The sequence below is a fragment of the Agrobacterium bohemicum genome (assembly GCF_001562555.1).
In the GTDB taxonomy this organism is placed as follows: Bacteria; Pseudomonadota; Alphaproteobacteria; order Rhizobiales; family Rhizobiaceae; genus Agrobacterium; species Agrobacterium bohemicum.
This window is the reverse complement of record NZ_KQ961038.1, coordinates 1-91272: the sequence shown is the minus strand read 5'-3', so window position 1 is coordinate 91272 and position 91272 is coordinate 1. Positions and strand designations below refer to the sequence as shown.

Annotated in this window: 91 protein-coding genes and 1 tRNA gene; 61 read left to right on the top strand and 31 right to left on the bottom strand. The window is 58.0% G+C overall.

Annotated features, from left to right (window positions below; all coding sequences use genetic code 11):
* Positions 1-135: 135 nt before the first annotated feature.
* Together ATO67_RS21525 and ATO67_RS21520 are read right to left on the bottom strand one after the other, a co-directional pair.
* The gene (locus ATO67_RS21525) at positions 136-573 is read right to left on the bottom strand and encodes a hypothetical protein (protein ID WP_067653794.1); all 438 of its coding nucleotides are present in this window, start codon (positions 571-573) and stop codon (positions 136-138) included.
* A 250-nt stretch (positions 574-823) separates the two neighbouring features.
* A complete protein-coding gene (locus ATO67_RS21520; RefSeq protein WP_067653792.1) occupies positions 824-1264 on the bottom strand; it encodes a hypothetical protein in 441 nt (146 codons plus the stop codon).
* A 164-nt stretch (positions 1265-1428) separates the two neighbouring features.
* On the opposite strand from ATO67_RS21520, the gene ATO67_RS21515 reads away from it, so the two are divergent.
* Positions 1429-2889 (top strand): protein adenylyltransferase SelO, encoded by a 1461-nt coding sequence (locus ATO67_RS21515; protein ID WP_067653823.1) that lies wholly within the window; start codon positions 1429-1431, stop codon positions 2887-2889.
* Between the two features lie 219 nt (positions 2890-3108).
* On the opposite strand, the gene ATO67_RS21510 is transcribed toward ATO67_RS21515, so the two are convergent.
* Positions 3109-4209 carry a saccharopine dehydrogenase family protein gene (locus ATO67_RS21510; RefSeq protein ID WP_067653790.1) on the bottom strand — a complete coding sequence of 367 codons (1101 nt, stop codon included), beginning with the start codon at positions 4207-4209 and terminating at the stop codon, positions 3109-3111.
* Positions 4210-4331: 122 nt separating this feature from the next.
* On the opposite strand from ATO67_RS21510, the gene ATO67_RS21505 reads away from it, so the two are divergent.
* On the top strand, positions 4332-4763 hold the full coding sequence (locus tag ATO67_RS21505) for an Lrp/AsnC family transcriptional regulator (protein WP_067653788.1): 432 nt from the start codon (positions 4332-4334) through the stop codon (positions 4761-4763).
* 73 nt (positions 4764-4836) lie between these two features.
* Here the strand turns inward: ATO67_RS21505 and ATO67_RS21500 are convergent, their stop codons facing one another.
* A complete protein-coding gene (locus tag ATO67_RS21500; RefSeq protein WP_067653787.1) occupies positions 4837-6474 on the bottom strand; it encodes an alpha/beta hydrolase in 1638 nt (545 codons plus the stop codon).
* Positions 6475-6918: 444 nt separating this feature from the next.
* Here ATO67_RS21500 and ATO67_RS21495 point away from each other — a divergent pair, with 444 nt between their 5' ends.
* The 34 genes from ATO67_RS21495 to ATO67_RS21335 all read left to right on the top strand — a co-directional run bounded on the left by ATO67_RS21495 (position 6919) and on the right by ATO67_RS21335 (position 40134).
* Positions 6919-7449: a hypothetical protein gene (locus ATO67_RS21495; protein ID WP_067653785.1), complete on the top strand. Its 531-nt coding sequence runs from the start codon at positions 6919-6921 to the stop codon at positions 7447-7449.
* Between the two features lie 73 nt (positions 7450-7522).
* Positions 7523-8782: a DNA-packaging protein gene (locus tag ATO67_RS21490; RefSeq protein WP_067653821.1), complete on the top strand. Its 1260-nt coding sequence runs from the start codon at positions 7523-7525 to the stop codon at positions 8780-8782.
* A gap of 459 nt (positions 8783-9241) precedes the next feature.
* Positions 9242-9820 carry a hypothetical protein gene (locus ATO67_RS21485; RefSeq protein WP_342585733.1) on the top strand — a complete coding sequence of 193 codons (579 nt, stop codon included), beginning with the start codon at positions 9242-9244 and terminating at the stop codon, positions 9818-9820.
* 42 nt (positions 9821-9862) lie between these two features.
* Positions 9863-10171 carry a Dabb family protein gene (locus tag ATO67_RS21480; protein WP_067653819.1) on the top strand — a complete coding sequence of 103 codons (309 nt, stop codon included), beginning with the start codon at positions 9863-9865 and terminating at the stop codon, positions 10169-10171.
* Between the two features lie 71 nt (positions 10172-10242).
* On the top strand, positions 10243-11406 hold the full coding sequence (locus ATO67_RS21475) for a phage portal protein (protein ID WP_067653781.1): 1164 nt from the start codon (positions 10243-10245) through the stop codon (positions 11404-11406).
* A 397-nt stretch (positions 11407-11803) separates the two neighbouring features.
* Complete coding sequence (locus ATO67_RS21470; protein WP_067653779.1) at positions 11804-12124, top strand: DUF6107 family protein; 321 nt, start codon at positions 11804-11806, stop codon at positions 12122-12124.
* 45 nt (positions 12125-12169) lie between these two features.
* The gene (locus ATO67_RS21465) at positions 12170-12742 is read left to right on the top strand and encodes an HK97 family phage prohead protease (protein ID WP_067653778.1); all 573 of its coding nucleotides are present in this window, start codon (positions 12170-12172) and stop codon (positions 12740-12742) included.
* Positions 12743-12927: 185 nt separating this feature from the next.
* Positions 12928-14187, top strand: a complete 1260-nt coding sequence (locus ATO67_RS21460) for a phage major capsid protein (protein ID WP_067653776.1) — start codon at positions 12928-12930, stop codon at positions 14185-14187.
* A gap of 295 nt (positions 14188-14482) precedes the next feature.
* Entirely contained in the window at positions 14483-15052 is a 570-nt protein-coding gene (locus tag ATO67_RS21455) for a head-tail connector protein (RefSeq protein WP_067653774.1), read from the top strand.
* A gap of 3 nt (positions 15053-15055) precedes the next feature.
* Positions 15056-15391, top strand: a complete 336-nt coding sequence (locus tag ATO67_RS21450; protein WP_067653772.1) for a phage head closure protein — start codon at positions 15056-15058, stop codon at positions 15389-15391.
* On the top strand, positions 15388-15789 hold the full coding sequence (locus ATO67_RS21445; protein WP_067653770.1) for a DUF3168 domain-containing protein: 402 nt from the start codon (positions 15388-15390) through the stop codon (positions 15787-15789). The genes ATO67_RS21450 and ATO67_RS21445 overlap by 4 nt, the downstream gene beginning before the upstream one ends.
* Positions 15790-15817: 28 nt before the next feature.
* Complete coding sequence (locus ATO67_RS21440; protein ID WP_067653768.1) at positions 15818-16225, top strand: phage major tail protein, TP901-1 family; 408 nt, start codon at positions 15818-15820, stop codon at positions 16223-16225.
* On the top strand, positions 16225-16587 hold the full coding sequence (locus ATO67_RS21435) for a gene transfer agent family protein (RefSeq protein WP_067653766.1): 363 nt from the start codon (positions 16225-16227) through the stop codon (positions 16585-16587). Before ATO67_RS21440 ends, ATO67_RS21435 begins: the two co-directional genes overlap by 1 nt.
* Positions 16584-16805, top strand: coding sequence for a rcc01693 family protein (locus ATO67_RS22665; protein WP_082760380.1), 222 nt, complete (start codon positions 16584-16586; stop codon positions 16803-16805). The genes ATO67_RS21435 and ATO67_RS22665 overlap by 4 nt, the downstream gene beginning before the upstream one ends.
* A gap of 96 nt (positions 16806-16901) precedes the next feature.
* Complete coding sequence (locus tag ATO67_RS21430) at positions 16902-17480, top strand: phage tail tape measure protein (RefSeq protein ID WP_067653764.1); 579 nt, start codon at positions 16902-16904, stop codon at positions 17478-17480.
* A gap of 268 nt (positions 17481-17748) precedes the next feature.
* The gene (locus tag ATO67_RS21425) at positions 17749-18381 is read left to right on the top strand and encodes a TIGR02217 family protein (RefSeq protein WP_067653762.1); all 633 of its coding nucleotides are present in this window, start codon (positions 17749-17751) and stop codon (positions 18379-18381) included.
* Positions 18378-19262: a DUF2163 domain-containing protein gene (locus ATO67_RS21420; protein ID WP_067653759.1), complete on the top strand. Its 885-nt coding sequence runs from the start codon at positions 18378-18380 to the stop codon at positions 19260-19262. Before ATO67_RS21425 ends, ATO67_RS21420 begins: the two co-directional genes overlap by 4 nt.
* A complete protein-coding gene (locus ATO67_RS21415; protein WP_067653758.1) occupies positions 19259-19687 on the top strand; it encodes an NlpC/P60 family protein in 429 nt (142 codons plus the stop codon). Before ATO67_RS21420 ends, ATO67_RS21415 begins: the two co-directional genes overlap by 4 nt.
* Positions 19688-19696: 9 nt before the next feature.
* Entirely contained in the window at positions 19697-23494 is a 3798-nt protein-coding gene (locus tag ATO67_RS21410) for a baseplate multidomain protein megatron (protein WP_067653756.1), read from the top strand.
* A 35-nt stretch (positions 23495-23529) separates the two neighbouring features.
* Entirely contained in the window at positions 23530-23736 is a 207-nt protein-coding gene (locus ATO67_RS21405; RefSeq protein WP_067653754.1) for a hypothetical protein, read from the top strand.
* A 330-nt stretch (positions 23737-24066) separates the two neighbouring features.
* Positions 24067-24336 (top strand): hypothetical protein, encoded by a 270-nt coding sequence (locus ATO67_RS21400; protein WP_067653752.1) that lies wholly within the window; start codon positions 24067-24069, stop codon positions 24334-24336.
* A 189-nt stretch (positions 24337-24525) separates the two neighbouring features.
* Complete coding sequence (locus ATO67_RS21395; protein WP_067653750.1) at positions 24526-25197, top strand: response regulator transcription factor; 672 nt, start codon at positions 24526-24528, stop codon at positions 25195-25197.
* On the top strand, positions 25187-26587 hold the full coding sequence (locus ATO67_RS21390) for an ATP-binding protein (RefSeq protein ID WP_067653748.1): 1401 nt from the start codon (positions 25187-25189) through the stop codon (positions 26585-26587). Before ATO67_RS21395 ends, ATO67_RS21390 begins: the two co-directional genes overlap by 11 nt.
* An 84-nt stretch (positions 26588-26671) precedes the next feature.
* Positions 26672-27124, top strand: a complete 453-nt coding sequence (locus tag ATO67_RS21385) for a hypothetical protein (protein ID WP_170063797.1) — start codon at positions 26672-26674, stop codon at positions 27122-27124.
* Between the two features lie 175 nt (positions 27125-27299).
* Positions 27300-28442 carry a c-type cytochrome biogenesis protein CcmI gene (ccmI, locus tag ATO67_RS21380; protein ID WP_067653746.1) on the top strand — a complete coding sequence of 381 codons (1143 nt, stop codon included), beginning with the start codon at positions 27300-27302 and terminating at the stop codon, positions 28440-28442.
* On the top strand, positions 28439-28909 hold the full coding sequence (gene ccmE / locus ATO67_RS21375) for a cytochrome c maturation protein CcmE (RefSeq protein ID WP_067653744.1): 471 nt from the start codon (positions 28439-28441) through the stop codon (positions 28907-28909). Before ccmI ends, ccmE begins: the two co-directional genes overlap by 4 nt.
* The gene (locus ATO67_RS21370) at positions 28906-30897 is read left to right on the top strand and encodes a heme lyase CcmF/NrfE family subunit (protein WP_067653742.1); all 1992 of its coding nucleotides are present in this window, start codon (positions 28906-28908) and stop codon (positions 30895-30897) included. The genes ccmE and ATO67_RS21370 overlap by 4 nt, the downstream gene beginning before the upstream one ends.
* Entirely contained in the window at positions 30894-31373 is a 480-nt protein-coding gene (locus tag ATO67_RS21365; RefSeq protein ID WP_245304061.1) for a cytochrome c-type biogenesis protein, read from the top strand. Before ATO67_RS21370 ends, ATO67_RS21365 begins: the two co-directional genes overlap by 4 nt.
* Before the next feature lie 224 nt (positions 31374-31597).
* Positions 31598-33163: a Do family serine endopeptidase gene (locus tag ATO67_RS21360; RefSeq protein WP_067653740.1), complete on the top strand. Its 1566-nt coding sequence runs from the start codon at positions 31598-31600 to the stop codon at positions 33161-33163.
* 84 nt (positions 33164-33247) lie between these two features.
* Positions 33248-34006 (top strand): response regulator transcription factor, encoded by a 759-nt coding sequence (locus ATO67_RS21355; protein ID WP_106405003.1) that lies wholly within the window; start codon positions 33248-33250, stop codon positions 34004-34006.
* Between the two features lie 9 nt (positions 34007-34015).
* Positions 34016-35425, top strand: a complete 1410-nt coding sequence (locus tag ATO67_RS21350) for a sensor histidine kinase (RefSeq protein ID WP_067653738.1) — start codon at positions 34016-34018, stop codon at positions 35423-35425.
* A gap of 67 nt (positions 35426-35492) precedes the next feature.
* A complete protein-coding gene (locus tag ATO67_RS21345) occupies positions 35493-38462 on the top strand; it encodes a bifunctional [glutamine synthetase] adenylyltransferase/[glutamine synthetase]-adenylyl-L-tyrosine phosphorylase (protein ID WP_067653736.1) in 2970 nt (989 codons plus the stop codon).
* Between the two features lie 39 nt (positions 38463-38501).
* Positions 38502-38900: a VOC family protein gene (locus tag ATO67_RS21340; protein WP_067653734.1), complete on the top strand. Its 399-nt coding sequence runs from the start codon at positions 38502-38504 to the stop codon at positions 38898-38900.
* Positions 38901-39015: 115 nt separating this feature from the next.
* The gene (locus ATO67_RS21335; RefSeq protein ID WP_067653732.1) at positions 39016-40134 is read left to right on the top strand and encodes a metallophosphoesterase; all 1119 of its coding nucleotides are present in this window, start codon (positions 39016-39018) and stop codon (positions 40132-40134) included.
* A 55-nt stretch (positions 40135-40189) separates the two neighbouring features.
* On the opposite strand, the gene ATO67_RS21330 is transcribed toward ATO67_RS21335, so the two are convergent.
* From ATO67_RS21330 to ATO67_RS21320, 3 genes are all read right to left on the bottom strand, one after another.
* A complete protein-coding gene (locus tag ATO67_RS21330; protein ID WP_067653730.1) occupies positions 40190-42529 on the bottom strand; it encodes a PAS domain-containing sensor histidine kinase in 2340 nt (779 codons plus the stop codon).
* 183 nt (positions 42530-42712) lie between these two features.
* Positions 42713-45361 carry an aminopeptidase N gene (gene pepN, locus ATO67_RS21325; protein WP_067653728.1) on the bottom strand — a complete coding sequence of 883 codons (2649 nt, stop codon included), beginning with the start codon at positions 45359-45361 and terminating at the stop codon, positions 42713-42715.
* A gap of 285 nt (positions 45362-45646) precedes the next feature.
* The gene (locus tag ATO67_RS21320; protein ID WP_067653726.1) at positions 45647-46759 is read right to left on the bottom strand and encodes a methyl-accepting chemotaxis protein; all 1113 of its coding nucleotides are present in this window, start codon (positions 46757-46759) and stop codon (positions 45647-45649) included.
* Positions 46760-47158: 399 nt separating this feature from the next.
* Between ATO67_RS21320 and ATO67_RS21315 the strand changes: the two genes are divergently transcribed.
* Together ATO67_RS21315 and ATO67_RS21310 are read left to right on the top strand one after the other, a co-directional pair.
* Positions 47159-48097, top strand: a complete 939-nt coding sequence (locus tag ATO67_RS21315) for a DMT family transporter (RefSeq protein WP_067653811.1) — start codon at positions 47159-47161, stop codon at positions 48095-48097.
* A gap of 273 nt (positions 48098-48370) precedes the next feature.
* Positions 48371-49213: a hypothetical protein gene (locus ATO67_RS21310; protein WP_067653809.1), complete on the top strand. Its 843-nt coding sequence runs from the start codon at positions 48371-48373 to the stop codon at positions 49211-49213.
* Positions 49214-49225: 12 nt separating this feature from the next.
* On the opposite strand, the gene ATO67_RS21305 is transcribed toward ATO67_RS21310, so the two are convergent.
* The 5 genes from ATO67_RS21305 to ATO67_RS21285 form a co-directional block, all read right to left on the bottom strand.
* Positions 49226-50131, bottom strand: a complete 906-nt coding sequence (locus ATO67_RS21305) for a hypothetical protein (protein ID WP_158667389.1) — start codon at positions 50129-50131, stop codon at positions 49226-49228.
* A 214-nt stretch (positions 50132-50345) separates the two neighbouring features.
* Complete coding sequence (locus tag ATO67_RS21300) at positions 50346-50534, bottom strand: hypothetical protein (RefSeq protein ID WP_067653722.1); 189 nt, start codon at positions 50532-50534, stop codon at positions 50346-50348.
* 150 nt (positions 50535-50684) lie between these two features.
* A complete protein-coding gene (locus ATO67_RS21295; protein ID WP_067653720.1) occupies positions 50685-51557 on the bottom strand; it encodes a uracil-DNA glycosylase in 873 nt (290 codons plus the stop codon).
* A 45-nt stretch (positions 51558-51602) separates the two neighbouring features.
* Complete coding sequence (locus ATO67_RS21290) at positions 51603-52895, bottom strand: Hsp70 family protein (RefSeq protein ID WP_067653718.1); 1293 nt, start codon at positions 52893-52895, stop codon at positions 51603-51605.
* A 156-nt stretch (positions 52896-53051) separates the two neighbouring features.
* Positions 53052-53933 (bottom strand): LysR family transcriptional regulator, encoded by an 882-nt coding sequence (locus ATO67_RS21285; RefSeq protein WP_067653716.1) that lies wholly within the window; start codon positions 53931-53933, stop codon positions 53052-53054.
* Between the two features lie 104 nt (positions 53934-54037).
* Here ATO67_RS21285 and blaOXA point away from each other — a divergent pair, with 104 nt between their 5' ends.
* Complete coding sequence (gene blaOXA / locus ATO67_RS21280; RefSeq protein ID WP_067653714.1) at positions 54038-54853, top strand: class D beta-lactamase; 816 nt, start codon at positions 54038-54040, stop codon at positions 54851-54853.
* 2 nt (positions 54854-54855) lie between these two features.
* On the opposite strand, the gene ATO67_RS21275 is transcribed toward blaOXA, so the two are convergent.
* The 3 genes from ATO67_RS21275 to ATO67_RS21265 form a co-directional block, all read right to left on the bottom strand.
* Positions 54856-55059, bottom strand: coding sequence for a hypothetical protein (locus ATO67_RS21275; RefSeq protein WP_067653712.1), 204 nt, complete (start codon positions 55057-55059; stop codon positions 54856-54858).
* A 104-nt stretch (positions 55060-55163) separates the two neighbouring features.
* The gene (locus tag ATO67_RS21270) at positions 55164-56117 is read right to left on the bottom strand and encodes a hypothetical protein (protein ID WP_067653710.1); all 954 of its coding nucleotides are present in this window, start codon (positions 56115-56117) and stop codon (positions 55164-55166) included.
* A gap of 180 nt (positions 56118-56297) precedes the next feature.
* Entirely contained in the window at positions 56298-57086 is a 789-nt protein-coding gene (locus ATO67_RS21265; RefSeq protein ID WP_067653708.1) for an SDR family oxidoreductase, read from the bottom strand.
* Positions 57087-57508: 422 nt separating this feature from the next.
* Here ATO67_RS21265 and ATO67_RS21260 point away from each other — a divergent pair, with 422 nt between their 5' ends.
* The 4 genes from ATO67_RS21260 (at position 57509) to ATO67_RS21245 (ending at position 61183) form a co-directional block, all read left to right on the top strand.
* Positions 57509-59173: an electron transfer flavoprotein-ubiquinone oxidoreductase gene (locus tag ATO67_RS21260; protein WP_067653706.1), complete on the top strand. Its 1665-nt coding sequence runs from the start codon at positions 57509-57511 to the stop codon at positions 59171-59173.
* Between the two features lie 24 nt (positions 59174-59197).
* Entirely contained in the window at positions 59198-59743 is a 546-nt protein-coding gene (locus ATO67_RS21255; RefSeq protein ID WP_067653704.1) for a GNAT family N-acetyltransferase, read from the top strand.
* Between the two features lie 21 nt (positions 59744-59764).
* On the top strand, positions 59765-60280 hold the full coding sequence (locus tag ATO67_RS21250) for a GNAT family N-acetyltransferase (RefSeq protein ID WP_067653702.1): 516 nt from the start codon (positions 59765-59767) through the stop codon (positions 60278-60280).
* 156 nt (positions 60281-60436) lie between these two features.
* Complete coding sequence (locus ATO67_RS21245; protein ID WP_245304060.1) at positions 60437-61183, top strand: pentapeptide repeat-containing protein; 747 nt, start codon at positions 60437-60439, stop codon at positions 61181-61183.
* Positions 61184-61383: 200 nt separating this feature from the next.
* Here ATO67_RS21245 and ATO67_RS21240 read toward each other — a convergent pair whose 3' ends face one another.
* Positions 61384-62400, bottom strand: a complete 1017-nt coding sequence (locus ATO67_RS21240; protein WP_067653700.1) for a zinc-binding alcohol dehydrogenase family protein — start codon at positions 62398-62400, stop codon at positions 61384-61386.
* Positions 62401-62503: 103 nt separating this feature from the next.
* Between ATO67_RS21240 and ATO67_RS21235 the strand changes: the two genes are divergently transcribed.
* The 7 genes from ATO67_RS21235 (at position 62504) to ATO67_RS21205 (ending at position 68012) form a co-directional block, all read left to right on the top strand.
* Positions 62504-62905 (top strand): winged helix-turn-helix transcriptional regulator, encoded by a 402-nt coding sequence (locus ATO67_RS21235; RefSeq protein ID WP_067653805.1) that lies wholly within the window; start codon positions 62504-62506, stop codon positions 62903-62905.
* Between the two features lie 145 nt (positions 62906-63050).
* Entirely contained in the window at positions 63051-63890 is an 840-nt protein-coding gene (locus ATO67_RS21230; RefSeq protein ID WP_067653699.1) for an undecaprenyl-diphosphate phosphatase, read from the top strand.
* 173 nt (positions 63891-64063) lie between these two features.
* Positions 64064-64843, top strand: a complete 780-nt coding sequence (locus ATO67_RS21225; RefSeq protein ID WP_067653697.1) for an ABC transporter ATP-binding protein — start codon at positions 64064-64066, stop codon at positions 64841-64843.
* Between the two features lie 29 nt (positions 64844-64872).
* On the top strand, positions 64873-65646 hold the full coding sequence (locus ATO67_RS21220) for a transporter substrate-binding domain-containing protein (protein ID WP_067653695.1): 774 nt from the start codon (positions 64873-64875) through the stop codon (positions 65644-65646).
* Positions 65647-65664: 18 nt separating this feature from the next.
* A complete protein-coding gene (locus ATO67_RS21215) occupies positions 65665-66387 on the top strand; it encodes an ABC transporter permease (protein ID WP_067653693.1) in 723 nt (240 codons plus the stop codon).
* Between the two features lie 8 nt (positions 66388-66395).
* Positions 66396-67085 (top strand): ABC transporter permease, encoded by a 690-nt coding sequence (locus ATO67_RS21210; RefSeq protein WP_067653691.1) that lies wholly within the window; start codon positions 66396-66398, stop codon positions 67083-67085.
* Positions 67086-67103: 18 nt separating this feature from the next.
* Complete coding sequence (locus ATO67_RS21205) at positions 67104-68012, top strand: homocysteine S-methyltransferase family protein (protein WP_067653689.1); 909 nt, start codon at positions 67104-67106, stop codon at positions 68010-68012.
* Between the two features lie 48 nt (positions 68013-68060).
* On the opposite strand, the gene ATO67_RS21200 is transcribed toward ATO67_RS21205, so the two are convergent.
* From ATO67_RS21200 to ATO67_RS21190, 3 genes are all read right to left on the bottom strand, one after another.
* Positions 68061-68471: a GNAT family N-acetyltransferase gene (locus ATO67_RS21200; RefSeq protein WP_245304059.1), complete on the bottom strand. Its 411-nt coding sequence runs from the start codon at positions 68469-68471 to the stop codon at positions 68061-68063.
* A 165-nt stretch (positions 68472-68636) separates the two neighbouring features.
* Positions 68637-70010 carry a magnesium transporter gene (gene mgtE, locus ATO67_RS21195; RefSeq protein WP_067653687.1) on the bottom strand — a complete coding sequence of 458 codons (1374 nt, stop codon included), beginning with the start codon at positions 70008-70010 and terminating at the stop codon, positions 68637-68639.
* A gap of 289 nt (positions 70011-70299) precedes the next feature.
* Positions 70300-71550 carry an MFS transporter gene (locus tag ATO67_RS21190; RefSeq protein WP_067653801.1) on the bottom strand — a complete coding sequence of 417 codons (1251 nt, stop codon included), beginning with the start codon at positions 71548-71550 and terminating at the stop codon, positions 70300-70302.
* A gap of 234 nt (positions 71551-71784) precedes the next feature.
* Between ATO67_RS21190 and ATO67_RS21185 the strand changes: the two genes are divergently transcribed.
* From ATO67_RS21185 to ATO67_RS21175, 3 genes are all read left to right on the top strand, one after another.
* Entirely contained in the window at positions 71785-72696 is a 912-nt protein-coding gene (locus ATO67_RS21185) for a diacylglycerol/lipid kinase family protein (protein WP_067653685.1), read from the top strand.
* 117 nt (positions 72697-72813) lie between these two features.
* A complete protein-coding gene (locus ATO67_RS21180) occupies positions 72814-74184 on the top strand; it encodes an aspartate aminotransferase family protein (RefSeq protein WP_067653799.1) in 1371 nt (456 codons plus the stop codon).
* Between the two features lie 5 nt (positions 74185-74189).
* On the top strand, positions 74190-74660 hold the full coding sequence (locus tag ATO67_RS21175) for an OsmC family protein (RefSeq protein ID WP_067653797.1): 471 nt from the start codon (positions 74190-74192) through the stop codon (positions 74658-74660).
* 4 nt (positions 74661-74664) lie between these two features.
* Here the strand turns inward: ATO67_RS21175 and ATO67_RS21170 are convergent, their stop codons facing one another.
* Positions 74665-75672: a glycosyltransferase family 2 protein gene (locus ATO67_RS21170; RefSeq protein WP_067653796.1), complete on the bottom strand. Its 1008-nt coding sequence runs from the start codon at positions 75670-75672 to the stop codon at positions 74665-74667.
* Between the two features lie 207 nt (positions 75673-75879).
* Here ATO67_RS21170 and ATO67_RS21165 point away from each other — a divergent pair, with 207 nt between their 5' ends.
* Positions 75880-76782, top strand: coding sequence for a lysylphosphatidylglycerol synthase transmembrane domain-containing protein (locus tag ATO67_RS21165; protein ID WP_067653683.1), 903 nt, complete (start codon positions 75880-75882; stop codon positions 76780-76782).
* Positions 76783-76797: 15 nt separating this feature from the next.
* Here the strand turns inward: ATO67_RS21165 and amn are convergent, their stop codons facing one another.
* From amn to ATO67_RS21155, 3 genes are all read right to left on the bottom strand, one after another.
* Entirely contained in the window at positions 76798-78303 is a 1506-nt protein-coding gene (amn, locus tag ATO67_RS21160) for an AMP nucleosidase (protein ID WP_067653681.1), read from the bottom strand.
* Positions 78304-78395: 92 nt separating this feature from the next.
* Positions 78396-78566: a hypothetical protein gene (locus tag ATO67_RS23335; RefSeq protein WP_170063793.1), complete on the bottom strand. Its 171-nt coding sequence runs from the start codon at positions 78564-78566 to the stop codon at positions 78396-78398.
* A gap of 138 nt (positions 78567-78704) precedes the next feature.
* The gene (locus ATO67_RS21155; RefSeq protein WP_067653679.1) at positions 78705-79226 is read right to left on the bottom strand and encodes a P-loop nucleotide/nucleoside kinase family protein; all 522 of its coding nucleotides are present in this window, start codon (positions 79224-79226) and stop codon (positions 78705-78707) included.
* A gap of 132 nt (positions 79227-79358) precedes the next feature.
* Between ATO67_RS21155 and ATO67_RS21150 the strand changes: the two genes are divergently transcribed.
* Positions 79359-79778 (top strand): GNAT family N-acetyltransferase, encoded by a 420-nt coding sequence (locus tag ATO67_RS21150; protein ID WP_067653678.1) that lies wholly within the window; start codon positions 79359-79361, stop codon positions 79776-79778.
* Between the two features lie 509 nt (positions 79779-80287).
* Here the strand turns inward: ATO67_RS21150 and ATO67_RS21140 are convergent.
* Positions 80288-81403, bottom strand: a complete 1116-nt coding sequence (locus tag ATO67_RS21140) for an esterase (RefSeq protein ID WP_245304058.1) — start codon at positions 81401-81403, stop codon at positions 80288-80290.
* A 293-nt stretch (positions 81404-81696) separates the two neighbouring features.
* Between ATO67_RS21140 and ATO67_RS21135 the strand changes: the two genes are divergently transcribed.
* Entirely contained in the window at positions 81697-81909 is a 213-nt protein-coding gene (locus tag ATO67_RS21135) for a hypothetical protein (RefSeq protein WP_067653672.1), read from the top strand.
* Between the two features lie 66 nt (positions 81910-81975).
* Here the strand turns inward: ATO67_RS21135 and ATO67_RS21130 are convergent, their stop codons facing one another.
* Positions 81976-83886 carry a PhoX family protein gene (locus ATO67_RS21130; protein WP_067653670.1) on the bottom strand — a complete coding sequence of 637 codons (1911 nt, stop codon included), beginning with the start codon at positions 83884-83886 and terminating at the stop codon, positions 81976-81978.
* Positions 83887-84077: 191 nt separating this feature from the next.
* Here ATO67_RS21130 and ATO67_RS21125 point away from each other — a divergent pair, with 191 nt between their 5' ends.
* On the top strand, positions 84078-84473 hold the full coding sequence (locus ATO67_RS21125) for an ACT domain-containing protein (RefSeq protein ID WP_067653668.1): 396 nt from the start codon (positions 84078-84080) through the stop codon (positions 84471-84473).
* Between the two features lie 87 nt (positions 84474-84560).
* Here ATO67_RS21125 and ATO67_RS21120 read toward each other — a convergent pair whose 3' ends face one another.
* The gene (locus ATO67_RS21120) at positions 84561-84899 is read right to left on the bottom strand and encodes a DUF2147 domain-containing protein (RefSeq protein WP_067653666.1); all 339 of its coding nucleotides are present in this window, start codon (positions 84897-84899) and stop codon (positions 84561-84563) included.
* Between the two features lie 505 nt (positions 84900-85404).
* Here ATO67_RS21120 and ATO67_RS21115 point away from each other — a divergent pair.
* Positions 85405-85671, top strand: coding sequence for an SEL1-like repeat protein (locus ATO67_RS21115; RefSeq protein ID WP_067653665.1), 267 nt, complete (start codon positions 85405-85407; stop codon positions 85669-85671).
* A gap of 207 nt (positions 85672-85878) precedes the next feature.
* Here ATO67_RS21115 and ATO67_RS21110 read toward each other — a convergent pair whose 3' ends face one another.
* Positions 85879-86991 (bottom strand): pyridoxal phosphate-dependent aminotransferase, encoded by a 1113-nt coding sequence (locus ATO67_RS21110; RefSeq protein WP_067653663.1) that lies wholly within the window; start codon positions 86989-86991, stop codon positions 85879-85881.
* Between the two features lie 135 nt (positions 86992-87126).
* Complete coding sequence (locus ATO67_RS21105; protein WP_067653661.1) at positions 87127-87480, bottom strand: hypothetical protein; 354 nt, start codon at positions 87478-87480, stop codon at positions 87127-87129.
* Between the two features lie 247 nt (positions 87481-87727).
* Between ATO67_RS21105 and ATO67_RS21100 the strand changes: the two genes are divergently transcribed.
* Together ATO67_RS21100 and ATO67_RS21095 are read left to right on the top strand one after the other, a co-directional pair.
* Complete coding sequence (locus ATO67_RS21100; RefSeq protein WP_067653659.1) at positions 87728-88945, top strand: NAD(P)/FAD-dependent oxidoreductase; 1218 nt, start codon at positions 87728-87730, stop codon at positions 88943-88945.
* 10 nt (positions 88946-88955) lie between these two features.
* Positions 88956-89750 (top strand): aldolase/citrate lyase family protein, encoded by a 795-nt coding sequence (locus ATO67_RS21095; RefSeq protein ID WP_067653657.1) that lies wholly within the window; start codon positions 88956-88958, stop codon positions 89748-89750.
* Positions 89751-89756: 6 nt separating this feature from the next.
* Here ATO67_RS21095 and ATO67_RS23330 read toward each other — a convergent pair whose 3' ends face one another.
* The 3 genes from ATO67_RS23330 to ATO67_RS21085 all read right to left on the bottom strand — a co-directional run bounded on the left by ATO67_RS23330 (position 89757) and on the right by ATO67_RS21085 (position 90553).
* Positions 89757-89933, bottom strand: a complete 177-nt coding sequence (locus ATO67_RS23330; RefSeq protein ID WP_170063795.1) for a hypothetical protein — start codon at positions 89931-89933, stop codon at positions 89757-89759.
* Positions 89934-90007: 74 nt separating this feature from the next.
* Positions 90008-90358, bottom strand: coding sequence for a hypothetical protein (locus tag ATO67_RS21090; RefSeq protein WP_067653655.1), 351 nt, complete (start codon positions 90356-90358; stop codon positions 90008-90010).
* Between the two features lie 104 nt (positions 90359-90462).
* Positions 90463-90553, bottom strand: a tRNA-Ser gene (locus ATO67_RS21085).
* Between the two features lie 540 nt (positions 90554-91093).
* Between ATO67_RS21085 and ATO67_RS23635 the strand changes: the two genes are divergently transcribed.
* On the top strand, positions 91094-91272 hold a 179-nt coding region (locus ATO67_RS23635; RefSeq protein WP_245304063.1), incomplete at its 3' end, for a porin.

Below are 91272 nucleotides of genomic sequence, written 5' to 3'. Positions count from 1 at the left end.
AGATGGCTTCCCCTCGGCAGTTCATCAGAGCTAAATCAACCTAGCCGACCTGTCCGGTGAAATGGGGTGCACTCCACAGAGCGCCTTGAGATGCCCCGGGTTGCGAAGAGGCTAAGTGCCGCGCGTCGGAACTTTCTAAAAGGCGCTTTTATCCACGGAAGCAAACTGCGTTTTGACGTCTACCAGAAGACCTTGGAAATTCAGCGACTTCGGCCCTGAGTCAGTAAGATATTTGGTGCCGGAAACCGCACGCTCCGGTATTTGACACGTGAAGCAGGTGAGCCCCGCCATATGCTGTTGAGCGGCATCCGTGACCGGAAAACCCACGGCCAAATCCTGCGACAAACCCTCCATAGGCCGGTAGCCATAACGCGCAAGTCCAACAGGCTGAAAACGTCTGGCCTCCTGTTGCTTCAGAGCCTGCAACCGAGCGAGTGCAATGATGCGCGAGCCCTCGGTCGAGGTGTAATGAAGCGTGCGTGTTTCAGTATCTTCCGTCGCGAACGTTGCCGTTTGCAACAGTGACAAAACCGCAAAGGCCGCAATCGCTCTCTTAAAGACGGACATCATCATCGAAAGTCCCCAAGCCGAATCACCCGCCCGCCGTATTCGGCAGGTTTTATGAGGGTGCTACGATTGGCTGATGATTTCAATTATAAATAATTTAGTAGAATATTTCGCACGCCATGAGTTATTAAGTTTTACCTAAAATTTGTTATATTGCAGAAGCATATGATGTCGTGACCGAGTTTGGCAGGTGGTTGTGTCTGAAAATAAAACTATGAAAAATTGAACAAATCCATGTGCTGCCCAATAATCGACGCTAAAGACGAGATTTTCTGATTTTTGCGGTTTGCCAAATGCTGAGGCCAATCCATGTCGCCAGCCACGAGGTGGGATTGGTCAGTTGCTGGACTGCCAGCCAACTGTCGATTTCCAGAGCATAGGCTGCTGCAGAGCTGATCGAAATAAGAACAATGCATAGTGCAGATAAAACAAGATAGGTTTCCCTCCATTGTTTTGCGTCGAGCGGCGAACGGTTCTGCAAAAGTCCATTGCCCAAAGTCCTATTTTTCCAAGCAAAGCCCGCGAATATGATGGCTGCCGGTAAAAAGGCGAGTGAACGCCGCAGTTTGATCAGTTCCGTGGTGTTGTCGCTGAGTTGATGACTGGCCATGCCGATGGCGTAAGAGATGCCAGCGTTAACGATCAATACCAAAACGGCGCGCCAGAAGATCGACCAAAGAACACGGAAAAATAGCATTACGATTACCGCACAAAAGTTTTACGTGCTCACAAGGAATAGAGCGATCTCAGGACGAAGCAATACCCAAATCCTCGTGGAGGAAGTTGGTAGCCTTGACAGAGGATGGCTGGAATATCGCGGCAAACCCGCCCATATAAGGGGAAACAGGGAGAGTACCCGTGATACATTTTGACAATTCCTATGCGCGCCTGCCGGAGCATTTTACGGCTGCGGCGTTGCCGACGCCCGTTGCCGCGCCGCAGTTCATTGCCTTCAACAGACCGCTGGCTGACGAGCTTGGGCTTGATCTTGATGGCGTGGATGATGTGCGCCTGGCCGCTATCTTTTCCGGCAATATCGTGCCGCCTGGGGCGGAGCCTTTGGCGATGGCCTATGCGGGGCATCAGTTCGGCAACTTTGTGCCGAAGCTGGGTGACGGGCGGGCGATTTTGCTGGGTGAAGTCATTGATATCACGGGGAAACGACGGGATATTCAGCTGAAGGGCGCAGGCCCCACGCGCTTTTCGCGCCGGGGTGACGGGCGGGCAGCGCTTGGTCCGGTGCTGCGGGAATATATCGTTTCGGAGGCCATGCATGCGCTCGGAATTCCCGCCACGCGTGCGCTTGCCGCGGTGGCAACGGGCGATCGCGTGCAACGGGAGACCGGTCTGCCCGGAGGCGTGGTGACACGTGTTGCCGCTAGCCATATTCGCGTCGGCACATTTCAGTTTTTTGCGGCCCGTGAGGACAATGAAGCGATCAAGGTGCTGGCTGATTATGTCATCGACCGGCATTATCCCGAAGCCAAGCAGGCCGAGAAACCCTATCTGGCAATGCTACAGGCCATTGCTGCCCGCCAGCGCGATCTCGTTTGCCGCTGGATGATGGTGGGCTTCATCCATGGCGTGATGAACACGGATAATGTGGCTATCTCCGGTGAGACGATCGATTTTGGACCCTGCGCCTTCATGGATGAATATAATCCTAACAAGGTGTTTTCCTCCATCGATGCACAGGGGCGCTACGCCTATAACAGCCAGCCGGGCATTGCTCAGTGGAACATCGCGCGGCTTGCGGAATGCCTGCTGCCGTTGCTGGACGAGGATGCCGAGAAGGCGGTGGAGCTGGCCAATGGCGTGCTGGCGGAGTTTGCCAGCGAGTTTCCGAAGCGCTGGCTCTCGGGCATGCGCGAGAAGCTTGGGTTAAGCACGCAGGACGATGCGGATGAGCAGTTGGTGCAGGATCTGTTGGCGCTGATGCAGCGAAACGACGTGGATTTCACACTGACATTCCGCAGGCTTTGCGATGCGGCGGACGGCAGTACCGAGGCATTTCGCTGCATGTTCACCGATCTCGCGGGGGCCGACGAATGGCTGGCCCACTGGCGCCAGCGGACATGGCGCGAGAGTGCCACCGAGAGTGACCGGGCGTCCGCGATGCGGGCGGTGAACCCGGCAATTATTCCACGCAACCACCGTGTTGAGGAAGTGATTGCGGCGGCGGTGGAGGATGGTGATTTCGAGCCGTTTCATGCGATGGTTCGGGCAACGGCCCGGCCGTTTGATGAGGTGCCGGAGTTCGGCGTCTATATGCAGGCGCCAATGGGGCATGAGCGGGTTTTTCGGACGTTTTGCGGGACGTGAGGGGGGCGAGGGCGGTGGGTGTGGCTCACCCCCCTCTGTCCTGCCGGACATCTCCCCCTCAGGTGGGGAGATCGACTCGCGGCTTGCTCTCGATCTTCTCTTACGTTGAGAATTGAGCAGCGTAAGAGCCTCTAGCCGATCTCCCCCCTTGAGGGGGAGATGCCTGGCAAGGCAGAGGGGGGTAGACCGCGCACGCCGTGGCTAACGTGCGGAGGTAGACTACCCCACTTTCGCCAATCCCTCACGCGGCGCATAATATTGCCCGAAGCGATTGGCCAGGAAATCCGCCAGCGCGATATCTTCCTGTTTCACAAAGCCTTTTTGCGGCAATTTGTCCTGGCTCAACAGGTCAAGAACCGTTGTGATGCCGGCCGCGGTGGTGATCTGGATGGCGCTCATCATGCGGCCGGAAACGGGGCCGGCGTAGACTTTGTGGGCATAGGTTTCCTGCATGAAACGACCGTTTTTGGTGCCGCAGACGGTGACGAAGACAATGACGACATCCTGCATGGTGGCGGGAAGGGCGTTTTCGAACAGGTCTTTCAGCACATCGCGGCGGTTGCGCAGGTTGAGGTCGTTGAGCAGCGCCTTCATGATGGCGACGTGGCCGGGGTAGCGAATAGTGCGGTAGTTCATGGTGCGCACCTTGCCTTCCAGCGTGGAGGCCAGCGTGCCAAGACCACCTGATGTGTTGAAGGCCTCGTAGGTCATGCCGTCGAGTGAAAACTCCTCGCGTTCTTCCAAAGCTGGAACGGCGGTGAGGCGTCCCTCGACAATGGCTTCGCAGGGCTCGATATACTCGTTGATGAGGCCGTCCGTGCTCCATGTAAGGTTATAATTCAAGGCGTTGGAAGGATATTGCGGCAGTGCGCCGACGCGCATGCGCACGCTGTCCAGCTTGTCGAAACGCGAAGCGAGATCGGCGGCGACGATGGAGATGAAGCCGGGAGCAAGGCCGCATTGCGGGATGAGTGCGCTTTCTGACGTTTCGGCCAGCTTCTTGACCTTGCGGGTGGATTCCACGTCTTCGGTGAGATCGAGATAATGGGTGCCGACGGCCACGGCAGCTTCGGCAATGCCAGCGGTGAGGTGGAAGGGCGCGGCAGACAGGACGGCGAACTTGTCCTTCAACAGCGCCTGCAAGCCGAGCCGATCGGTGATGTCGACAATCTCGGTATCGACGCGTTCATGGCAGGGAACGTTGGCGAGTTGGTCTGCGGAACGGTCTGCAACGGTGACGCGGTAATCGCCGGTGACGGCAAGCATCCATGCGATGGCCGAGCCGATATTGCCTGCGCCGATGATGACGATGTGTTTCATTCTGTCCCCCTTGAGAAATGCCATTGAGGTAACAGAATGCCGCATTCGATAGTCGATTCGTAGCTTCACATTACGCGAAAGTGAGTTTAAAACTATGCATATCGGCAACAGGATTACGCATAATGCCCATCAGCGAAAAAGACCTTGCGCTGCTCTCTCTGCTGGCAGACAATGCCCGGATGCCGGTGGCTGAGCTGGCGCGCAAACTCGGCCTTTCCCGCACCACGGTGCAGGCGCGCATCGAGCGGCTGGAAGCGGACGGGGTGATCTCGGGTTACGGTATCAAGCTTTCCGACGCCTATCTATCCGGGCTGGTGCGAGCACATGTGCTGATTACCATCGCGCCGAAAGCACTGGCGGGCGTAACCGCAGCCCTTGCCGCCATCAAGGAAGTGACCACGCTGCATTCGGTCAGTGGTACCTTCGACTTGATCGCCATTCTGACGGCACCGTCTATCGCCGATCTCGACCGGTTGATCGACGGTATCGGGGCGCTTGATGGGGTGGAGCGGACGTTGTCTTCGGTGATTCTATCCACGCGGATTTCGCGGTAATTTCAACGCTTCTCCCTCATGTCCGTCCTTTTGGCTGGACCCCGACTCAGGGCCGGGCGACGGAAGCTAGGGCTTACACCGGGTCCGTACTGCCGCGTCTCGCCTTGAAGAAACTCTTCAGCCGCTGAATGTCTGGCACGCTCCAGCCCTGCGGTTGGGTGACTTCCAACCATGCATCGATGTAGTGTTCCGGAGCATAGACGTGGCCATAGCCCATGGGGGCGGTTGTGGCGGCGGCGACGTCGAGGAGCAATTGCAGTTCGGTGACGACGGGGAACCAGCGGAAGGATGTGGATACGTCGCGGCCGCGCGGTTGCTTCATCCATTCCGGCCGACGGTAAAGGGCAGCGGTTTCGAAGAAGGTGACGGGGTCGCTGGCATATTGCAGATAGACGATGCGCATTGGCCCCCACGGCTTATCCGGCATGTGGGCGTTGGTGTACTGGTCCGCAAAGCGGATCACCGAGGAATCGCGGAATTCGGGTAGCCAATAGGGTGAGCCAGGCGCGCGACCTGATGTGGCCATGCGCCATGTGGGGCTGGAGAAGGGTGGTCCGCTCCACAAAGCACCCTGAAAGGGATCTGCCAGCACGTCGTAAAGATCCGACGATTTCTGGCTGTTGAGCGCGCCGAGGCTGAGGCCGTGCAGATAGAGCTTGGGGCGGGTTTCCTTGGGCAGCGTCGTCCAGTAGCCATAGATGGCTTCGAACAGGGCGCGGGCTGTTTCCACGCCGTAATCAGGCTCCGTCAGAAGGGCGATCCAGCTGGAGAGATAGGAATATTGCACGGCAACGGTGGCAACATCGCCATTGTGCAAATATTCAAGCGTATCAATGGCTTCCGGATCAATCCAGCCCGTGCCGGTGGGAACGACGACGAGGAGCGTTTCGCGCTCGAAGCCGCCGGTCCGCTTGAGTTCTTCCAGCGCCAGCTTGGCACGCTCGGTCGGTGTCGCCCCGGCATTCAGACCGGCGTAAACGCGGATAGGCTCCATGGCAGGGCGGGAGGTGAAGGCGGAAATGTCTGCGCTGTGCGGACCGGTGGCAACGAATTCGCGCCCCCGGCGACCGAGCGATTCCCACGACATGAGCGAGGCTTCGCTGCCGGTTTTCATCGGGTCGGACGGGCGCGGCACATCGGGTTCGATGAGGCTGTCCACCTGTTTCAGCGAACTGTCCATGAAACGCAAGCCGACATCCACCACCAGCCCGTTGAGAAGCAGAACGGCGATGATGGCGGCAGCGGCAATACCGACGACGTTGGCCAGCGGGCGCGGCAAAAATCGCCGACTGCGCAGGGCAAACAGCCGTCGTATGATCTGGAACAGGCGTCCGAAACCGATCAAGAGCGCGGATACGCCGATGGCGATGGCACCGGTCTTGAGGCGGTGGGCGCTATCCAGCGGCTCCAGTTCCATCAGTGCACGAATGGAATTCTGCCATGTTGCGGCCTGCCAGAGAAACCCGACGGCGGCGACGATGGCGGCGAGCGAGATGACGAACAGAATGCCGCGCTTGTCATGCCGGGAGGGCTGCGGCAGGCCGAGATAGATGGCGATGTCCTTCAGAAAGACACCGATGAGATAACCGATGGCAAAGGAAAAACCGCACAAAACACCCTGCATGACATAGGTGCGGGGAAGCAGCGATGGCGTAAGCGAGACGCACAGCAACACCGTGCCGACGACGATGCCCGTGCTCGAAAGCGGCATGACCAAACGCCTGATCCATCTCAAGTTTTTGCTTCCTTCGCAGTTGTTTCTGGAGGCACTGTAGTATGGTCGGGAGACGTGTGGAAGAAAGATTGCGGAATAAATTTCGATGAAATAGGAAAATAATCCTTGACGGCGTTACGGTCGTTTGGTAGTGTTTAGGTACAGTCGGAGAAATGGGCGAAGCGATGGTGACGAAGGGGCGGGTGCGTTCTCTTTTACATCATCAGCGTTGTGGGTGGGGCTTACCCCCCTCTGTCCTGCCGGACATCTCCCCCTCAGGTGGGGAGATCGAATCGCGGTGATCTCTCGGCCATCTTGAACGTTGCTTGTGAAGCGGTGAGTGCGCCTCTCGCTGATCTCCCCCCTTGAGGGGGAGATGCCTGGCAAGGCAGAGGGGGGTCTCTTGCGCCAACATTTGACCTTCTCACCAACAGGCAAACCATGACATCGACAATCAATAACGACCTCTCGTTTTACCGCGAGTGGCCGCAAACGCATGTTTATGCCGATAATCCTGCAGTGCTGGAGTTGAAATCCGCACTGCCAGACAAGGCGAGCAACCAGCCTTCCGGTTCCATTGAAGGGCCGGATGGGCTGTGGCGGTTGATGAATGAGATGACCGTGGAAATGCGGGAGCAGTTTCGGTTCTTTCGCGAGTTGCGCGAAGGAGCGGGGGCGGCGCTGGATGGGGCTGATGAAGCGGCAGGCAAGGGGGCGCGGGCCGATGTGAAGGCCGCCACCGATGCCATGTCGCTGATCGTGCGGACTTTGGAAAAGATCGACACGCTGCAACGGCAACTGGCGCGTGACCACGAGGTTGTTGCCGAAAGCGAAGCCGATAATCAGGACTATGAAGAGGCGGTTGCCTTCTTCCAGAGGCGGATGAATGAGCTCGTCGAGCAAAAACTGCGGGCAAGGCTTGTCGCTGCCGGTCTTTCGCCGGAAGGGCAACCGGCTGACGGGGGAGAATGATGAGGGGCGGGCTTTGCTGCCGCGCATCGGTTCCCAGATACCGGACGTTCGCAGACAAGAGATTGCCAAAGGCATGACAGAACCGCTTGCCGAACGTCATCAAAACCAGTTCGTCACTCGCTTCAATCGAGATTGGCGTTTTGTGGGAAGTTGCCCGCAACAGCCGCCGGAAGGCGACTGGCGCAACTGGCTGCTGATCGGCGGTCGCGGTTCGGGCAAGACCCGGGCCGGGGCCGAATGGGTGCATCTCATGGCGTCCACCGGCGACCATTCCGATCTGCGCATTGCGCTGGTGGCGGAAACGCTGGGGGATGCGCGTGAGGTGATGATCGACGGTATCTCCGGCATATGCCGGATCGCCAGACGAAAGAGGCCGGATTTCGAGGCGTCTCGCCGCAGGCTGGTATGGCCGAACGGGGCGATGGCGCAGATTTTTTCGTCCGAAGACCCGGAAAGCCTGCGTGGGCCGCAGTTTCATTTTGCCTGGTCCGATGAGCTGGCGAAATGGCGTTACGCGCAGGAAACCTGGGACATGCTGCAATTCGGCCTTCGCCTTGGCGAAAGGCCGCAACAGCTGATTACCACGACGCCAAGGCCGATACCGTTGCTGAAAACGTTGATGGCCGACCCGAGCAGTCGTGTGGTGCGTATGCGCACCCATGACAATGCGGCAAACCTGTCTCCGGGTTTCATCGATGCCATGATGAAACGGTATGGCGGCACGCGCCTTGGGCGGCAGGAACTGGACGGCGAATTGATTGCGCAGCGTGATGATGCGCTGTGGAAACTGGCGGATATCGATGCCATCTTCGATGATCGGCCGGATGCTCTGGCTCGCATTGTGGTGGCGGTGGACCCGCCAGCGGGAAGCGGCGAGGGCTCTTGCTGCGGCATCGTGGTGGCGGGCATCGGCATCGACGGGCGGTTCTGGGTTCTGGCGGATTGTTCCGCTGAAGGTGCGACACCGGCGGGCTGGGCGCGGGCGGTTGTTGCCGCGCATCACCGCTTCGAGGCCGACCGGGTTGTGGCGGAAGTCAACCAGGGTGGCGAGATGGTGAGCGCGATGCTGAAAAGCATAGACGCCAACCTGCCCGTTACCATGGTGCGGGCAAGCCGGGGCAAGTTCACGCGCGCCGAACCGGTTGCAGCGCTTTACGAGCAGGGCAGGGTGCGCCATGCGGGCCGGTTTGCCAAGCTCGAGGAGCAGATGACCGATTTTGGACCCGATGGGCTGTCTTCCAAGCGCTCACCCGACCGGCTGGACGCGCTGGTATGGGCGCTGACGGCACTGGCGATGGACACGATGACGGAGCCGAGGGTACGGGGAATGTAAAGGTTTCACCACAAAGCGAAACGCCCGCGTGGGCCGTTGATGGCGCAGCGCGGGCGGTTTCAGAAACCATGCCGGTAGGGGCAATTGACGCCCCACCAAATTACTTCTTTTGGGTCTGCGAAGGTTTCGTCTGCGCGCTGACTTCGCGCATCTGACGCCATTCGTTTTCGAGACGGTCGTAGGTGGTCTGAGGGATCGTCGCGGTCATGGCATTCCTCCTTCGGTTGGCGCAGTGCATTGCTCGGTGTGAAACAGAGTAGGGGGCCAGAGGTTCCGCAATTCAAGGTAATTTTTACCCTTAAAACGGTTCGCATGAAATAAAATCGATTAGGATTTTTCTAAATCGATTTAGGTGCAGAAAGTCGCATATTAAAATCTGGGGTTTATACAGCGGGGATAACGATGTTCGACAGGCAACGTTTTTTCACAACGATTCGGATGGCACCCTTTCCGGGCCGAATGAGTGCACAGCAGGTGCAAGGCACCGAACTGGTGCTTGATGAATTCGAAGAAAGAGCGCCGGGTGGCGACGTCAGGCATCTGGCCTATATGCTGGCAACCGCGTTTCACGAAACGGCGGCAACCATGCAGCCGGTGCGAGAAACGCTGGCGGCGAGTGATGAGGCGGCGATCCGCATTCTGGACCGGGCCTATGCGGCGGGGCGGCTGGGGCAGTTCCGCACGCCTTACTGGCGACGCGATGCGGACGGCAAAAGCTGGCTGGGGCGGGGCCTGGTACAACTGACACACAAGCGTAACTACGAGGCGATGTCTGCGGTGACGGGCATAGACCTTGTGGAGCGACCGGAGCGGGCGATGGAGCCGCAGGTTTCCGCCATTATTCTCGTGGAAGGAATGCTGCGCGGCAGCTTTACCGGCAGGCGGCTTTCGCAACATTTCAGCCCGTCGCGGGCCGACTGGGAGGGTGCGAGAGCGATCATCAATGGCAATGACCGCGCCGCCCTTCTGGCGGGCTATGGTCGCGCCTTTCACACCGCCTTGATGGCCAACCGGATTGAACAGCACGCGGTGGGGTGATAGGCGATTTCCACCCAAGATTTTTGCATGACAGGTGCTTTCATGATCCGCCACATCGTTTTCTTCACCGTAGCCGAGGCCAACCGCGACGCCGTGCGCAAAGGCCTTTCCGGCCTGACCGCCATTCGCCACGCGCTGAAGCTGGAGATCGGCGAGAACGTCAAGAAAGACCAATGGGGAAACGCAGTGGACTTCATCGTCTATGGTGAGTTCGAGAACGAAGCGGCTCTGGCGGCCTACAAGGCCGACCCGGCCTATGAACTTTCGACGAATACCGTGAAGCCGCTGCGGGATACGCGGGTGGCGGCTGATTTCGACAGTGACAGGGCGGTGAAAGAGCCGATAAAATAAATCACCTTTCGGACCCACCATCCCAGCCACCTATAGGGTGGCTTTTTTGTTTTCTTTCAAAGGAAATATCCATGCGATTTTTTGGTCATCTGCCGTGGCGGCGTCCGGCGGGACGTGAGGTTGTGCGCGAAGAGAAGGCGGCGGGCGGGTTTCTGGTGCTGTCCGGGGAAGCGGGGCGGGCGCATTGGTCTGGTCGGGGGTATGGTGCGTTGTCTCGTGAAGGCTTCATGCGCAACCCGGTGGCGCACCGTGCGGCGCGCATGGTGGCCGAGGCTGCGGCTTCGGTCAGCTGGTTGCTCTACGAGGGTGACGACGAGATTGGTGAGCATGCGCTGTTGCGGCTGCTTTGCCGCCCGAACGGGCAGATGAGCGGGCCGGACTTTTTCGAGGCGCTTTACGGGTATCTGCTGCTGTCCGGCAATGCCTATATCGAGCCGCTGATGGTGGGCGAGCGGTTGCGCGAGCTGCATTTGCTGCGACCCGATCGCGTCAGCATTATCGAGGGGGCGGATGGCTGGCCTGCGGCGTTTGACTACCGCGCCGAGGGACGGGCGGCGCGGCGGATTGCCGCCGACCGGGATGGACTGGGGCTGCTGCATCTCAAGCTGTTCAACCCGCTGGACGACCATTGCGGATTTTCACCGCTTGCGGCGGCGGGGGCGGCGCTGGATTTGCACAATGCGGCCAGTATCTGGAACAAGCGATTGCTGGACAATTCCGCCCGCCCCTCCGGCGCGCTGGTCTATCAGCCCAAGGAAGGCGGCAATCTTTCCACCGAGCAATATGAGCGTCTGAAACGCGAGCTGGAGGAAGGTTATGCGGGGGCCGTGAATGCGGGGCGTCCGCTGTTGCTGGAGGGCGGGCTGGACTGGAAAAGCATGGGGCTCTCCCCCAGGGACATGGATTTCATGGAGGCGAAGAACGGTGCGGCGCGTGACATCGCACTCTCACTCGGCGTGCCGCCCATGCTGCTGGGCATTCCCGGTGACAATACCTATGCGAATTACCAGGAGGCGAACCGGGCGTTTTATCGGCTGACGGTTCTGCCGCTGATCAACCGCACGGCGGCCAGTCTGTCGTCATGGCTATCGCCGTTGTTCGAGAGAACGTTACGGCTGGAGCCGGACCTCGACAAGATTGCGGGGCTTTCAGTCGAGCGCGATGCGCTATGGGCAAGGGTGGGGGCTGCGGGGTTTTTGAGCGATGAGGAGAAGCGGGAGGCGGTGGGGTATTGAGGCGGTGTTCTCACGGGAGCATCGCGTCATATTAAACGGCAGCGGGGGGGCTTACCCCCCCCCTTTGTCCCGCCGGACATCTCCCCCTCAGGTGGTGAGCTTTCGGCCATCTCTTCCGTCGAGGTAAAAGTGATGTCGGAGCGCCCGGCCGATCTCCCTCCTTGTGGGGGAGATGTCCGGCAGGACAAAGGGGGGTGAGCCACGAGCACAAGGCTATCGAATGTCTTCGCCTCTCGCGACGTTCCACCGTTGAACCACTTTCTCAACAACCGGAATCCATCTGTGAAGGTCTGCCTTCAACCGATTCTGATGACTCGAGAAAAGCGTACAACTCCTCACGGCGGGTGCAGGGCATCCGCTGTGCAACTTATCCTACTCTAACGCGGAATGGTTACTCATGTCTGAATTTGCCAATGAGGGCAGCATTTGGGCTGCTCGTTTTACCGGTGCCGTGGCGGGAGCCGGGGTCTCGTTGATCTATATGCTGCCGCATACGCACCGCGAGGCGGCGAGCCGGTTCTTGACCGGGCTTGCCTGCGGCGTGATTTTTGGTGGGCCGGTGGGGCTTTGGATCGTCCAGCGGTTGGGTATCGCCGGTGGGCTCTCGAGCCAGGAGATCATGCTGACCGGTTCCGCCGCCGCCAGCCTATGCGCGTGGTGGGGGCTGGGCGTGATGGTGCGTGTGGCCGAGCGTTACGCAGCGCGTCCCAAGCCTTGAGCTGATCCCTCAGCGACGACTTCCTCAAAATCGCAGGAGAATTTCATGCACGCTTATCGCGGGCCGCGGCCCGCTACGCGCAAATTTGCCAATCTGGAGCTGCGCGGCATTGCTTTTGACGGTACGTTTTCCGGTTACGCCAGTGTGTTCGGCGAGGTGGATCTTGGCCGGGACGTGATCGAGCCGGGGGCGTTCAAGCGATCCATCGAGGAGCGCGGTGCCGCTGGCATTCGTATGCTCTACCAGCACGACCCGGCCCAGCCCATCGGTGCGTGGCGCTCCATTCGCGAAGACAAGCGCGGGCTGTTCGTCGAGGGTGTGCTGGCGCCTGACGTTGCGCGGGCGAAAGAGGTGCATTCGCTGATGAAGACGGGTGCGCTGGACGGACTTTCCATTGGCTTCCAGACAGTGCGGGCGGGCAAGGCCGCGCGTGGCGGCATTCGCCGCATTCTGGAGGCCGACCTTTGGGAGATTTCCGTCGTGACCTTTCCCATGCTGCCATCTGCCCGGGTTTCTAACGTCAAGCAGGCGCGGTTCTTTCGCGACCGTGACACCGAGCTGGTGCGCGCCATGCGCCTGGCGGCGAAGAGTTTGGCGGGGAATACTTTTCGGCGCTGAGGGAGGTTTGGCTTCTCCTCCGTCATACCGGACTTGATCCGGTATCTAGTCCGGCGCGTCCGCGCCGGGGAAGAGCATTGTGCGTCGCAGACGCGACGCTGCTGGGCCCCGGATCAAGTCCGGGGTGACGGCGGTTGGGTGAACCGCTGCTTTTCATCTTTTAACGATCAACAGAGGAAAACGTCATGACAGAACAGACTTCCATTCACACAGTTGCACCGCAGATCAAGGCCGTGCCTGACACGATGACGGCGGCGTTTGATGATTTCATGGAGGCGTTCGAGGCGTTTCGAGAGACGAATGATCAGCGGTTGGGCGATATCGAGCGCAAGATGGGCTCCGATGTGCTGACCCGCGAAAAGCTTGACCGCATCGACAAGGCGCTGGACGACAACAAACAGGCGATGGACGAGCTTTCATTGAAGAAAGCACGGCCTGCACTGGGTCGCCGGGGTGCGGCCAATGCGGAGACGGAAGAGCACAAGGCGGCGTTCGAGGCGTATATTCGTCGTGGTGATGAAGGTGCGCTGCGCGATCTGGAGGCCAAGGCGTTTTCCGGGAGCAGCGGCGCGGATGGCGGTTATCTGCTGCCGAACGAGACCGACAGCGACATCGGTAAACGCATGGCGGTGGTCTCGCCGATGCGCGCACTTTCGACCGTGCGAAAGGTTTCCGGTGCCGTGCTGAAAAAGCCATTTGCGCCGAGCGGAATGGCCGCTGGCTGGGTTTCTGAAACGGCGGCACGACCGCAGACCAACACGCCGCAACTTTCCGAGATGACGTTTCCGACCATGGAGCTTTACGCCATGCCGGCGGCGACGCAAGGGCTGCTGGATGATTCCGCTGTCGATATCGAGGCATGGATTGCATCCGAAGTGGATGTGGCCTTTGCCGAGCAGGAAGGCGCGGCGTTCATTTCCGGCGATGGCGTGAACAAGCCGAAGGGCCTGCTGTCCTACGACACGGTGGCCAATGGAGACTGGAGCTGGGGCAAGATCGGCTATGTGGCGACGGGTGCGGCGGGCGCCTTTGCATCTTCCGGGCCGCTGGATGTGCTGATCGACACGGTCTATTCGCTGAAAGCAGGACACCGGCAGAATGGCAGCTTCCTGATGAACCGCAAAACGCAGTCGACATTGCGCCGGGTAAAGGACACCACGGGCAACTATCTCTGGCAACCGCCAGCTTCCGCAGGCCAGGCGGCGCTGCTGATGGGCTTTCCGGTGGCCGAGGCCGAGGACATGCCCGATGTGGCGGCAAACAGCACGTCGATTGCCTTCGGTGACTTCCGCGCCGGTTATCTGGTGGTGGACCGCACCGGCATACGCATTCTGCGCGACCCTTATTCGGCCAAGCCTTATGTGCTGTTTTATACCACCAAACGTGTTGGCGGTGGGGTGCAGAACTTCGAGGCGGTGAAGCTGGTGAAGTTTGCGGCGAGTTGATGGATGATAGTGCTTCCGCCATGCCGGGGTTGGCCCGGTGTGGTGGAGGACGATAGTAAGCGTCATCGCCTGTGGCTTACCCCCCCTCTGTCCTGCCGGACATCTCCCCCACAGATGGGGAGATCGACTCGCGGATTGCTCTCGCCCATCTTGAACGCTGCGGACTGATTGAGGAGCGCGCGTCTTTCCGATCTCCCTCCTTGTGGGGGAGATGTCCGGCAGGACAGAGGGGGTGAGCCACGGGCGATGACAGACAAAGTTGCCGTTGCAACGACCATAACTTCCCGGAGACACCATGACCTATGCCACACTGACCCCGCCCCAAGCGGAGGCGTTGACGCTGGCCGATGTGAAGGCGCATTTGCGGCTGGACGGCGCGGATGAAGATGCACTTCTGGCATCGCTGATCACCACCGCCCGCGAGTATCTGGAATGCCAGACGGGCTTGTGCCTGATGCAGCAGAGCTTTCGGCTATACCTTGATGACTGGCCGCTGAATGGTGTGATTCAGATTGCAAAGGGGCCGGTGCAAGCCATCGAAAAGATTCTGGTTTTCGATGATGCGGGCGACCCCCAGGACATGACCGATATCGACAAGCTGCTGGATGGCGAAGGGCGACCGGCGCGGCTGTGGTTGCGCCAGCCGCCTGCGCCGGGGCAGCCGCTGAACGGCATCGAGATCGATTTCACCGCAGGCTTTGGCGAAAGCGGCGCGGATGTGCCGGATACGCTGAAGCGGGCGATGCTGATCCACATCGCGCATATGTTTGCCTTTCGCGGCGCGGTTTCACCTGCCGACCAGCCCGCCGGAGTGCCAGCAGGTTATGAGCGGCTGACTGCGCCGTTTCGTAGACTGGGCCTGTGAGCGATGAACCTGACATTTCTCGACCCAGGCCAACTGACGGCGCGGCTGGACGTGGAAGGGCCGGAAGAACTGCCGGATGGGCAGGGTGGTGTTGCGGCTGGCTGGCGTTTGTTGCGCTCTCTCTGGGCGGCTATCGAGCCAGTTTCGCAAGGTGCCTATGAGCGGGCATCCGCCGATGGCGTGGCGATTACTCACCGGATATGGGCCGGATTTCGCAGCGATATCGAGGCGGGCATGCGGTTTCGCAAAGGGGTGCGGGTGTTTGCTGTAAAATCGGTTATCGACCCGGATGAAACGGGCCGTTTCATTGTCTGTCGCTGCGAGGAGGAAAGCCGATGATGGCGGCCAATGCGCTGCTGCGCGCTGTTCACGTCCAGCTTGCCGGAGATGCGGTGCTGACGGGTCTGGTGGGTGCGCGCGGCATCATCGACCGGCTGCTGCCAAGGCCCGTTCTCCCTTGCGTGGCCTTCGGCGAAATCGACAGCCGTGATTATTCAACCGGCTCCGAGCGGGGTGAGGAGCATTTCCTGACCATCGAAGTGTGGAGCGAGGAGGGCGGGCGCAAGCTGGCCCAGGACATTGCGGTGCGCGTTCTGGCGCTTCTCGATGACGCCCCGCTGGCGCTGGGCGAGGGTATTGCATTGGTCAGCCTGTTTTTTCGCAACAGCCGGACTGTGCGCCAGACGAAGTCGAAGCAGTTTTTGACGGAAATACGGTTTCGGGCGGTGACGGAGTAGCACCGAATTCAATTCGAAAGGACACACCATGGTGGCGCAGAAGGGGAAAGACCTGCTGCTGAAGATCGACAACGGCGGGGCATTCGTGACCGTTGCCGGGCTGCGCACGAAGCGGCTGGCGTTCAATGCGGAAAGCGTTGATGTGACGGATGCCGAAAGTGCCGGGCGCTGGCGCGAATTGCTGGCGGGGGCTGGCATTCAGAGGGCGGGACTGACAGCATCGGGCATATTCAAGGACCAGCAAAGCGATGCGCTGGTGCGCGGGCAGTTCTTTGCCGGTGCCATTCCCGGCTGGCAGATCGTCATCCCGGATTTCGGGACCGTTACTGGGCCGTTTCAGATTACCGCGCTGGAATATTCCGGGCGGCACGACGGCGAGGTGCAGTTCGAGATTGCGCTGGAATCAGCGGGTGCCATCAGCTTCGGAGCCTTGTGATGGGAGCGGGGAATTTCGGGCGGGCTAACCGCAGGCGCGGCGAAGTGGAGGCAGTGCTGGATGGAGAGCGGCGCATTCTGTGCCTGACACTGGGGGCGCTGGCGGAGCTGGAAACCGCCTTTGCCGCCGATGACCTGACGGGCTTGGCGAGCCGCTTTGCCAGCGGGCGAATGAAAGCCGCCGATATGATCCGTGTCATCGGCGCTGGTTTGCGCGGTGCGGGCAACATGTTTTCCGATGACGATGTGGCCACCATGAGCATCGAGGATGGAATTGCCGGTTATGCGAAGATCGTGGGAGACCTCCTGACCGCAGCCTTCGCTGGAACCGGCACGGGAGGGGAGGCACCCGCTTCCCCCTGAGAGCCGCAGCGGACGCAGGCCAGGCGCATGATACCCGACCCTTTCCCTGGGGGCAGGTGATCCATGCGGGCCTGAGCCTGCTGCGGCTTTCTCCAACGGTTTTCTGGACGCTGACCCCAGTAGAGTTTTTTGCCATGACGGGTGGGATGAGGCCCCAACGCGGTGGGGTTGATCGTGGTGGGCTGGAAGGGTTGATGCGGTTGTTTCCGGATGGGTGAGGCCTACCTCTCCCACAAGGGGAGAGATGCCGCCTATCGAAAGCATAGCAATTCCAATCCACTAGCTTCCCAATTTGAATCAGAAAGGCAAGGCCGATGGCTAATGAGATGAACTTTGCCGACCAGCGTGAGGAGGCGGAGGCTTTGGCTTCTGTCATGGATGATCTGGAGCGGCGATCGCAACGGTTTGGGTCGGCGCTCACGTCTGCATTGCGAGCGGCGACCACCGGCGGCAAGGGGTTGGACAGCGTGTTGCAGGGGCTGGGGACGCGGCTTTCCAATATTGCGCTATCTGCCGGATTGAAGCCTCTGGAGAACATGCTGTCTTCAGCGGTCAGCAGCCTGACATCCGGGGCAGGATCGCTTTTTGCCTTTGCCAATGGCGGCGTGCCGGGTCGGGTGACGCCGTTTGCCGAGGGTGGTGTCGTGTCAAGCCCGACGTTTTTTCCCATGGGCGGCGATATGGGGCTGATGGGCGAGGCGGGCAGCGAGGCGATTTTGCCGTTGAAACGCGGGGCGGACGGTTCGCTGGGCGTGGCGTCGGCCGGTGGCGGCGGTGGAACGCAGATCGTGTTCAATGTGACGGCGAGTGATGCTGCGAGTTTTCGGCGCAGCGAGGGGCAGATTGCGGCGATGCTGGCGCGCAGTGTGGGGCGGGGGCAGCGGGGGCTTTAGTTTGGCGCAGGCGTGTTTTTGTGGTTGGCGTTGAGTTTGTGGCTTACCCCCTCTGTCCTGCCGGACATCTCCCCCTCAGGTGGGGAGATCGACTCGTGGCGACCTCTCGTCCATCTTTGACGCGGAGATTTAAGTGAGGTGGTTCGGCCATCCGATCTCCCCCCTTGAGGGGGAGATGTCCGGCAGGACAGAGCGGGGGGTAAGCCACGCCCGCTGCCGCCAGCGTCTGCTCTCAAAATTTCATTTTAAATCCAGGAAAATCAAATCCATGGCAGCATTTCATGAGGTGCGGTTTCCGTTGCGGTTGGCGATGGGGACGAGTGGTGGGCCGGTGCGGCGGACGGATATTGTCAATTTGTCCAACGGGCGGGAGAACCGGAACCAAAGGTGGAGGAATTCTCGGCGGGCTTATGATGCCGGGTCGGGAGTTCGGTCCGTCAGCGACCTCTATGCTGTCCTGGAATTTTTCGAGGCGCGGGGCGGGCAGCTTTATGGATTTCGGTTTCGTGATCCGGTGGATTTCCGGTCGTGTCCGCCACTGACCGTGCCGTCTGTGATGGACCAGCGGATCGGCACGGGTGACGGGGTGACGGCCGCGTTTCAGCTGGTGAAGACCTATGCCGATGCGGGCGGAGGGTGGACGCGGACCATTGCCAAGCCGGTGGAGGGGTCTGTGGTGGTTTCGGTGAATGGCATTGCGGCAACGAATGTCAGCACCGACCATGCGACCGGGATCGTGACGTTTGCGGCGGGGCATGTGCCAGCGGCGGGCGCGGCTGTGAGGGCGGGTTTCGAGTTCGACGTGCCTGTTCGTTTCGATATCGACCGCATCGATGTGAGCCTTGCTACCTTCGAGGCCGGGCGCATTCCTTCCATTCCGCTGGTGGAGATTTTGCCGTGAAAAAAGTGCCACAGGATTTCGCAGCGCATCTGGAGGGTGAGGCAACGACGACATGCCATTGCTGGAAGGTTAGCCTTCGCGATGGCGCGGTGTTGGGTTTTACCGAGCATGACGAGGCGCTGATATTTGGCGGCGTGACCTATCTGGCCGCGAGCGGTTTTCAGGCGGGCGAAAACGATAGCGAAACGGGGTTGGCGGCCAGCAGCGGCGAGGTCGCGGGCGGGTTTTCCAGCGAGGCGGTGAGTGAGGCCGATCTGGCTGCGGGACGCTACGACGGCGCGAAGGTGGAGCTTTACCGCGTCAACTGGCAGGCGCCGGAGCAGCATGTGCTGCTGAAGGTACGCGAGATTGGCGAGGTGACGCGCGCTGGTGGTGCATTCACGGCGGAACTGCGCAGTTTTGCGCACAGGCTGAGCCAGCCGCAGGGCCGCGTTTATGGACGGCGGTGCGATGCGGCGCTGGGTGATGCCAGGTGCGGGGCTGATATCGTGGCGTTTCGGGCGGATGGTGCGGTGGTTTCCGTGGATGGAACCGGACGGATGATGGTATCCGGCCTCAGCGCTTTTGCCGACGGTTTTTTCCGGCAGGGCAAGCTGGTGTTTTCAACCGGTGTGAATGCGGGCCGTAGTTTCGATCTGGACGACCATGTGGTGCGTGACGGTGTGGCGAGTTTGAATTTCTGGCTGCCGCTGGAGGCGGCCCCGCAGGCAGGCGATGCGTTCACGGTGACGGCGGGGTGCGACAAGAGCTTTGGCGTCTGCAAGGTCAAGTTTGCCAACCACCTGAATTTCAGAGGCTTCCCGCATATGCCCGGGGCAGATTTCGCCTATTCCTATGTGACGAGCCGGACTCAGCATGATGGCGGAGCGCTGTTTTCATGAGCGATATCGGTGGACGGGTTCTGGCGGTGGCCGACAGCTGGATCGGCACGCCGTACCGGCATCAGTCCTGCCTGAAAGGCGTGGGCTGCGATTGTCTGGGGCTGGTGCGCGGTATCTGGCGCGAGCTTTATGGTGATGAGCCCGAACTGCCGCCGCCCTATGCGCGTGACTGGGCCGAGCGTGGCGGCGAGGACAGGTTGATGGCGGCTGCGGAGCGGCATTTCCAGCCGGTTGCCAGCATGGTGGACGCGCTGCCGGGCGACATGCTGCTGTTCCGCTGGCGACCGGAATTCGCGGCCAAGCACGCGGGCATTCTGGCCGATGCCGATCACTTCATCCACGCCTATGAGGCGGCCTCCGTGCTGCGCTCGGCGCTGGTGCCTTCGTGGCGCAGGCGCATCGCTGGCGTTTTTCGATTTCCGTAGAGGTGACTGATGGCAACCCTTGTTTTGCAGGCGGCGGGCGCTGCCCTTGGCAGTATTTTTGGGCCGGTGGGCGCCATCATCGGCAGGGCGGCGGGTGCGCTGGCAGGCAGTGCGGTCGATAGCGCGCTGTTTTCCTCTTCGAAGACCGTTACCGGCGCGCGGCTTTCGACGGCCCGCATTCCCGGTGCCGAGGAGGGGGCAGCGATTGCACGGGCTTATGGCACGGTGCGGATTGGTGGCACGCTGATCTGGGCGACGCGCTTTGAAGAGAGCGTGACGCGGGAGCGGCAGGGCGGCAAGAGCACCAGTAGCAGCAGCACGACCGTCGAGACGTTTCGATATTTTGCAAATCTTGCCGTCGGTCTTTGCGAAGGCGAGGCCGCGATGGTGCGGCGGGTGTGGGCCGATGGACAGGAGCTGGACCTGACCGGCATCGAAATGCGATTCTACCCCGGTACCGATACGCAGCTTCCCGACCCGTTGATCGAGGCGCGGCAAGGGGCGGGCAATGCGCCTGCTTATCGCGGCCTGTCCTACGTGGTGTTCGAGCGGTTGCCGTTGGATGGTTTCGGCAATCGTATTCCGCTGTTGCAGTTCGAGGTGATCAGGCCCATCGGCAAGCTGGAGGGGCAGATACGGGCAGTGACGGTGATACCCGGCGCGACGGAGCATGGTTGTGCGACGGTTGCCGTGTCAGAGCGGACGGGGGCGGGCGAAAGCCGGGTGATGAACCGCCACAATCTGGCGGCGGCAACCGACTGGCAGGCTTCGATTGACGAATTACAGGCGCTGTGCCCGAACCTTGAAAGCGTGGCGCTGGTGGTGACATGGTTCGGCACCGATATGCGCGCTGGCGAATGCCGCATTCTGCCCGGTGTGGAAGTGGGCTTCCGCGACCGCGAAAGTGTGACATGGTCTGTTGCAGGAATGGGGCGCGGGCAGGCGCGGCTGGTGAGCCGACGTGACGGTGGCCCGGCCTATGGCGGCACACCGGGTGATACAGCCGTTTTGCAGGCCATTGCCGATTTGAAGGCGCGGGGCTTGAAAGTATGCCTCTATCCGTTTGTGATGATGGATGTGCCAGCGGGCAATGCTCTGCCTGACCCCTATGGCAAGGTGGAACAGGATGCCTATGGCTGGCGCGGCAACATTACGTGCCACCCGGCCGCGGGGCAGAGCGGAAGTGCTGACCGCACGGTGGCGGGGCGGGCGCAAATCTCGACTTTTTGCAACCGTACTGACGGGTATCGACGCATGGTGCTGCACTACGCGGCGCTGGCGAAACAGGCGGGCGGGGTTGAGGCATTCCTGATCGGCTCTGAACTGCGCGGGCTGACGCGGGTACGTGATCAGGCGAATGCCTTTCCGTTCGTTGAGGAACTGGTGCGGCTGGCGGGTGAGGTGCGCGCCGTAGTGGGCGCTGTTACGAAGCTGACCTACGCTGCCGACTGGAGCGAATATTTTGGGTATCACCCGTCGGATGACACGGGCGACGTGTTCTTCCATCTCGATGCGTTGTGGGCGAGCGCTGATATCGATGCTGTTGGCATCGACAATTACATGCCGCTGTCCGACTGGCGCGACGATGACGTGCAGGGCGGCAATCCGGATAATTTCAATGGGTCAGACGATGCGGCGGGGTTTGTTCGCAGCATCGAGAGCGGTGAGGGTTTCGACTGGTATTATGCCAGTGACACCGACCTGGCCAGTCGCAAGCGCAGCGCCATTTCCGATGGGTTGAAGGGCAAGCACTGGGTCTATCGTTACAAGGATCTAGCGGGCTGGTGGCAAAACCGGCATTATAACCGCACAGACGGCATGGAAAGTGCGACGCCGAGCGCCTGGGTGCCGGGCATGAAGCCGATCTGGTTCACCGAACTGGGCTGCCCGGCCATCGACAAGGGCGCGAACCGGCCCAACACCTTCATCGACCCGAAATCATCAGAAAGCGCTTATCCGCATTTTTCCAGCCTTATGCGCTCCGACAGCCAGCAAAGGCGGTTTCTGGAAGCGCATCACGACCATTGGGCGGGCGTTTCTGCACCAGCCGATATGGTCGATCCAGCCAAACTGTTTGTTTGGACGTGGGATGCACGGCCTTATCCCGCTTTTCCGCTGGATGCGGCGACGTGGAGCGATGGCGCCAATTGGCGTACCGGCCACTGGCTGAACGGCAGGTTGGGGGCGACCACGCTGGCAGATTTGATTGCGGCGGTGCTTGGTGACCATGGCTTTGCGGACTTCGATGTTTCCGCTGTGATCGGCGATGTGGCTGGGTATGCGCAGGGCGATGTGATCGCGGCGCGCAGCCTGCTGGAGCCGTTGTTGCAGGCGTTTCAGGTTGATGTGATCGAAGACGGAGCGACGTTGCGCTTCGTTTCACGCGGACGGGCCGCCACGCGCACGAAGATGATCTCGGCTTATGCGGATATCGAGGATAGCGCGCTGTGGTCTGAGGCGCGCGGGCATGAGAGCGATTTTGCAGCCGAGGCGGTGCTGACTGCCTTCAACCCGGCACTGGACTACGAGCAGGCGAGCGTTCGCTCCCGGCGCATCGACAATGCCGGAAGCCGGGTGCTGCGTTATGATCTGGGCGCGGTGCTGGCGCAGGAGACCGCGCAAAATGCGGTGGAGGCACTGTTGCGCGACAACCGGCTGGCGCGCCGCACGGTGCGCTTTGCGATTTCGCCGCAGGATATCGCGCTGGACCCCGGTGATTGCGTCGAACTGGAGGGTGGTCCCAAGGGGCGTTTTCTGGTGAGCCGGATCGAGGATGGCGATGTCAGGCGCATCGAGGCACGGGAGTTTTCGCCTGCTGTCAGCATGGTTTCTGGCGAGGTCGAAGCACCCCGCAATGGCGGTGGCAACGCGTCGAGCGGGTTCGACCCGGATATCGTGCTGATGGATCTGCCGCGATATGAAGCGGGCGATGCGCAAGGTTTTGCGCGGGTTGCGGCCTTCGCCAGGCCTTGGCGGCGAATGGTGCTGTCCGCTTCATCAGGAACCGACGGTTACGAGGCGAGGGCGCTGCTGGACCAGCCTGCCAAGATCGGTGCGCTTTCGCGTGCTACGCCAAGGGGATTCATCGGGCGGTTCAACATTGCGGGGGCAATCGAGATCACGCTGCCATACGGCGATCTGTCGTCAGTCTCCGACCTTGCCGTGCTGAACGGGGCCAACCGTATTGCCATTCGCTGTGCCAATGGCGCGTGGGAGGTTGCGGCTTTTGCGAAGGTGGAAGAAGTGGCGGCCCAGCGCTGGCGGATGACGCGGCTGCTGCGAGGACTTGCTGGTACAGAAGACGCGATGGCGGCAGGCGCAGTTGCTGGAGCCGAGGTCGTGGTTCTGGATGCGGGTGTGGTGCCGATGGGGCTGCGCGGTGACGAACGCGGCCTGCAACTGAATTGGATCATCGAGGCGGCGGGTGCGCAAATCTCGAGAGTTGGGCCACTTGCTTTTGCAGGTGGAAGGCGGGCCGAAATGCCGCTGGCACCTGTGCATTTGCGTGGTATGCGCGGAGCAGACGGCGTGCTGCTGACATGGATGCGGCGCGGGCGAGTGGAGGCCGATGGCTGGGACGCCGCCGATATTCCGCTCGATGAAGCATCCGAACGATACCGGGTCGAGATCCTATCCGATGATGTGGTGCGGCGAACAATCGAGGTGAGCGAGGCAGCTTGCCTTTATGCCGCGAGCGACGAGGTGGCTGATTTTGGTTCGCAGCAGACGACGCTTGCGATTCGGGTGCGCCAGCTTGGCCGAGCGGTGCCACTGGGTATCGCGGCAAGCGCCGTTTTGCGTGTTTAAACTTCACAATAACGTCAACCGAGAAAGGGTAAAGCATGGACAATATGAAAGCCTGGTATCAGTCGAAAACCGTCTGGGGCGCGCTGATTGCGGTGTTGGCACCGCTGCTGCATGTGGTGGGGTTGAACCTGCCGACGGGGTTCGAAGGCGAGCTTGCCGAGGGGCTGGTGACGGTGGCCGGTGGCGTGGGTGGGTTGATTGCGTTGTATGGGCGATTGGCTGCGACAAGTGAGATTAGGTAGGGGATTGTGGGTTGGACGGTAGTGGGTGTGGCTCACCCCCCTCTGTCCTGCCGGACATCTCCCCCTCAAGGGGTGAGATCGACTCGTTGAGATCTCTCGCCCATCTGGAACGCTGAGGATAGAGTGGGGAACGCGCGTCTTGCCGATCTCCCCACCTGAGGGGGAGATGCCCGGCAGGGCAGAGGGGGGTGAGCCCCACCCGCTACCCTTGACCTTACCCTCAACGCCACCACACCCCACATTCATTTGCCATTCAGACGCTTTGCGATACATATTCGGCCAAGAATTCGTTTCGACGTGCATCCGATTTTTCTTTGGAAGTTTTTTGCAATGGCATCACCTCTCATCATCGCGACGCTTGCAGCCGGTCTCTCCGGCTTTCCTGCGCCGCAGGCTGATGTGCAGGGTGTGCCATCGGTAGCGCGTGTACAGCAGGTTGCAAGTGACTGCACCTCCGCCGTCTCGCGTGTGGTACGCGAAACCGGCGGCCAGCTTCTCTCGGTTTATCCATCAAATGACGGCCAGAACTGTGTCGTGACAGTGCTTGTGCAGGGCAATGGCGAGCGCCCTCGCAAGGTGACGATGCGCGTACCGATGTAGACCGTCGCAATCCCCAAAAATCTGCCATAGAGTGCCGCGCGTCTGTGACGCGAAGAGCCAGTCTATGGTTATTGGGTGACGCATCGTGCTTTACGAAAATCGATTCCGATTTTCGCGCCGATGCGCTAGAGATGATTTGAATGACCGTCACACTGCAGAAGTGACGGGTGCAATGAAAAGGGACGGACGATGCGCATTCTTGTGGTCGAGGACGATACCAACCTCAATCGACAGCTGACCGACGCGTTGAAAGAAGCGGGTTATGTCGTCGATCAGGCCTTTGATGGTGAAGAGGGGCATTATCTCGGCGATACCGAGCCTTACGACGCCATCGTTCTCGATATCGGCCTGCCGCAGATGGACGGCATTACCGTTGTCGAAAAATGGCGTGCCAGCGGCAAGTCCATGCCGGTTCTGATCCTGACCGCGCGCGACCGCTGGAGCGACAAGGTCGCGGGTATCGATGCCGGTGCCGACGACTATGTGACGAAGCCTTTCCATGTGGAAGAAATTCTGGCGCGTGTGCGCGCGCTGATCCGCCGTGCAGCCGGACATGCGTCATCCGAGATCACCTGCGGCCCGGTGCGGCTCGACACCAAGTCCTCCAAGGCAACCGTCAATGGCACGACACTGAAACTGACCTCGCACGAGTTTCGCCTCCTGTCCTACCTCATGCACCATATGGGTGAGGTGGTGTCTCGAACCGAGCTGGTGGAGCATATGTACGATCAGGATTTCGACCGTGATTCCAACACGATCGAGGTGTTCGTTGGGCGTCTGCGCAAGAAGCTTGGCGTCGATCTGATCGAAACTATCAGGGGTCTCGGTTACCGGATGCAAGCACCCGCAGATGCGAAGTAACTCACTCACCGCACGCGTTCTGCTTTTAGCCTCGGCATGGTCTGCCCTGGCGCTGGTGGTAATCGCGGTGGTGATTTCCACGCTCTACCGGCAGGGCGTGGAGCGCAGTTTTACCGATCTGCTGCGTGCCCAGCTCTACAACGTCATCAATTCCATCACCGTTTCCAACGAGAATACGCTTGCTGGTAGCCCGCAGCTTGGCGATCTCCGGTTTTCCCAGCCCGATACGGGCTGGTACTGGGTGGTGGAGCCGCTGGGCAATTTTCAGACGGCACCGCTCGTTTCCTCATCGCTTGGCGTGTCCACGCTGCCTGTTCCCAGCATTCTGGATGTGCCTTTCGACAATCGCTACGAGCGCTATTACGTGGTGACGGACGAGGCGAAAAACCGCGTGCAGGTTGCCGAAACGGAAGTGGTGCTGGATGGAGAGGGGCGGGCGGCGCGCTTTCGCGTGACCGGCAACCTGAATGTCGTGGAAGACGACGTCAGTGACTTTTCCAACAGCCTCTATCTGGCGCTTGCCGTGTTTGGTGTTGGCAGTCTTGTCGTTAATGGCCTTGCCATTCTCTATAGTTTACGACCGCTGGACAGGGCGCGTCTGGCGCTGGGCAAAATTCGCGGTGGCGAAGCGGAGCGTCTTGAGGGCGAATTCCCCAGCGAAATCCAACCCTTGGCGACTGAAGTCAACGCTCTGATCGAAAGCAACCGGCGTCTTGTGGAGCGTGCGCGCATGCAGGTGGGCAATCTGGCCCACTCGTTGAAAACACCGATTGCCGTTCTGTTGAACGAGGCCCGCACGCTGGACAGCCACCATGGCGATCTGGTGCGGGGACAGGTGGAGGCGATGCAGGCGCAGGTTCAGTCCTATCTCTCCCGCGCCCGCATTGCCGCTCAACGCGGCTCCATTCTGGCGCGGGTGGAAGCCGAACCGGCGCTCGAGCGGCTGGTGCGCGTAATGCGCCGCCTGAACCCGGAAAAGACATTCGAGCTGGACATGCAGCAACCGGGCATGATTCTGGCGATGGAGCAGCAGGATCTGGAAGAAGCGGTCGGCAACCTTCTGGAAAACGCGGCGCGGTTTGCAGTCACAAAGGTGGTGATAACTGTCATGCGCGGTTCGCACCCGTCTTCCGACCCGGATGTGACCCGCAGGTCATGGGTGACGTTGCTGGTGGAAGACGATGGGCCGGGGCTGGAGCCCGAACAGATTACCGAAGCCATGAAGCGCGGCAGGCGCCTGGACGAAAGCCGGCCGGGGACAGGCCTTGGTCTATCGATCGTCAGCGAGGTGGTTTCTGAGTACCACGGCACCTTTGCCATGTCGCGCGGCCCGCTGGGTGGGCTGAAAGCGGAGTTGCTTCTTCCAGGACTTTCGAAAGAGCTTGCATGACGGCCAAAAACTGGCAAGACATTTCGTGACGCATGACCGCGCCAGGATGGCGCGTTGATAAGGAGTGTATTCTTGGTTGACGTGATGGGCAAAACCGGATTTGCCGGGATAAACTCCAATATTATGCGCCCTGCTGTTCTTTCGCTGGTCTGCCTGTCAGTTCTCAGCTCGTGCACCACATCCAACACCCGCGCAACCGGTGGCGGACTGCTGGGACGCGGTGGTGCATCGTCTACGCCATACATCTCTAGCCTTCAGGGCGGCATTGTCGGCAGAAGCGGTCTGCAACTGGATCGCGGTGATTTCAACAAGGCGCTGGAGGCGGAATATCGTGCGCTGGAAACAGCGCCTGGTGGCCAGGCCGTGGTGTGGGGGAGCGGCGATACGCGCGGCGAGGTGATTGCCAACGCGCCCTACCAGGTTGGCAACCAGAACTGCCGCCAATACACCCATGATCTGACGGTTGATGGCAAGCAGGCGAAGGTCCGCGGTGCCGCCTGTCGTAACGCCAATGGTACCTGGACGCCGCTGATCTGACGCTTGATTGACGCATGTCAAGGCATGCGCAAGGCTGATCGTTAGAACAGGATGGCGTATGGCGACCGGCCTCTGTCTTTCGTCAGTGCGGCCATAGGCGGCATAGTGTCTCAAATTCACGTCATCCTGCTGCGGCTTATTTCAAAGCGGCGCGCATTCGAGTAATTGAAACGGCATGTTCTGGATTTTTATCGCCCTGTTGACGGCGGCCGTGGCCATCGTTCTGACCTATCCCCTGATGCGCAGCAATGGCGTAGCCGACACGGCCCGTGACGGTGAGGTTGCAGTGTACCGCGACCAGTTGGCTGAGTTGCAGCGCGAGCGCGAAAGCGGGTTGATTGGTGAGGCCGAGGCCGAATATGCCCGCGCCGAAATCGGGCGGCGGCTTCTGGCGGCCGCATCCGGAAAAAAAGGTGAAGCGTCTGCGATTTCGCCACGCCGACACAATGCCCTGGCCAGCGTCGTAACCGTGCTTTTGCCGCTGACCGGGCTCTGTCTTTATTTGTATATGGGCACGCCAAACATGCCGGACATGCCGCTTGCTGCGCGGCTGGAAAAGCCCGGCAACGACATGAACCTGATGATTGCCAAAGCTGAACGGCATCTGGCGCAGAACCCCAATGATGGCGCCGGATGGGACGTGCTGGCACCGATCTACTTCAAGACCATGCGTTTGGGTGATGCGGAGATGGCGTATCGCAATGCCATCCGTCTTCAGGGTGAAAATGCACCACGCCTGACGGGCCTTGCCGAAACGCTGATTGCTGCCAATGAAGGCATCGTTGTTGATGATGCACGCACCGCGCTGGAAGATGCGGAAAAGATGAGCCCCGGCAATCCGCGTGCACGCTTTTATCTGGCGCTTTCGCTGGAGCAGGCGGGCAAGACCGCCGAGGCGCGGGATGCCTTTGCAGCGTTGCTCAAGGCCTCGCCAGCCGGTGCGCCATGGATACCGCTGCTGCAGGCGCATTTACAAAATACCGGCGGCGCCGACATTGCCGCCACCCAGACGCCGGAAGCGCCAGCGGGGCCAAGTGCCGAGGATATTGCCGCTGCTAGCACAATGTCGCCCGAGGAACGGCAGGCGATGGTGGCTGGAATGGTGGACAGTCTGGACGCGAAATTGCGAGAAAATCCCGACGATTTGCAAGGCTGGATGCGGCTGGTGCGCTCTTACGCCATGTTGAAGAATGAAGAGAAGGCCCGCCAGGCTCTGGCCGGTGGCCTGAAAGCCTTTCCGCCCGCCGGTGAGCAGGGCAAGCAGCTGCTAGCGCTGGCGCAGCAGCTGGGCGTGAATGTGCAGGGAGTGACGCAATGACCCGCAAGCAGAAAAGATTGGCCGTTATCGGCGGCGGTGTCAGCTTTATCATGATCGCCGCATTTCTGGTGATGTTCGCCTTCGGCCAGTCCATCGCCTATTTCTATATGCCGGGTGATCTGGAAAAGACCAGCGTTGCACCGGGAACGCGGATTCGTTTGGGCGGGCTGGTGGCTGAAGGGTCGGTCAAGCGCGGCGAGGGCCGGACGGTGAGCTTTGCGGTGACGGATGGCGGCGCAAGCGTACCGGTAAGCTATACCGGCATTCTGCCGGACCTGTTTCGCGAGGGGCAGGGCGTCGTGACCGAAGGCACCTTCGATGCCGCCACCCATGCTTTTGTGGCCGATAGCGTGTTGGCCAAGCACGACGAAAACTACATGCCCAAGGAAGTTGCCGACCGCCTGAAGGACAAGGGCCTGTGGCAGCAGGCACCAGATGGCACGGCCAAAACCGGAGCAACGCAATGATCACCGAAATCGGCCATTATGCTCTGGTGCTTGCGCTTGGCGTCGCGCTGGTCGTTTCGACACTGCCGGTGTTTGGTGCGCGGCGCAACGACAAGGCGCTGATGGACATCGCGCCCGTCGGTTCGGTTCTGCTGTTTCTGTTGGTGGGAATGTCGTTTGCGGCTTTGACACATGCTTATGCGGTGTCGGATTTCTCGCTGAAGAATGTCTATGAGAACTCTCATTCGCTGATGCCGATGCTTTACAAGCTGACGGGCGTATGGGGCAACCACGAGGGCTCGATGCTGCTGTGGCTGCTGATCCTCGTTCTGTTCAGTGCGATGGTGGCCGTCTATGGCCGTAATCTGCCCGATACGCTGCGCGCCAATGTTTTGGCAGTGCAGGCGTGGGTGACGACGGCTTTTCTGCTGTTCATTCTCTTGACCTCCAATCCGTTCGCGCGGCTTTCGCCGGTGCCAGCCGAAGGGCAGGACCTCAATCCGGTGCTCCAGGATTTCGGGCTCGCGATCCATCCACCGTTGCTTTATCTCGGCTATGTCGGCTTCTCCGTCTGTTTTTCCTTTGCCGTTGCTGCGCTGATGGAAGGGCGCATCGATGCCGCTTGGGCGCGCTGGGTTCGCCCTTGGACGCTGGCTGCATGGACCTGTCTGACGGCGGGCATTTCGATGGGGTCTTACTGGGCCTATTACGAGCTTGGCTGGGGCGGTTGGTGGTTTTGGGACCCGGTGGAAAATGCGTCCTTCATGCCATGGCTTGCGGGAACGGCGCTGCTGCATTCGGCGCTGGTGATGGAAAAGCGCGAGGCGCTGAAAATCTGGACCGTGCTGCTGGCAATCACGACATTCTCGCTGTCGCTGCTGGGTACCTTCCTCGTTCGCTCCGGGGTTCTGACCTCCGTCCATGCCTTCGCGACCGACCCGAGTCGCGGTATCTTCATCCTTTGCATCCTGATGATTTTCATTGGCGGCGCGTTTTCGCTGTTTGCTTGGCGCGCGCCCATGCTGAAAGCAGGCGGGTTGTTCGCGCCGGTGTCTCGTGAGGGCGCGCTGGTTCTGAACAACCTGATTCTGACCGTTTCCACCGCAACTGTGCTGATCGGCACGCTCTATCCGCTGGTGCTGGAAACGCTGACGGGCGAGAAGATTTCCGTTGGTGCGCCGTTCTTCAATTTGACCTTCGGACTTTTGATGATCCCGATCCTGATCGTGACGCCATTTGGACCCATGATGGCGTGGAAGCGCGGTGATCTGCTGGGCGCGTTCCAGCGTCTCTATGTAGCCGCAGCGCTGGCGGCAGTGGCAGGTCTGACGCTGTGGTATATCGAGCATGGCGGGCCTGTCATGGCGGTCCTTGGCATGATCGCCGGGTTCTGGCTGATTTTCGGAGCGCTGGCCGACCTCTGGTACCGCGCCAATTTCGGCAAGCTGGCTTTTGGCATCGCATTGCGACGATTGAAGGGGCTGCCGCGATCGACATTCGGCACGACGCTGGCGCATATGGGGCTTGGCGTGACAGTGCTCGGCATTGTTATCGTGACCACCTTCGAGACGGAAACCGTGGTTGAAATGAAGCAGGGTGCAGCCGTGGAAGCGGGCGGCTACAGCCTGACCTTCGACGGCATTCGTCATCATGTCGGGCCCAACTATACCGAGGATCGTGGGCACTTTACCGCGCGTAAGGGCGGGATCGAGGCGGCGGATGTGTGGTCTTCCAAGCGGCTCTACACGGCGCGGCGCATGCCGACGACGGAGGCTGGGATCATGACCTTTGGGCTTTCGCAGCTTTACGTTTCGCTCGGCGATCCGATGGCCGACGGCGGCATGGTGGTTCGCATCTGGTGGAAGCCGTTTATTCTCTGCATATGGGGTGGCACCGTGTTCATGATGATTGGTGGGATGGTTTCTCTGTCTGACCGCCGGTTGCGGGTGGGTGCGCCAAGGCGCAAGGCGAAGGCGACGAAGGATGTTGTGTTGGGTGCAGCGGAATGAGCCTCGTTCAACGGCGGATGCGAAACGCGGCACTTTTCTTCGTGATTCTCTTCACGGCACTTCCGGCATTTGCCTTCAACCCTGACGAGGTTCTCGCTGACAAGGCACTGGAAGCGCGCGCACGGGCGCTGACGGTGCAGCTGCGCTGTATGGTGTGTCAGAACCAGTCTATCGATGACAGCAATGCAGAACTGGCTCGGGATCTGCGTGTGCTGGTGCGCGAGCGGTTGACGCAGGGGGACAGCGACGAGGCTGTGATCAATTACGTCGTGTCTCGTTACGGTGAGTTCGTGCTGCTGAAGCCACGCTTCAGTACCCGCACGATTGCCCTCTGGGGTGCGCCGATTGCCTTGATTTTGATCGGGGCGACGGCGATTTTCGTGTTTGCGCGCCGCCGGGTGGCGGTGTCCGAGGGACAGAAGCTGACGGTGGACGAAGAGGCGCGGATTCGAGATTTGCTGGATGGGGGTAAGTGACGCCACCAGCTCTTATTGCCTTGGGCAAGGCAGGGAAATAAATGCGATATATTTCAAATATTTAGTATTCCTACGTAATCTTCTCCTTCGCAATTCTCTCAACATTACGGATTTTTCACACGCCAGACACTTCGCTGTAAGGTGAAGCCTCCTATATCTTCATCATCCACCGCTTCCCCGATCACACGGGGCTCCAGTCTGAATGAAGAAAGAAGGTAAGTTCCATGTTGAATTCGCAAAACGGACGTCCCTCGTTGAAGACCATCCTCAAGTCTTCCGCTGTTGGCGGTCTGGCGGCTCTGATGCTGACGACCGGTGTCGCGGGGCCAATCGCTCATTCTTTCGCAGCACCCGTTGAAGTGACCGCACCTCAGGTGCCAAGCTTCGCCAATGTGGTCGACGCGGTTTCTCCCGCGGTCGTCTCTGTGCGCGTGCAATCTAATGTTCAGCCTGCGTCCGACGAGAACAACGGCTATTCGTTCAATTTCGGCGGTCGTGGTCTCGATCAGCTTCCCGATGATCATCCCCTGAAGCGCTTTTTCAAAGAGTTCGGTGGACCTGGTTCGGGTGAAGGCGACAAGCGCGCAGACCGTGGTCCGAGGGGCCACCGCGACGGCAAGGGTCCGTTGCGCCCGACCGCTCAGGGCTCCGGCTTTTTCATCTCTGAAGATGGCTACATCGTTACCAACAACCACGTCGTCGATGATGGTTCTGCCTATACGGTGGTTATGAACGACGGCACTGAACTCGACGCCAAGCTGGTTGGTCGCGACACCCGCACCGATCTGGCCGTGCTGAAAGTGGATGTGAACCGCAAGTTCACTTATGTGCAATTTGCTGACGACAGCAAAATCCGCGTTGGTGACTGGGTGGTTGCAGTCGGCAACCCGTTCGGTCTCGGTGGAACGGTGACGTCTGGCATCATCTCGGCACGTGGTCGTGATATCGGCTCCGGTCCTTATGACGATTACCTCCAGATCGATGCTGCCGTGAACCGTGGCAACTCCGGTGGTCCGGCCTTCAACCTCAACGGTGAAGTCATTGGCATCAACACCGCGATCTTCTCCCCATCCGGCGGTAACGTGGGTATTGCATTCGCTATTCCCGCCTCCGTCGCCAAGGACGTTATTCAGGACCTGATCAAGGACGGTAAGGTCGAGCGCGGCTGGCTGGGTGTGCAGATCCAGCCTGTGAGCAAGGATATCGCTGAATCGCTTGGTCTTGCCGAGGCAAGCGGAGCACTGGTTGTTGCGCCGCAGGCGGGTTCGCCCGGTGACAAGGCTGGCATCAAGCAGGGTGACATCATTACCGCGCTGAATGGCGATACGATCAAGGACGCCCGCGATCTTTCACGCCGCATCGGTGCCATGGCGCCGAATAGCAAGGTCGAGCTTTCGCTGTGGCGTGGTGGCAAGTCGCAACCGGTAACCGTAACGCTGGGTGATCTTGCCAGCGACGATGCCTCCAAGGCAACGACAAGCCAGAATGACGACAAGGGCGGTCAGCCTTCCAGCGAAAAAGCGCTGTCCAGCCTTGGCCTGACGGTAGCTCCCTCTGACGATGGTGCGGGTCTCGCGATCACCGATGTCGATCCTGACTCCGATGCCGCAGCCCGTGGTTTGAAATCTGGTGAGAAGATTACATCGGTCAACAATCAGCAGGTCGCTTCTGCTGCCGATGTCGAAAAGATCCTTTCGCAGGCCAAGAAGGACGGTCGCTCCAAGGCTCTGTTCCAGATCCAGACGGAAGATGGCAGCCGCTTCATTGCGCTGGATATTGACCAGGGTTGATCATGACAATGTGGCGGGAGGGGCGATTGCCTCTCCCGTCACTCATCTGTGAAGACCACGCCGCGACATATTCGGAGAAATCCCATGGAAAACAAGACACAGGAATCGTCTCCCGCATCTGTTTCCGGTTGTGTGGTTGATGTGGACAACGCTATTGTCCCGCACATGAAGATTCTTGTTATCGAAGACGATCTGGAAGCTGCGGCCTATATGACCAAGGCGTTCCGGGAAGCAGGTATTGTGGCCGATCACGCCAGCGATGGCGAGAGCGGCCTGTTTATGGGCGTCGAGAATGCCTATGACGTCATGGTCATCGACCGCATGTTGCCGCGCCGTGATGGTCTTTCGGTCATCAGCGAGTTGCGCCGTCGCGGTATCGAGACGCCGGTGCTGATCCTGTCGGCGCTGGGGCAGGTGGATGATCGTGTGACGGGTCTGCGCGCGGGTGGCGATGACTATCTGCCGAAGCCGTATGCCTTCAGCGAGCTTCTGGCGCGGATCGAAGTGCTGGGCCGCCGCAAGGGCAAACCTGAACAGGACATGGTCTACCGTGTTGGCGATCTGGAACTTGATCGTCTCTCCCATGACGTGCGCCGCGCCGGTAAAGAAATATTGCTGCAGCCGCGTGAGTTTCGCTTGCTGGAATATTTGATGAAGAACGCCGGTCAGGTCGTGACTCGCACCATGCTTCTGGAAAATGTCTGGGATTACCATTTCGATCCGCAGACGAATGTCATCGACGTGCATGTGTCGCGTCTTCGCTCAAAAATCGAGAAGGACTTCGACAAGCCGCTGCTGAAAACCATTCGTGGTGCCGGCTATATGATGAAGGACGAGGGGTAAAACCGCCTCATGGCACGTCTTCGTCTTCTGTTCAGCTCGACGGCGGTGCGCCTTTCGGCGCTTTACATCCTGCTTTTTGCGCTCTGTGCTGCTTTCCTTGTTTTCTATGTTACCGCTCTTTCCGAAGGGCTGTTGAACCAGCAGACGCGTGACGCCGTGCAGCAGGAAGTGAACGACGTCCAGCGCGTCTATAATCGCGGGGGCATAAACCCGCTGCTGCGGATGATGGAACGCCGCGCCCGACAGCCGGGGGCAAGCCTCTATGTGATCGCCGGGCCGAACGGCGAAATTCTGGCAGGCAATGTTGCCTCCGTACAGCCCGGTGTCTTCGACAGTGAGGGCTGGACGGAATTGCCATTCGGTTATGAGCGCTATTCCGAAAGCGGCGACGCCGTGAAGCATCTGGCCACCGCCAACATCTTCCGCCTCGACAATGGCCTGCGCATTCTGGTCGGTCGCGATCTGGGTGAGCCAACAAAATTCCGCCTGCTGGTGCGCAATGCGCTGATGGTGGCTTTGGCAATCATGGGTGGCGGTGCGGTTCTCATCTGGTTCGCAATCGGTCGCAATGCGCTGAAGCGTCTGAACCGGATGTCCGATGCGACCAAGAAAATCATGGCGGGCGATCTGTCTCAGCGCCTGCCACAGGGCCGTTCCGGCGACGAGTTCGACCGGCTCTCGGGTTCGCTCAACGCCATGCTGGGGCGCATCGAGAAGTTGAACGAGGGTCTGCGCCAGGTTTCCGACAACATCGCCCACGACCTCAAGACACCGCTGACACGTCTGCGCAACAAGGCGACCGAGGCGCTGGAAGACCGCGACGACGACAAGCGTCGTTCGGCACTGGAAGGCATCATTGCCGAATCCGACCAGTTGATCCGCACCTTCAACGCGCTTTTGATGATCTCCCGCGTCGAAGCTGGCTCCATCGCTGCCGAGATGAGCGATGTTGATGTGTCTGCGATTGCCGAGGATAGCGCCGAGCTTTATGAGCCGGTGGCCGACGAGGAAGGTTTGACGCTGACGGCGGATATTGCGCCGGGACTGATCGTGCAGGGCAACCGCGAACTGATCGGTCAGGCGCTGACCAATCTCATCGATAACGCTATCAAATATGCCGGTGGGCATGAGGGTAAAAAGGGACTTTCCGTGCAGTTGGCGCGACAGGAGGAGGGCATCGTGCTCTCCGTTGCCGACAATGGCCCAGGTGTTCCGGCTGACAAGCGCGACGAGGTGATCAAGCGCTTCGTACGGCTGGACGAAAGCCGCTCCAAACCAGGAACGGGTCTCGGCCTTTCGCTTGTCGAGGCTGTGATGGAGCTGCATGGCGGCTCGCTCCGGCTTTCCGATACCGATCCTGAGAATGCTCAGGCACCCGGCTTGACTGTTTCGATGGTTTTTCCCGTTTCCACACCGTAAGGTCGTACCCAAAAACAAAGAAGCCGATTCCGTGAGGGCGGTATTCAGCGTGCAAGGGAGAGAGACAGTGCGACAAGCGACAACCGTCGAAAGACGGCTGGAGGATGTGCAGCCAGGTGTTATCCGCGCCTATACGCAGACGGAGTTGAAATCCGTTCTTTCCACGTTGAAGGATATCGGCAAAAGCGACCCTGTAGTCGCGGAGCTTCTGGCGAGCGACAGACCGCTCAAGGATTTCGTGGCGCAGGCACTGTCGCTATCTCCCTATCTGCGGGATGCGGCAGTCGCCGATGAGGGGCTGCTGACGCTGGCGATATCGGCCCCGCTGGATGGGACGCTGGCTCGTCTGGTCGAAGACGCCCGCAATTGCTGGCGCCCGGATGGTGAAGGGGCCGTACCAAGTGAGGCCGAGGTGATGACCCGGCTGCGTGTCGCCAAGCGAAGACTGTCCTTTATTTCCGCAATGGCCGATCTGGCGCGTATTTTCGTTGCGCGCGACACGACGCACTGGCTGAGCGACATGGCCGATGCAAGCCTGGCGGCTGCCATTGACCATCTGCTCCTTTCCAATCACCACACCGGCAAGCTGACGCTGAAAAATCCCGAAGTGCCAAGCGAAGGTTCCGGCCTGATCGTGCTGGGCATGGGCAAGCTGGGTGCGCAGGAGCTCAATTATTCCTCCGATATCGATGCCGTTGTGTTTTTCGAGCCATCCTCCGGCATCATACCGGACCCGCTGGATGCGCTGGAAATTTTCGGGCGCATGATGCGTCGGCTGATCCGCATCATGCAGGAGCGCACCGCCGATGGCTATGTGTTTCGAGCCGACCTGCGGCTGCGTCCCGACCCTGGCTCGACGCCGCTGGCCATACCCGTCGAGGCAGCTTTGACCTATTATGAGGGCAGGGGGCAGAATTGGGAGCGGGCTGCCTATATCAAGGCGCGGCCGGTGGCAGGGGATATCAAGGCTGGCGAAGGTTTCATGCGGGAACTGACGCCCTTCGTGTTTCGCAAATATCTCGATTACGCGGCAATTGCTGATATCCACTCCATCAAGCGGCAGATCCATGCCCATAAGGGCCACGGCGCGATTGCGGTGAAGGGGCATAACGTCAAGCTCGGTCGCGGTGGCATTCGCGAGATCGAATTTTTCGCGCAGACCCAGCAACTGATTGCGGGCGGACGCATGGCACCGCTCAGGGTACGCTCGACGCAGGAAGCGCTGGCGGCGCTGACAGAGGCGAAGTGGATCGATGCCGGAACGCGCGACAAGCTGACCGATGCCTATTGGTTTCTGCGTGAGGTGGAACACCGCATCCAGATGGTGCGCGACGAGCAGACACACATTTTGCCAGACACGGAAGCCGAGTTAAAGCGCATCGCCTTTATGCTGGGCTTTGCCGATACAAAGAGTTTTTCTGAAAAATTGGAAGGTGTGCTGCGGCTGGTGGAGCGCAAATATTCGGCGCTGTTCGAACAGGAAACCAAGCTTTCTGGCGAAAGCGGCAATCTGGTTTTCACCGGACAGAGGGACGATCCTGATACGCTGAAGACGCTGGCGCGGCTGGGTTTCGAGCGGCCGGAAGATATGTCTCGCGTCATTCGGACCTGGCACAACGGCCGTTACCGCGCCACGCAATCCGTTGAGGCGCGGGAGAGGTTGACGGAACTGACGCCCGAGTTGTTACAGGCCTTCGGCAAGAGCAAGCGCGCCGATGAGGCGTTGCTGCGGTTCGATAATTTCCTATCCGGCCTGCCTGCCGGTATTCAGCTTTTCTCACTGCTCGGCAATAATCCGGCGCTTCTCTCGCTGCTGGTGACGATCATGTCATCCGCGCCGCGCTTGGCGGAAATCATTGCCGCGCGTCCGCATGTGTTTGACGGCATGCTGGACCCGGCGCTGATGACGGACGTCCCGACCCGTGAATATCTCGGCCAACGTATGCAGGGTTTTCTCTCACCTGCGCGGCACTATGAAGACATTCTCGACCGGCTGCGCATCTTTGCTGCGGAACAACGCTTTTTGATTGGGGTGCGGCTGTTAACTGGCGCGATCCGCGGAGAGGTGGCCGGACGAGCCTTTACGTATCTCGCCGATCTGGTGATCGAAGCTGCGGTGAAGGCTGTGACGGCTGAGATGGAAGCTGCACATGGCAAATATCCTGGCGGTCGTGTCGCGATCGTCGGCATGGGCAAGCTGGGTTCGTTCGAACTGACGGCGGGGTCCGATGTCGATCTGATCCTGCTGTATGATTACGACGATGTGGCTTCAGAATCCGATGGTGCCAAGCCGCTGGATGCCGTTAGGTATTTTACCCGCATAACGCAAAGGTTGATCTCCGCGCTCTCAGCACCGACTGCCGAAGGCGTGCTTTACGAGGTGGACATGCGGCTGCGCCCTTCCGGCAACAAGGGGCCGGTGGCGACACGCATTTCCACCTTCGAGAAATACCAGCGCGAGGAGGCATGGACATGGGAGCATCTGGCGCTATCACGCGCACGGTTGATCTGCGGCGATGCCTCGCTGATCGAGGATGCCGAGCGGATCATCACATCTGTCCTTACGCGGAAGCGGGATGTAGAAAAGATTGCCGCTGATGTTGCCGAGATGCGCAAGCTGATCGGTGAGGAAAAGCCGCCCGCCAATAGCTGGGATTTCAAGCTGATTCCTGGCGGTCTGGTCGATCTGGAGTTCATTGCCCAATATCTGACACTGGTCGCGCCAGCGAAAGGTCTGCCGCCGCATGTGGTGGGCGAAAGCACGGCGGAGGTGTGGAAACGCGTTGCAGTGGGGGCGATGGAGCCGCAGACCTATGACGACTGCGTGGCCGCGCTCAACCTTTTCACCGAACTGTCGCAGATCATCCGCCTGTGCATCGATAGTGACTTCGAACCCAAGGAAGCGCCTGCCGGACTGATCGATCTCGTCTGCCGTGCCGGTGATTGCCCTGACATCGGAACGCTGGAAGGGGAGGTGAAACGTCTTTCGAAAACTGTGCGAAAAGCGTTTTCTCTGGTTGTAGCGGCAAAGGGCTAAATTATAGGATGTGCCAAACCCCAAGACGGAGACAGGCAGATGATTGGATACACCATGGTTGGTACGACGGATCTGGATCGCGCCGTGCGTTTCTATGATCCGGTGTTTACCGAGATGGGGTTGAAGCAGTGTTACAAGGATGAGAAGACGGCATTCTGGGGTGACAAAAGCAACGTGAATGCGCCACGATTTGCGACGGGGTATCCGTTCGACGGCGGCAAAGCTGGTGTTGGCAATGGCACCATGACGGCATTTCTGATCAACGGTTCTGAAACGATCGACAGCTTGCATGGCCTTGCAATGGCGAATGGTGGATCGGACGAGGGCGCGCCGGGTTTGCGCCCTGAATACGGCGAAGGGTTTTACGCCGCTTACGTTCGTGATCCCGATGGCAACAAGATCGCCTTTGTTTGCTACGATGTGAACAAGAGCGGCTGAGCCGAAAACCGTATCATCCAGATTTTGAGTTCATGGCACGGATCAATTTACGGGCTCAGTGATTGATCCGAGGACCTGTTTCGTCCGTAGAAAAGATTTTACACAAAGGCGCATTATGTTTCATCTAATTTTCGGCATTCCGTGGCTGGTTGTTGCTGTGCGATTCATCCAGCCACTGCCCTGGATATGGACCGTAAAAGCTGCTCTGGCCATCCTTCTTCTGGTCGCATCGCAGTATCACCTGATCAATCGTCTCTCTTCAGGCTCCGTGTTTTCGCCCGAGTTCCCGCGACCTTTGATCATTGCCATCAATGTGCTGATGGGGACTATCCTGCTGCTGGCAGTGTTTCAGATCGCACTGGATGTTGTTTCGCTCGTCATCACGCCGTTCAAGGGGCATTTTCCGGCGGTTCCCGTCGGCGTTCGTTATGCCATGGGCGTGGCTGCGTTTGGGCTTGCTGCTTTTGGCGTCAGCCAGGCGATCCGCGTTCCACCGTTGAAGGATATCGAGATAGCGATTCCGGGACTGCCAGCCGCTTTTGAAGGCTATCAGATGGTGCAACTCACTGACCTTCATATCAGCCGTTTGTTCTACGGCGAATGGGCAAAGGAAGTCGTTAAACGAACCAATGCGCTGAATGCCGATCTGATTGTTATTACGGGCGATTTGATCGACGGCAATATCGAGAGCCGTAAACAGGACATCGCACCACTTGCCAACCTCAAGGCGCGTGATGGCGTTTATACCATTCCGGGAAATCATGAGTATTTTTTCGGCTACGAGGAGTGGATGGCATATTATCGCGGTCTCAACATGATGACGCTAGCCAACAACCATGATGTCATCGAGCGCAATGGTGAAAGTCTCGTCATTGCAGGAGTGACGGACCTGTCATCATCCAGAACCGGCTTTCCGCCACCCGATGTCGCCGCGGCGATCAAAGGCGCACCCGAAGGCGCACCCATCATTCTGCTCGACCACCAGCCCATGGAAGCGGCACGGAATGCACAGCTGGGTATGGCTGTTCAGCTATCGGGACATACTCACGGCGGGATGGTTCTCGGACTGGACCGCCTCGTTGCACGCGCCAACAAAGGGTTCGTCTCAGGCTTCTATCAGGTGGGTGGCATGCAGCTTTACGTGAACAATGGAACGGCGCTGTGGCCTGGGTTCGCTTTGAGGCTGGGAATACCGTCCGAATTAACCCGCATCACGCTTCGACGCAGTTCTTAAAAGCAATGCCGCCGCTCCCTATCAAAGAGGAGCGGCGGCATGTTTGAAGACATCATTACGCTGCGTATTGTGCGGCTTCTTCATGTGGAATGAAAAGGGTAACGACGGTGCCCTTGCCCACACAGGACCGTATCTTCATCGTGCCGCCATGGAGTTTGACCAGAGAGCGGGAGATGGCAAGTCCCAGTCCAGAGCCGCCCTGGCTTTTGGCATACTGGCTTTGAACCTGTTCAAAGGGCTGGCCGATTTTGTCGATGGCGGCAGAGGGAATGCCGATGCCGGTATCTGCGATGGTCAGCATCAGACCCTTTTCGTGAACGTGTGTGCGAAGCTCCACGCGTCCACCATTGCCGGTAAATTTCACGGCGTTGGACAAAAGGTTGAGCATGATCTGCTTCATCGCTCGCCGGTCGCCGGTCATGTGCATATCCCGGCAAACGCGCTGCTGAATAGCAATGTTCTTCTGCGCGGCCTGGATCGCGGTGAGGCGAAGTGTTTCCTCAACCAGCGGTACCAGATCGACCTTCTCGCGGTTGATCCGCATATGGCCCGCCTCGATCTTCGACATGTCCAGAATATCGTTGATGACGTTAAGCAGATGTTTGCCGCTATCGTGGATATCGCGGGCGTATTCGCTGTATTTAGGTGAGCCGACCGGACCGAACATTTCAGCCAGCAGGATTTCCGAGAACCCGAGAATGGCGTTGAGCGGCGTGCGCAGTTCGTGGCTCATATTGGCGAGGAATTCGGATTTAGCCGTATTGGCGGCCTCGGCACGTTCCTTTTCCGCCTGATAGAGGGCGTTGGCATCGGAAAGCTCGGTCTTCTGTCGCTCCAGCTTGTGGCGGGACGCGGAAAGATCGCCAATCGTTGCCATCAGGCGCTTTTCGGAATCACGAAGACGTTCTTCGTGGCGTTTGAGGAGCGTGATGTTAGTGCCAACAGATACGAGTCCGCCATCGCGGGTGCGGCGGTCGTTGATCTGCAGCCAGCGGGCATCGGCAAGCTGGACTTCCGTGGTGCGCGACAGGCCAGACTGATCCGGATCGGCGACCCGACGCTCGACAACGGGACGGCATGCGGCGGCGTTGACGACGGAGCGCTCCGTTCCAGCAACCAGCACGCTGTCCGGCAGGCCGTAGGCTTGCTGGAAGTGGGCGTTGCACATGACCAGACGGTCGTTCTTGTCCCACAGCACGAAGGCTTCCGATGTGCTTTCGATGGCGTCTGCTAGACGCTGGTCCGCCTCGGCATAACGTTGCGCCAGACGGTGCTGCTCGGTGACGTCCATGGCGATGCCGATGACGCGCGGACCGTTGGAGGTGCGGATGACCTGAGCACGAGCCCGCAGCCAGACATAATGGCCATGGGCGTGGCGCATGCGGAAGATCTGGTCGATCTGGCGAAGGTCCCCGCAGCCTACGGAACGGGCGAGTTCGTAGAGATTGCCGTCCTCGGAATGCATCATGCGGGCGGCATCGCTGAAGGATAGCGGTTCGGTTTTCGGCGGAAGGCCGAGAATTTCGTAAAGCGAGGTGGACCAGAACATGCGCCGGGTGGAGAGATCGAAATCCCAAAGGCCGCAGCGACCGCGCGACAGCGCCGTTTCAACGCGCAAATTCGATTCTACGAAAATCTCGTCAGCGGTGCGGGCGCGCTTCACCTGCATGTAATAGGCATAGAGAATGACGAGCAGGATCGCTGAAATACCGGTGAACAGCGTAACGTTCATCGCAACTTCGCTGCGCCAGAACGAACGGATGGGCTCCAGCGAACGCGCTGCGATGATCATGCCGCCATCGGTTCCCAGTGGCAGCATCGTGGCATAATGCGGGGTGCCTTCGATATCTGTTTCTATGGTGCCGGGTGCATCAGGAAAACGGCGGATGATGGCGATTTCTGGCAGGAGATTGGTCAGAGATGCGCCGGGATAAATCGATGCTCGGCTGCCGATACCACCGAAAATCCTGCCGTTGGCATCAGCGACCAGCAACAGCGTTTCGTTATCGAGGCTGCCTGCGGGGAAGGACGCATTGAGCCGCGCTTCCACAGCTGTCCGGTCCTGCGTCACGAGGAGGTTTTCGCCGCCGGTGAGAGCCGCCTTTGCCGCCAAGGCCGCAAGGGCAGTGGTCTGTCTGGCAGACTCTTCCATGCGGCCCGATTCCGCGACGATGCCAAGGACACGCGAAGCAGCCACCACGATGAGAAATGCGAGAATAAGCACGGGAATCAGCCGCTTGAGCAGCGATTCCAGGTGAGGTAGTTTAAGGCTGTCTCTAGGACCTGTGGCCAACGCCACCAGATTTCCTGAAAACCTCTCGCTCCATGCAGCAATATCACATATTTTGGCAAACGGGCGCTCATCGCCCGCAGTAGCCCGCCGCACGTTCGTCATTGTTCCGCCTTGATTGTCCCTCGGTTAATTCGAAGCAGACGCTCGAATCTGACACCAGTGAATCAAAGCTGATTCGGCTTGTCCAGAGCTGATGGTTAAAAGAATTTTAACCCCTTGAACCGACTCCGTATTTTTTTGGGACAGGTTTGGCAACCTCATCGAAAGTCGCCAAACCCAATAAAGTCAAGCTTTTAAAACGCGCTCGACGATGTCACGAACGTCTGTCGAGAGGGCAGGCGAGCGCTCGATTGTCGTCAGTGCAGCGCGGGCGTGATCGGCCCTGACAGGCTCCAGAGAGCGCCATGAGCGCATGGAGGTCAGGATGCGCGCCGCCAGTTGCGGGTTGCGCTTGTCGATGCTGACGATCTGCTCTGCGAGGAAGCGGTAAGCTTCCCCATCGGCACGGTTGAAGCCGGTTGGATTTCCGAATGCGAAGGTCCCGATGAGCGAGCGAACGCGGTTCGGATTGGTGCCGACGAAATGCTTCGAGCCGGTCAGCGACTTGATGCGGCCAAGTGCGCCTTCGCCGGGAATGGCTGCCTGAATGGAAAGCCATTTGTCCAGCACCAGCGCGTTGTCTGCAAAACGCGCTTCGAACGTTGCCAGTGCTTGTGCAGCCTCGGCCGAGTCCGGGAAGCGCTGCGTCAAAATGCTGAGAGCATGAGCGAGATCGGTCATGTTGCTTGCAGCCGCGAAGGCATCCGCAGCGCGCTTTGGTGTTTCTTCCGCAAAGGAGAGATAGCTCATGGCGATATTGCGCAATGACCGTCGACCAGCGCTTGTCGCATCCGGCGAGTATGCGCCTTTGTCTTCGAAGGCGTCGAACAGTGCGGTCAACGTTTCCACGCCAGCCTTGGCGATTGCTGCCATGGCCGCGTTGCGCGCCTGGTGGATGGCGTCCGGGTCGTTGCTGCTGCCGATTTCGCGGGCGATATCGGACTCACTGGGCAGAGCAAGCACCTGAGCGCGGAATGCTGGCTCAAGCGCGTCGTCACCGATGACTTCGATGAGCGTCGTGATGAAGCCAGCGTCGAACGCCACCGGGGCGTCATTGCGAACGGCGTTCGTTGCCTTGACTAGGTTCGGCATGGCGAGCGTCGTCAGCGCCTGCCAGCGAGAGAACATATCCGTGTCATGACGCGCGATCTGAACCATGTCTTCGGCAGACTGCTCCAGATGCAGATTGATCGGCGCCGAAAAGCCACGATTGAGAGACAGCACCGGCCGCGAAGAAATACCGCTGAAGCTGAATGTCTGGCTGCGCTCCGTCAGATGCAGAACGCCGTTCTTGTACTCGCCACCCTCAACTTTCGAGGGCGCAGCAATCTGGCCGTTATCGAGGATGAGTGCTGTGGACAGCGGGATATAGAGGGCCTGCTTGCTGCTCTGGCCCGGTGTTGCCGGAACGGTCTGCTCCAGCGACAGTGTAAATGTTGAGGATGCAGCATCGTAGCTGGTCGATGCGCTCACCAGCGGTGTGCCCGCCTGAATGTACCAGCGGAAAAACTGGCTGAGATCGCGACCGCTTGCCTCTTCGAAACACTTGACGAAATCTTCGACCGTTGCGGCGTCTCCGTCATGGCGCTCGAAGTAGAGGTCCATGCCCTTGCGGAAGTCGTCTTCACCGAGAATCGTGGCGATCATGCCGGTGATTTCGGCACCCTTCTCATAGACGGTCGTCGTATAAAAGTTGTTGATTTCCCGGTATTTGTCGGGACGTGGTGGATGGGCCAGCGGGCCACCATCTTCCGGGAACTGTTCCGATTTCAGATGACGCACATCGGCAATACGCTTAACCGCGCGCGAGCGCATGTCGGACGAAAATTCCTGATCGCGATAGACCGTGAGGCCTTCCTTCAGGCACAGCTGAAACCAGTCGCGGCATGTGATGCGGTTGCCAGTCCAGTTGTGAAAATATTCATGCGCGATGATGCGTTCGATATTGGCGTAGTCGGCATCGGTTGCGGTCTCAGGGTCTGCCAGAACGTATTTGTCGTTGAAGACGTTGAGACCCTTGTTCTCCATCGCGCCCATGTTGAAATCGGACACCGCGACGATCATGAAGATATCCAGATCGTATTCGCGACCGAAGCGCTCTTCATCCCATTTCATGGAGCGTTTCAGTGCATCCATGGCGTAAGCCGCGCGCGGCTCCTTGCCGTGCTCGACGTAAATCTTTAGCGCGACATCACGGCCGGACATGGTTGTGAAGGTATCTTCGATGAGACCGAGGTCACCTGCGACCAGCGCGAATAGGTAGCTTGGCTTTGGATGCGGATCGAACCAGGCCGCGAAGTGACGGCCCTCATCATAATTGCCGCCACCAAGGAAATTGCCGTTGGACAGCAGGAAGGTATTGCCTTCCTTCGCCGCGACGATGGTGATCGTGTAGGGCGCCAGAACGTCAGGTCTGTCAGGGAAATAGGTAATGCGGCGGAAGCCTTCGGCCTCGCACTGTGTGCAATAGACGCCGTTGGTGCGGTATAGGCCCATCAACTGCGTATTGGCTTCCGGGTTGATGTAATTCGTCACGCAGATTTCAAACGGCGTTTCGGCAGGCAGATCGCGGATGGTGAGACGATCCGGCGTCGCATCGTACTGCGCCGCGGGAATGTCGATCTGGTCCAGCAAAAGGCCAGATAGCATCAACTCGTCGCCATCCAGTACCAGCGGTGCCGACGCATCGACGCCTTCACGCCGATGAAAAATCAATCGTGCTTCGACCTTGGTGTTTTGCGGATCGAGTTCGAAAGTGAGGTCAACTCGTTCGAGAACGAAATCGGTAGGGCGATAATCCGCCAGGTGAACGATCTGGCCCGTGTCTGTTCGCATGACTATTCCTGAATGAACCTTGTCTGCCACATCTCAGGTTTCATGGCACATGTCACCTGAAGCTAAAATTGAATTGGGGTCACGTTCATGTGAGCTTCACGAGACATTCTGTCCTGTGTGTTTTCTTGCCAGACGGTGACTTCATAGAGATCAATGAACGTGTCTCGCATTGGCACATCATTTCATTAAATGTTGAACGATTACTAAAGTTATTGCCGCTGCGAAATTATATTACAGTAAAACGTTCGATTGGTTAGCAATTCTGTTATGAGACTTGGCGGCACGTCACGGCTTCAATCCAAGGCTGGCTCTGATGGTATCTTCATTTTCCGTCTGTTGAACGACCACGCCATACCACCCTAGTCCGTCATAATCCTCGTAACCAATGGTCTTGGCAAAGGCGACGATTGCACCGTTTGAGTCGTAGTAGCTGCCGCGCATCGCACCTGTTTGGTTCTGAAGATCGAAGTGAGTGAAACGCAAGGACGGTTTGCTGCTGGCGATGACCCGCATGTCGCCATCCAGCAGCATGACAACCGTTCGTTCCGCGACCTGCGGCGGCAGGTTCGCCTCTTTTTCGACAATGGCGCGGCCTTGCTCCTGCCAGTCGAAATAGACACCCAATGTTCCCAGCAGTGCACCGTCATTCTTGCCATCCTCTCGGATGCCTGTGGCGTAGACCAGAACGTCGCGATCATCGTGCAGCGGGCTGTTCTTCACCTGATCCACGATATATTCATCACCGCTGCGGCACTGCGATGCTGCGATGAACCAAGGCTCCAGCGTTATGTTACGACCTTGCAGGTTGCGCTGGTATCGAGGATTTGCAGATGCCACCACCGCACCACGAAGGTCGGTCATGACAAGGTCGATATAGACCGTGTAGAAACGGTTGATGGCACCCAGACGCTCTGCCGCAAATGCGGCATCGGCTTTGTCGCGGCTTTGCAAGGCCTGCCAGAGTGACGTATCCGTCGCCCACCAACGAACATCGGCAGTGCGCTCGAACAGGTTGCGCACGATGAGCTGGACGAGTGTCTGTGCGGTATCCGTCAGGCGAACCCCCTCCATTTCCTCCACCAGCGCTTCCGCCATGTCACGGCTGAGGCCGATACGGCTGAGAACCGTGTGCTGAAATGTTGACGATATATCCGACGCAATCTGAGCGAGGCGCTGGACTTCATTGGCGACGACAGAAAAGCCCTTGCCGGCTTCTCCTGCTCTTGCTGCTTCGATCAAGGCATTGATTGCCAACAGCCGGATCTGTTTGACGATATGGCTGTTGTCGGCGCTGAACTGCTTGAGATCGGTGGACATACCATCGGTTACGACCCGCATACTGCGCGGTGTTGCCGACGGAGACGTGTTTTTATCGGCGACCTTTGAAGGCGGATTCATGAGTAACCGTCAATTCTGAATAGAGAAATAAATAAGGTCCAGTCTTGCCTCCCGCCGGATTGCAAATCCGAATTTTGAAGTGACAATATGAGAATATATCGTGATTAATTTTTTATTTCGACGGAGTTACGACACGTTGTCATGCGATTAAGGTCTTGCCGCTTACTAAAAAGGCATTTGCATTTGTTTGCGGCATTTTTTGTAGTTTTTAAAGTCGTTGGATCAAACCGTGGTATTTGCGCATGTTATCGAGCAAAAATATCGGCATCGGGAGGTCGATAGCGAGTTTGTCACCGACTCACGAAGATAATCTGTTATCCACCATCAAACATGCAGGCTGGTGCCGCCGCCTGTGAAATGCAACCGGTTCATCTCTTGAACCTTTGAATGCAAGTTCTCATGAGTGCCGCCGCCTACAACCCCATCCGGGGCATAAGCTTCAAGCTGATATCCGTTGCATTTTTTCTGGTCATGCAGACCTGCATCAAAGCAGCTGGTCCGGATGTGCCAGCGGGTCAAATCACCTTTTTCCGCTCCACCTTCGCCATCGTTCCGATCATCATCTATCTGGCGTGGCTACGCAGTCTGTCCAGTGCTTTCTACACCAAGAACCTGATGGGCCATTTCAAGCGTGGCTTTCTTGGGATCGTGTCGATGATCTGCGGGTTCTATGGCCTGAGCTTGCTGCCGCTGCCGGAATTCATTGCCATCGGCTATGCGTCTCCGCTGATGGCAGTCGTCTTCGCCGCCGTGCTGCTGGGCGAGACGGTGCGCGTCTATCGCTGGTCCGCCGTTCTTATCGGCATGACTGGCGTCTTCATCATCCTATGGCCGAAGCTGACATTGTTGCAGCAGGGCGGCTTTGCTGCGGGTGAGGGGATCGGCGCGCTCGCTGTTTTGCTCGGTGCCGTCCTGGGCGGCCTTGCCATGGTGCAGGTTCGACAGCTTGTCGTGACGGAGAAAACCGCCACGATCGTGCTCTATTTTTCGCTGACGGGCAGCCTGCTTTCGGCGTTCAGCCTGCCGTTCGATTGGGAATGGCTGGATATGAAGCAGACGATACTGCTGATGACCTCCGGTATCGCGGGGGGCATAGCGCAGATTTTATTGACCGAAAGCTATCGCCACGCGGAAGTGTCCACTATTGCACCGTTTGAATATAGCTCGATCCTGTTCGGCATCGGGATTTCCTATGTCCTTTTTGGCGACATTCCGACCGTCACGATGTTGGTGGGCACCGCAATTGTGGTTTCCGCGGGCATATTCATCATCCTCCGGGAGCATCAGCTTGGACTTGCTCGCAAAGCGGCCAGAAAAGCATCCACTCCGCAGGGTTGAACTCGAAAACCGCCGCCAAATATCGTCACCTGTGGCCTAGGTGGATAAAAGTTTTTTATCAAAGTTTTATTCAATTTTTCCCTGAACGTGTTATTCAAGAACTCGGGTAAGGGTAAAATTTGGGTGGCATATCGTGTTTGGGGTAAAACGCGTACGGCCCGTTTGCGCACATCTGTCTGCAATGGACGGATGTTGCACGCAACGGGAAAATAATGTGGTGGCAACCAGTCGCCGACCTGCGAATTTAACATCGTTGTTATCGCAGGAATGGTCATGATGTATTCATATGACGAACTTGTTGCGCATCCCCTGTTACTGGGAGCGATAAGAGCTCTTGCGCGCAATCTCCGCGCTGCCTATCACGACAATCCCCGCATCGCGCGACTGCTTTCGGCACACCAGAAGTGGCTGATGACGCAGGCCGGGATGGCTCTCAACCTTGAATCGGGCTCCTCCGGCTTCACGGTTGCGCAGGTGCGCGATTTGGTGACGCAAAATGGTGTGGCCAGCCGTAACACGGTTCAGAACTATCTTGATCAGCTCGAAATCTATCGCTACATCGAGAAGGTTCCACCTGTTTCCGTCCGCCCGCGACGATACCGGGCGACCGCTGTGAGCGTGCAGTCGATTTTCATGTGGTACGTCGCCAACCTGAACGCACTGGATGGTCTCGATGGCGGAATACGGGCGGCGCAGATGATGGCGCGTCCCGAGCTCCTGACGCTGGCTCAACCGCACGCCGCACGCATGTGTCTTCAAGACAGGAGCTGGGTGGAGCCGCCGGAGCGGGTCGGTCTGTTCCTGTGGACGGAGGCCGGTGCGCTTGTCATGGATGACTTCATCAGCCGTATCGAAGATGCTGACCGTGAGTGCGACCGTATAGACATCGGCTTTGTCGATGCCCGAGCCTTGTCCGCCGAATTCATGATGTCTCGCACCCATCTGCAACGCCTGCTCAACAAGGCAGCCGAGCAGGGAACGATGGGTTGGCACGACGAAAGCCTGCGCAGCGGCATGTGGTTTTCGCGTGATTTTCTTGATGAATATTGCCGATGGCAGGCCATCAAGTTCAAATATGTGAATGATGCATTTGCCGAAGCGCTGGAACCAGGCTGAGACGGATCAATATCAGGCGTTGTCGATCTTGCTCTTCTCCAGCTGGAATTTCGATCCGCGCTTATCGCCACCTTTTGCCGTCCATAGGCTGGCCTTGGCGTTGTACCCGAGACACATCACATCAGCAGGGATGCTGCCGAAGACGCGACTGAAACGCATGGCTCCGATCTTGAGGAGGTAGTAGGGTATCAACTGGTCGATGTGATATGGGGGATTGCGCGCAAGCACCGATAGGAGCGATGACGCAAACCGTCTTGAAAAGACCCGGACATCCGCTGAGTTTTTAAAATAGACGGTGTTGGCGAGAATTTTGTGCCAGGATTTGCGCGCATGCGGCCGAAAAACGAATGCGCCATCGGTTTTGAGAGCCACAAGTTTTTCCCACGGGGAGGTTCTGGCAATCGTATCGACGTCAAGAATAAGCAGACGTCCGACGTGCAGATGCAAAAGCTGATCCGCGACGATGAAACGACAACAATTATAGTAGATATTGACCTTCCTGGGTAAATCGAGGCCAATCATGACATCCACGCTGAAGCTTATGGCGAGATTTCCAAGGCTGGATCTGAGATTTTCTATTTGAAGGAGAACATCCGCCGTTGGGCGAATAAGGTGGAGGTGGACATGAAATGTACCGTCAACCATCGACAGCGACTTCAGGAAAGAGACGGCATAGTCCCAGAAATAGACTTCATCGCATGCGACAAGAATAAGGTCTTTGTCTTTGATGTCGTACGGAATATCCATTGTTATGGATGAAGCATGCCGCGAAAGGCAGTCCGCTTTAAAGCTTGGCGATAACGAAGCGCGCAGGCAATCCAGCAGGATTATACCTCTCCACTTGATGCTATGGCGTTTTATTTTTATGGGGCCAGCTTTTTGGCAGTCCATATCTATTGTCATGAACGCACCACGCAATCAAAGCTTACTTGAAGCCCGTCAAATTATTCTGTGCCGCAATATAGAGTGATGGGTGCAAAATCAAGAGCAACTGGAAATCGCGCATGTTATGCCGTATCTGGATTTTTGCTAATTTGGAATATGAAAACGCAAAAGCGCCTCTCCATCGGAAAGGCGCTGCAAAGCGTCGGATTAGAAATGTCTTCGTACCGGAGGCAGAAGGGTATTTTTATCAGCGCTCGCGAAAATCCGCGAAGACTGCCGAAGGACGGGTCGTGCGAACCTGCTGTGCAGACGCGCGAGCAGTCAACTGTTCGTTGGTTCCACCGAAGCGGTGGTAGCCATCTGTGGAGCGCGGGCCAAGGCCTGCGAGCCGAAGTGTTTCGAAGCCGGAGTGAACCGGACGGAAGCGAGTGGTCATTGCCTTGGTTCCTTAAACCGTTTCCTCCCAAGACGAGATGACTTATTGCAGCGCAGCAAAGATTCGGCAAGAAACGCAAACGCCCCGCTGTTATGCGTCATTTGCATGGCTATTTTCATAAATGATTCATATTGATCAAAAAGGAAGCATTTACAGTTTTTGGATATGCGCCTGAAAGGCCAATAAATCCTGCCAGGCCAAAGGTTTACTGGCTGGTGCATTCAAAAGTTCCTGCGGGTGCAACGTCGCAATTGCAGGCACAATTCCGTGCCCACATGCGACATCACGCCACTGTCCACGCAGCGTATGGATGGTTCCGGTGCCGCTAAAGAAAAAACGGGCGGTGAAGTTGCCTAAAAGCAACAGTGCTTTTGGCTCCGCGAGCGCCACCTGACGCTCGATGAAGGGGCGGCAAATTTCCATTTCCGGTCCCGAGGGCGAACGGTTGCCGGGCGGGCGCCATGGCACGACATTGGTCAGCAATAGATTGGCGCGATCCAGCCCGATCGCGGCGAGCATCCGATCCAGCAGCAGGCCTGTTTTGCCGAGGAAAGGTTGGCCTTCGCGGTCGTCATCCGCGTCCGGCATGGGGCCAATGACCATAATCCCGGAAGAGGGGTCGCCCTCTGCAAAGATCGTGTTGCGGGCGCTGTTCTTCAGATTGCAGCCGTTGAAGCTTTCCAGTGCGGACTTGAGCTCGGGTAGCGAGCGGGCGCTTTCCGCAGCGAAACGGGCTGCCGCAATAGCCTGTTCGTCCGGCATTGCAACATTGGTCTGGATAGGCGGCGCAGCCTGTGGCCTTGTCTGAGGCGCAGACTTGACCGCCCGTGGAGGGTTGTTCTGTGGAACATCGATTTGCTGGGTAGGTGCTTCCCTTTGCGGCGCACGGCTCTGGCGGCTGGCGGAAAACTCCGCAAAGCGATCGATGGCTGTGTCTTCCAGCAACCAGTCCACACCCGCATCTGCATGAAAATGCAAAAGCGCCGCCAGTTCTGCGGGGGAAAGGTCTTGGGCCGAGATCATGGGCGTAGAATTACCCTATGTGCCGACCTCGCGAAACCCCGTAAATCACGCTGTCCAGCGCGGAATGTCGCCGCTTTCGCCGATCATGGCCAGACCATGGGCGATGGAGAGCAGTTCACCGCCGCTTTCGATTTTATCGGCGTCGAAACGGCGTGTAAAAAGCTGGCGCACGGCCGGCACGAAAGACGTGCCGCCGGTAAGGAACACCTTGTCTATGGCGTCTGGCGCCGTCTGCGTCTTTTCCAGAACCTCATCCAGTGCACCTTCGATCTTGGCGAGGTCATCGCTGATCCATCGGTCGAAATCCGCGCGCTTGACGATTTTGCGACCGGCCTTGCCAAGCGGTGAGAAATTGAACTCGGCCTCCTCGTTTGCAGACAGCGCCATCTTGGTGGCGGAAATGGCCTGGTAGAGCGGGTAGCCCTCATCATGTTCGACCAGATCGATGAACATTTCCAGCTTCTCAGGCTCCAGCGCCGAGCGCACCAGAGATTTAAGATCGGCAAATTCCTTGGTCGTCTTGAAGATGGACAGCTGGTTCCAGCGCCCGAAATTGACATAGTAACCGCCGGGTACATCCAGGATTTTGTCAAAACTCTTGAACTTGCTGCCTTTGCCGATTTCCGGCGAAACCAGATTGTCGATCATGCGGAAGTCGAAGTGGTCGCCCGCGACGCCGACGCCGGAATGGCCGATGGGGGTCGCCGAAAGCTTGCCCGCGTGGGTTTCGAAACGGATGAGCGAATAGTCGGTGGTGCCGCCGCCGAAATCGGCCACCAGAACATTGGCGTCCTTCTTCAGGCTCTGCGCGAAGTAATAGGCGGCTGCGACCGGCTCGTAGACATAATGGATTTCGGGAAAGCCTGCGCGTGTCAACGCATCATTGTAACGCGCAATCGCCAAAGCCTCATCCGGATTGCCGCCAGCAAAGCGCACCGGACGACCGGCGATGACGGTGGAGATATCCTCCGGCCATTCCTCGCCCGCATAGGTCTTAAGCTTGCGCAGAAAAACCTCCATCAGGTCTTCGAAGCTCTGGCGCTTGGCATAGACAAGCGTACCCTGAAACAGGGATGAGGCGGCAAAGGTCTTGATCGATTGCAGAAAGCGGCAATCACCGGGATTGTCGATGAACTGGCGAATGGCGGCATGGCCTGCTTCCACCTGAAGGGCCGCCGCGCCGAATGTTCCGCTTTTCATGAAAGACAGCGCGGTGCGCATGCTATCTGTGGTTCCGGCGCTGCTGGTAAAGCGCATGGAATGGCTGGTGTTGTTGCTGTCGGACAGTGCCATGACCGTGTTGGTCGTGCCGAAATCAAGGCCGAGTGTTCTTGCCATAACGATGTTCCTTGGTTTTGACGACAGGTCGAAAAGGGCCGAGGCGTGCTCAGGCCCTCCAGTCTGGATGTCCCGCGACATCGGTGATTTTGAGGAGGGCGCGTCATTGCATGATGGCCTGCGAATGGCAAGTCGAAGCGATCAGTTTTTTGGCATTTATGGGACGCGGTTTTGACGTGCCTCTTCCTTTAACCAAGCCGAAAACGTGGCCATGGCGGGCGTCACGGCGCGTGATTTGAGGCGCGTCAGCCAGTAGCATCCCTTGGAAACGTAGACCGGGAATGGCTGTTCCAATGCGCCGGAGGACAGTTGCCGGCTGAACATCAATGGTGGGGCAAGGGCCACGCCCAAGCCCTGCAAGGCAGCCTCGATCATCAACACGGACGAATCGAACACGATGCCGCGTATTTTCGGCGGCGCGACCCCGGCAGCGTCGAACCATTCCGACCATTCGTCTGCGCGGTACGAGCGTAGGAGCGGTTGGCTGGCCACATCCTGCGGCGCGGCAAGCTGGCGCGCAATTTCGGGAATGCAGAGCGCGGAGTGTGGCGCTTCGAGCAGTTCTTCGGCTTCGATATCGTGCCATGCGCCGTTGCCGAAACGAATGGCGTAATCCAGCCCTTCCGCAGCGATATCGACGCGGTTGTTGTTGGTGGAAAGCCTGATGTCGATGAAGGGATAGTGTGCCTGAAACGCTTCCAGCCTCGGTAAAAGCCAGCCGACCGCAAAGGTGCCGACGGCGCCGACCGTCAGCACATCGCGCAAATGCCCGTCTTCGAAGCGTTGGAGAATGTCGGCCATGCGATCAAACGAGTCGCGCAGCGTTGGCAAAAGGGTAAGCCCGTCTTCGGTTATCATCAGACCGCGCGGCAGACGCCGGAACAGTTCCACGCCAAGCTTCTGTTCCAGAAGTTTGACCTGATGGCTGATGGCAGTTTGCGTGACGCACAGTTCAATGGCGGCACGGGTGAAGCTGAGATGCCGCGCTGCGGCTTCGAATGCACGCAAAGCATTAAGCGGAAGATGCGGACGTACCATGATATGACCAACTTAAATTCATGCCTGAAGCCAGATATCATCATTTGCCGCTGCGCAACAGGCCGGACTACAAAGACGACACCACAGCCAGAGGAAGAGTGTCCATGACGATCAAGCGGCGTATAGGTTTCGTTTTTTGTTCAGTTTTTACAATCAGTTGGTTGAGCGCGTTCAGCGCCCATGCAGCGGAGCAGCTACAATGCACGGTTATTCTGGACGCAAAAACCGGTGAAGCACTTCACCGCGAAGGCACCTGCGACCAAGCTTTTGCGCCTCAATCCAGTTTCAAGTTGCCTCTTGCCATCATGGGCTATGATGCAGGCATTCTGGTAGATGCAACAACGCCGCGCTGGGATTACCAGGCTGAATGGAAAAAGCCAAAGCGTGAGCAGAAGTCTGTCGACCCGACCATTTGGGAAAAGGACTCCATCGTCTGGTACTCCCAGCAACTCACCCGCAAGCTGGGTGAAAAGAAATTTTCCGATTACGTGCGCCGCTTCGAATATGGCAATGCTGACGTCAAAGGCGTCAAGGGCCGCACGGATGGGCTGACCGAATCCTGGTTGATGTCTTCATTGAAAATCTCACCCGACGGCCAGGTGGATTTTCTGCGTCGTTTCCTGAACGGAAAGCTGCCGGTATCCAAGGCTGCCTATGACAAGACCATCGCCATTATTCCGGCATTCGACACCTCAGATGACTGGGAAATCCATGGTAAAACCGGCTCGGGCCGCATGCGGACCAAGGCGGGCAAGTACGATGGCGATGCATGGCTCGGCTGGTTCGTCGGTTGGGCCGACAAAGGTGACAGACGTGTCGTTTTCGCGACCTTGAATATCAAGGATTGGAAAAGCGATGAGCCGATCAGCTTCGCCACGCGGGACAAACTGATCGCCGACCTGCCGAAGCTGGTAAGGTAAACCTACCGAACGAAACGTCGGGCGGCGAACATCAAGGCCAGTCCGACGATGGCCACCAGCGCGCCCCGCAGCATCCACGGACTTTGATTGATCATGAAACTTGACGCAGGGTAGGGGAAGTAACCGCTGCCCTGACCAATCCATACCAGACCGATCAGCGCAAGAAGCACGCCAAGCACGGTCAGGGAAATCCGAAGTATCTGCATGATGCGCCTCAATGAAAGAAAACCTCTCTGGAGCTTATCCCGAAGAGGTTTCAATAGCCACGCGTTTCAGCTGTCTTGATATGGCATCAGACTGCGCACACAAATCACCTGACGAGTTCGCGGGTCTCGGATTTCAAAGTGTTCAACCGTTCGCGCATCGTTTCCTGCACAAAGGTTCCAACATCGTCCATGGACATGCCGTGATCGACAAGATCCAGCACGAGGTTGGCGATATCGGCACGTGCTCCGTCGCTTACGCCCGGCAAGTTCAGCGCGCCGGCATGCTGGTCCATGAATGGCGCGCGGCGATAAAATCCGGCTCCAAAAATGTGCAGCCACATACGCTCCAGAATATAACCGTTCGCGGCAGCCGCGCCGACGGCGAAGTCGTAGATCAGGTCCTTGGATTCCGCCGGAAGCTTCGCAACGTGGTCATTGCGCACGGCAAAGATTGCGCCATAGGAGAAGATGCCGACAGTATGACGTGCAGCCTGATCGGCGAGAGCATCCAGCTTCCATTTTCGCAGGACGTGCGCGGCGATGTTTCCCGTGTTGGGTGAGATGCCTTCAAGCGTCTTGAAAACAAGTCCCATATTCCACGCGCCGACATCGACAAATTCAAGGGCGACCCAATCCATCAGGGAGAATGGTTCCGGGCGAACGCGCAGGTGGAGCGGGAAATATTCCTGATAACGCGAAAGACCTGCCGCCGGGGGAATGTTCTTGTCGACAAGCCATTGCCAGGACAATGCCTGGACATCGTCCCATTTGCGCCAGTTTTTCAAAAGATCGATAAAATCAGGGCTATGCGTAAGTGGGTCGCCCTGGGCGAACACGGTAAAATACCGATCGTCCGTTGCACGGGTTCTCATGTGGTGAATATAGGTCTCAGATTCACGACCGACATTGGGGCGGGCCACGATTTCATCGGCGCGGGAAAGCACCTCCGGCGAAGTGATCTCCTGACCCTTATTATAAATAATGACTTTGAAATCGGCAGGGATATCGGCGATCCACTCGAGAGGTTCGCTGTATCTCGCTAGAACGATAGTATGCATGATGCCCTCTGATCAATATTAGAGCCATCGCGATTTCAGGCTCTATATACATAAGAGGTATTCATCTAAGCTTGTGTGGACGTTGTGAAGCCAAGTCGTCGGGTGCGCATGACTCCATGAAGCGAAGTAAAGCCGAGCCGCCCGAACCTGGGTGCGGGCGGGCCTTTCATCCGGTCTGTGTCAGATGGATTTCGATGCGCCGCCATCCACCCGCAGCATTGTGCCGGTGATGTAGCTGGCCGGTTCCGAGCACAGAAAGGCACCGGCGGCAGCAAATTCCTCGACCTTGCCCAAGCGTCCGGCAGGGATGGTCTTGACTGATGCCTCGCGCACCTCTTTCACCGTTTTGCCGAGCCGCTTGGCGTTTGCGCCGTCCAGTTCATCGATACGGTCGGTGTGGATGCGTCCCGGAAGCAGGAGGTTGGCGGTGATACCGGAACCGGCGACTTCCGTTGCCAGTGTCTTGTTCCAGCCCACCAGCGCGCCGCGCAAGGTGTTGGACAAGGCAAGGTTTGGAATGGGTTCGAATACGCCGGAAGATGCGACCGTCAGAATGCGGCCCCAACCTTGTTCTTTCATCTGTGGCAGCAGTGCCCCTGTCAGCGTGATGACACGCAGGACCATGGATTGAAAGAAGGTTTCCAGCTTGTCGATGGTGATTTCCTGCGCGGTGCCGGGCGTAGGGCCGCCGGTATTGTTGACCAGAATATCGATGCCGCCGAGCTTTTCCTTGACCGCTGCTACCATCGACGTCACGAAATCCGCTTCGGAAAGATCGCCTCGGACCCAGTCTGCCTTACCCTTGCCGAGTGCGTTGATGGCTTCGACATTCGCAGCCAGCTTTTCCTCGCTGCGCCCGACGAGCAGCACATGCGCCCCCTCGTTGGCCAGTGCCGTTGCAATGCCAAGACCAAGGCCACGAGACGATGCCAGAACGAGGGCGCGTTTGCCGGAAATGCCGAAATCCATTGGGTATCCTCCTGAAAGATGTTGCCTGCGTTTATAGGGGTGGTCATCCGCATTTTGAAGGCGTGTGTTTGTTTATTATTTTGAAAGCGACCGGATCGGCCCCACCATTCCGATGCCTTTTGTCGGGGGTGTGCAGCTCGGATGATGATAGTCAACTGACCCCAAGGCCTTGACGCAAAAGCAAATCGCGTTAACTTACGTGAACGTAAGAGTAAGATATGACGGCGTTGCCCGATTATGTCATGAGCCAGAACAGGATTTGCCGCAGTTCAACCTCGACAAGGGCTTTGCGCTTTGCCAATAAAGATCGATGCGATAGCTCGAGAGAGCAGGCGTTTGCGGCAGGGGTTAAGTGAACGCTTCGGCTTCGGGCGCGTTAGAAAAACAAGGCCGGACGGGACCGGTGAGCTGAGAGGACGAACATGACTGAAGCGATGGAACTGCCGGAACGCGAATCGATGGAGTTCGACGTTGTTATCGTCGGCGCTGGCCCTGCGGGTCTGTCTGCTGCGATACGGCTGAAACAGGTCAATCCGGACCTTACCGTCGTGGTACTGGAAAAGGGCGCCGAAGTCGGCGCGCATATCGTGTCCGGCGCCGTAGTTGATCCGATCGGCATCGACCGTCTGTTGCCCGGTTGGCGCGAAGAGGAGGGGCATCCCTTCAAGACCGAAGTGAAGGACGATCAGTTCTTGCTGCTCGGCCCTGCCGGGTCCATCCGCCTGCCGAACTTTCTCATGCCGCCTTTAATGAGCAATCACGGCAATTACATCGTGTCGCTTGGCCTCGTCTGTCGATGGCTGGCGGAAAAGGCGGAAGCGCTCGGCGTCGAAATCTATCCCGGCTTCGCTGCCAGTGAAGTGCTGTATAATGATGAGGGCGCCGTGATCGGTGTCGCAACCGGTGACATGGGTGTCGAGCGAAACGGCGAACCCGGCCCCGCCTTCACGCGTGGCATGGCGCTGATGGGCAAATATGTGCTGATCGGTGAGGGCGTTCGCGGTTCTCTGGCCAAGCAGCTCATCCAGAAATTTGATCTTTCCAGGGACAGTGACGTCCAGAAATACGGCATCGGCATCAAGGAACTCTGGCAGGTGAAGCCGGAGAAACACCGCCAGGGCCTTGTGCAGCACTCGTTCGGCTGGCCGCTGGGCATGAAGACGGGCGGCGGTTCATTCCTCTACCATCTGGAAGACAACCTCGTCGCCGTCGGCTTCGTGGTGCATCTGAACTACAAGAACCCGTATCTTTATCCTTTTGAGGAATTCCAGCGTTACAAGACGCATCCGGCCATTCGCGATACGTTCGAAAGCGGCAAGCGCCTGTCCTATGGCGCACGCGCCATCACCGAGGGCGGATATCAGTCGGTGCCGAAGTTGACATTCCCCGGGGGCGCGCTGATCGGCTGTTCGGCCGGTCTCGTCAACGTGCCGCGCATCAAGGGCAGCCACAATGCGGTCCTTTCGGGCATGCTGGCGGCAGACAGGATTGCCGAGGCTCTGGCCGCTGGTCGTGCCAATGATGAAGTCATCGAGATCGAAAACGAATGGCGTGACACCGATATCGGCAAGGACCTGAAGCGGGTGCGCAACGTCAAGCCGCTGTGGTCGAAGCTGGGCACCGCTCTTGGTGTTGGTCTTGGCGGGCTGGATATGTGGACAAACCAGCTGCTCGGCTTTTCCATCTTCGGCACGCTGAAGCATGGCAAGACGGATGCGGAAAGTCTGGAGCCCGCGAAGTTCCACAAGCCCATCGCCTATCCAAGGCCGGATGGCGTTTTGACTTTCGACCGACTGTCATCGGTATTCCTGTCTTCCACCAATCATGAGGAAGACCAGCCGGTGCACCTTCAGGTGAAGGACATGGAGCTTCAAAGACGCTCCGAACACGATGTCTACGCTGGTCCATCTACCCGTTACTGTCCCGCCGGTGTTTACGAGTGGGTGGAGAAAGACGGCGAACCGACCTACGTCATCAACGCGCAAAACTGCGTCCACTGCAAAACCTGCGACATCAAGGACCCCAACCAGAACATCAACTGGGTGCCGCCGCAGGGTGGCGAGGGGCCGGTTTATTCGAATATGTGATGCTGTTTCCTCGAGGAACATACGATGGTCATGATACGTGCCGCGCGGGTCGATGAATTTGCGCGGCTGACAGAGATCGAACTCGATGCCTTCGTGGTGTGGGCAAAAGCCTGCGGTGTGACATCGCAGCCTTACGCATCACCGGAATTCGTTCTACAACGGAGCTTCGACCAGGACCTTCTGCTGGTTGCTGCGACGGATTCGACGGGTCATATTGCTGGCTTTGCGGCCGGGGATGCCGTGGGAAACTATCTCTACATTGTCGAGATCGATGTCGAGCGTGCCGCGCAGGGAAAAGGCATCGGTCGCGCGTTGATGTTCGCCATGCTCGGCAAGGCCCTTGACGCCGGACAAAAATATGCGGTGCTGACAACGGATCGCTTCGCGCCGTTCAATGCCCCTTTCTATACAAAGCTCGGATTTCGTATTCTCGAAAAATGGGAGACACCGCCGTTCCTGCAGGAGCGGCTGGACCGGCAAATCGCCGATGGCCTTGATGCCGCCCGTCGCGTTGCAATGCATCTCGACTTGCGCAGCGCCGTTTCGCCTACGCTCGAAGCGACACACTGAGACAGGATTGCAGTATTCTCGATGACAAGAGTTTCGATCCACCCCGTCAAGCGCTCGGATGCGCAAGAGATCATCTCCGCAAATCTGCGCAGCCGCGACTATCACGCGCCGTGGGCGCAGCCCTTCACGGATATGACTGGTTTCGATGCGTGGTTCGGGCCGTTGCTGACTGGGCCGAATGCGGCTTTTGTTGCGCGCGATGGTGAGAGCCAGGGAATCGTCGGCGTTTTCAACCTGTCGCAGATCGTCTGGGGCGTTTTTCGCAGCGCCTATCTCGGCTATTATGGAACTGTGGATTTTGCCGGTCGCGGGATGATGACGGAAGCGCTTTTGCAGGTCGCAGGGCGCGCTTTTGATCAATTCGGCCTGCATAGAATTGAGGCCAATATCCAGCCTGACAATGTGGCCTCGATTAACCTTGTTCGCCGTGCCGGGTTTCTAAAAGAGGGGTACTCCCCGCAATATCTGCAAATCAATGGCGTGTGGTGCGACCACGAGCGCTGGGCCTTGATATCGAGTGCGGACCGAGGCGTTTGATATCTCCCATTTTTCAGAGAAATATTCGTTGTCAATCAAGAACGAAACCGATGCTTTCCAGTTTGGTATTTGCAGGATTACCGCGAATGCAATACTTGTATTGGAGCAGTCCGACGAGCGTAAACAATGTGCTGACAAAGCCGGATGTGGGAGCAGATGATGAAGACGGCAGCAGGCAAAGTTTTTTCTCACCGCAAATCGGTTCTGATTTGCGGGGCGGTTCTAACGGTGTTTGCGGCGTTGACCATTCCGACAACCCGCAGCCAGGCAGCCAGTTGTCGCTCTGATGCGTCTGCCGAGATCGACTGGAGCGGCTGCAACAAGCGGCTTCTGATGCTGGGTGGCAGCATCATGGATGGCGCGGATTTACGCGGCACGGATTTCACCTTTACCGACCTTCGCGGCTCTTCCTTCAAGAAGGCCAATCTCGAAAAGGCAAAGCTGATCCGTACGTCGCTGGCCTCGTCACAATTGCAGGGCGGCAATTTCGTCAAGGTCGAGGCCTATCGCGGTGATTTCAGCGATTCGGATGCGGAAAACGCCAAGTTCAACAATGCTGAAATGCAGCGCGCCAGTTTCAAGAACGCCAAGCTCACAGGCACGGATTTCACCAAGGCGGAACTTGGCCGCGCCGATTTCGAGGGCGCGACGCTGACGGGTGCGAAGTTCACCATGGCCAACCTGTCGCGCTCCCGCTTCGAGGGCGCTAAATTTACCGGGCCAATCGATTTCGAAAACGCCTTCCTGCTGCTGGCCCGCATCGAAGGTCTGGATCTCTCGTCCGCAACCGGTCTGGAGCAGAAGCAGGTCGATATTGCGTGTGGTGACGCCAAAACCAAGCTGCCGCAGGGGCTGACGACACCGGCGACCTGGCCTTGCCCGGAAGATCCGGACGAAGATTGAGCGATAAGTTTGCGGGTGGGGCTTCACCCCCTCTGTCCTGCCGGACATCTCCCCCACAGATGGGGAGATTGGCAAGACGCGAAACCTCACTCTCTTAGTAGCGCAAAAGCGTGGCGATAGCTCGCTCCAGCCGATCTCCCCACCTGTGGGGGAGATGCCCGGCAGGGCAGAGGGGCGCGCGGCATTCTCCGTTGCCTCCATCAAAAGCCCGACAAAACAATCTTGCCCTTCGCAGTTCCACTCTCGATCAGCGCATGCGCTTTGATGAGATTGGTGGCGTTGATGGTGCCGAAAACCTCGGTCATCGTCGTCTTGATCTTGCCTGCATCCACCAGTTCCGAGACGTGATTCAGCAAATTATGCTGCTCGAGAATATCGGCTGTGTCGAAGACCGGACGCGTAAACATCATTTCCCAGTGGATGGAAATGGCCTTTCGCTTGAAAGGCATGGCGTCGAAGCCATCTGCGGGATCGTCGATGAGCGCGAACCGTCCTTGAGGTGCGATGAGCGCGATGCTGTCCGCTGCGTGGAGATCGCTTTGCGTGGTGGAAAAGACGAAGCCGGGTGCGCCGAGGCCCAGCGCTTCGACCTGTGGGGCGAGCGGCTGGCTGTGATCGAAAACGTGATGCGCACCGAGTTCCCTGACCCAATCCTTCGTTTCCGGGCGTGAGGCCGTTGCGATGACGGTGAGGTCGGTCAACTGCCGGGCGAGCTGGATGGCGATGGAGCCGACGCCGCCCGCACCGCCGATGATGACGATGGCATTGGCCGCGCCGGGAACGGGGTCTTTCACCTTCAACCGGTCGAACAGAGCCTCGTAAGCGGTTATCGCCGTCAACGGCATGGCAGCGGCTTCTTCGAAGCTCAGGCTTGCAGGCTTTTTTCCAACGATGCGTTCATCGACCAGATGAAATTCGCTGTTGGAGCCGGGACGGTTGATGGCACCGGCGTAAAATACCTCATCGCCCGGTTTGAACAGGGTAACACCTTCGCCCACCGACTTGACGATGCCAGCTGCATCGAATCCCAACACGCGCGTTTGGCCATTTTCCGGCTGCTGGTTGCTGCGCACCTTCGTATCGACCGGGTTGACGGAAACGGCTTTCACTTCCACCAGAAGATCGCGGCCCTTGGCCTCGGGTACCGGTGAATCGAAGTCGATCAGCGCATCCGCTTCCGTTACGAGTTTGGCCTGTTTGTAACCAATAGCGCGCATGGTGTTTCTCCTTTGCTTGTTGCTTCGGCCTCTATTTGATAGCTATGAACCCAATGCGCAAGAATGCACATTTTTGGCCTATAGCCACAAAAAGGATACCGTGATGTCCCGACCCCGCGCCAAATTGACAGGCAATTTTCCCGGCTGTCCGGTAGAGGTGACGCTGAGTTTTCTGGATGGAAAATGGAAGGGCGTGATCCTTTATCACCTAATGAATGAGGGAACGCTGCGCTTCAACGCCCTGCGCCGCCACATTCCAAGCGTCACGCAGCGCATGTTGACAAAGCAGTTGCGCGAACTGGAGGAGGCGGGTGTCATTTCCCGCAAGGTGTTTGCGGTGGTGCCGCCGCGTGTTGACTATGCTCTGACGCCGCTTGGCCACAGCATGCAGCCGGTGATTTCCGCTTTGAAAACATGGGGTGATGCGCATGTCGTGTGCAAGGATGGCGAAAAGCGCGTGATTTCCCCCGATGAATTCATTGAGCCGCTGGCCGCTGCCGAGTAGCGAATCCTATTGCGCGTATCCGCGTGTCTGATTACGGGTTTTACCGACACTTTGCGCCGATAAAAATATTCCGCATTGCAACATGGAACTGCCCGGATTGCTTCATAGTGTCCGCGCAGTGATTCTTAGTCAGGGACGCACCAGCATGACAATTGGTTGGATCGAGGCAGCAATTCTCGGTTTTATTCAGGGGCTTACAGAATTCCTGCCCATTTCTTCCAGTGCACATCTGCGCATTGCAGGCGAATTTCTTCCCTCGGGTATCGACCCGGGCGCAGCCTTCACAGCCATCATTCAGATCGGCACGGAACTGGCCGTTCTCGTCTATTTCTGGTCCGACATCATGCGCATCGCCAATGCCTGGCTGCGCCAGAACCTGCGGATCGGGGGTGCCTATGACCCGACCGACGCGCGCATGGGCTGGATGATCATCGTCGGTTCGGTGCCCATCGTGTTGCTGGGGCTGCTGTTCAAGGATGCCATCGAACATTCGCTGCGCAACCTCTACATCACGGCCGTGATGCTGATTGTCTTCGGCTTTATCCTCGGTTATGCCGACAAGATCGGCCAGAAGAAATACCCGATCAAGAAATTGATCTGGCGCGATGCCGTCATCTTTGGCTTTGCGCAGGCCATGGCGCTCATTCCCGGTGTCTCACGCTCCGGCGGCACCATCACGGCGGGCCTGCTGCTTGGCTACACCCGCGAAGCCGCCGCACGTTACTCCTTCCTGCTGGCCATTCCCGCCGTTTTCGGCTCCGGTTTCTATCAGTTGTTCAAGAGCATCGGGCAGGATAACCCGGTCGGTTGGGGACCAACGGCGCTTGCCACCGCCATATCCTTCTTCGTCGGTTATGCGGTTATCGTCTTCTTCCTGAAACTGGTGTCGACCAAGAGCTACATGCCTTTTGTCTGGTATCGCGTGGCGCTTGGCGTGGTGCTTCTGGCACTGCTCGGCACGGGCGTGATCAACGCGACCGGCTGATTGCTTTGACAATCGTCATGCCGGCTGAAAACCGGCATGAAGCGATTTTTCTTGATATCTTCTCAATGGAATGATTTTTCACCCCGGATGTGCAATAGAGCCGTTTATTGCGCGGCATTTTTCGTTTGCTTCTATAAGTATCCATCCGGGATCAGGACAGTCGGGACCAGTTTATGAGTATTGAAGGCGGTTACGCTCTTGATGTGGATGACATCCAGAAAAGCTTCGGTACGCATGAGGTTCTCAAAGGCATTTCGCTCAACGCCCGCAAGGGTGATGTGATCTCCATCGTCGGCTCCTCCGGCTCCGGCAAGAGCACGTTTCTGCGCTGCATCAACTTTCTGGAAATGCCGGATCGTGGCCGCGTCACCGTCAATGGTGAGGAAGTCTCCGTCAAGATCGGTCGCGATGGCAAGGCCGTGCCGAAAAGCTGGCGGCAGGTGGAGCGCCTGCGCACCGGGCTTGGCATGGTGTTTCAGAACTTCAATCTCTGGTCCCACCGCACGGTGCTTGAAAACATCATCGAAGCGCCCGTCCATGTGATGGGTGTGAAGCGGCAGGACGCGATCGAGAGAGCCGAAGTGCTGCTCAACAAGGTCGGCCTTTACGACAAGAGGGACGCCTATCCGGCGTTTCTGTCCGGTGGCCAGCAGCAGCGTGCGGCGATTGCGCGTGCGCTCTGCGTCGAGCCCGCCGTGATGCTGTTCGATGAACCGACCTCGGCGCTCGACCCGGAACTGGTGGGCGAGGTGCTGAAGGTGATCCGCGATCTGGCTGAAGAGGGCCGTACCATGTTGCTGGTGACGCATGAAATGCGCTTTGCCCGCGATGTGTCCAACCACGTCATGTTTCTGCATCAGGGCCGTGTGGAAGAGGAGGGTCCGCCGGACCAGGTATTCGGCAACCCGACAAGCGCCCGCACCCGAGATTTTACCGGCGTCATCGCCAACTGATATTTTCGATATTCCAACAGGAGATTTCCATGAAATTGTTCGCCACGCTGCTTGCCGGATCGGCATTTGCGCTTTCTGCCTTCACCGCCAGCGCCGATGTGCGCTTCGGCATCATGAACGAGTCCTACCCGCCATTCTTCGCCAAGGATGCATCCGGCAAATGGCAGGGCTGGGAAATCGACCTGATGGACGCCGTCTGCGCGGAAATGAAGGAAAAATGCTCCATTGTCGAGTTGTCCTGGGATGGGCTTATTCCAGCTCTTGAAGCCAAGAAGTTCGACGTGATCTGGTCTTCCATGTCCAACACGCAGGAACGCCAGAAGGTCATCACCTTCACCGACAAATATTACAACACGCCGAGCAAGCTGATCGGTGCCAAGGACGGCAAGCCGGGTGCTACGGCGGAAGACGTCAAGGGCAAGACCATCGGCATTCAGGTCTCGACCATCCAGTCGGCCTATTACGCCAAATATTTCAAGGATGTGGCTGACGAAAAGACCTACCAGACGCTGGACGAGGCGTTTCAGGATCTGGCCGCCGGTCGTATCGACTACGTCTTCGGTGATTCCCTCGTTCTTGATGCCTTCGTGAACAGCGATGCGGGCAAGGATTGCTGCGCCGATGCGGGCAATGTGGCCGACGACAAGGAAATCCTCGGTCTCGGCGTTTCCGGCGGTCTTCGCAAGGATGACACCGAGTTGAAGCAGAAACTAAACACGGCGCTGGCTGCCGTTCGTGCCAGCGGCAAATATGACGAGATCACCAAGAAATACTTCGCTTTCGATATCTACGGCGCGAAGTAGGTCTGATCGGTCGCTTTGATGGCAAGCTTTGAAACCATGGTTCAACTTCTGTCGCCCTATCCTCCGGGATGGGGCGGCACGCTGTTGAAAGGTGCCGTTTCCACGCTTGCCATTTCTGCCGGTGCCTACCTCATCGGTATCGTCATCGGCATGGCAGGTGCGCTGGGCAAGCTTTCCGGCAACAGGCCGCTGGGCATGGTGCTGGGTTTCTATACGACCATGATACGGGCCGTGCCGGAACTGATCCTGATTGTCGGGCTCTATTATGCGGGAACGGATGGCCTTAACCGGCTGCTGCAATGGGGTGGAATGCCGCCGCTTGAGATCAACGGTTTCGTCGCGGCCATCGCCGTTCTCGGATTCGTGCAGGGTGCCTATATGACCGAGGTTCTGCGCGGCGCGATCCTTGCCATTCCCAATGGCCAGATCGAAGCGGCGCGGGCCTTCGGCATGTCGCCGTTTTTGCGCTTCCGCCGTGTTGTGTTGCCTGCACTGGTGCCGAATGCGTTGCCGGGACTGGCCAATCTTTGGCTGGCCGTGACCAAGGACAGTGCGCTGGTGGCTGTCGTCGGTTATCAGGAACTGGCGCTGGCGACGCGCTTGGCCGGAGCCAGCACCAAGCAATATTTTCTGTTCTTCACTGCGGCGGCGCTGTTGTATCTGGCGATTACACTCGTTTCCAATGTCGTCTTTTCGTTGATCGAGCGCCGGGTGCGACGCGGTCAACCGGCGCTGGTTTAGGAGACATCATGGAATTCTCCTGGGTCGAAAAATACTGGCCGCTGCTTTTATCCGGTGCCTATCAGACGGTGGCGCTGCTCGTAATCTCCGTCAGCATCGGTTTCGTTCTCGCCATCGGGCTCGCTTTCGCGCAGGTCAGCGGTGGCAGGGTAACGCGAGTCTTGGCGCGAGGCTACTGCACCTTCTTTCGTGGCACGCCATTGCTCATCCAGCTTTGGCTTCTCTATTACGGCGTCGGCTCTCTGCTACCGATGATCCCCGGCTTACGCCAAAGCTTCATGTGGCCGGTGTTACGCGAAGGCTTCTTCTTCGCCGCCGTCAGCTTTACGCTGAATTACGCGGCCTACGAGGCGGAAGTCCTGCGCGGCGCGCTGCTTGCGGTGCCGAAGGGGGAACTGGAGGCGGGCAGGGCGTTCGGCATGAGCCGCTTTACGCTGATCCGTCGCATCTGGCTGCCCCGCGCTATCCGCATCGCCCTGCCGACCATTGCGGGCGAGGTGGTCATGCAGTTAAAGGCGACGCCATTGGCCTTTACCGTGACGGTGATGGACCTTTACGCCGTGGCCTACAAGGTGCGACAGGATACGTTGCTGGTTTATGAGCCGCTCTTCGTCGTCACCATTTTCTATCTCATCCTCACCGCCATCATTGTGCGCTGTTTCGGCTTTGTCGAAGCGCAGGTGCCGCAGCGGCGATAATAACCCAAGGAGCTCCACATGGGCGATATCCGTATTCTCGACGGCGGCATGAGCCGTGAACTGCAACGTCTGGGTGCGCAGCTGAAACAGCCGGAATGGTCTGCGCTTTCGTTGATCGACGCGCCAGATATCGTGCGCCAGGTGCATGCGGAGTTCATCGAAGCCGGTGCCGATGTCGTCACCACCAATTCCTACGCGCTGGTGCCGTTCCACATTGGCGAGGAGCGCTTTCAGCGCGAAGGCGCATCGCTGATTTCGCTGTCGGGCAAGCTGGCGCGGGAAGCGGCGGATGCATCAGGCCGCAAGGTCACCGTCGCCGGTGGCCTGCCGCCGATTTTCGGCTCCTACGAACCGCAGAATTTCGACCCATCGCGGGTTCAGGATTACCTCAAGGTTCTCGTTGAAAACTTGGCACCCCATGTCGATGTCTGGCTAGGCGAAACGTTGAGCCTGATTGCCGAAGGCGAGGCGGTGCGTGCAGGCGTGGGCGAAACAGGCAAACCCTTCTGGGTCTCCTTCACGCTGAATGACGACGCAGCACAGGTGGATGGCGCCGAACCGCAGCTTCGCTCCGGTGAAACCGTGAGGGCAGCGGCCGAATGGGCGGCCAGTTCAGGTGCCGCCGCACTGCTGTTCAATTGCAGCAAGCCGGAAGTCATGAAAGCCGCTGTCGAAACCGCTGCCGCCGTCTTCAAGGATAAAGAGGCCTCCATCGAAATTGGCGTCTACGCCAACGCATTCGAAGGCGAACAGGGCGATTCCGCAGCCAATGAAGGCCTGCACGGCACGCGCGCCGATCTGACCGACGACGCCTATTCCCGCTTCGCCTGCGCATGGGCCGACGCCGGTGCCACAATGATCGGCGGCTGCTGCGGAATCGGGGCTGCGCATATTCACACGGTTGCGGGTGCGCTCAGGGGCCGGTGATAATGGGCCTACTCCGATGAGCGTGCCCGGTTTCACCGTCTGCGATCTTCAGCGACTTGGAATAGTGAAAACATCCAGACCCGCCACGTCTTCCTCGATAAGCGTAAAACCCTGTTTTAGATAATAGGGTCGCTTGTCTGCCATGGCACAGAGATAGCAAATGTCGTGACCGAGTTCAGCGGCATGCTCCCGGCTGCGGGCGATCAGTTGCGCGGCGATGCCCTGTCTTCTGAGGTCAGGTTCGACCCAGAGAGCTGCGATCCATGGGGCGTAGTCTGGTCGCTCATCCAGATCGTTCTCGATGATGAGCACAGAGCCGATATAGCGGTCATTATCGTGGGCAACGAAGGCTGAGGGAATGCCTTCTTTTTCAAGCATCGGGTTGAGATGGGCACGGTAGTCTTCGAGTGGGACGCCGCTTTCCGTCCACCACGCATGCCAGCCGCGTTCCGCGATCACATCTGCAAATCCTGGATATTGTCGAAGATTGGAAATTTGCAAAAGCTCACCCTCTGTTTGAATCATATTCGCAAAGCAAGGGTACAAGCTTTTGAAAAGGTGAGACAAGAGGCAAAGCGTAACCGGCCGCACAAGCGATGCGACCGGTTTTTGTGAGAGATTCGCTTACAGCAACGTCCCGCTCAAGATCAGCAGCGCCACCGAGAAGTAGATCACCAGACCGGTGACATCTACCAGTGTTGCCACAAAGGGGGCCGACGCGCTGGCAGGGTCGAGACGCATGCGTTGCAGCAGGAAGGGCAGCATGGAGCCAGTCAGCGAGCCGAAGGTGACGATGCCGATAAGGGCACAAAAGACGGTGAAACCAACCAGCAGCCAGTGTTCGCCGTAATCGTAAAAGCCCGCCTGTTGCCAGATGGTGAGCCGCAGGAAGCCGATGGCACCTAGAATGGTGCCGAGTGTAAGGCCTGTTGGCAGTTCACGCAGCAGCACCCGCCACCAGTCGGACAGTTTCAGTTCGCCCAGCGCCAAAGCGCGGATGATGAGCGACGTTGCCTGCGAACCGGAGTTGCCGCCCGACGACATGATGAGCGGAATGAACAGCGTCAGCACCACGGCCTTTTCCAGTTCTCCCTCGAAATGCTGCATGGCGCTTGCCGTCAGCATTTCGCCCAGGAACAAAGCTGCAAGCCAGCCGCCGCGTTTGCGGATCATGTCGAGAAAACCCATTGCCATGTAGGGTTTTCCGAGCGCTTCCATACCACCGAATTTGTGTGCGTCTTCCGTCGTGTCGGCAATCATGGTGTCGATGACGTCATCGACAGTGACGATGCCGAGAATGTGGGCGTGCTCGTCCACCACAGGCATGGCCAGAAGGTCGTGCTTGCGGATGAGGCGGGCAACATCTTCCTGCGACATCAGCGGGTCGGCATAGGTGATGCCTTCCTTGGATGCGACGGTCAGGATGGAGGCCGATGGCTCGCCCGTTACCAGACGGCGCAGGGTGACGACCTTGGCCAAGGTGCCGTCTTCAGCCAGCACATAGATGGCATAGACGGTTTCGCGAGAGCGTTCGACGATGCGGATATGCGCAAGCGTCTGCTCCACCGTCCAGCGGTCGGGAACGCTGACGAATTCGGTCGTCATCATCGAGCCTGCCGTGCGGGGCGGATAGGTCATCAGGTGGCGGATGGCCGTTGCCGTCGCGCGGTCCAGCCGGGAGAACAGCTTGGCGCGTGGCTCGTCATCCATCTCCGCCATCACGTCTGCCACGCGGTCATCAGACATGAGGTTGACGAAACGAGCTGCCTGTTCCAGCGGAATATGGGCGATGATCTCAGCCGCGCGGTGCAGTTCCGGACGGTCGAGAACGGCAACGGCGCGTGCCTGCGTCATTTTCAGCAGAGCATCGACGGCGTCAGGCACGTCGAGGGCGTTCAACTGATCGACGCGTTCTGCGGTGGTCGTGGGGCCAATGCTGCTGCTGCGGAAAAGACGTGCAGCCTTGCTGGCTCTTTCAGAGAGGTTGTGAAAGTTCATAATTGCTCACCTTCCAGTCGATCCGCCGATCACGGCGGAACGTGGTGAGCCGACAGGTGTCAGATCAGCGCGCGTTTCGCCGTGTTCGGCAAAGGCAATCGACTACTACTGTCGCTAGACATCTAATGATGCTCCGTGGATATCTGCGCCAGATCGATGGTTCGATCTGCGCATGAGACATCTGTTGCGCCTGAAAAAAGGCCAAGTCAAGCGGGGCAATTATGAAATTTTGGCAAGGTGGATTTGCGGTGCATGGAGTTCGATTTAGAACCTTCTAAAGCGCCTCAAATCAAGCCGTTAGGGCAGCTTTCTCGCGTCGCTCCAGCGTCACGGCAAAGCCAAAAACGATGAGGCCGGCAAAGGACAGGACAGCGCCGATATATCCCGTCGATGCATAGCCGTAGCCCAAGGCGATGACGAGACCGCCCAGCCATGCACCAAGCGCGTTGGCGATGTTGAAGGCGGAATGGTTGGACGCGGCGGCGAGCGTCTGCGCGTCGGCGGCTACATCCATCAGGCGTGTCTGCACGGCGGGGCAGGCGGCAAAGCCGCAGCCGATGAGGAAGACGCAGATGCACAACATGTAAGGATTATGGGCGGTGAGGCCGAAAAGCGCCATCAGCACCACGTTGAACGCCAGCATGCCGCCAATCGTGCCGTTGAGAGAGTAATCCGCCATGCGCGAGCCGACGACATTGCCGACATTCATTCCTATGCCGAAGAGGGCAAGCACCATGGGTACTGTCGCAACCGGCATCATGGCGATATCGGTAGTGGTCTTGGCGATATAGCTGAACACGGCAAACATGCCGCCGAAACCGACGGAGGCAACGGCCAGCGTCAGCCACACCTGTACGCGCCTAAAGGCACCGAGTTCGCGCCAGATGCTGGCGCCTTCCTGCACTTTGTCTCGTGGCTGGAAGAGCCACAACAGAACGACGGTCAGAAGCGCAATGCCACCCACCATCAGGAAGGCGGCGCGCCAGGAAAACATTTGGCCGAAGAAGGTGGCAAGCGGGGTGCCGAGCAATGTGGCGATGGTCAACCCCAGCATGACGCGGCCCACGGCGCGGGCGCGTTTGTGAATGGGGGCCATGGAAGCGGCAACAAGCGCTGCCACACCGAAATAGGCGCCATGTGGCAGACCGGTTATGAAGCGAAGCGCGGTGAACGTCGCGAAATCCGGCGCGATGGCGCTCAGGATATTGCCCGCAGCAAACAGGCCCATCAACGCCAGCAGAAGCACACGCCGCGTCATGCGGGCCGCCAGAACGGCGATGATAGGCGCTCCGATGACGACACCCAGCGCATACGCAGCAATCACGTAACCCGCCTGTGGGACGGTAACGCCGTAACTGGTCGCCACATCCGGCAACAGGCCCATAATGGCGAATTCACCCGTGCCGATACCGAAACCGCCAGCGGCAAGCGCAAGTTCGATCAAGGCAATGGAGAGAGGTGTCAAAGACGTTGCGGGCAATGGCGCAACGGTGCTGGCGTCCGCGTCGGTGCGGTTTTCGGAATGGCGTATCTGGGTCATGATGTCTGCGCAGGAAACGAAGAAAAAAAGGGCAAGACCGAGGTCTCGGTCCTGCCCTGACTGGAGGTATCTGGTCACCAAAATGACCTTATCTTGACGGATATCATGAATTTGTGCGGCGCGGTAGTATCTGATTCTATAAAATGCTCAGTTCACGCAAGGGTGTAGGGAACGGAACGGTCGCTATTCCATTTAAGGTCGCGCTTTGCGTGTAACGGGGGCTTGGATAAGCATATGAAGCTTGTGGCGATCTTTAACCGCGATGGCGGTACCTTCAAAACCACAGACATGGATGCTTATTGCAAACATGCGCAGACGGTGTTCGAAAATGCGGGTCATGAAATCGAATGCCGCCTCGTTTCCGGGAAAGACATTGTCGCCGAGATGGAGCGAACCGCCGATGACGAGGGGCTGGACGGCCTGATCGCGGGCGGTGGCGATGGCACGATCTCTGCGGCAGCCGGCATAGCCTGGAAACACGGCATCGCGCTGGGCGTCGTTCCCGCAGGCACCATGAACCTGTTTGCCCGGTCGCTGAAACTACCACTCGATATATGGCAAGCGGTCGATACGCTGGCCGAGGGGCATGTCTACAATGTCGACATTGCCAGCGCCAATGGGCGCCCGTTCGTCCATCAGTTTTCCGCAGGTCTTCATGCGCGCATGGTGCGTTACCGGGACAAGATGGAATATGCCTCCCGGCTTGGCAAAATCCGCGCCAACATTCGCGCCGCCATCGGTGTGGTGTTCAACCCGCCCAAGTTCGATATGGAATTCACCGTTGCCGGTCAAACGCAGCACCGTCGCGCCTGCGCCATTTCTGCATCCAACAATGAATTCGGCCAAAGCCCGCTTCTGGTTGCCGACGACATTACACGTGGAAAGCTTGGCCTCTACATCGCTGATGCCTTGACGCCATCAGGCGTGATGGGCTTGGCTGTCGACATTCTGCGCGGAAAGCTGAAGGAAAACGCAGCCGTAACGGCCATGACAGTGACCGAAGTCGAGTTGCATTTTCCCAAAAGGCGCCACGATGTGAAATGTGTGATGGACGGTGAGTTGCTGCCGATGAAGCGTGATGTCGCGCTTAAAATTCATGCCGGTGAGTTGAAGGTCATCGTTGCGAAGACCTTTCCAAACGTTTGAAATCCTTAAGCCTTGCTTCCACTAACGGTCACTTGGACATGTCGCGCAGCCCTTGCAAAACGCCTGCGCGAACGCCATGCTAGCGCGCATTGCATGGTGAGGGAAGCGCGGGAAATGATGAACGATAATACCAAGACGATATCGAACCTCGCCGCCATAGACGCCGCGCATCATTTGCATCCTTTCTCCGACATGGGCAAACTCAACGTGTCAGGTACCCGCATCATAGAGCGGGCTGAGGGCGTGTTCATTTACGACAGCACTGGCAAGAAATATCTGGATGCGTTCGCCGGTCTGTGGTGCGTCAACATTGGTTACGGCAGGCGCGAAATGACCGATGCCATTTCCCGGCAAATGAACGAGCTGCCCTATTACAACGCATTTTTCGGGACCACGACGCCACCGGCCACCCTGCTTGCGCAAAAGATCGTGTCCCATGCCGGGTCGAACATGAACCATGTGTTCTTCACGAATTCCGGTTCCGAGGCGACGGATACGTGGTTCCGCATGGCTCGAGTGTATTGGAAAGCGCTGGGGCACCCAACGAAGACGAAAGTTATCGCGCGGCGCAACGGTTATCACGGCTCCACGGTGGCAGCCGCGTCGCTTGGCGGCATGCCGTGGATGCACGAGCAGGGAAACCTGCCCATAGAAGGCATCGCCCATATCGGCCAGCCCTATTGGTACGCTGAAGGCGGCGACCTTTCGCCCGACGAATTCGGTCTGAAGGTTGCGCGGGAGCTGGATGCCAAAATCGATGAACTGGGAGAGGAAAACGTTGCTGCCTTCGTGGCCGAACCGATTCAGGGGGCAGGAGGGGTCATCGTGCCGCCTGAAACCTATTGGCCGGAGATTGCGCGCATCTGCAAGGAGCGCAACATTCTGCTGGTATCGGACGAAGTTATCTGCGGCTTTGGACGGCTGGGGTCGTGGTTCGGTTATCAGCATTTTGGTTACGAACCAGACCTTGCGCCCGTGGCCAAAGGGCTTTCCTCCGGTTACCTGCCAATCGGCGGCGTTCTGGTCTCGGACCGCGTGGCCGAGGTGATGCTGACCAAGGTGGGCGATTTCAACCACGGCTTCACCTATTCGGGCCATCCCGTCTGCGCGGCCGCGGCGCTGGAAAACCTGCGTATCATCGAGGACGAGGGACTGGTCGAGCGCGTGCGCGACGATATCGGCCCCTATTTCCGCCAAGGCTGGCACAGTCTGTTGGACCATGAAACCGTGGGTGAGACGGTGAGTGTCGGCCTCATCGGCGGGCTGCAACTGACGGCGGACAAAGCGACCCGCAGACGCTTCGACAAGCCTGATGATATCGGCACTCTGGTTCGCAATCATTGCCTTGAAAACGGCCTCGTCATGCGCGCCACCGGTGACCGCATGCTGGCATCGCCCGCGTTCACAATCAGCCGGACGGAAGTCGATCAGATCATCGAAATATTGCGCAAGGGGCTGGACCATCTGGCGCAAACAGGAAGGACGTGAAAAACGTGGCAGAGCATGAGCATCACTACAAGGTCCAGATCACATGGACCGGCAACACAGGCACCGGCACCTCAGGTTACCGCGAATATGAACGCTCGCATGTGATTTCTGCAGATGGAAAGCCCGACATTGCCGGATCGTCCGACCCTGCTTTTCGTGGCGATGCCAGCCGCTGGAACCCGGAGGAACTGCTGCTGGCCTCCGTTTCAGCCTGTCACAAGCTGTGGTATCTGCACTTCTGCGCGGTTTCAGGGGTTGTCGTAACCGACTATGTGGATCAACCCGAAGGCACCATGATGCTCGTGAAAGACGGAGCGGGGCGGTTCACGGAGGTGGTTTTGAAACCGGTCGTAACCATCTCAAAGGGCGACCCACAGACAGCGCTCGAGCTGCACGAAGACGCCCACGAAAAATGCTTCATCGCCAATTCCGTGAATTTCCCGATCCGCGTCGAGGCCTCTGTGAAGACGATATGATGGCTCAGTCTGTCTGCTGGTAGGTTTCGCGCACGATGTAATTCGGTGTCAAATCATCGCGGTAATAAAGCCGCGCGATCATCTCAGCCAGAATGCCTGTGGTGATAAGCTGGACGGAGGATAGCAGCAGAACGACGCCGACCATCAGCATCGGCCTCGTGCCGATGTCGTTGCCGAGAATGAACTTGTCGATGAACAGGTATGTCATGATCACACCGGCCAGCGCACCGAGACCAAGACCCAGAGAGCCGAAGAAGTGGCCTGGGCGTGCCTTGTAGCGCATGAAGAACATGACCGACAGCAGGTCGAGAATGACCCGGAATGTGCGCGAAAGCCCGTATTTAGAAGCGCCGAACTGGCGTGCATGGTGTGTAACAGGCATTTCGCCGATGCGGGTGCTGGGCACCACGCTTGCCACCCAGGCCGGGATGAAGCGGTGCATCTCACCTGTCAGCTTGACCTGCTTGATGATCGATGAACGGTAGATTTTCAGGCTGCATCCGTAATCATGCAGGCGGACACCGGTGATCTTGCCGATCAGCCGGTTGGCGATCCATGAGGGTATCTTGCGCAGAAAAAGCCCGTCCTGACGGTTCTTGCGCCAGCCCACCAGAAGGTCGAGTTCGCGTCGTTCAAGCTCTTCAACGAGCATGGGAATGTCTTTCGGATCGTTCTGCAAGTCGCCATCCAGTGTGGCAATCAGACGGCCTCGGGCGGTATCGATGCCTGCCTGCATGGCGGCTGTCTGTCCGAAATTACGTTGCAGCGCGACGATCTTGAGATTGGAATCTGGCTGCTGCAAATAGGCGCGGGCGTTGACAATCGTCGCATCCGTGCTGCCGTCATCCACCAGAATGAGTTCCCACGACGACGGATAGTTCGTCATGGCCTCGATGATGCGCGTGATCAGCGGGCCGACGCTTTCTTGCTCGTTGAAAATCGGCACGACAAGCGAAAGCTCCAATGCGTCTGCCGCAAGAACGTCTGTGAAAATGGCGGCTTGTATCGTCACGGTAATGTTTCCGTTCGTCATGAAACTGGATTTTGGCCTTGTCCTAACGACGTTTTCCCGCATTTTCAACAAAGACCACAAAGTTTCACTGGCAGGTCTTGTTTGCAAAGTCGGGGCAAGAGAGTAGTGGGGGACGATGCGCGGGTGCGGCGGCGCGAGGGAATGTGATAGGAAACTCGATTGAAGCCTGTCTGGTTTGCACGGTCTATGACCATGGTCACCGCATTCGTGGTTGCCGTCTACGCCGCATTCATCAGCTGGATGTGGGGTTGGGGAACGATCTTTGCGCTCTGGCGAGAAGCGGGACTTGGCGCGGTCTGCATTGCGCTCGCCCTTCTCCTGTCCACTTACGTTCTGCGGACATGGCGGATTTACGATTATTTTCCGAAGGAGACGCAAGGGCAGTTCGCACGCCTGTTCCGGGTGGTCCAGATCCACAATCTTCTCAACATCATGCTGCCGTTTCGCTCCGGCGAAACCAGCTTTCCGCTGCTGATGCGACAGGAATTCGATGTGCGGCTGGCGCGGGGAACCTCAGCTCTGCTCGTCATGCGGCTTTTCGATCTGCATGCCCTTTTGGCGGCAGCAGGTGTTGGGCTGGCGCTGGAAAACAGCTCGCTGGCCTTCTGGGTGTTGTGGATTGTGTTTCTTCTATTACCCGTCTTCGCGTTTGCTACGAGAGAACGGGTTTTCGATCTTGCGCGGCGCGTCGCACCCAAAAAAGCGCAAGGTATCCTTCATGAAGTGCAGGCAGGGCTGCCGGTCGATAGCAGCGCTTTCATGCGAGCCTGGGCCGCCACCATCATCAACTGGTTCGTCAAGATCGCGGTTCTGGCCTGGGTTCTGATGCTGATGGGCAAGATGAGCCTGCCAGCCGGTTTCGGCGGTGCTTTGGGCGGGGAGCTATCTTCCGTGCTTCCTATCCACGCGCCCGGCGGCGTCGGAACCTACCCGGCGGGCATCACCGCCGGGGCAATCGGCTTCGGCGCATCGACGGATGAGGCGGCACTGTCGTCACTGGGGCAGGCAGCCGTCAACGTGCATCTTCTCGTGATACTGTCGTCACTTGTCGGCACGGCGCTGGCGCTATTCGTGCGAGGGCGTAAGTAGCGCCAGCAATGCCTATTACTGAAACGCCGTTTCGTAGAAGCTGCGAAGCTTGCGCGAATGCAACGTCTCAGTCTGCATGGCCGCGAGTTTCTGCACGGCGCGAATGCCGATTTGAAGATGCTGCGACACTTGCGTTTTGTAAAACTCCGTTGCCATGCCGGGCAGTTTCAACTCTCCATGCAGCGGCTTGTCGGACACGCACAGCAGGGTGCCATAAGGTACGCGGAAGCGGAAACCGTTGGCGGCAATGGTGGCCGATTCCATATCCAGCGCGATGGCGCGCGATTGCGACAGGCGCTTGACCGGACCCGCCTGATCGCGAAGTTCCCAGTTGCGATTATCGATGGTGGCGACGGTGCCGGTGCGCATGATGCGCTTCAGTTCGAAACCTTCGTAACCGGTGACTTCCGCCACCGCGCTTTCAAGCGCCAGTTGCACTTCGGCCAGAGCCGGAATGGGCACCCAGACGGGCAGGTCGTCATCCAGCACGTGATCTTCCCGCACATAGGCATGCGCCAACACATAATCACCCAGACGCTGGCTGTTGCGAAGACCGGCGCAGTGGCCGACCATGAGCCACGCATGCGGGCGCAGCACCGCGATGTGATCGGTAATCGTCTTGGCGTTGGACGGGCCGACGCCAATATTGACCAGCGTAATGCCCGCATGGCCCTTTTTCTTCAGGTGATAGGCGGGCATCTGCGGCATGCGGCCCAGCGTCATATCGGTGATCGGGCGGTCGGACCCGGCCTTGGTGACGATATTGCCCGGCTCCACGAATTCCGTATAGCCTTCACCGCCATCCGCCATCATCTTGCGCGCCCATGCGGCGAATTCATCGATGTAGAACTGGTAGTTGGTGAACAGCACGAAGTTCTGGAAATGATTGGCGCTGGTGGCGGTGTAGTGGCTGAGACGCGCCAGCGAATAGTCGATGCGCTGGGCGGTAAAGGGCGCAAGCGGTGCGGGTTCGCCGGGAACCTGATCATATTCGCCATTGGCAATCAGGTCATCGGTGTTGTTGAGATCAGGCGTATCGAACAGATCCCGCAACGGCACATCGGTCAGCGAGGACGCGGCGGATGCCTCCACGAACGCACCTTCTCCGAACGCGAAATGTAGCGGAATGGGCGTGGCCGACTCGGCAACCGTGACATGGACGCTGTGGTTCTTGATGAGAAGGCCAAGCTGCTCTTTCAGATAATGCCGGAAAAGCTGCGGCCGCGTGACGGTCGTCGTGTAGACGCCGGGCGAGGTGACGTGACCATAGGACAGGCGCGAATCGACATGGCCGAAGCTCGATGTCTCGATGCTGACCTGCGGATAACAGGCACGGTAACGCCCCGTTATCGGCGCGCCCTGCGCCAGATCGGTAAAGGACTTGATCAGGAAATTCGTGTTGCGCTCATAAAGCGCCGTCAAGGCGTCCACCGCTGCCACCGGATCGGTAAAAGTCTGCGGCGCGAAGGGCTCTGGCGTGATGAAGGCGAGGTGCGAGATTGTGTGCTTTGCTATTGTCATGGCCCATTATAGAGAGCCAATTTCGACAGGCAAGCGACAGAAATATGTGCGTTTGAAAAACACGCGGAAAAATTTGGCCGATCAGCCGTTTCCTACAAAACCATATGGCAATTGCTGGAAAGACTGTGCTGGCAGGCAATCGACGCGCCCACATTCACCCGCTGGAAACTACGGTTGGGACTCACCACCAAAGCCGCAAAAGACATCGCGAAAATCGCCATCAACACAACGATGATTGTAAAACGACGAACCATAACTGCCATGCCCATTCCCCTTTGCGTCACGTTCTTCCCTAACGTTGGACACGACATTGCCACAGTGGGACTGAACCGACGCTGAGGGTGGGGTTCATGTTGGGTTCAGGGAGGTTAATGGGGGGAGGGATGCGAATAGGTGCTTGATTAGGTTTGATCGGTGCGGACCTGTTTCACGAGTTTCATGATTTCCATCACGCTTTCCTCCACGGAAAGCAGGGTCGTATCGATGCGAAGATCGGGTGTCCATGGTTCGAATTTGCGAGCCTGTATCTGGTTCCAAGTCGGTGGGATCAGGCCTTCGACGGTCGATACTCGGCTTTCGGCCCGATGCTGGTGCACTGTTTTATCAGAGCACATTATTTCGACTTCTATAAACGCCCGATTGGCCTCTCTAGCTGTCGCTCGAAAGGCCGCACGGGTGATGTCGATGGAGTTGACGGTGTCGGCGATGACGGTACGACCCAAACGAAGATTGTCGACTGCGATCCGGTAAAGGACCACATATCCTGCAGGCCCAACATCAGCCCCCACCGGCAGGGAAGAAGCGGAGCGGATGGCCTGCTCGATGCTATCCAGCCGCAGGTAAGTCGTTTGCAATTCAAGAGCTAAAGCCTGAGCAATGGTGCTTTTCCCGGAACCGGGCAAGCCACCGAAAATAATCAACATGGGAACACCTGATTTTTGAAGAGGGTATTCTCTCTAAGTTTCACTTTTATGATCGCTGTCGCGTAGAAGCGATCTTTGAGCTTACGGAGGGATTCCCTAAGTTCTGCACGTTAGAAAAATGCGGGGATACAAATGAAGCAAGCCAAATACGCCACCACATCAAGACTGCCCTCGGTCGAAGAGTATCTGCACCTTCGTGCGATCGCGGGTCTAAGCGCGTTTTCCGAAGACGCTGCAAGAGCAGGACTGGCGGGAACGATCTATTCCGTAATGGTTCTACGCGATGGATCGGCAGTCGGAATGGGTCGATTGATCGGCGACGGCGGGTGCTTTTTTCAGGTCGTTGATATCGCCGTTCATCCAGACCATCAAGGACGCGGGCTTGGAAAGGCCATCATGGATGCGATCATGACCTATGTCTCGACAGAACTGCCCACAACCGCTTATGTCAGCCTGATCGCTGACATTCCCGCGAACAAGCTCTATGAAAAATTTGGATTTGCGGAGACCGCACCGAGATCGCTGGGAATGGCATTTCGCGTCAAACGTTAGGCCACGACGTTTTCGGATAAAAAGGGACGTTCTATTCGAGGCTAAGGAAATTTCGTGATGCTAATTTACTTGGAAATTTAAGGGTTTCACGGCGATGTTGAGGCAGATCAATATTCTGGTTGTATCAGCATGAACTCACTCCGGCTCAACGTGGATCGCGAGATACCGAGTGCACTGAGCACAGACTTGGAAACAATGCCCGCGCCTGTCGTCTCCGAGCTGCAGATGGTCAGGGAAAACGATGGGATTTCAGCGGCCTTGTTCAGCATAGCCGAAAACGGAGATTTGGGAGACAGAGCGGTCGTCAATCTCTTATCAGCGCGGGGTCAAACGGATATCAAGTTCGACCTTTCAAACCCATAATTGATGCTTTCGGCAGATGATGCAGGCTCTAAAGAAATATTGAGCATCGTCTGGATACGACCTGAGTGCCAACCAGATTTTCTGACATGCGTCGGCTCTGGGTTTGCCGTCCCGACCTTCGAGGCAAGACGGCAAACCGTTTTCTGTTACTCCTTAAACACCTTCCCCAAAAACGCCTCAAACGAAGGACGCCAGACGTCCATCTCGTGGCCGAGGTCTTTGTATTCCACGTAATCGTGGGCGATCTTCTTTTCGTCGAGGGTGGCTTTCAAACCGGCGATGTCCTTGCCGGTCACGACATCCTTGGTGCCGACGGTGACGGTGAGGTTGCGGAGTGTCTTGTTGAGTTTGTCGGGCTCGTTCAGTGCGGCATCGACGGCTTTGTTGGGAACCGTGGTGGTGGTGACGCCGCTGAAGGTGGCGACCCAGCCGAAGGTGCCGAGGTGGGTGAGGCCGGAAACGAGGGACTGGTAGCCGCCTTGCGAAAGGCCGACCACGGCGCGGCCGTCTGCATCGTCACGCACTTTGTAGTGCTTTTTCATGTAGGGGATGAGGTCTTCCACCAGTTCGCGGTCGATGGCATCTGCATTGATGGGGTAGAAGGTCTTGCGACGCTCGGCACCGGGGAAGTTTTCGGCGATGGCTTCGGGTATGTCAGCTTCCGTATCCGGGATGACGACGATCATCGGCTCGATTTTCTTCTCGGCCAGGAGATTGTCGAGAATCTCAGGGGCGCGGCCCTGCGCAACCCAGGAGGCGACGGTGTCACCGAAGCCGTGATAGAGATACATGACCGGCAGTGGTTTGGACGCATCCGTGTAGCCAGGCGGCGTGTAGATATAGGTCGCGCGCTGGGATTTGAGCGCTTTGGACGCAATGGTGACAAGTCGAAGCTCGCCGTGCGGCACATCCCGCACATCGACAATGCTACCGGGAACCAGAATGAGGCTGGTGTTCACCTGCCGCTGCGGCTTGGGGTAATTGGTGCCGGTATCGATGCTGCGAAAGCCGTCGATGTTGAAATAATACTCGTAGAGATTGGGTTTCAGCACATCTGTTTTGACGGTCCATATGCCGTTATCACCGCGTTTCATCTCCAGTGGCGCTTTGGTGCCGAGAGCGACTGATACTGCCTTGGCCGATGGCGCAAACAGGCGGAAGGTGATCGATCCATCCTTTTCAACACCCGTCACGAACTCGTTTAGGGGACGGTCAGCAGGCGGCGAAGCCGGTGGTTCTGCAGCGAATGCGGGTGCAGTCATGATGCAACTGGCCAAAAGGACACAAGGCAAAAGCAGGCGCATGAAAATATTTCCTCCAAATTACGTTACCCCCGATTTGGAAACTGACAGATGGCCGATGCCTTTTCAACCGCGCACTGGCGGGGCAGGTACAAAGATCAGGCTGCTTGCTGAAACCGGCATTCCTCGTTAGGACCAGTTGCGGCCCGTGCAACGGTGGCTCTCATTGGCACATATTGCGCAAGAGCTGTGGCGCGGGTCGACATTCATAGGACGTGTAAGGAAATACCGTGAAAATTTTAAAAGTGCTGACGATGGTTCTCATCTTCGCTGTCGTGATCTTCGGTTACCGTTGGTACAGCTATGTGACCAACACCGAGAGCCCGTACAACGAAGTCGGCATCGAGCTGAACAGCCGCATGCCAGGCCCAATCAACAAATGGGGCTGCGACAAGCTGCACCAGACATTCGGCAATGTTCTGCCACCTTACGGCTGCCAGGCTGGCGACGGAACGCAGTGGCTCTAACGCTTCACACACGAATCAAAAAAAGGCGCCGCGTGAACGGCGCCTTTTTCATTGGTAGCGTAATGATCAGCCGATCATGGCGTTGTCATCGCGCTTGATGGCAACGAGAGCAGAACGCGGTAGCTTGCCTTTACCATCCGGGAAGGGCGCATTGGGGTGCTGGATGCCGACGAAGTGGGTGCGTTTGTCGGCAGACCATGTCTGTCCGGTGACTTCCGAGCCCTTCGGTGCGGTCAAGAAACGTTCGATGCGGCCGGTGACAGGGTCGCCCGCCAGCATCTGGTTGTTCCCCTGTCCGGCATACTGGCCGTCATTGCTGTCTTCCCCATCCGTCTGAATCCAGAGCAGGCCGGTCGAATCGAACATCATGCCATCGGGCGAGTTGAACATGTTACCGGCGTTGATGTTGGACGAGCCCGCATAGGCATCCTTGTGAACATCCGGGTTGCCGGCCATGCAGAACAGATCCCACTTGAACTTGGCATCCGCATGGTCGTCATTTTCAGGATACCAGCGGACGATCTGGCCGTATTCGTTCTTCTCGCGTGGGTTTGCGGCATTGAGAGCCATGGCATCGCCGCCACCGTTAGCGCGCAGCTTGCCGTCTTTCGTAACACCGCGATTGGTGTTGTTGGTCAGCGCGCAATAGGCTTCGATGGCGACGGGGTTGATGGCCACCCATTCCGGGCGGTCCATGGTGGTGGCACCCACCTTGGAGGCGGCCTGGCGGGTGAAGACGCAAATCTCGTCCATCTTCATGCCTGTCGATTCAGGCGTCAGTGCCACCCATTCGCCGTTGCCGTCATCGGTAAACTTGGCAACGTAGAGTGTGCCTTCGTCCAGCAGCTTCGAGGTGTCACCACCCGGCACATAGATGCCGTGGGAGATGAACTTGTAGAGGAACTCCCCACGCTCGTCGTCGCCCATATAGACGACCACGCGGCCATCGCGCGCGATGACGACGGCGGCGTTCTCGTGCTTGATGCGGCCAAGAGCGGTGCGCTTGATCGGCGTGGAGGACGCGTTGGATGGATCGATCTCCACGACGTAACCGGCACGGCGCGGCTCGTTGGGGTGCTTGGAAACGTCGAAACGTTCATCGAACAGCTCGTAGCCGTAACGGGTTTCCGCCGCGATGCCGTAGCGCTTGTAATCATCCGGCATTTTGAAAGCGGCGTCTGTGGAGCCGAAATAGCCGTTGAAGTTTTCTTCGCAGGTCAGGTAGGTGCCCCACGGTGTGCGGCCCGCGCCGCAATTGTTGAAGGTGCCAAGACAGTCGATGCCGTTTGAATCGGTGGCGGTCTTGACGAGATCCGAACCGGCGGCGGGGCCGGACAGCTTCATCGGTGTGTTGTGGTGAATGCGGCGGTTGAACGGGCTGCCGACGACGATCTGCCAGCCATCATTACCTTCCGCCACTTCCATAACGGTCACGCCCTGCATGTGCTGGAGGATTTTGACCTCGTCCAGATTGGCTGGCATGCCCTTTTCGCGGTGGGGCAGGTTCGTCTCGTTGTTCACATATTCATGGTTGACGGCAATCAGCTGATGGTTGCCAACGACGAAAAGCTCCATGCCATCGGTGTTTTCGCCGAAAACCTTGTCGGAGTTCTCAAGGCTGACGCCTTTGACCGGGTCGATATCCTGCACGTTTGGAAAAAGCGGCTGGCCCCATTTGGCAACCGGCTTCCAGCTGTAACCTTCGGGTACATGAATGGTGTTGTCCGTTGCGGCAGCCACCGGCTTGAAAGGAAAGCGCGAAGCCGCTTCCTGCGCCTGCGCAGATGTGGAGCTTGCGAGATTCCCGAGTGTGCCGAGTGCGGCAGCGGCAGAACCGAAGGCCAGAACGCCACCGAGAAAACCGCGACGCGAAATCGCCGATTCCACCACGCGGTCGAAATCCGTCACAGCCGGTGGCGGGTTCTGAAGCTCATCCCACTCATCCCAGCTCAGTTTGCTCGTGTCTATCTTTGTCATAATGCTCTCCATCCGCTCGCAGTTTGGAATAGTTCCAGGAAGAGCAACTAAAGCGGGTTCATTACAGCGATATGACGGATTAAATCCACATAAACAATCTAAGATTGTAAGCGCCGCGCCAGCTGGGGTCTATTTTCTCGTGTCGCTTATTTTGTTAGGCATGGCCCAGTCGGGATTCGTGGAGCAGTGCTATGGGCAAGTCTATCAAACTGAAAATTCTTCCGCAGGCCTATGCCATTGCGCGTCTCGACCCGGACGCAGCAATACCGGATTGGGCGGACGGAGCGGGCTTTGTCAGCATCAGTCGCACGGATGACGAGTTGTCGATCGTCTGCGTCGAGGGCAGGGTGCCGCAGAGTGCTCGCAAGGATGCGGGCTGGACCTGCCTCAAACTTCTCGGGCCCTTCGAATTCGGAGAGACGGGCATTGTCCTGTCCATCATCAGGCCGCTATCGGAAAACGGTCTTGGAATTTTCATCGTCTCGACCTTCGACGGAGATCATCTTCTGGTCAAAACCAGCGACCTGGAAAAGGCCGTGGCACTGCTTGCTCAGGCCGGGCACATCGTGTCCGACGCAGACAGTTGAGCCGTCGGCTCTCTGTTGCAAGCGCAACTCATGTGGTGCGGTTGACCACATGAGGCTTTGTCGACGGAAAAAGAATAGACGGATGGTTTAGAGCCGCGACCATGTCTGGGTTTTGCACAGAACCTTCAGGACGCAGCCCTTCATGCTAAGGGAGCCGCCAGAAACGGTGCCGGTGCCGGCATAGGTCTTGTCATTGGCAGGGTCGGTGATCTCGCCGGAATAGCTGTTGCCCTTGCCGCTCATCTTGCCAATCTGCTTTCCGGCGTGTTTGCCGGTCTTCAACGTCACACAATAGGCGGAGCCGCACTGGGTGATGGCTGCGGTCTCGCCGCTGGCCGTTTTCCAGTTGCCTTCGATGGCCTCTGCGGCAAAGGCGCTGCTGCCCATCAAAAATGCGGCGGCGGCAAGTATCGTCATTCTCTTCATAGGGACCTCCCAATCCAGCTTCGCCTGAACCTCGCAATCGCTTAAGGCCAGGTGCTCGCAACTCCTGATGCGAATGCCATGATTTATAGTTGACGTGAACGTAAAAGGAAATATGGCCGCAGCGAAATTCGCTGCTTTTTAACCGGCTCACAGCTCGAAAAAACGATCGCGAAAAAATCGCAAGTTTGGACGTGGTTACGAAAGAGTTGAAATCCATCCGTAAACTTTTCGTAAAATTGTCTACAAAGTCCTTAATTTCCGGGCCTTGTGATATTTAACAAAAACCCAATTTTACCAATCGTTTGGACTTTGTTTGTCCCCTATTAATCATGGATTTTAAGCGCCTGTTGAAGCCCGTTTGGCATAGTGGGGACATCGAAAGAGCAGGGAAAACCTGCCGACGGAAAAGGCCAGAACAAGCCGCAGAAGACGGTAAGGCCTTACTCGCAAAAGCTCCCGAAGAGGGGCGCAGACAAAACGCTAACGGGCAAACAGGATAGAAAAAATGGCACGCTTTGAAGTTCGCGATATCGAAATGGCAGTCGCCGGTGGCCAGAGCCGCGCGGATGTCTTCTGCAACCTCGGCCTGATCTACGCGACAGGCCGTGGCTGCGCACCGGACCTCATCGCTGCCCACAAATGGCTCAACATCGCCGCCATCAAGGGTTCGGAACGGGCAGCCTCGCTGCGCGCCGATCTGGCCCGCAACATGAACAAGGCAGACCTCGCCAAGGCGCTGCGCGCCGCCCGCGATTGGATGACGACCCACTGACATCAAGCATCGACCACCCGGTGCCAATACAAAAAGACAGAGCGATCTGAAGATCGCCACTCTCTCCGGCCGGTTCCCTCCAGTCCTAGCCGGACATAAAAAGAAGACCCCCGCAAAGGGACAGCTAGATCCACGCTGCAAAATCAAACCGTGACCGGCAGAAACAAGGCCGGCACGGTTTTTTGTTGTTCAGGTACTGGCTTGCGTCTAACCCAGCGCCTTCAACACCTTCGGCAGCGCATCCGCAAACAAATCCAGCTTGTCGTCCGGTGCAGCACTCACACGAATGCAGCGGTTGAGCGGTTCCACGCCGGGCATGCGAATGAAGACGCCGTGGTCCATCAGTCCGTCTACGATGGATTTGGCGTAAGTGGCGTCCTTATGGCAATCGATCGCGACGAAGTTCGTCGCTGAGGGCAGGGGCGACAGGCCGTTCTGGCGGGCAATGGTTGAAATGCGCTCGCGGGCATTGGCGATGCGTTTGACGACGTCCCGCAAATAGGCCTGATCCTTTAGGGCCGCCATAGCGGCGGCAACGGAAACGCGGGGCATTCCGAAGTGATTGCGGATTTTATCGAAGGCTTGCGCATTTCCCAGCGTGCCGATGGCATAACCCACGCGCGCACCTGCCAGGCCATACGCCTTGGAGAAGGTGCGCATGCGCAGCACATTCGGCATGCCGATTATGGCGCGAACGCTGGGAACAGCGCTTTCGGGAGCGGTTTCGCAGTAGGCCTCGTCCAGCACCAGCAGACACGTGTCCGGCAATGCTTTGGCAAACGTCAGAACCTCGCTTGCGTCCCACCAGCTTCCCATCGGATTATCCGGGTTGGCGAAATACACCAGCGGCGCATTTTCCTTTTTGACAAGGTCCAGCAGCCCGTCGAGATTTTCATGGTCATCCAGATAGGGCGTCGTCTCCAGACGCCCACCGAAGCCTTTAACATGGTAGTTGAAGGTGGGATAACCGCCCAAAGACGTGACGACCGGCGTTCCGGGCTCCACGACCAGCCGCACGATTTCCCCCAGAAGGCCATCCACGCCGTTTCCGATAGCAATATTATCGCGCGAAATGCCGTGATGGATAGCGAGCGCTTCCCGTAACTCGAAATTCTCAGGGTCAGCATACATCCACGTCTCGGTCGCTGCCTGGCGTATGGCCTCCAGAACTGAAGGTGCCGGGCCAAAACCGCTTTCATTGGCTCCAATCCGCGCCTTCACGGCAAGCTTGCGGTTGCGCTCTATGGCCTCGGGACCGACAAACGGCACGGAGGAGGGAAGCGAAGCGGCGAGCGACGTAAAGCGCGAAAATGCGGACATTTCAGAGGGTTCCGTAATCCGTTGGAAGAACTGCCTCACAATATAATCAAAAACGGCCCGCGCAAGGCAGGCCGTAGGAAATGCATGTGTTTTGATAGTCTTTCTTTGCCGCCACGAGGCGAGATGACGATGCGCCTACAGCGCCGTCTCGAAGCTCAGGCGGCGAATATGGTGCAGGAACTCCGCATCGATCAGCATGTTGAAGCCGACCGTTGCCTTTTCCTCTTCACGACGGATGAGGGTGCAGCCGATTTCATCACGAATACCCAGCACTTCGAGATAGAAGTTGGTGGGCATGTCCAGATGCGGGCTCACTTCGATGTCCGCACCATATAACGAGATATTTCTGATGAGGCATCGCATGGTGTTTTTGGCACTGAGATGATGACCGATGAAGGTGATCTTGCCCGGCCGATCGACCGGGTACTTCTCGTACATCTCGTCGTGCGGAACGGCATCGTGTGCGTTGATATTTACGTTGAGTGCCATGACAACCTCCCGATTGCCTTTTGTCTGAATACAATCATACGCCCGCTTCGTTGCCAAACGCTGAATCGAAACAGTAAGATTGAACTGTTTCTGGCCTGTTTTGCCACAGCGATCTGCATCTTTGAAACGAACTCGCGACTTGAAACGTGTTTAGAGACAGAAGGTTGCGTAGAGCTGGTTTGCGGTTGACGCTTGGCGTACTTGGCGTTACGCCTTGAAGCATCTTGTGGAATGATGGAGCAGCAAAATGGCAGGCACACTCGTCATCGTCGGCGCGGGCCAGGCCGCCTTTGCTCTTGCCGCGAAACTGCGCGCGCTGAATGATGACCGGCCCGTTACCATCATCGGTTCTGAAGATGTCGCGCCTTACCAAAGGCCGCCGCTGTCCAAAAAATACCTGATGGGCGACATGTCTTTCGACCGGCTGCAATTTCGTGGTCCTGAATGGTTTGCGGAAAACAATGTCGAGATGCGCCTTTCCACCTGGGTGGAAGAGATAGACCGCGCCAACAAAACTGTTCGGATGCAGGATGGCAGCACGCTTTCCTATGACAAGCTGGCGCTGGCAACCGGCGCGGCCCCCCGAGAGCTTCCAGCAGGTGTTGGCGGAGATCTCGACGGCGTATTGACGGTGCGCGATAAACGCGACGCCGACCGTTTGATGGCGGAGATGCAGCCCGGACGCCGGCTGCTCGTCATCGGTGGTGGTTATATCGGCCTGGAGGCTGCTGCCGTCGCGCGGCAGCTCGGGCTGGAGGTCACGCTGATCGAAATGGCCGAGCGGATATTGCAGCGCGTGGCAGCCAGCGAGACAGCCACCATCATGCGCGATATCCACCGTTCCCGCGGCGTTACGATTCGCGAAAAAACCGGACTTGTGCGTCTGATCGGCACGGATGGGCGCGTCAGTGCCGCCGAGCTTTCCGATGGTTCGGTTCTCGATGTGGATTTCGTCATCGTCGGTATCGGCGTTCTGCCCAATGACCGGCTCGCCCGCGATTCGGGCCTCGATATCGGCAACGGTATTCTGGTTGATGAATTCACCCGCACCTCCGACCCGGATATTCACGCAATAGGTGATTGCGCGCTTTTACCAATGAATGGCGCAAGCGTCCGGTTGGAATCCGTGCAGAACGCCGTGGACCAGGCGGAGGCCGCAGCCCTTATCCTGACAGGGCAGGAGCAGCCATACCGGCCAAAGCCATGGTTCTGGTCGGATCAGTATGATGTGAAACTCCAGATCGCCGGTTTCAACATGGGGTATGACGAAACGCTGTCGCGCCCGGGCCAGAGGGAAGGCAGCCATTCGGTATGGTATTTCCATCAGGGGCATTTTATCGCCGTGGATGCCATCAACGATGCCAAGGCCTATGTCAGCGGAAAGAAGCTGCTCGACACGGGCAAGGAACCGAACAGAGCGATTCTCGCCGATCATTCTGCTGATTTGAAATTGCTGCTCGCATAAAGGACGATCCATGCCAGTCTCCGAAAACCGCTTCAAAACCGCGATAAAGCAGGGCAAACCGCAAATCGGTCTGTGGCTGGACATGGGCGAGGCGATTACCGCCGAGATTGCCGGAACCGCCGGATTCGACTGGCTGGTCATCGATGGTGAACACGGGCCGAACGATTTGCGCAGCATCATCGACCAATTGCGCGCCCTGTCGACATCATCTGCGGAACCCGTCGTGCGCGTACCGACGGGCGAGAGCTGGATCATCAAGCAGATGCTAGATGCCGGTGCGCGAACGCTGCTGGTGCCGATGGTCGATTCGGCTGAGCAGGCCCAAGCTCTGGTGGCGGCAATGCATTACCCTCCACGCGGCATTCGCGGCATGGGCGCAGTCGTAGCCCGGGCATCCGGTTTCAATACGATTGAAGATTACTCTCAAACCGCCTCTGACGGTGTGTGCCTTCTGGTACAGGCGGAAACCCGCGCTGCAATTGCCGATCTCGACAACATTCTTAAGACAGACGGCATCGATGGCGTTTTCATCGGCCCTGCGGATTTGGCCGCGGATATGGGCTATCTCGGCCGCATCGATGAAAAAGAAGTTCAGGACGTCATCGAAACAGCGATTCGCAAGATTGTCGCGGCGGGCAAGGCCGCCGGCATTTTGACGTTCAATGAGACGTTCAATAAACGCTATCTCGAACTCGGCGCATCATTTGTCGCTGTCGGTGCCGATGTCACCGAGTTTTCAAGTGCGCTGAAATCACTATGTGCGCGATATAAGGGCGGCGAAGCAACGAAAGCCTCGAGCTACTGAGCCTGCTCAGTCGTCGTTGCTGGCGTTCAGCTTATGCGGAGGAATGCCCTCTTCGCCGGAAAACAGAAAACCCTCGCGCACAAGCCAGTCTCTGAGAATACGTTGGATCGCTTCGTCGCGTCCAATATGGCTGTCCTGACAAAATGCGGCGAGTGCAGTTTCAACCTCATGATTAAGGTCCATGTGATTCTCCCGTTTAAATAAAAAAATGGGGCGAGGAGATACGTCTCCTCGCCCCATCTGAATGCCAACTGAGCTTAGCGCCAGCGATAAATGCTGCTGCTCTTCTGCTCGTTTGCTGCCGTAGCGACGAAATAGCCAAGGGCAAAGCCCAGAGCGCCGACAACGGTCAATACGGACGTCGCTGTGCCGGGGTTTTCCTTCACGGCTTCAACAACATTGTGGCCCTGGGCCTTTACCGTCTGTGCGGCAGTCTGTGCTGCACGCTGAAGGCGGCCACTGGCTTCGTCAACGAACTCCGAAGCTTCGTTCGAAAGCGTACCGGCGCGAGCCGAAACGGATTTGGACAATGACGAAATCTGCGAACGCAGCTCCGCAATCTGATTCTCGACTGTATCTTCGACAACATTCAATTTGGTCTGAGCCATCTAAAATCACCTCTTGCTGTTTCCGAGGTGGTAACGCAGTAGGCGCACGAATGTTCCGCAGTGCAGCGATAATGATTTTCAGGATTGTCGGGATTTTTGTTTGATGGCGGAGAGGATGGGATTCGAACCCACGATACGCTTTTGACGTATACTCCCTTAGCAGGGGAGCGCCTTCGACCACTCGGCCACCTCTCCGGTGCCGCCTGATTATTGCTTAAAAAAATCGAATGCAAGGCCTTTTCTATAAAGAGACGAAAAAGAACAGTTCGTCCCGGGTTTTTCGTGAGCAGATCAAAGCGATTCGGGAAGAATCAGCAGATTCGAAGAGAAAAATGCGAATCGGTGATGAGCTATTCCCTTCATGAAGATGCGCAGTCTCGGTTTGTCCTTCTCTTATGGATTGCCCTCCAGCAGCGAATAATCGTCTATGACAACGTTGCGCATATAGAGAGAATGGCTTTTGCGTGCTCTTTCCACAGGCTTCCCCCGGACGGCAACCGCCACTGAACGATTATAAGTCCCGGATTCAAAACAGCTTTTTTAAGGTTTTGTAAACTTCTACGGCTCTCGGATGAGCCGAATGTGTGTTTTTGGCAACATGCCGAACCGAAGCAGACGAGGAAAGCCGTCATAAGTACGTTTGCCGATTGCAAGCGCGGCAAGCTTCCGTATTTTCAGCAACGGAAGCGAGGCGGTGGATCGTCCGTTTTCGAGAACACGGGAATGGGGCAGGGAATGCTGTCCTTCAGCTTAAGAACCCAGACCCTTTTGAAACTTGACTGGAGGTCAACCATGAACATTAAGAGCCTTTTGATCGGCTCCGCTGCAGCTCTCGCGGCAGTATCTGGCGCACAGGCTGCCGACGCTATCGTCGCTGCTGAGCCAGAACCAATGGAATACGTTCGCGTTTGCGA

Excerpts from the sequence above, each read along its gene's own strand:
- ATO67_RS21410 (WP_067653756.1), top strand. The coding sequence starts at position 19,697 with ATGGCAACCCTTGTTTTGCAGGCGGCGGGCGCTGCCCTTGGCAGTATT.
- ATO67_RS21285 (WP_067653716.1), bottom strand. The coding sequence starts at position 53,933 with ATGGTACGTCCGCATCTTCCGCTTAATGCTTTGCGTGCATTCGAAGCC.
- ATO67_RS21370 (WP_067653742.1), top strand. The coding sequence starts at position 28,906 with ATGATCACCGAAATCGGCCATTATGCTCTGGTGCTTGCGCTTGGCGTC.
- ATO67_RS21385 (WP_170063797.1), top strand. The coding sequence starts at position 26,672 with ATGGGCAAAACCGGATTTGCCGGGATAAACTCCAATATTATGCGCCCT.
- ATO67_RS21150 (WP_067653678.1), top strand. The coding sequence starts at position 79,359 with ATGAAGCAAGCCAAATACGCCACCACATCAAGACTGCCCTCGGTCGAA.
- ATO67_RS21225 (WP_067653697.1), top strand. The coding sequence starts at position 64,064 with ATGAGTATTGAAGGCGGTTACGCTCTTGATGTGGATGACATCCAGAAA.
- ATO67_RS21455 (WP_067653774.1), top strand. The coding sequence starts at position 14,483 with ATGACCTATGCCACACTGACCCCGCCCCAAGCGGAGGCGTTGACGCTG.
- ATO67_RS21105 (WP_067653661.1), bottom strand. The coding sequence starts at position 87,480 with ATGGCACTCAACGTAAATATCAACGCACACGATGCCGTTCCGCACGAC.
- ATO67_RS23330 (WP_170063795.1), bottom strand. The coding sequence starts at position 89,933 with ATGGACCTTAATCATGAGGTTGAAACTGCACTCGCCGCATTTTGTCAG.
- ATO67_RS21235 (WP_067653805.1), top strand. The coding sequence starts at position 62,504 with ATGTCCCGACCCCGCGCCAAATTGACAGGCAATTTTCCCGGCTGTCCG.
- ATO67_RS21365 (WP_245304061.1), top strand. The coding sequence starts at position 30,894 with ATGAGCCTCGTTCAACGGCGGATGCGAAACGCGGCACTTTTCTTCGTG.
- ATO67_RS21120 (WP_067653666.1), bottom strand. The coding sequence starts at position 84,899 with ATGAAGAGAATGACGATACTTGCCGCCGCCGCATTTTTGATGGGCAGC.
- ATO67_RS21360 (WP_067653740.1), top strand. The coding sequence starts at position 31,598 with ATGTTGAATTCGCAAAACGGACGTCCCTCGTTGAAGACCATCCTCAAG.
- ATO67_RS21400 (WP_067653752.1), top strand. The coding sequence starts at position 24,067 with ATGGCATCACCTCTCATCATCGCGACGCTTGCAGCCGGTCTCTCCGGC.
- ATO67_RS21520 (WP_067653792.1), bottom strand. The coding sequence starts at position 1,264 with ATGCTATTTTTCCGTGTTCTTTGGTCGATCTTCTGGCGCGCCGTTTTG.
- ATO67_RS21250 (WP_067653702.1), top strand. The coding sequence starts at position 59,765 with ATGACAAGAGTTTCGATCCACCCCGTCAAGCGCTCGGATGCGCAAGAG.
- ATO67_RS21230 (WP_067653699.1), top strand. The coding sequence starts at position 63,051 with ATGACAATTGGTTGGATCGAGGCAGCAATTCTCGGTTTTATTCAGGGG.
- ATO67_RS21355 (WP_106405003.1), top strand. The coding sequence starts at position 33,248 with ATGGAAAACAAGACACAGGAATCGTCTCCCGCATCTGTTTCCGGTTGT.
- ATO67_RS21210 (WP_067653691.1), top strand. The coding sequence starts at position 66,396 with ATGGAATTCTCCTGGGTCGAAAAATACTGGCCGCTGCTTTTATCCGGT.
- ATO67_RS21435 (WP_067653766.1), top strand. The coding sequence starts at position 16,225 with ATGGGAGCGGGGAATTTCGGGCGGGCTAACCGCAGGCGCGGCGAAGTG.
- ATO67_RS21510 (WP_067653790.1), bottom strand. The coding sequence starts at position 4,209 with ATGAAACACATCGTCATCATCGGCGCAGGCAATATCGGCTCGGCCATC.
- ATO67_RS21185 (WP_067653685.1), top strand. The coding sequence starts at position 71,785 with ATGAAGCTTGTGGCGATCTTTAACCGCGATGGCGGTACCTTCAAAACC.
- ATO67_RS21290 (WP_067653718.1), bottom strand. The coding sequence starts at position 52,895 with ATGGCAAGAACACTCGGCCTTGATTTCGGCACGACCAACACGGTCATG.
- ccmE (WP_067653744.1), top strand. The coding sequence starts at position 28,439 with ATGACCCGCAAGCAGAAAAGATTGGCCGTTATCGGCGGCGGTGTCAGC.
- ATO67_RS21220 (WP_067653695.1), top strand. The coding sequence starts at position 64,873 with ATGAAATTGTTCGCCACGCTGCTTGCCGGATCGGCATTTGCGCTTTCT.
- ccmI (WP_067653746.1), top strand. The coding sequence starts at position 27,300 with ATGTTCTGGATTTTTATCGCCCTGTTGACGGCGGCCGTGGCCATCGTT.
- ATO67_RS21240 (WP_067653700.1), bottom strand. The coding sequence starts at position 62,400 with ATGCGCGCTATTGGTTACAAACAGGCCAAACTCGTAACGGAAGCGGAT.
- ATO67_RS21215 (WP_067653693.1), top strand. The coding sequence starts at position 65,665 with ATGGCAAGCTTTGAAACCATGGTTCAACTTCTGTCGCCCTATCCTCCG.
- ATO67_RS21475 (WP_067653781.1), top strand. The coding sequence starts at position 10,243 with ATGCGATTTTTTGGTCATCTGCCGTGGCGGCGTCCGGCGGGACGTGAG.
- ATO67_RS21265 (WP_067653708.1), bottom strand. The coding sequence starts at position 57,086 with ATGGATTTCGGCATTTCCGGCAAACGCGCCCTCGTTCTGGCATCGTCT.
- ATO67_RS21495 (WP_067653785.1), top strand. The coding sequence starts at position 6,919 with ATGACATCGACAATCAATAACGACCTCTCGTTTTACCGCGAGTGGCCG.
- ATO67_RS21115 (WP_067653665.1), top strand. The coding sequence starts at position 85,405 with ATGGCACGCTTTGAAGTTCGCGATATCGAAATGGCAGTCGCCGGTGGC.
- ATO67_RS21270 (WP_067653710.1), bottom strand. The coding sequence starts at position 56,117 with ATGCATACTATCGTTCTAGCGAGATACAGCGAACCTCTCGAGTGGATC.
- ATO67_RS21460 (WP_067653776.1), top strand. The coding sequence starts at position 12,928 with ATGACAGAACAGACTTCCATTCACACAGTTGCACCGCAGATCAAGGCC.
- blaOXA (WP_067653714.1), top strand. The coding sequence starts at position 54,038 with ATGACGATCAAGCGGCGTATAGGTTTCGTTTTTTGTTCAGTTTTTACA.
- ATO67_RS21320 (WP_067653726.1), bottom strand. The coding sequence starts at position 46,759 with ATGAATCCGCCTTCAAAGGTCGCCGATAAAAACACGTCTCCGTCGGCA.
- ATO67_RS21295 (WP_067653720.1), bottom strand. The coding sequence starts at position 51,557 with ATGATCTCGGCCCAAGACCTTTCCCCCGCAGAACTGGCGGCGCTTTTG.
- amn (WP_067653681.1), bottom strand. The coding sequence starts at position 78,303 with ATGACAATAGCAAAGCACACAATCTCGCACCTCGCCTTCATCACGCCA.
- ATO67_RS21415 (WP_067653758.1), top strand. The coding sequence starts at position 19,259 with ATGAGCGATATCGGTGGACGGGTTCTGGCGGTGGCCGACAGCTGGATC.
- ATO67_RS21430 (WP_067653764.1), top strand. The coding sequence starts at position 16,902 with ATGGCTAATGAGATGAACTTTGCCGACCAGCGTGAGGAGGCGGAGGCT.
- ATO67_RS21100 (WP_067653659.1), top strand. The coding sequence starts at position 87,728 with ATGGCAGGCACACTCGTCATCGTCGGCGCGGGCCAGGCCGCCTTTGCT.
- ATO67_RS21315 (WP_067653811.1), top strand. The coding sequence starts at position 47,159 with ATGAGTGCCGCCGCCTACAACCCCATCCGGGGCATAAGCTTCAAGCTG.
- ATO67_RS21445 (WP_067653770.1), top strand. The coding sequence starts at position 15,388 with ATGATGGCGGCCAATGCGCTGCTGCGCGCTGTTCACGTCCAGCTTGCC.
- ATO67_RS21395 (WP_067653750.1), top strand. The coding sequence starts at position 24,526 with ATGCGCATTCTTGTGGTCGAGGACGATACCAACCTCAATCGACAGCTG.
- ATO67_RS21125 (WP_067653668.1), top strand. The coding sequence starts at position 84,078 with ATGGGCAAGTCTATCAAACTGAAAATTCTTCCGCAGGCCTATGCCATT.
- ATO67_RS21165 (WP_067653683.1), top strand. The coding sequence starts at position 75,880 with ATGACCATGGTCACCGCATTCGTGGTTGCCGTCTACGCCGCATTCATC.
- ATO67_RS21525 (WP_067653794.1), bottom strand. The coding sequence starts at position 573 with ATGATGATGTCCGTCTTTAAGAGAGCGATTGCGGCCTTTGCGGTTTTG.
- ATO67_RS21245 (WP_245304060.1), top strand. The coding sequence starts at position 60,437 with ATGATGAAGACGGCAGCAGGCAAAGTTTTTTCTCACCGCAAATCGGTT.
- ATO67_RS21480 (WP_067653819.1), top strand. The coding sequence starts at position 9,863 with ATGATCCGCCACATCGTTTTCTTCACCGTAGCCGAGGCCAACCGCGAC.
- ATO67_RS21335 (WP_067653732.1), top strand. The coding sequence starts at position 39,016 with ATGTTTCATCTAATTTTCGGCATTCCGTGGCTGGTTGTTGCTGTGCGA.
- ATO67_RS21490 (WP_067653821.1), top strand. The coding sequence starts at position 7,523 with ATGACAGAACCGCTTGCCGAACGTCATCAAAACCAGTTCGTCACTCGC.
- ATO67_RS21205 (WP_067653689.1), top strand. The coding sequence starts at position 67,104 with ATGGGCGATATCCGTATTCTCGACGGCGGCATGAGCCGTGAACTGCAA.
- ATO67_RS21300 (WP_067653722.1), bottom strand. The coding sequence starts at position 50,534 with ATGACCACTCGCTTCCGTCCGGTTCACTCCGGCTTCGAAACACTTCGG.
- ATO67_RS21140 (WP_245304058.1), bottom strand. The coding sequence starts at position 81,403 with ATGACTGCACCCGCATTCGCTGCAGAACCACCGGCTTCGCCGCCTGCT.
- ATO67_RS21405 (WP_067653754.1), top strand. The coding sequence starts at position 23,530 with ATGGACAATATGAAAGCCTGGTATCAGTCGAAAACCGTCTGGGGCGCG.
- ATO67_RS23335 (WP_170063793.1), bottom strand. The coding sequence starts at position 78,566 with ATGGCAGTTATGGTTCGTCGTTTTACAATCATCGTTGTGTTGATGGCG.
- pepN (WP_067653728.1), bottom strand. The coding sequence starts at position 45,361 with ATGCGAACAGACACGGGCCAGATCGTTCACCTGGCGGATTATCGCCCT.
- ATO67_RS21255 (WP_067653704.1), top strand. The coding sequence starts at position 59,198 with ATGGTCATGATACGTGCCGCGCGGGTCGATGAATTTGCGCGGCTGACA.
- ATO67_RS21425 (WP_067653762.1), top strand. The coding sequence starts at position 17,749 with ATGGCAGCATTTCATGAGGTGCGGTTTCCGTTGCGGTTGGCGATGGGG.
- ATO67_RS21330 (WP_067653730.1), bottom strand. The coding sequence starts at position 42,529 with ATGACGAACGTGCGGCGGGCTACTGCGGGCGATGAGCGCCCGTTTGCC.
- ATO67_RS21505 (WP_067653788.1), top strand. The coding sequence starts at position 4,332 with ATGCCCATCAGCGAAAAAGACCTTGCGCTGCTCTCTCTGCTGGCAGAC.
- ATO67_RS21130 (WP_067653670.1), bottom strand. The coding sequence starts at position 83,886 with ATGACAAAGATAGACACGAGCAAACTGAGCTGGGATGAGTGGGATGAG.
- ATO67_RS21485 (WP_342585733.1), top strand. The coding sequence starts at position 9,242 with ATGAGTGCACAGCAGGTGCAAGGCACCGAACTGGTGCTTGATGAATTC.
- ATO67_RS21155 (WP_067653679.1), bottom strand. The coding sequence starts at position 79,226 with ATGTTGATTATTTTCGGTGGCTTGCCCGGTTCCGGGAAAAGCACCATT.
- ATO67_RS21095 (WP_067653657.1), top strand. The coding sequence starts at position 88,956 with ATGCCAGTCTCCGAAAACCGCTTCAAAACCGCGATAAAGCAGGGCAAA.
- mgtE (WP_067653687.1), bottom strand. The coding sequence starts at position 70,010 with ATGAACTTTCACAACCTCTCTGAAAGAGCCAGCAAGGCTGCACGTCTT.
- ATO67_RS21310 (WP_067653809.1), top strand. The coding sequence starts at position 48,371 with ATGATGTATTCATATGACGAACTTGTTGCGCATCCCCTGTTACTGGGA.
- ATO67_RS21260 (WP_067653706.1), top strand. The coding sequence starts at position 57,509 with ATGACTGAAGCGATGGAACTGCCGGAACGCGAATCGATGGAGTTCGAC.
- ATO67_RS21340 (WP_067653734.1), top strand. The coding sequence starts at position 38,502 with ATGATTGGATACACCATGGTTGGTACGACGGATCTGGATCGCGCCGTG.
- ATO67_RS21350 (WP_067653738.1), top strand. The coding sequence starts at position 34,016 with ATGGCACGTCTTCGTCTTCTGTTCAGCTCGACGGCGGTGCGCCTTTCG.
- ATO67_RS21180 (WP_067653799.1), top strand. The coding sequence starts at position 72,814 with ATGAACGATAATACCAAGACGATATCGAACCTCGCCGCCATAGACGCC.
- ATO67_RS21090 (WP_067653655.1), bottom strand. The coding sequence starts at position 90,358 with ATGGCTCAGACCAAATTGAATGTTGTCGAAGATACAGTCGAGAATCAG.
- ATO67_RS21465 (WP_067653778.1), top strand. The coding sequence starts at position 12,170 with ATGCACGCTTATCGCGGGCCGCGGCCCGCTACGCGCAAATTTGCCAAT.
- ATO67_RS21450 (WP_067653772.1), top strand. The coding sequence starts at position 15,056 with ATGAACCTGACATTTCTCGACCCAGGCCAACTGACGGCGCGGCTGGAC.
- ATO67_RS21135 (WP_067653672.1), top strand. The coding sequence starts at position 81,697 with ATGGTTCTCATCTTCGCTGTCGTGATCTTCGGTTACCGTTGGTACAGC.
- ATO67_RS21110 (WP_067653663.1), bottom strand. The coding sequence starts at position 86,991 with ATGTCCGCATTTTCGCGCTTTACGTCGCTCGCCGCTTCGCTTCCCTCC.
- ATO67_RS21190 (WP_067653801.1), bottom strand. The coding sequence starts at position 71,550 with ATGACCCAGATACGCCATTCCGAAAACCGCACCGACGCGGACGCCAGC.
- ATO67_RS21390 (WP_067653748.1), top strand. The coding sequence starts at position 25,187 with ATGCGAAGTAACTCACTCACCGCACGCGTTCTGCTTTTAGCCTCGGCA.
- ATO67_RS21275 (WP_067653712.1), bottom strand. The coding sequence starts at position 55,059 with ATGCAGATACTTCGGATTTCCCTGACCGTGCTTGGCGTGCTTCTTGCG.
- ATO67_RS21500 (WP_067653787.1), bottom strand. The coding sequence starts at position 6,474 with ATGCCGCTTTCGAGCACGGGCATCGTCGTCGGCACGGTGTTGCTGTGC.
- ATO67_RS21440 (WP_067653768.1), top strand. The coding sequence starts at position 15,818 with ATGGTGGCGCAGAAGGGGAAAGACCTGCTGCTGAAGATCGACAACGGC.
- ATO67_RS21470 (WP_067653779.1), top strand. The coding sequence starts at position 11,804 with ATGTCTGAATTTGCCAATGAGGGCAGCATTTGGGCTGCTCGTTTTACC.